Below are 114,401 nucleotides of genomic sequence, written 5' to 3' on the forward strand. Positions count from 1 at the left end.
GGCGGTTCTCTTTCCATCGCTAACGCGCCAGCCGGCGGACTCGTCGTTTCGATGATCTTCAAGGACAAGGGTTACTAGGCCAGGTCGGATGGCATCCTGATGTAAAGCAAACGCCGGTCGAGGTTCTGACCGGCGTTGTCACAACCGTTGCACGACAACCCTTGGGAACATTGAACGGCTTTGCCGGATCGACAGGTTCTGTAATTGATTTGATAACCGTCTCTTTCCGTTCGTGGCAATGACACACTACGCAATCTGCCCTGGTGTGTGACATAGGCCGTCTTATTACTTTTTACTACGTTCTGGTTCGACAGGTTACGTAATACATCGCGAATTACGTCGGCAGAGCTGGCGACTACACTGCGCAGCTGGTTCTAGCACGTAAGACAAAGCTATTTATGTCCACGACATTTGCGATCGACTCTGTATCCGGGTTCGAACTGACTGCGGACGGACAGTACCTTCTGGTCAGCGGCAATCATCCTGACCGCGTTGCTGTGCACTGTTCCGTCATGCATGAAATGCTCGCCGCACTTTCTAGCGCGATCGGCAGGTCTGCCTGCATCCGCCAGGGCAATCGGAGCATCAAGTTCGCGATGCCGTGCGAGGCCTGGGAAATTGGACGCGCAAAGGGCGCGGCGCAAGACCTCGTCATGAGCTTTCGCCTTCCAGGCGGCGCAGAACTGGCGTTTCGACTTCTCCCCGCGCAGGCCGCACATATGACCGAAGGACTCTCAATTGCGACCGGTCTGACTGTGCCACAACGTCCCCCCTCGGCGCGAGTGCAATAGCGACAGCTGCCCCGTCTGTGCTGTTGCGACCGCTGCTATTTCATACTTCTGCCGCATCGCGGCGCTTTCCCATGGCTAACGCCTGACCTCTGCATGACAGTTCTTTCCAGCAAGCATTGTTTGCGCGCTTTGACGCTCGCTTGTGGCGCTAGCGTCACAGCTGCAAGTGCCTACGCCAATGAGCCTTTCGTCGTAAAAGATATCCGCATTGACGGGTTGGCGCGTATCGAGGCCGGAACGGTCTTCGCCTACCTGCCGATCAAGCAGGGCGACACGTTCACCGACGATCAGGCATCCAACGCAATCCGGGTGCTTTACGCAACCGGATTTTTCAGCGATGTGCGCGTCTCTGCCGATAGTGGTGGAACCGTCGTGGTGCGAGTACAGGAACGCCCAGCAATCGGGACGATCGATTTCGCGGGCATTCACGAATTTGACAAGGACAATCTCACCAAGGCGCTTAAGGCAGTGGGACTTTCAGCTGGGCGCAACTACGACAAGGCGCTGATTGACAAGGCTGAGCAGGAACTCAAACGGCAATATCTCACGCGAGGCTTCTATGCTGCGGAAGTAACGACGACCGTGACGCCTATTGACCGTAGCCGCGTAGGTTTGCTGTTTTCCGTGGTAGAAGGCCCGAGCGCGAAAATCCAGCAGATAAACTTTATCGGTAATCACGTGTTTCCTGAGAATATGCTGCGCGATGAAATGCAGCTTTCGACGCCGAACTGGTTCTCCTGGTACACGAAGAACGATCTATACAGCAAAGAGAAACTCACCGGCGATTTGGAGAATGTTCGCTCGTATTATCTTGATCGCGGCTATCTGGAATTCAATATCGACACGACTCAGGTTTCGCTGTCGCCCGACCGGAAGGACATGTATCTGACCGTGTCCATTCACGAGGGTGAACCGTACACGATCTCTAGCGTGCAACTTTCGGGCAATCTTCTTGATCGGGAGGCGGAACTGAAAAAGCTTGTCGGCCTGAAGAAGGGACAACTTTTTTCAGCACAAAAGCTCAAGGACACGACGCGTGCGATCGTTGACCGCCTTGGCGAATATGGTTACGCCTTTGCAACGGTCAACGCCGAGCCGCAGATTGATCAAGTGCATCATACCGTAGCGTTAGCGCTCCAAGTCGCACCCGGAAGGCGCGTATATGTCCGTCGCGTCAATATCGTTGGTAATACTCGCACGCGCGACGAAGTCGTGCGTCGTGAAATGCGTCAGTTGGAAGGCGCGTGGTTCGATTCGAACCGCCTCTCGCTGTCAAAGGATCGTGTGAACCGGCTAGGCTATTTCACCAATGTCGAGGTGGACACCGTGCCAGTAGAAGGCACGCAGGATCAAGTCGACGTAAATGTGGCTGTGACCGAAAAGCCGACCGGCACGATTTCGCTCGGCGTGGGTTACGGTTCGAGCGAAGGCCCGACTATTTCGGCTGGTATTTCTCAGGATAACGTGTTTGGGTCCGGGAAGAGTCTTTCCCTGAATGTGAACACTGGGTCAACTTCGCGTACGCTTTCAGTGACCCAGACTGATCCGTATTTCACCATTGACGGCATCAAGCGCATCACCGACGTGTATTATCGGACCTCGGAGCCACTTTATTATTCGAGCACCAACGATACGAGCTTTCGTATCGTTTCGTATGGTGCGGACATGAAATTTGGCATTCCCTTTTCTGAATCCGATATGGTGTATTTCGGTATCGGTCTGGAGCAGGACCGGCTGGATGTCGACGACAACACACCGCAAACCTATAAAGACTACGTGTCCGAATTCGGACGGGTGTCGAACGTCGCGCCGCTCACGGTGGGGTGGTCTCGCGACAATCGTGACAGTGCACTGGTTCCGAGCCGCGGATACTACGCTCAGGCAAACGCGGAATATGGCACGCCTGTTGGCCTGCAATATTATAAAGCCGACGTGCAGATGCAATACTACTATTCGTTTGCGCGCGGATTCGTGCTGGGCCTGAACTTTCAAGGTGGATATGGAAATGGTTTGGGCGGCAAGGCCTATCCGATCTTCAAGAACTACTATGCGGGCGGTATCGGCTCCGTTCGCGGCTACGAATCGGGCTCGCTCGGGCCGCGCGATTCGAGCACCAATGATCCGATTGGTGGCTCCAAAATGGTGGTCGGCAATGTTGAGTTGACGTTTCCGCTGCCCGGCACTGGCTACGACCGCACGCTGCGCGTGTTCACATTTGTCGACGGCGGCAACGTCTGGGGCACCGAAGGCAACAGCACTGGCGCGAACGGGCTGCGCTACAGCTATGGTGTCGGTCTGGAATGGATTTCGCCAATCGGCCCGCTCAAGCTTGACCTAGGCTTTCCCATCGTCAAGCACGACGGCGATCAGTATCAGAAGTTCCAGTTCCAGATCGGTACGTCATTCTAAGCGATTGGGAACCGGCATTTTCACGACCACGAGCGCGCGTTCGCGCTCAGTCGTGTGCTATCTGGGCAGGCATCCTGGAAAGCTGCAATACAATCAGGAAGCCTATAAACATGACGACGCCACCCGCCACGAGGCTTGCGCCGATCGCGGCGCGATAGACTTCAACGATCAAGGCCTGCTGCAGGTGAGGCAAGGCTGTGATCGCGCTGAGACCGTTATCGAGAAAAGCACGAACATTGAACTTTGAGTCCAATGTAGCTAACTTCGAGTTCAGCACAAAGATCATGACAGCGCCCGATACGGCTGCACCTAGTGAGCCGCCCAGCGAGCGCACGAACGACATTGTAGCGGTCGCGGATCCGCGGACCGTGTCGCTTACTGAGTTTTGCACAATGACGGTTGCGGTGGACATGCCCATGCCCATTCCCGATCCGAGTATGCCCATAGTCAGTAGAAAGGAGCCGACGCCGGCTCCTCGATGAGCGAAGAGGGCGAGCAATACTAGCCCCGCACACTCAAGGCCCACGCCGATCACGAGAATCGCGTTGAGCCGCCGTCGACTACTTGCAAAACGACCACCGATAATCGATGTGAGCATCATCATGGCGACTTGTGGAAGTGTCATTGCTCCACTCTGTGTTGGGGTTTCGCCAAGCACGAGCTGGTAATAGAGCGGCATGAAAACGAGCGACCCCATCATCGCGAACGACATTATGCCGGACGCCGAAACGCAGGCAGCGTACGGCACGATGCGGAAGAGCTTTAGATCGATGACGGGCTGGCGTGCGCGACGTTCGACGAAGAAAAGCAGAGCGAATGCGCAGGTGGCGCCCACGGCAAGCAACGTGCGGGTAAGCGGGCTTCCAAGGGCGGCGATATCCGCTGCATTGAATAGTAGCAGTAGCGCAGAAGTTCCCGCAGTGATAAGTGCTGCGCCAGCGTAATCGACGGCGGCAACGCTGGCGCGCGCCGTGCGCGGCAACGCGCCGAGCACGAGTAGAAGTGAGGCGATACCCAGCGGCAGATTCATCAGAAAGATCCAACGCCACGACAGATGTGTCGTAATCGCGCCCCCGAGCAACGGACCGGCCACACTGCTGATGGCGAACGTACCGGTAAAAAACCCCTGAAAACGTGGCCTTTCACGCGCGGGTATGATGCTGGCGACGAGCGTCTGCGAAAGAGTCATGAGTCCACCTGCGCCGAGCCCCTGTAAGCCGCGAGCGAGCACGAGTGCAATCATTGAGTTAGCGACGCCACAAAGCAGTGAAGCACCAATGAAGATCACGACACTCAGCGCAAAAAAGGGTTTGCGCCCGTACAGGTCCGATAGTTTGCCCAGCAGCGGCGCACTTACCGTCGATGTCAGCATGAAGGCTGTGACGACCCACGTTAGATGGTCGAGTCCGCCCAACTCGGTCGTGATGACGGGCAACGCGGTAGCAACGATGCTCTGATCGAGGGCGCCAAGAAACATAGCGAGCAACAGACCAATGAAGACGCGCCGACGGCGGGCCAAAGCCATTGGCGGTGTTTCGTCAGGGGAGCTCTTGCTCGGCTGGTGGGAATCTAGCGATTGTGACGACATCGACATGAGACAGATGGAGTGAAACTGCGACTTTAGCGCAAGCTTTGCGGTGCATGGCGTCCTGTCTTTGCATCGTTCATGCCTGGCCAAAAATGGAGCAACAGAATTTGAATCGGGTAAGAAAGGGAAAGAATAAAGTTGCCGTTTTGGCACGCGATGTGCGGCAAATTCGGCGACGTTTGCACCAGACGAACGTTGCCTGACAACCTATTTTCTTAAAGGACGATTCAATGACTCGAGTAACCGCAGCAATTGGACTCATACTCTCCATGATTTCTCTCCAGATGAATGCCTTCGCGCAGGACGCGCCGCCGCACGACACTCCTCCGCCTCCCCATCATCATCGTCATCATCATCCGCCACCGCCTCCGCCGCCCTACGACTAAGTGGCTCAATGCGCAAAGGCTCGCGTTAGCGCGAGCCCGTGCAAAGGAGAAATTTTTGATTTATCTCAATAGAGGAGCTATCGTGCGACCTTTAACTCTTTTCGTCCTTGTCTTTGTCACGCTATTTTCTGGATGTGCGGCTTATCGTACGCACGAAGCACGCACGAATACGGGAAATCTGATCGGCTCTAATGTTCTCGATCTCGTAGCCGCGGTTGGTATTCCCGACAAAACCATGAAGCTCGTGGACGCCAATTCTCCAACCGACCGCATGGTCATGCAGTGGAATTTTTCCAATTCGGATTCAGCATTCGAAATGAATGTGATCTTGCTTGATCTGAAACTAGGCGGTGCCGGTAAATGCAGTATGACGGCTACCGTGGATCGCTGGGGCGGCAGGGTACTGTCCGTCAATTTCCCGCAGGCGCATTCCGACAGCATCAATTCCGATTACAGTGCCTGCGAGCCGCTAGTCGCCGAAGCTCTGTCACACCTAGGACATACACCGATCGATCCGCGCTTCGATTCTTTTAAGCTGGTGGGGGCGGCAAAATGAGCGCTGCGGAGTGGCGGAAAAAGAGTGGATAAAGGTGCGATTCAATGCGAACTCCTGCCGCAAAGGCCTCGGTCGTGGGCCAGACTCACCTGGTTGGCGGTATAAACATTGACGTCATTACCACCCATGCCCATGGAAATTTGGATATCGGCCTTGAGTGTTGAATAGGCCGCCTGCAGAGTGAATTCATCCACTAAGGCCTTCGGCCATGCGCGGTCTTTCCCGAGACCAGGCGGCTGTCGTTTAAACGCAAACGGTATTCGGCAGAGCAGATCGAGATCTGACGATCACGCGCAAAAACGGCCAATAGTTTGAGTCAATGATGCTGCGGGTAGCATCTGCGCGCACACGCAATGGCGATGCTCATCGGGGTGTCGATTTCGGCGTCAACGACCGGACCACGTTTGACAATGGCGAGACGATCGCCAATCCCCGATTCGTGCGCAACGGACTGCCGCGCATGGTGCAGTTGCAGCGTCAGCAGGCGCGCAAGAAGCGCGGCTCTGTTCGCCACAGGCGGCTGGGAAAACAGGTCGCGAGGGTGCACGAGCGCATCGGCACTCTTCGGCGTGAGTTTCTGCACAAGGTAACGTCGCAGCTGGTTGCGTCGTGCGTCATCATCGCAATGGAAGAACTGGGCACACAGAATATGATCCGCTCGGCCAGGGGGACGCTGGAGAAACACGGTCGTCGGGTCAAACAAGAGGCCGGACTGATCGCGTGCACGTGTGCCCGCACTGCGGACACACGGCACAACGCGAACAAGCGCAGCGTCGGTCGTCCTGATCGATGCGCATACGCCAGGAGCTGGCGTGGCGGCGAGACCGAAACCGCTGGCCGGCGCTCAAGCACGCCCCGTCAAAGTCTGTGACCCGCGAAACCCCCACTACGGCGTCGCACGTGTAGCGGCGTTAGAGTTCGTAAGCTGTGCGCAGGTGCGCAGCAGTTGTTCACGAGCACAGGTTGTGCACCTGCGTCCATTGGGAGGTAAAAAGCGGGTCGCTGAGGCCTCACGTGCGGCCGTTCTAGCTCTTGAGCGAAGCCGCTAGCGTAGACGTTCGAGCATCTGGTAGTACCACATTCCGGCTGCGAGTAGAGGATTGCCAATCAGGTCGCCCATCGGCACACGGATATGGCGGCACGCAGCAAAGGTGTCGAAATGCCCAAGCGTGCCAGTGATCGCCTCGGCCATGATTTCACCCATGATGTGGCTCGTGGCGACGCCGTGCCCCGAATAGCCTTGGCAGTACCAGACATTGTCCGAAAGCTTGCCGAGCTGCGGAATGCGGTTGACGACGATACCCATCGCACACGTCCACTGGTAATCGATGCGCACGCCCTTGAGTTTCGGGAAGGTCTTCTCGATGCAGGGCAGCAATTCGGCGGTGACATCGCGCGAGCTGTGTCCCGAGTAATTTGCGCCGCCGCCAAATAGCAGCCGCCCATCGGCCGTGGGCCGGTAGTAGTCGAGCACGAAGCGGCAGTCGTACACGGCAAGCTGGTGTGGATTGATCTGCTGTGCGAGTTCGCCGAGCGGCTCCGTCGCCACCAGCCCGCCCATGGCCGGAAAGATCTTGCCGCTCAGTTGCGTGCGAGCGAGCCGGTGATAGACGTCGCCTGCGAGCAGCACCTGGTTGGCCCGGATGCGTCCTTTCGTCGTGACGATCGTGGGCGTCGGACCGTGAACGATGTCGATGACTTCGGAATGCTCAAAAAACGCGGCGCCCAGCCCGTGTGCGGCGTGCGCCTCGCCTATGCACAAGTTCAGCGGATGGACATGCATGTTGCGCAAGTTCTTGAGCGCGCCACTATAGAGGTGCGAATCCAGATGCCGCCGCACAGCGGCTCGATCGAGCAATTCGACTTCGGCACCCATGCCGCGGCGCTGAGCTTCCTCGTAACTCGCTTCGAGTTCGCGCAGATGCGACGGCTTCATGGCCGCGTGCAGATGGCCGTCACGCAGATCGCAGTCGATGCCGTAACGCGCCACGCGTGCGCGAATGATGTCGTGGCCACGCCAGCGCAGCCACCAGATGAAATCGTCAACGTCGTTGCCAAGCGTCGCGCGCATCTGCTTGCGCATGGCTGCGTCGCCGGAGAGGCTGCCGGTGATCTGGCCGCCGTTGCGCCCGCTCGCGCCCCAGCCGATCTTGTGCGTTTCGACAAGCGCGACGGAGAGGCCGCGTTCGGCCAGTTCTAGCGCCGTGGCAACCCCTGTAAAGCCGCCGCCGATGATAGCGACATCGGCACGATGCTCGCCTTCGAGAGTCGGGTAATCAGTTTCAATACCAATGGTCGCCGTGTAATAAGACGGTTCGCGCTCAGGCGCGGCCCGCTGAAGGGGTATTGCTGCGTTCATAAGTAATCCTGTTCAAAAGCAAGTGTGCTGGCTGATGCGGCTGTTCGGAAGCGATGCATCAGGCTTGATGCAGATACCAGCGCCAGTCTTGCTCGCCCACTTCACCCATGAATTGGCGGTATTCAGCGCGCTTGACCGCGAGGAATACCTTCAGGAAACCCGCTCCGAACACATCGCGCGCCCACGCTGAGCGCTCGAGCGCATCCAGCGCGCTCAGCCAGTCGGTTGGCAGGTACGAACTTGCCTGCGCATAGCCGTTGCCTTCAATCGGTGCGCCGGGGTCGAGCTTTTCACGTACGCCATAGTGCGACGCGGCGAGAATTGCAGCCGCGGCGAGATACGGGTTCGCGTCGGCGCCGCATACGCGATGCTCGACGTGCCGACTGGCCGCCGGCCCGCCCGGAACGCGCAGGCTCACCGTGCGATTGTCGACGCCCCACGTGGGCGTAAACGGCGCGTAGCTGTTCGCCTGAAACCGGCGATACGAGTTGGCGTTCGGGCAGAACATCAGCATCGAATCGAGCAGGCCGTGCAGCATGCCGCCAACCGCCTGGCGCAGCATCGGCGTACCGGCCTTGTCCTCGGACGCAAAGAGATTTTCGCCGCGCGCGTTGGCGAGGCTCACGTGCATGTGCATTCCCGAACCAGCGATATCGGCGAATGGCTTGGCCATGAAGCATGCACTCATGCCGTGCGCGTTCGCCACGCCCTTGACGATTCGCTTATAGCGCACGGCGTGGTCCATCGCTTCGAGCGCGGGGCCGTGTTCAAGCGTGATTTCGACCTGGCCCGGCGCATATTCAGAGATGGCTGTGCGCACCGGAATGCCTTGGTCGCGGCACGCGTCGTAGAGGTCTTTGAGGAAGGGCTCGATCTGCTCGAGTTCGCGCAAGCCATAGACTTGGGTCGTGCGCGGACGGCGACCGTCGGTGTCGAGCGCGGGCTGCGGGCGTCCCTGCGCGTCCGGCCGCGCGTCAAGCAGATAGAACTCTAGCTCGCACGCCATCACGGGATAAAGGCCGTCGGACTGAAGTTGATCAACGACGCGCGCGAGCAACTGGCGCGGGTCGGCGACGCCTGCGGGCAGGCCTTGCTGGGGATGCATCTGCACCTGCACGGCGGCGGTGGGCAACTTGCGCCACGGCAGTCGCACGAGGCTGCCGGGCAACGGATAGGCACGGCAGTCGATATCGCCGACGTCCCAGACGAGGCCGCTGTCTTCCGTGTCGTCGCCGTTGATCGTGAGGTTCATGATGGCGCTCGGCAGCGGCCGGCCATCGCGATAGACGGCGAGCAGCTCGTCGCGATGCAGCAGTTTGCCGCGCGGAACGCCCGCAGCATCGACGATAAAGAGCTCGAACAGCTCTATTTCGGGATGGCGGGCAAGAAAGTCGAGAGCTTCTTGTTCGGGGGCGAAAGTCGTGATCATAGCGGTCTCATTGCGCGCCGCCGGTGAGTGCGGAGTGCGCGCGTGCATGACCCTCCGCGTAGTGCGGACGGGCCGAAGGTGTCGGTCGGTACTTGCGCGTGAGCGCAAAAACGAGAGGAAATGCGTCAGACGACGCGAATCGGTATCAGCCGATCAAGCGTGCGCGAGGGCCGGAGGGCGCGCGTGGCGGCAATGAAACTGCGCCCAGAACGCGAGGATCACATTCAACAGCGGATTGAGACGTGCCGCCACTGCGCGCGCACACAGGCTCGCCGGATCGGGCAAGCAGCGGGTACGGAAAGGGCGCTGGGCGGTGGGCATGGTGTCTCGTGATTCTTCGTAGCTTGACGTTGTCTGGTGGCGGGCTGAAGCTGCGCCTTGCGCAAAATAAGGTGCCAGATTTTGCGCGATGCCTGCCAATTGGCAGCTTACATCGGCGCGTAGGCTTCTCTTAACGCGGTCGGTTTGCGCATTCAATCTACCAAGGAAGTTTTGGGTTTGCAATGCGTTAAAATTCCAGGCTGATTCTGCGCACCCCTTCGCAAAGACAACAACCATGCCGAATTCCGTCCTCGATACCCTCGATTACCAGATTGTCCGTGAGCTGCAGGAAGACGGGCGGCGCGCGTTCCGCGAAATCGCGCGCAACGTCAATGTGCCCGAAGCAACGGTGCGCACCCGCGTCAAGCGCCTCCAGGACCTAGGCATCCTGCAGATCCTCGCCTTCACCAACCCGTCGAAGCTCGGCCAGGCGAAGCTTGCGCTGCTGTTCGTCGAAGTCGACCCACAGGATCACGACCGCACCGTCGATAACCTGGGTCGTTGGTCCGAGGTGAGCTATCTGTCGACGATCCTCGGCGGCGCCGATCTGTGCGTCCAGGTGCTGTGCCGCGACGACGAAGGACTGTTCGCGCTCCAGCAGCGTATCCGCGCGCTACCGGGCGTGCGCGAAGTGCGCATGATGCACGAGGTCAAGGTTCACAAGATCCGCTTCACGCTGCCGCCAGCCGAGGCTGAAACCGAGTGATGCAGGGGCGCGCTTGCGTCGCCCGAACCGCGGAACATCCCTTCGCATTCACTGTTGCGTAAAAAATACGTGCTTGTCTTGCGCGTTGCGTCACCCCGAGTGCCCCGAACTGGCGCATTCCAACTAGCTCAACCGTTCTTTCTCCCTCTGCTCTTCCTCCCGGCCGACGCGCTGCAAACCGCGTCGCGTCGCGTTTGCTCGCGTCTACATGCGCGCTTCCCACTTCCGTAGCGACGATATCAGCGAATCTGCGCGAACTCGGTGCATTACGCACAACGTCTGCGCATATGTATTTTTTAAGGTCTATAAAATACGCAATGCGCAGTTATTAGGGTTAAAAAGTATACACATGCGCAATTTGGTCGCTTAGGATTTGCTCATCGCGTGCTAGCCGCCGTTCAACCCCGACACGAGAGAGAATCCATGCAAACTACGTATTCGAGCCGAGCCCCAGCGTGCGGCCGCTGCATTGATGGTACGCGTACGGGACGGCGCAACCTGGCCGCCCTCCTGCCCCAGAACGCCCATGCCGTGCGGAGCGCAACGCAAACGGGAGCGTCACGATGAACGCCCAAGACGATGTGATGGCGAGCGCTTCGCTAGCATCTACTCATGCGGATGCGGGTATTTCAGCCACAGCAGGCGCGCAGAGCGGCGAACTTCATCGCAACCTCGGCTGGAAAGACGCGTTTTGGGTCACGAGCGGTGTGCCCGTGGGCGTGTTGTTCACGATCGGTGGCGTGGCCGCGACAATCGGCCAGCCGGCGTGGTTCGTCTGGGTGCTGGCGATCCTGATTGGCTTCGCGCAGTGTTTCACCTACGCCGAGATCTCGGGCCTCTATCCGCACAAGTCGGGTGGCGCTTCGGTGTATGGGGCCCTGGGCTGGGTGCGATACAGCAAGTTCGTCGCGCCGGTCTCTGTCTGGTGCAACTGGATCGCATGGTCGCCGATGCTCGCGCTTGGCACGAGTCTCGCTGCAGGCTACACGCTCAGTTGCCTGTTTCCAGCCAACGCCGCAATCAATACCTGGCACCTCACGCTGCTCGATTTGGGTTTCATCACCAAAGGGCTGACGCTGCGCATCAACGCGACCTTCGCGCTGGCGCTCGGATTCCTGCTGATTGCGTTCAAGTTGCAGCACGCGGGAGCATCGGCGGCGGCGCGCACGCAACGTATCCTTGGCATCGCCTCGCTCGCGCCGCTGGTGCTGGTCTCGCTAGTGCCCATCTTTACGGGCGATATGCCCTCGGCCAACTTTTTGCCGATGCTGCCGCTCACGCACGACGCCACCGGCGCCGCTGTGATGGGACACTGGAACGCGGCGGGAATCAGCACGGCGATGGGCGCAATGTTTCTGGCGTGCTGGTCCACTTTCGCGTTCGAAACGGCGGTTTGCTATACGCGTGAATTCCGCGACCCAAAGAGGGACACGTTCAGGGCGATCTTTAGCTCGGGCCTGCTGTGTCTGTTCATGTTCGTCGTTGTGCCGATCGCGTTTCAGGGCGAACTCGGGCTCAAGGGCATGCTTGCGCCCAGCGTTGTAGACGGCTCTGGCGTGGGCGCGGTGATGGCAGGTTTCGTGCGCGGTGGCGCGGTGGTGTTCAACGTGATCGTCGTGATGATGGTGCTGTCGATTCTGCTGCTCGTCATGACGTCGATGATGGGATCTTCACGCACGCTCTATCAAGCATCTGTCGATGGCTGGCTGCCGAAGTACCTCTCGCATGTGAACGGACATGGCGCACCAACGCGCGCGATGTGGACCGACCTCGCGTTCAATGTTGTGTTGCTGCTGATGTCGGATTACATGACGGTGCTGGCACTCTCCAACGTCTGCTACATGATCTTTGTCTTCCTGAATTTGCAGTCGGGCTGGATTCACCGGCTTGACCGCGCCGACTGGCCGCGGCCGTATCGCTGCCGCAACTGGGTGCTCGGACTCGGCGCGTTGTGCGGCTTCGTCGATCTGGCCTTCGTGGGCGTAGGCGCAAATTTTCAGGGCGAAAATACCTTGCGTAATGGCCTGATCGCGATGCTGCTGATCGTACCGGTGTTCTGCTATCGCCACTATGTGCAGGACAAGGGCCACTTCCCCGAGTCGATGCGCCGCGACATCGAACTCAAACATCCGCGTGCCGGCATCCTGCCGTATCTCGCGCTCGCCGCGGCCGTTGCAGTGGTCTGGATCGGCGCGAAGCTGACCGTGATTAACTGACGCGCCAGGCGCTCTCCGCTGCCTGTTCTGTTTGTGGTCTGCGCGCGTTCTGGCGCGCGGAGGGGGAGCGCTTGCGCCTTCACTTTTGTAACCTGCGAGTTTTGACGATGACGACTCATCCGATTGCCACGCCTAAGTGGCCCGAAACGAAATCGACTGCCGTGTCGCTGACCTTCGATGTCGATGCCGAAGCGGGCTATCTCGGCGAAAGTCCGAGCTATGCTCGCCGCCTGACCAGCCTTTCGGAAGGGCGTTTTGGCGTGGTGCGCGGCGTGCCGCGTATTCTCGAACTGCTGCGCCGCCACCATATCGCCGCGACCTTCTTCGTGCCTGGTCACACGGCGCAGCGGCACCCCAGTCTGGTCGCCCAACTGCTCGATGAGGGCCACGAAGTAGGGCATCACGGGCATATGCATCTTCGCAGCGACAAGTGCACACCACAGCAACAGGCCGAAGAAATGCACGCCGGTCTTGACGCACTCGCGAAAGCAGGCGCGCCGAAGCCGGCGGGCTATCGCTCGTCCTCGTGGGAGTTGACGCCGGAAACATTCGAACTCCTGATCGAAGCGGGATTTCGCTACGACTCTAGTTGCATGGGCGACGACCGCCCGTATCGCGAGACCTGGGAGGGGCGCTCGATTTTGGAGTTGCCGGTGCACTGGTCGCTCGACGATTACCCGATGTTCGGCTGGAGCATCGACAACGGCGGCAATTTCAGCGCGCCGCGCACGCTGGTGGATACGTGGCTGGCCGAATACGAGTCTGCGCGCCGGGACGGCCGTCACACGACCTTCACTATGCACCCCGAAGTGATCGGACGTGGCGCACGCTTCGATCAACTGGAGCGCTTTGTCGAGCGCCTCGTCGCGGACGGCGATGTCTGGTTCGCGCGCCTCGACCACGTCGCGCAATGGGTCGAACCGCGTCTCGCGAAGGAGGCGGCATGACGATCGTGTTCCGTTCGACGGCGCTTGAACCTGCTGCGCGTGGCCGCGAATTTGGCGCAGCGCATGCCGCGAAAGTGCGCAGCGGCATCGCCCGCTATCGCGCGCTTTTCGAACGCGCCGCGCTGCGCCCCTTCGACATGGCCGAGCTTGGCGCGGCGGCGCTCGCGCAGATTCGTGCCTTCGCGCCGCCGCTGTTCGAAGAGATCGCCGGGATTGCCGACGGGGCGGACGTAGATGTGCGGCTCGTCGGCGCGATCAATGCGCGCACCGAAATTCTCGCGTATGTCGGGGCACCGCTGCGCGGCGAGTGCTCGACGGTCGTGCAGGTCGACGCCAATGGCGCGCGTCCCATCGCGGTGCAAACCTGGGACTGGTACGCAGAATTCGCGGATCAATGGCTCACCTGGGAGATTCCGCACGTCGACGGCCACCTGACGACGACGGTGACCGAATACGGCATCGTCGGCAAGGCGGGGGTGAACACGCGCGGCTTGGGCGTGCATTTCAACATCCTGCATCACGAACGCGATGGCAAGAGCATAGGCCTGCCTGTGCATGTGGCGTCGCGCTGGATGCTCGATACCTGTAGTGCCCTTGACGACGCCATGCGGCTGCTGGCTTCGGCGCCGGTCTCGGCATCGTCGTCGCTGACAGTAATCGCGGGCGCGGACGGCAGTAGCGCTGCGGTCTCGGTCGAGCTTTTTCCGGGCGGGCCGGGCTACGTCTTTCCTGATGCGAATGGGCTGCTCGTGCACACGAATCATTTTCTGGCATCTGCTGCACAAGCCGGCGACACCGAGCCGCGCCACTACCCGGACACGCTCCTGCGCCACGATCTGCTGACGCGGCGGTTGGCCCAACGCGAGCGTTTGAGCCAGCTGCAGGTGATCGGCGCGATGAACAGCCACTTTGGCGCGACCACTGCCGTGTGCTGTCATCCCGACGCCCATGCGCCCGAGAGCGGCCAGTACGCGACGCTCGCGACCATCGTGCTGGATGTCTCGGCGGGACGGCTCGACGCGCTGCTTGGCGGCCCGTGCGCTCACGTCCGTTTGCCTGCCGCTGACTAATTTTTTCAATAAGGACTACGAATATGCTGAAACTCAAACGACTCGACAATATGGACATTCTGACACCGGACGTCCAACGGCTCGTCGACTTCTATCACGGCACACTCGGGCTCGGTTTTTTCCTGCCTTATGTAGCAGAGGAGCACTGGGCTGCGATCGAACTGGGCAATGTCACGCTCTATATTTTCCGCACCGAAAACGCCACGCCGGTCGAACGCCGCACTGCGGTCAATCTCAAGGACAAGCCAGGTCTCGACTCGTTCGCGTTCGAAGTCGAGAATCTGGACGACGCCATTCGCACGCTCGACGGCAAGGTTCAATGGGTGACGGACGAACCGATTGAATGGCAGCATCCAAACGGCACCCATTACCGCTACCGCCCGATGTTCGACCCGGATGGCAACATGCTTTACGTGACCGAACCGCACAAGGTGCACGCATGAGCGCGGCAGCACGCACGGCGCCTGCAACGGTGCTGGCGCTTGATGCGCAGGCAGGCTGGCTGGCGGGACGCGTCGCGCTCGTGACCGGCGCGGGGCGAGGAGCGGGGCGCGCGCACGCGCGCCTGCTCGCACGACGCGGCGCGGCGGTTGCAGTGGTGGATATCGACGTCGACGTTGCGCACGCAACGGCCGATGAAATCGAAAGCGAAGGCGGCCGCGCGATTGCGATAGCCGCCGACATCACGCGCCGCGAACTTGCCGAGCAGGCGATTCATGAAACGACTGATCGCCTGGGTGCGCTCGACATCGTCGTGCATAACGCTGGCCGCATGTATTCGCTCACAGGTCTCGAAGGGACGGACGATGTCGACTTCGACGCACTACTCGAAATCAACGTGCATGCGCCGCTCTTTCTTACGCGCGCCGCGCTGCCTCATCTGCGTAAGAGTAGCGCGCCGCGCGTCATCTTCATCAACTCGCAGTGGGGCCAGGTACCCGACGGTCACTCATACGCCTACATGGTGGCGAAGGCAGCACAACTGGGCTTGATGAAAACGATGGCGAAGGAGTTTGCGCGCGAGGGCATTCTCGTGAATGCCGTCACGCCCGGCGCGATTCTCACGCGCATGGTCCCCGATGACTGCGTTGCGAACGAGCAGGCCGCGATTCCACTCGGACGCCTTGCGCATCCCGAGGAGATCGCTAGCACAGTGGCTTTTCTCGCCTCAGACGAAGCCGCCTTCATCACCGGCCAGTCGATTGCAGTCAATGGCGGCGCGCTCGTCGTCGGCGCCTGATTTATCCCTTGTTTCAAGAGGTTTTCATGTCCACGCAAGCTTCTCTTCGTATCCAGGCCGAACGCGCGTTGCGCCGGCAATGGTTCCCGGTCGCACGCTCGGCCGATCTGGCGATGCCGCAAAGCGCCACGCTGCTCGGCCAGCGGCTCGTGGTCTGGCGCACGGCATCGGGCCAAGCTGTCGTGCAGGACGCGCGTTGTCCGCATCGTGGCGCGGACTTCGCACTTGGCAAGGTGCACGGCGAAAGCATCGCGTGTCCGTATCACGGCTGGCGATTCGCGGCCCACAGCGGAAAATGCTCGCATATTCCGTCGCTTGAGGACCAGTGCAAGATTCCGCCCAATGCAGCGATTCATACGTATCCCGTGATTGAGCGCTTCGCGCATGTCTGGACCGTGCTTGAGACGCCAGCGACCGAACTCTACGATCCCGCGCATTGGCGCGAGCTCGAACTCGACTGGCTGGCGGCCACGCCGCTCGAATCGCCGACGGGCGTTGCCGTCGCCATCGAAAACTTCCGTGATGTGGCGCATTTTCCCTTTGTTCACGAAGTTTCAATGGGGCCGTCTAAGCAGGTGGTCGAACCGCTCAACGTGCGCCGCGAAGGACTCGATGTTTGGATGGAGCGCAAGCTCGACGCGGGCGAAGGCGATTGGGCCAACGACGGCGATTGCCTGATGCAGTACCACTGTGGCGCGCCCGGCTTCGCTTCGATCACCTATCACTACGAGCGGTTGGGCAAGCGTATTGTTGCGGGCTTTCCGTCGCCGGTCGCTTATGACGAAGTGCGCATCTTCTGGGGCGTGGCGAACGAGCGCGGTTATCGCGGCGCGGATCTCCAGGAGTGCCTGCGCATCGAGGAAATGGTCTATCTGGAAGACATGCCGGTGGCCGCAACGATCCAGCCGCGCGAGATCGATTGGGACGCACGTGTAGTCGAACATTCGGTACCAGCTGACCTTTTCACGCTCAATTACCGGCGTGCATTCCGCGAGTTCATTGAGCAGGCAAAACCGCTGGCGCCCGTGTTTCCCGTCGATGTGAAGGCGGCCGTATGAGCGCGCAAGCCGCGGCTTTCGAGGCGCGCATTGTGGCGATGCGCCTGGAGGCCGATAACGTGATGTCGGTCGAACTCCGCGCAACGGACGATGACGCGCTGCCCGCGTGGCAGCCCGGCGCGCACGTGGATCTCGTGCTGCCTTCCGGGCTCGTGCGTCAGTACTCGCTGTGCGGCGATGCGCAGGACCGTCGCTACCTGCGCATCGCGGTGTTGCGCGAAGCAGCGGGGCGCGGTGGCTCGCGCGAAGTGCATGATGTACTGCGCGTGGGACAGAGCGTCACGTTGCGTGGGCCGCGCAATGCGTTCGAACTTACGCCCGCCGACGACTTCTTGTTTGTCGCCGGCGGAATCGGCATCACGCCGCTCATGCCAATGTTGCGCGCGGCGCAGCGCGCGAATGCGCGCTGGCGCCTGCTTTACGGTGGCCGCACGCGCGTCTCGATGGCGTTTGTCGACGAGCTGCTGGCGTGGGGCGGTGAGCGCGTATCGATCCTTCCTGCCGACGAGACGGGCCTGCTCGATCTCGATGCGGTCGTTGCCGCTGCGCGAGCCGGTGCTCAGGTTTATAGCTGCGGGCCAGGCGCGCTGCTCGACGCGCTGGGCGCGCGCTTCGACGCGGCGGGTCTTGCTCCGCAACTCCATGTCGAGCGTTTTGCCGCTGCACCACCTGCAGCCGATGCTCAAACTCAGGGCACACTGCGCGTGTTCCTTGCGCGCAGCGGGGCGCAGGTGGACGTGCCGCCCGATTGCTCGGTGATGCACGCCTTACGCGCGGCAGGATATGAAGTGGCGTCGTCGTGCGAGCAGGGCGTGTGCGGCATGTGCGAAACGCGCGTGCTGGATGGTGTTCCGGATCATCGCGATCAACTGCTGACCCAAAGCGAACGCGAGCGCGGCAACGTGATGATGCTCTGCGTCTCGCGCGCGCTGACGCCGACGTTGACGCTCGATCTCTGATCATTCGTGAGTGGATCGTCAATGTAATCGAAATCGAGGTAATCAGGAATGCAAACAGAGTATGTCGTAGGGATCGTCGCGGATCGATCGAGGATCGGGGCGCACGGGGTTCACGCGACCCATGACAAGTATGTTGCGCCCGTGATTGACGCAATGGGTGCGCTGGCGGTGCTGTTGCCAGCATGCGGTGGGCGGCAGCCGCCGGAGGCGATCCTGCGTTGCGTCGATGGTCTGCTGTTTACAGGCAGCTATTCGAACGTAGAGCCGAATCTATACGGTGACGCGCCCAGCGCGCCGGGCACGCTGCACGACCCGCAGCGCGACGCCATGGCGCTGCCGTTGCTGCGCGCCGCGATAGTGCGCGGCGTGCCGGTGCTCGCGATCTGCCGCGGCTTTCAGGAATTGAATGTTGCTTTCGGTGGCACGTTGCATCAGGCGGTGCACGCGGTGGAAGGCTACGCCGATCATCGCGAGAACCGCGAAGCGTCGCTCGATTCGCAATACGCACCGGCCCACGCGTTGTCGATCGTGCCGGGTGGCCTGCTGGCCGCGTGTTCGGGCGGCGCGCTGGAGGCACGTGTGAATTCGTTGCACGGGCAAGGCGTCGCGCAGCTGGCCGACGGGCTGCGTGTGGAAGCTCGCGCACACGATGGCCTGATCGAGGCCGTGAGCGTGGTGCACGCGCGTGCGTTCGCGCTGGGAGTGCAGTGGCATCCCGAGTGGCAGTACGCGGATCAAGCGCTATCGCGGGGAATTTTCGCTGCATTCGGCGCGGCTTGCCGGGACGCGCGCGAGGCTAAGGAGGCCGCACAAGCCTGCGGTACGCATTGAGGGTAACGAATTGGAATGGCATGCCTTGCTGCGCATGACGATTGATATCGATGTCATAAGCATAACGAAAAGATGGAAACGCATATGGAACCGACTCTGAACCACCGCGCGGCAGACTGGTTCGCGTGGCGCGAGGCGCTCGCGATCGAGACGCGCCTGTTTATCGACGGCGCTTATCGCGAGGCCGCGAGCGGGCAGCGTTTCGACTGCATTAGCCCGATCGATGGCCGCAAACTGTGCGAGGTCGCCCACGCTGGCGCGGCTGACGTCGATGCGGCGGTCGCTGCGGCACGGCGTGCATTCGACGCGGGTGTCTGGGCCGATCGCAACCCGCGCGAGCGCAAGGCCGTCTTGTTGCGCTTCGCAGCGGCGGTGCGCACGCATCAGGACGAACTCGCGCTGCTCGAAACCCTCGACGCCGGCAAGCCGATTGCGGATACGACCACTGTCGATATTCCCGGCGCGGCCTATTGCCTCGAATGGTTCGCGGAGGCGATCGACAAGACTGGCGGCGAGGTCGCAGCAGCGGATAACCATTTGCTTGGCCTTGTTACGCGCGAACCGGTCGGCGTGGTGAGCGCAATCGTGCCGTGGAATTTTCCGCTGCTCATGGCCGCGTGGAAGTTCGCGCCCGCGCTCGCGGCGGGCAACAGCGTCGTGCTCAAGCCTTCGGAGAAATCGCCACTTAGCGCCATCCGCATCGCGCAGTTGGCGCATGAGGCGGGCATTCCGGCTGGCGTGTTCAACGTGGTGTCGGGCGATGGCGAGACGGGTAAGCACATTGCTTTGCATCACGACGTGGATTGCGTGGCTTTCACGGGATCGACGGGCGTGGGCAAGCAGATCATGCAATACGCGGCGCAGTCGAATCTCAAGCGCGTGTGGCTCGAACTCGGCGGCAAATCGCCGAATATCGTGATGCCCGATTGTCCTGATCTCGATCGGGCTGCGCGCACGGCGGCCGCCGCGATCTTTTACAACATGGGCGAGATGTGCACCGCCGGATCGCGGCTGCTCGTTCACCGCTCGATTCGCGAACGATTCATGGCGAAATTGCTCGACGCGACGCGCGCATGGCAGCCGGGCGATCCACTGGACCAGGCCACGAAGATGGGCGCGATCATCGACCGGGCGCAACAGGAGCGTGTTCTTGCGTTGATCGAAAGCGGTCGCGCTGAAGCCACGCTACTCACGGGAGGCGCGCTGGTGCGCGGGGAAACGGGCGGTTGCTATATCGAGCCGACCATATTCGAGACGACGCCCGCTTCGCGTATCGCGCGTGAGGAAATTTTCGGTCCAGTGCTTGCGGTGATGACGTTCGATACCCTCGATGAGGCAATCAAGATTGCGAACGATAGCGAATATGGACTTGCCGCCGCCGTATGGACCGCCGACCTCGCCACGGCGCATGACGTCTCGCGCCGCCTGCGTGCTGGCACCGTCTGGGTCAATTGCTACGACGAAGGCGGCGACATGAATTTCCCGTTCGGCGGCTATCGGCAGTCGGGCAACGGGCGGGACAAATCGCTGCATGCGCTGGAAAAGTACACCGAACTCAAGTCGACGCTGCTACGGCTGCGTTAAACCATTCGATAGGGACAAAGCAATGAAAGCGAAAGCTGGGGTGCTGGCTGGACTGTTGTGCACGTCATTGGGCGCGCAGGCGCAGAGCAGCGTGACGTTGTTCGGCGTACTGGACGAGGGCTTGAACTTCACGAGCAATGCAGGTGGCCATCGCGCGTGGCAAACCGCGAGCGTGGATCTGGCGACGAGCCGTTGGGGAATCAAAGGCAGCGAGGATCTCGGCGGCGGTCTGCACGCCATCTTCGATCTGGAGAGCGGCTTCACCATGGACGACGGCAAGCCCTACTACGGTGGCCGTCTGTTCGGCTACCAGTCGTATGCAGGGCTGCAATCTGACCGCTTCGGCACACTCACCTTCGGCCGTCAGTTCGACTCAGTCACCGACGTGATTGGGGCAATGACGGCTAACGGTAGCTGGGGGGGCTATCTGTTCTCGCACCCGGTCGATAACGACAATACCGATGCCACCTGGCACGCCGGGAATGCGGTTAAATTCACATCGGCGAACTACGGCGGCTTGAGCGCGACGGCGCTCTATGGCTTCGGGAATCAGGCAGGCAAGTTCGCGAGCAACCGCGTATTCAGCGCGGGCGTGAATTATGTACTGGGCACGCTCACGATGGGCGCGGTGTATGAGGATTTGTCGTTGCCGGGCACCACTGCGGTGGGCAGCATTGCATCGGACGATGCCAATTTCAGCGCAGGCAATCAAAAGATCTACGGTCTGGGCGCTAGCTATGGCGTCGGCGCGGCCGTGTTTGGCCTTGTCTATACCCATGTCGCAATCGAGAAACCGGCTTCGTCGCTCTACGTTGGAGATTTCGATGCGAATACTTCGAAACTCAACTTCGATAACGTCGAACTGAATGCGCGTTACAACCTGAGCGACGCAGTGTTGGTGGGTGCAATGTACACATATACGCGTGCGCATCTGGGCCGCAGTAGCACAGATGCATCGCGGCACTGGAATCAGGTTGGCGTGATGGGCCAGTATCTGCTCTCGAAGCGCACGTCGTTGTACGCTCAGGCGGTGTACCAGAAATTGAGTGGCGGGGACGGTAGCACGCCGCTCGATACGGCCTATGTGCTAGGGGCGGCTGGGCCTTCGTCGAACGGGCACCAGGTCGTCGCGCGGGTGGGTGTCTCGCACTCGTTCTGAGCCGGGCGTTCGACCTTCGATGACTGCTGTCACCAATACCTCCATGTACATACGGCGTTACACAGTCGAACCGCTTCGTGTTGGGCCGCGGTGTCAGATTAGGGTTTCAGGTACCAGGGCGCAAATGCGTACGCCGATTGTGCTAGCGCCCTGTCGAAACGGAGTCGGCAGGCTCGATGTCAAGTTCTTTGGCGTAGGCGTTCAGATACTCCCCAACACATGTCTTCAAGGTTTCGACGAAGCGCTTGATTTTTGCGTCGACGAACTGTCGAGACGGGTAAACAGCATAAACGTTGCGAACCTGCGTGTGGTACTGCGGCAGTATGCGTACGAGCGCGCCGCTGCGCAGATCATTCATTGCTGAGAACGCCGCGAGGAGGCCGATCCCTGCCCCGTCTCGAAGCGCTTGTGACATCGAATCCATGTCGTTGACGCTGAAGTACGATCCGGTGGGGCGGAAGGTGGCGTTGCCTGCCGCGCTCTCAAGATGCCACTCGTCGGGCGCGTAATCGACTGTGCCGAGCAGAACGCATTGATGGTCGATGAGGTCTTCCGGGCACGTCGGCGCTGGATGGGCCGCCAGATACTCCGGCGATGCTGCGAGGATGCAATGGCTGCTGCCGATATTTTGGCTGACGTAGGCCGAGTCGGGCAGCGTCCGCGCAATCACGATACCGACATCAAGTTGTTCTTCGAGCAGATTCGGCATGCGCTGGGACAGCATGAGGTCGACCGAGACCTCAGGATATGAGCTGCGGTACGCCATCACGGCGCGAGTCACGAGATTGCGCCCAAGTCCGGGTACCGAGTGGACGCGCAGCGTGCCGCGTGGCTCAAGCTGGGCATCTCGGGCCTCGGCCTCCGCATACTCTACATCGGTCAGGATAGCCACGCACCGGTCGTAGAACCGCCGCCCCGCATCAGTGATAACGAGGCGGCGCGTCGAGCGTTGCATTAGCCTTGTGTCCAGCGACTCCTCAAGCACCGATACTGCGCGCGAAATGTTTCCCACTGTCGTATCGAGATGGTTCGCGACGGCTGTAAAGCTGCCCATCTCGACGACTTTTGCAAAAACCGACATGTTATATAACTTGTCCATCCGACCTATCCCATTCGTCTGAATTCATCGTCTCGGCCCCGCGCCGAGCGGCCCACTTGCCATGGAACGTGGCTGACTTGCCATCATAGGCGAGCGCCGCCTTGCGTGTCGGTAAGCGTAACCGCGCGGAGGGCAGGGATTTTCCCTCTCACGGAAACAATCATTCCTCGTACCTTGGCTAAAACCGACCGGGCTTTGTGCCTAGACTGGGTTCCGCAGACGGGCAATCACTGACAGCTGCACGCCGAAGCCGTTTCCTCCGACCTCGCTCGACATCGCAACGCCGGGGAAGCTCGAATAGTTGTCCACGTATAAACGTGGAGTGATTCGAATTACTAATTATTTTGAGGTTAAATAATGAACGCTCACTACGAGTCTCTGTATCTTTTCATCAACGGCGAATGGATTGCTGCCAGCGAACGCGATACCGCTCCGGTCGTTAATCCCGCTACGTTGGAGGAACTGGGCCGGGTGCCGCTTGCAACGGCTTCTGACCTCGAGCAGGCATTGCAGACAGCGAAGCGTGCGTTCGACGTGTGGCGCAACACGGTGCCGGCGGAACGCGCACGTATTCTTAAAGATGGTGCGAACTTGATCCGGGAGCGTGCCTCTCACATTGCCGAGCTGCTGACACTGGAAGAGGGCAAGCCGCTTGCCGAGAGCCGCGATGAAGTGCTGCGTGCTGCCGAATACTTCGAGTGGTTCGCAGAAGAAGCGCGTCGTATCGACGGTCGCGTTGTTCCGTCGAATCGCCCTGGTGTGCAACAACTGGTGAAGAAGCAGGCCATCGGGCCCGTCGCCGCTTTCACGCCGTGGAATTTCCCGGCAATTACGCCTGCTCGCAAGCTCTCCGCGGCGCTGGCTGCCGGCTGTAGCGTCATTATCAAGCCGGGCGAGGAAAGCCCGGCGACGGCGCTCGCGCTTGCCCGCGCACTTGACGATGCAGGTTTGCCCAAGGGCGTGCTGCAGGTGGTCTTCGGCGTTCCAGATGAGGTGTCGAAGACGCTGATTGCTTCGCCGATTATCCGCAAAGTGACGTTTACCGGCTCGGTTCCTATCGGCCGACTGCTCGCCGCGCGGGCCGCCGCAGGTGTGAAGCCTATTACGCTCGAACTTGGCGGTCATGGCCCCGTGCTCGTGTTCAAGGACGCCGACGTCGAACGTGCTGCTGTCGAAGGTGCTGCGAACCGCTTCCGCGGCACAGGCCAAGTCTGCATCTCCTCGACTCGCTTCCTGATTCAGCGCGAGGTCTACGACGAGTTCGTTGGCCACTTCGTGTCAGCTACCCAAGCGCTCAAGGTCGGCGATGGCATGCAGCCCGGCACGCAGATCGGCCCGCTCGCGAATTCGCGGCAGATTGCAAAGATGGAAGAACTCGTCGCAGATGCGGTGGCGCACGGCGCAAAGGTGCTGGCCGGCGGCAAGCGCATCGCGGGTGACGGCTACTTCTTCGAACCGACCGTGCTCGCCGAAGTGCCAGTGGACGCTCGCGTGATGCACGAGGAGCCTTTCGGTCCCATCGCGGTGCTGATGCGATTTGACCAGTTGGAAGACGGCCTCGCGGAGGCGAACCGCCTGCCGTACGGTCTTTCGGCCTATGCGTTCACGAACAACGCACGCACTGCGCTCGACGTCGGCGACGGGCTGGAAGCCGGGATGATTGGCATTAACCAGTACCGCATCGTGTCCACCGAGCTTCCGTTCGGCGGACTTAAGGAAAGCGGAATCGGCTCCGAAGGTGGTGCCGAAGGTATCCAGTTCTATCTGACTAACAAATTCATCAGTCAAATCTGAGGAGCACCCAAACATGTCAAAAGCCAATTTCGACAGCCCGCGTGAAGACGCGCGCGCGTTCACGCCGAAGCTCGCAGCCCTCGTCGACGAGGTGCTGTTTCCGCAGATCTGGGCCGACCCTGCTCTTTCGCCGCGCGACAGAAGTCTCGTGACCGTCGCCGCCTTGATTGTTGGTGGCCACCACGACGAGCTTCCTGCTCATCTGCGCCGCGCCGTGAGCAACGGCGTCACGCGGGAACAACTCGCAGCAACGATTACCCACCTCGCGTTCTACGCAGGTTTTCCGGCAGCTATCTCGGCTTCCGCCGCTGCGCAATCGACGCTCAGCGATTTTCAAGCATAACAGGACACGCAACCATGAAAGCCATCACATTCAACGAATTCGGCGATGCCGATGTTCTCAAACTCGCCGACGCTCCCAACCCGGAATTGCGTCCCGACGACCTGCTGGTCCGTGTGCACGCAGCAGGCGTGAACCGCGCTGACCTTACGCATCGACGTGGCGGTTACGGCCGCCCGAATTTCGGCGACTCAACCATCATGGGGCTGGAAATCGCAGGCGAGGTGCTGGAAGTCGGCGCATCGGTTGAAGGTTATAAGGTGGGCGACCGCGTGATGGGTGTGGTCGGTGGCGGCGCGTATGCCGAAATTGCCCGCATCGACTGGCGCATGGCGATGCCGATTCCGGAGCATCTCGATTACGTCCACGCCGCGGCCATCCCCGAGGTGTTCGTCACGGCGCATGAAGCGATGATGCATCTGGGCCGCCTCAAGCAAGGAGACTCTGTGCTCATTCACGCGGCGGCGGGCGGCGTCGGGTCCGCTGCGGTCCAAATGGCATACGCGACCGGGGCGACGGTGTTCGCGACCGCCGAGGCGTCGAAGCTCGAACGCGTTGTTCAACTGGGCGCCGACAATGCCATCGAGTACCGGACTGAAAACTTCGCCGATGTCGTGGCGCAGAAGACTGATGGACGGGGTGTCGATGTCGTGATTGATTTCGTGGGTGAACCGTACTTCGCTCGCAATGTCGCGTCGCTCGCGCACGGCGGACGTCTAGTGCAAGTCGGGATTCTGGGTGGGGGCGGACAGGTCAGTGTTGACCTAGAGACCATTCTGTATCGCCACATCCAGATTATCGGGACAGTCATGAAGTCGCGTGCTCAGGCGGAAAAGCACGCCATGGTGCGTCGCTTCCGCGAGCATTGGCTGAACCGTTTTGCCGGTGGTCGCAGCCTCGAGCCCGTGGTGGACAGCACGTTTTCGCTTGAACATGCGTCGGATGCTCATCGGCGCATGGAATCGTCGGCGAACGTTGGGAAAATCATCCTGACGATGTGCTAAGCGTCGAACTGCAGCGCAGCCTGCAAACTGGAGACGTTGAGCAGGTGCGCGGCGCACACACTCTCGTCCTCCTCGTGAATTGAAGAGTGCGTCATCGCACTATCAGCTACGTTTTGGGGCCCATATAGGAATACTGCATGGAGTCTGGGCCCCCTTCGATGACGATTATCTTTATACATGAGTCAGAGCTGCCGGGGACCACCAGCTTCATTGCGCATGATCGAAGTGACCTTGATAGTGGCCTCGAGTCACGTCGGGTCGTATCTTTGTAAGCGCAAGGGAAACCCTTTGGATTCCGCTGCGGAGGGAGTTTCGTACGACTCGCTGCTAGAAACTATCAACAGATGTGCGGGAAGTCCCGGAGCTGAGTCCGGGGGCGAGAGCATGGACGCCGAAGGCGTCCTGGTGGGGCGCTTGCTGCTCCTCAATGTAGCGCAGAAGGATATCTATCGGCGCACCGGCGCATGACGAGGCAAAAAATAGCTCGGGAACCACTATAGCTCCCGCCGCTTAAGCCGCGGATGGAGCTACGCGAATGGAAGTGCTTGACCCAGTGTCCACGCGGCGACAGATGACCCAGGAACGTGCGATAGGCGATGGCATCTTGGGTTGTGAGCGAGGGCAGCGCAGCTGCGAGCGACGCGGCGTAATTGGTGATGTCGTTGCACTAGCTATTGCAGTGACGCACCTCGTTTGAGGAGATGCTGGAATCCGCGGGAGTGACAGTATCTTGGCTCTATTCGACAGGAGTACGATTGGCGACCGGAGCCGCCTGCCGCCTATATGAATCCTTCGACCCTTGCAGAAACCCGCTTAGCGCGCCCGGCATCGACCCGAAGTCCCGCGGCGGCTGCAAGGCGGTTGATATTGGAAAAGCGAGCGAGCGCACGATCAGTTGTGACGATAACGATGGCATCTGCCTGCATTGCGGCTAGCCTGGCGAAAAGCTCTCGCCGGCTTTCGGGCGAGGTATCGGCCAGGCGTTCTGGGTCGAGCAGAACCACCCCTGCCTGTGCCTGAAAATGTACGAGCGCCTCGGATTCCGTGATCCAGTCCCCTACCGCGAGCCGTGCGGTGGTATTGCCCAGCCGCTCTTGCGCGTTCGTTACGAGGGCGGGCGATGGGTCGATTCCGGCTATCTCGCGCGAGGGCCGCATAAGTGCGGCTAGTTCAAGTAACAAACCATCTCCGCAATCAAGGTGAACAACGGGGCCCGGGGATCGCGCAAGTAACGATGATTGTTCCCAAACTACCGTACTCCAACGAGATCGCCTTGCAAATTCATCGGCGAACTGCCCGTTGTAATCTTCATGTTTAGACTTTGTGATCGCAGGCGAGGCATACCACCGCCTACGGGAGGGGGGCGAGGCCACCGCCTGCGGGGAAACTCGTCCCGGTGCGCGATAAGCGAAGCGCCATTCGGGTGTCGTGATTTCGATGACGCCCGAGCGGACGGTAGCGTGCGTGGGTATGTCGCTAAATGTTTCCCAAAGCGAAGCCTCACCCGCAAACCCGATTTCCCTTGCCAAATCGGAGAAGTGCGCTACGGCATCCTTCGACGCAGTGCAGGCGGGGCTGCAAGGCACGTGACGTAGCGGTCCTAGTCCGAGTGTGGCCAGTGCGGCCAGCGGCGATATCGCTCCGTTTTCGGCCAATGTCTTCGCGATGGGATCGCGCCAACCTGCATTCAGTGCCTGCGACCATGCGTGCGCACAACAGGTCGGAAATCCCCGATTAAGCAATAGCGATGTAGACAAGGAGTCGAGCGATGTTTCCTGTGCGCTGTCTTTCCGATTTGCTGCGATCAGAAGGCCGTATACAGCAAATTCGCGAATGTCCAATTGCGCACTTTCCTGCGTCGCCGGGACTTGTAGCAGGGCGTCTGGTGCGGTCTCGCGTACCGATACCAATAAGTCCGCGTGGTTTGCATGGTCGAGCATGGCAGGCAGCGACGCGAATGGCACCCAGACTTGCGTCGCACCAACAATCCCACGCCGAACGGCTTCGAGTTCAGTTGATAGTGTCGCTTGCGCGCTGCGCTGGAAATTGGCGTGCCAACGGCCTTGCGCCTCTTGACTTGTGAAATTGGCACGCGCCCGCGTGTGGGTAGCCAGCCTATGCATATCCGTTTTCGTTTCCGGAACGATCAGCCGTGGCCAGTTCAACGATATCGCGGATGCATTCATGATCGTGGTGCCTCGTTGCGCATATCGTCCAGCAAATCTTCGAGCAATGGCTCTTCCCCTACCGCCCATGCGTCAAGCATCATTGACTCGAGACGTACTCGACTCGGTGAAAGGCTCAGGGGCGACCTCCCGCCGGCTTCCAACCCGAGCTCGGCATCCTCGAACAATCCGTACCAGACGGCGCAGTCGCTCGATCGCAAGCGCCAGTCTCCATGAATGGCGGTGCCGGGACAGTTGCCTTTGCACATCAAAAAGAAGCGGCAGCCTGCGCAGCCGCCATCCGACTGAGCCGTCTCATACAGCGCCAATTGCCGTTCGAAGCCTCGACGCTGCGTTGGCAGATAGGCGATTCCTTCCTTGTTAGTTCGCCCGCAATTGGACGGCGTGCCATCGCCTTCCACACCCATGACCGCACGAGTCGAATAGGTGTCGCAAGCATGGAACACGCACGACGCGGCCGAATCGTGGCCTATCAGCATTGCCTCGATTTCCTTGAAGACATCGAAACGAATCGACGTGAACGATGCTTCCAGTTCACGTAGCGTCCGCATGGCGATCAACTGTTCTTCGACACTCATATGCAAGTGTGCCGTCTGCTCCGCGTTGTCTCGTTCAAGCAAATGCAATCGCACGCGCTGAACCCCCAGCCGGTCGAGAAACTGCAGCCACGTGCAAAGCCGTGTCAGCCGTTCGCCCGCCGCGTTGAGCCGATGCAAGGTAATGATGACTCGCGGTGGCGTACCCTCGCGGCAGAGCGTCTCGATGACGGCCTCCGTCATCGCCGTCGCCCGTCGAGTCGAGATCAAAGAACCAGCCCAGCGCTCGTCGTTCATTTCGCCGGGGCCGTCGATTGATACTCCGACGTTTACGGAATAGGAAGAAAAAAGCTCTAGATCAGCCTCTCTCACCAAGGTGCCGTTCGTCTGCATACCGACGGTTCCGTGACGATGGTGGCCGAACTCGAGCAAGCGTCGCAGATCGGACCGCTTGGTGAGCATGACCTCGCCACCAAAGAGGCTGAATGGTTCGCCGATTTCTTCGAGCTTGCTGATGACGGCGTCGACGTCATACTGAATTTTGCCGGTTTGACCCTCGCGAGCGGCCTGTTGATAGCAGTACTTGCATTGGATGTTGCATTTGTCGCCCAGTGGTCTTACTTCGACGGTCATTGGCGGCCTCCTATGGACAGGCGCTCGAGGCAGTACTATGCGAGATAGCCAAAGGGCAAATCTGCGCGTGCTTGTTCATCGACTTCTTCCTTTCCGGCCATCGCGGGTAGGGACAGCATGCGCGGCCCCTGCTGCAGCAAGTATCCTCGGGAGCAAAGCGATACCAGGGCGGACTCGACCGCGTCGTTTGATAAATGAGACGTCAACTTTTTGAGGTCTTTTTCGACGCGTGGCGAGCGGCATAAATCGAGCAAGGCTACTTCAGCTTCATTGGCCAAATAAAATGGTTCGCAGGCTACACTGCGCGAATCTTCGATCAGGTAGCCTCCGTCCACCGGGAACGCGCGCAACACTGGTGGTGCTGGCTCGTCGAACCAGCGCGCTCGCCAACGCTTGACAGCCGAGCGCAGCTTTTCCAAATCCTGTTCGGTTGCAGAGGAGGGAGCCTCGCCGTCGAAAAAGTAAGCGAGGTTAGAAAGCGCTTCATCGGGAATTTGATAGATCGCCGCGTACGACCTGAACGGACGAACCGAACGAAAACCGATCATCTCAGCTTGTTCATAGTTCGGACTGAATCGATCGAGACGGATGCGGCCGCACCCGACAGGTGGCTGTAAGTGCTCGATCAACGGTACGATTTCCGCTGCGGCATCGTATTCCTCGGAGGGTTCCTCCGGAAATCCGTAGAGAATCGACCAGATCACACCCAAGCCGAGTTCACGGCAATTTCTGAGCAGGCGGATGTTCAGCAATCGATCCACGCCCTTTCTCATCAGCCGGAGAATCGGATCTGAGAGGTTCTCGATGCCGGGTTGAACCCATGTCACTCCGGAGCGTGCTAAGGTCCTCAGCTTATCTTCATCGAAGTTGGACTTGATCTCGTAAAACAAGTTGAACCCGCGTTGCTCCTTTGCCATCGGTTCGAGGACATTCGCAACATGCTTGGGGCTCAGGATATTGTCGGTTGCGGCCATGCGCGCTATCTCATGCCGCGCAATGAGCGTTTCAAGTTCATCTAGTACGCGGCTCGATGATTTCTCGCGGAAGGTCATGCCCTCAGCGTTCAGCCCGCAAAAGGTGCAATGATGCTTTTGCCCCCACCAACAACCTCTTGATGATTCGAACGGGATGGATGGGTGCACCCTATGGTGCTCTTCCAATTCGGATAATTGGGCAAAAAAATCGCTGTAGTCTGGAATGGGCAGTTCGTCTAGATTTCGAGTCGGACTGGTGGCAACGACGCCATTGCGCAGCGGGAGGGAAAATTCGGCGTCGTGCCGAGTGGCGTTTCGTTGCAGGAGTGCCTTGACGAACGGTGCGAACGTTTGATCGGCTTCGCCGGTGAAAACGTAATCGATTTGGGGGAAATGCTCGCGGAGCACGGTGCCCATTGGACCATGACAATTCGCTCCACCGAAGCAGACGAAGATGTCCGGACTCGAAGCCTTGACGGCAGCCGCGATCGCGAGCGAAGCGGCGGTTTGTTCGAACATCGTTGTGAATCCCACCACGCGCGGCCGAGACGCCACGATTTTCTCAGCTGCGAATCGCACGAACGACTGCGCGTATTGGTCACGCAATGCGTCGAGATTACCAATGCCGGCTTTGTCAAGCGCCCTATGACGTTCGCGCTCGTACGTTTCATCCACCGCGCGAATCGGGTTCGTACTGAGCGCTTCGGCGAAGAACCAATCACCGATCAGCAAGTGACTGGGTAATCCGCCGGCAAGACATTCGTTCAAATCGAGTCCTATCCACTGAGCGAATGTGAGGTTCAGGTAGAGCGACGAGGAAGTCAGGCCAGAGCGAGTCAGCGTCGCCTGCAGCAAGCCCAGCGCAGCGGAGGGGCGCACTACCGACATGACCGGCGCCGATACCAGCAAAACGTCCATCGCTATCCCCGCGCCGTAGCTATTCGACGACGCTGCGTCGTGGATTGACGGGCTTTTCTCGCTGCTCGGCGAGAGCTCGGGCTCGCGAGAGCAAATGGATCGAGGAGTATAGACGGTCGCATGCCGTGCATACGCCGTCAAAGTCTTCCCGTTGTAGTGGAGATGGATCGTCCGCGGTTGTCTGGACGATCACCTCCACGGGGCCCTCGCTGCGGATCCATTGAAGGAGCGCGTCGCCTTCGGCTTCCTGCATCGCTCGATTCAGGCCGCTCTCCCGAACGTGCCCCACGGCCATGGTTTCGCGATGGGGCAGAACACCGCAGCACGGATACACGTTTCCTTCTGGGTCAACCTGAAAATTGCGGAGAACCGACGTGCACGGTCCGCGATAGGCGTACTCCCAGCGTTTGCGCAGTTGGGCCCGATCGGCGTCAATGTCAGCGGCGCGCCCCGTTGAGTTGATCGCAGTTTCGTAGACTTGAACGCTATCGTCAAGCTCGAGGGCGGTGCACAACCACTCGGGCGTGATCTGCGAATCCGGCTCGACCACCACGGCGATTCTTGCCTTCAGTCCTGCTTCGATCGCAGCCCAGACGGCGTTAGCGATGTGCGAGATCTCCAGGAACTGCGCATGGGCATCATCGTACGAGAGCGTTATCTCCGAGAGACCCGCCCCCTTGAGCTTTGCCACCACACCCAGCGCACGCTCCCGAGACTTGGCCCAAAATGCACTCGTGGTGATGCCCGTGTGGAGGCCCAGCCCGGCCGCGTGCTCAATTGCTTCGCGAACGAGCTCCGGATGCAGAAGAGGATCGCCGCCGACGAAATGAACAGCGTCGAATACTCGTGTGGCTGCAGCTTGTGAGATTGCGGCTTTAATATCATCGAGCGATAAATGCCCGATTTTTGACATATCCGACGAGTAGCAACAGTGAGCGCACTTCAGTGGACAACGCAATGTGACATTGATGACAAGGGCGATTGGATCGTTCTTCATCGGCGCTCTCGCGAGTATACGCACCTAGCTCGTTGCGAATCGGCGAGCGCCTCGACAAACAAGCGGCGCTCGCAAACTGCCCGGTACCGCTCCTGCTATTCGATTAGGCGTCGATATGGATAATCGCGGCCTGCCGTGGTTTGCTCGCGGCAGCGACTGGTTTCGAACGAATCATTGCTTCGACCTTGTCGCTGATTTGCACGCCACATTGAGCGAGATAGGCCTTGGGGTCGGCCGAAATCGCAGATGCAGACGGCGGATTTGCTTGCAATGAATTTACTGCCTGTTGAGCCTTGTCGAGATCGATGATCACGTCGTTACTCATTTTGCATTCCTTATAGTTTGGTTTGCACTTTACTGGTGCAAGTTGGCAGGCGATCAAACGCGCGTGCCGCTGGGAAGACGGTAGGCGTGAGTTTGAAACACAATATCGATTTTCCCTCAGGCGTCGATATGAATGATTGCGGCCTGCCGCAGCTTGCCGCTTGAAAGCGGTTTGCTACGAAGGGATGCAGCGAGTTTTTCGGTGATTTGGACGCCGTGCCGAGTCAAGAACGCTTTTGCTTGTTCTGTTTGTGCGGACATAGACGGGGAATCGTTGCCTTGCATTCCCTCGATGCTGACAGCCATATCATTACTCATTTTCATGTCCTTATGGTCGAATGAAAATTTCGTGGTTTGGCGGCATTTTCACTTCCTTTTGTGAAGAATACTCCACACATAGCGACCTTGCCGTCAACTGCGTGTCGCTAAATCAATCGAAGTTTTGGCGATCGCTCGGTATGAGTTGTGTGCATGTGGTGACAGTCGATATGCAGATCTCATATCGCATCGAAGCCATATTCGGAATGCATATGAATTAATTCGCCTGATAACTGCGGAGAGGCGCAATGCCAATACAATCGGCATTTCCACGAGTCCTTGAAAACGGCGTCATTGCTCGGACATCGACAAGAACGGCTGTCGACGAATAGATGAACTGCAGATTCGCCGCGATGTGCGTCATCGCTCCCCCTAGCGTCCTCGATGTACGTGACCACGATGCTGGCGATCACTCCCGGCGCAGCGTCGAGCGCTACTGAGGCCGCTGTTATCGACGATAGCGCACCCGACGCGTCCATATTTGGGCATAGACACTAATCGCCAAGTATCTCAGTCGTTCGTAGTCAGGTTATCTTGAACAATCGGCGAGCGACACTGCCAATTCTGTTAGGTACCCAGGCCGGACTGAGTAGTAGTCTCTTGACATCCTCCCCGACCTTTAGGCGGGGAGGATGTCAATTGAGTTGACCCCGTGCCGACGGGCAACGACCGAAACCGTTGCTCCCGGCTCAACGGTTTCCTGCACGATCGCCACTTTCTCTTGGAACGGACGTCGAAGACGGTGCTCTGGCTCGATCGGAGATTCAAGACGTTCTACAATTTGCCTAAGCTTGAAACTAGTCAATGAGTTGTTATAGAAACTCAGGATCACGTGAAGGTGTCGGCGCACGGCGTATCGCGAAAGCCATGAGCGAACACAATGCCAAAACAACAACCAGATAAGGAGCAGCCGGCATGATTTCATCGAGCATTCGTGAGACGAAATTCGGGAATCCAGTAATCCGCTCCACCATCCACGCAAGCGATGCAACGGCTGAAAAAGCTGCTCCCGCTGTGCGGACCGCCGTATAGCGTCCTGCTTTGGCGAGCAGTATCAGCCATGGAACGACCGCTGCAACAACCGTTAACTGCATGAACTCAATCCCGAGATTGAAGCCGAGGGCAGCAGCAGCGCGATGCCAGCCATCGAGCCCGTTGTTACGCAGAACCTCGCTGAACGAAAGCCCGTGAATCAGGCCGAAGCCGACTGCAACCCAAGTTTCCTTGCCTCGAAGAAGCGGGCGCCACGCGTGCAAAGCCGAAACAAGGATCGACAACGCAATGGCGATTTCGACCGGCTGTGAGGGATAGTCGAGGTTCGTCATGGTGCCGACAATCAATGACGCAGAATGACCGAGTGTGAAGGCAGTAACGAGCGCAGCGAGCCCGGCGATCGTGTGCCGGACGCCGGCGTATGAGCCCCAACGCCCGCAATCCCTGCGCAAAGGCGATGGCAGGAGCAGGGTGAGCAGGAACAGCAGATGGTCGGTACCTTCGGCAATATGCTGCACTCCCATGCGGAAGACACCCCCGAATCCATGCCAAAACGAGCCGGTACGGCGATCGATGTCGATTCCGGAAGTGAGCCACCGGATCGTGCCTAGCAATTGCGGATTCTGCGAAAACACACCGTTTTGCCAGTCGCTATGTGCGAAGACGAGAACGGTATGCGTCATGACTTCGTGGTTAATGACGCTGTAGTTGAGGCGTAATTGTCTGACTGGCGCGCCAGGTGGTGGAATCAACCTGAGCGACGCGTGCAGATCGATCGGTGAGGCGTCTTTCGATGCCGCGATTTCCAGCGATTCCACTTCCACATGCCACGGGCGTCCGTCCGGCGCAACAGCCTGAACATGGGCGAGGAGATACGCAGGAAGCGCATGCGGATAGCGCCGTATAGTTTCCATCGGCGCATCCATGACTGGATGTTTGAATCCCAGCTCAAATTGATCCAGCGGCGCATCGATCTGCATGGCGACATCGCGATGGTCAAAATCCAGTAGAACGGCCGTGCCGGGCAGCGCGTGAGCGAATGCCGATGACGCCAGCATCGCCCACAGCAACAACCCGTCACGAATCCATTCCCGAAGCGCGCGCATAGTGCTTGCCTAGAACGAAGTACTGCCCGAGCCGAACTGGCCGCCGTAGTCCGCAATCTTGTCGCGCCAGACACTGTGATAATGAACTTCGCTCGAATAGACGACGCCTTGCTGCACGACGAATTCAATCCATACGCGTGGCCCGTCGACGCGTAGATAACTATGTTCCGTCGTGGTGCCAGAAGGGAAGGCGCTGAAATCGGCGGTTCCGCTCGTGCCTGGCGAATATCCCACGTAGGTTGAAGCCAGTGCTGTAGACGATTCATAGGTGGACAACAGCGAAGTCGCGATGTCACTCGGCATCGTATTCACGTAGGCTTCGATGAGTGCGCGAACGTAGCTTTGAGTCGTGGTGTCCAGACTCGAATAAAGAATGCCGCGATTCGTAGTCGGATACGCAAGGGCACCGTAATTCGAGTCGGCGCTATTGACAGCGCCCGCGACGACATCGTTATAGGTTCCACTGAGTTTGGCCGACGAAGTGTAATTTCCATTCGCCTGCAGTGTTGTGGCGAGGTTATAGACCGCGGCGCGCTGTGTTTCGAGCGGCGCGTGCTGAGTGCCGGAACTCGAGGCCGTCACGTTGCCATTGACCGAAATCGTGCCGCTGGACGACACCACCCAGTTTGGCGGCTCGACGCCGATAAAGGCTGGTGAGCCGCTGACGTAGGTGGAGTTGTACATGATGTTGTAGGCCAGATGGTGGCCCGTGATCTGCAACATCCACGCCGACGTGGTGGATGGCGTACCGAGGATCGCGATCGAGTAATTGGCCGAACCGTAGGTGCTGCTGCTTGTACCGAGGACATCGTCCGCGCGGCGAATTTCGTCTTGCTCCGTTTTGCCGGCGGTGCTGAGCGCCGTCGCCATCAGGTTTTCGGCAGCGGTCAGTTGTGCGGTTGTCAAGGTGCTTGTATTCAGACGCAGACCGTGACGATTGCCTGGCAGATTAGTCCAATAGATAGCGTTGTCTTTGGTCAGATCGAATACCGCCGTACTGGTCGAACTTGTCGAAGTTGCAACCGCTTTTTGCGTATCGCTGAGAGTCGTGAGAAACGTCTCGGCAGCGGCTACCACGGCGCTGGTTCCACTGCCCTCGCTTGCTCCCGCGCCGACGAGATTTGTCGTCGCCGAAGTGGTGCTTGTCGTGCTGTCACTCGACGTCGAACTGCTACTAGACGTAGAGTCGCTCGATGATTCATCGCTACTTCCGCCACCGCCGCAAGCGTTCATGAGTAGCGCAGAAGCGATCGCGACAGCGCAAAGCTGAAGTGTCGTTGGAACCATGTTCTCCCCCTGCTCTAAGACTATTATCTGAATTGCATGACGGTGCCGTATCGGGATACTGCTACAGCCGAAACCACTTTTTCGATCCCTCTCCGGGCGACTGGAAAATCGTAAGCATCATTGATTATCGGCATTCTCCGAGACAAGAAAGCGGTTGAAAACACAATCCTCATAATCTCCACAGTCTGCACAATCTCCACATTTTGTCTTGGGTAATAGGGTAGCCGCTCTCATGAGCGAAGAAGTAACTCCAAATTCACCCGGCGATAACTGGTCTGTTCCGCCGAAGATAAGGGGGAAGGGCACTTATCTGGCATTTGGGGCGATGGAGGGGCGCCTGTGTGCTATCGCTGCATGTATCCAAAGTGAATCACCGCAGCCGGAAGTCTGTGCGATCGATGTTTCTAGTTATGATCGTCTTGTCGAACGTCGAAAATCCGATCCTAAGCGGTCGAGGCGAGCGAGCTAAGGGACTTTCGCTTAGAGAATGAAAGGGACTTCAAGGGCGGCGACGCCTATCTACGGGGCCTGTTGGTCAACGGCGCCCGCGCCGTTATAGCCAGCCTCGGCGAGAAACAGGATCGCTTCAGCCGATGGGTCCGAACCTTGGTCGAGCGCCGGGGCTACTGGCGGGCCGCCATCGCGATTGCCGCAAAGAACGCGAGACTGGCGTGGGCCTCGTTGAAATATGGCGAGGACTTCAGGCTCGAACCTTCGGCAGAGTGAGTTCGACTAGAGCGGTCGGTCAAGCGACGCCTGGACCGGAGCGCGGACATCATGAGCACATAGAAACGCTTGTGCTCAACGGGGAGGCCCTTGTAGCTTGTTCGGTCCCGTACCGCATGACCTAAGAGCTGCTGCACCTTCTCGACATCGTGCTCTTGTTCAACGAGATTACTGGTAAAGGAGCGTCGGCCCGAATGGTTTAATTAATATACAGAAGGCAGCGTATTAGTTGCTCCTTCGGCCCTTCGGGCCAACCCCCCGTTAGCACGAACGGGCGGCAATTTCCGTGCCAATGGGGTAGGGAAGCCTCGCACGCCCTTGCGAACATTGAAGACGATGGCTTGTCCTCACAGATGAATAAATGTTGGCCGCGGAACTCAAAATTCTTGCGATCTGCGAGCGACCCAGCAAGAGGACGCTCGATGCCATCGTTACCTTATTGAGGTGAGTGGGGCCGCCCTGGTTGGCGCCCTCGAAGAATTCCTTCGACCGAACCCTCAGATTCAAGTGCTGGGCTCCTACGCCCGGCGATACTGAGCGTCAGCGTGGCCGTGGCAATTTCTCCGACTGCGCTTTCGAAGCAGACGGGTGCCTCGTCGACGCATGAGGTGCGCCGGAGCATGCCTCGGGGTACATCTGTCGGCGGAGCAGGGATTACGAAAGGAGCGCGCTTCGTCCACGAGTGACTGCGGAGCCAGCCCTCGTGGTCGGTCTTCCGCACGATGACGACCGAGTGCTTCTCGTTGATATGCCGTTGCTCACTGCAGTGCGCGCGTCCGATATCGCAACTATGGCCGATGAAAAGCTTGCGCCAAGAATTGGTGACTCCCTCGTGCTTGCAGCGCGCACACATTATGACCGGGGAACGATGAATGGCTGACCGCTTCGCCTGAGCGCACATAAGTTCGCCTCCGTGTTCGCGATGAAGGGTGACGTCTCTGAGGATCACATTGACGCGGTTTTAGCCGCATTCGACGATCCCTTCACGAACGGAGAAAAAAATGGTTAGCCCTATCGATAGCAGTCCACAGATCACGACAACGCCGCTACCCAGCCCGGACTCGGGGCAAGGCAGCACTTCCGTGCCGACAAGTCCGCCGTTACGCCGCAACAGCGTTCAGCAAGGTGCGCTTGGCGATCTGGCATTGATCCGGGAGCGCAGAGCCAGCGTGTCGAGCAACGTGGTACCGTCTGGCGGCGAGACGACGGCCAATCCGCACACCGTACCGCTGCCGAGCTCAAATTCGACGGACTACGAAGGATCGATCCGCGGACAGAATTCGCCGAGGCTATCGATCGAGCCGCCGCCGCCGCGCCCGAACGAGAGCGCAATCCCACTGGAAGGCGCGCGGCCCGGATCGATTGCTCCGCCCACGGTCACGCAGACTGCGCTACGCTCGCGATTGATCCGGATCGGCGACGCAGTCAGCCAGCAGGCAACGCAGTTGGGCCGGGCCGCGCTGGGCAACCTTCAGCAGGTCAGGGACGATCCGGTCGGCTACGGCCTCGAAATTGCCCGCAACCTTACGGCACAAGCGCACGCTCTGGGCACACGTCCATACGACGACAACCACCCCATCAAAGGCTGGGGCGCCAATATCGCGAATGCCTTTACTCACGAATTGCTGGCCACGGGCGGCGCCACCGCACTGCGCGAAGCGCTCGCCAGCGCGACCGAAGCCGTGGCGGTTTCCGCTGAGTTATCGCCGGAAGCACGGGGTCTGCTGGTAAGCCTGCTCTATTCGGGCGCAGTGATGGCCAACGGTATGGCCATGGTGCACAAATATCATCAGGGAAGCGCGTCGAAAATAACTTACGCGGGTCACTTCGCACAGATTGGGCTGCTGCTTGGCACGGCGATCACGGCAGGCGCCACTGGCCGTGGGCAAGACGGGCATGGCGCGTTCGGACTGCTCTCGACGCTGCTTCCATCGGCCATCAAGTCGTATGCCTATCTGTCGCGCGATGTTGTGAATCTGCTCTATCCGCTCAAAGGCAACCATGACGACGCCTATAAGCGGCCGGTGCGGGCGCAAGTGATCGATAGCGCGGGCTACTTCCTGAATCAGGAGGCGGTGAACGTTGCACAAGGCGCTGCGAATCTGTCGGGTGCGGGTTTCGTCGATGGTCTGAGGAACCATTCGCTCAAGTTGAGTCAAGGCATCGGCGAGCTTTCGGGCTATACGCTCGCCAATGCGGGGGGCGAAGGGCTGGCCGCCATGGGCGCGCGCGCCGCGGCGGAAGTCGCCCAACATGGCGTGACGTTCACGGCGGCGAAGAATATCCGGGACCTCAGGCTGACCTGGGAGAAGATGGATACGTCGGAGCAGGGCGGCTGGAAGCAATACGCAGACAAGGCGGCAGGCGCGCAAACCGCGCGTTTGAGCTTGTTTCTTGCGTTGTATGCAGCGGCGGCTGTGGTGAACCATTTCCTGGAGCGTGGCGATCGCAGCAACGGCAGTGCGCCTTCGAGCGGCATTCTCAGCGCGGAGAACGCTCTTGGCGCACTGCTCATTATCGGGGGATGTCTGCCGTTCGCGATGAGCACCGCAACCCGCGAGCGCCACGACGAAGACGATCTCGAAGCCGGCGCGCAGCGCGCGATACCCATGGGCGATCTGAACCGTGTGGCGGGCGACGGCTCGCAGCCGGAAATCGAGCATGACACGGAGCGCACACCGACGGCGTCCGGATCGGGCTCTTGAACCGCGCAGGCGATGCAACGCCTGCGGCCGGTCGTGGCGGCGTGTCATGCGCGTGTCGGCCATATTTTGTCGAGTGCGTCCGTGTTTTTCGGCTTGACCTTGAGCGCCGCGACTTCGCGCTCGCCGCGCGCGCTTTTCGTGGTCGTCAACTGCACGCCCACGCGCAAGCCCACGGCCAGATGCCGGTCATTGGCCTGTACGGTCAACAGTTCGGTCGGTAGCCAGGCATTGGCGCTGTGCAGCAGGTCGTCGCGTTGCCGGACCAGTTCGTCGATCTTGCCGCGTTCGTCCCCGCGGTTGCGCGACTTCAGCATGGCGATCTGGTCGTCGAGACCATCGACGCGGCGCGCCGCTTCAGTGCGCAACCGCCGCCGCGCGATAAAGCGCAGGTTCTGCACATCGTTGGCCGCGAGAGCGGATAGATAATGGTTGATCTCATCGCGGCCCTTGCTCATTGCCGCCTTTATCTGACCCGGTTCCGGCATCGGCTGGCCGGGCTCTACACCGAACGCGAGCTGCCACGCCGGATCTTCGCTCAGGGCCTTTTTGTAATCGTTGAAACTGGAGAATTCGGTGTCGGCGGTCGATACGCGCGCCTGGAGCTTGCCGCCCTCGCGCACGAGCGTGGCCTTCGCCTGATGAAAGCCGTCGTAGAGCGGCAGTTCCAGCGACAGCGCGTTCGGCGCGAACACGGAAACGCTGGCGATATCGGTGGGATCCGCGCCGGGCGCGCCGGTTTTCTCGACCTTGTCGCTGATGCTGAAGTTCGCGCCCGCCTGCATGGCTGCGCGATTGCCGCGCCCGAAACGATGCGATTCGATGCGAGTGTGACCGGTCTCGTCCTGCGCGTCGAGCGTGGCTTTGTAGACGCGGTCGTGCGAGACGCCGAGGTTGGCGTTCACGCGCGCCGATACCTTGCCCGCGCCCACTTTGACGCCAGGCCGGAAAGCGGCCGATTCGCCGTGCTGGCGCACCGATCCGGTCTGGTTGTTCCAGGAGACCGAGAAGTCCTCGTTGTTCAGAAATTTGCGCCCCAGATCGCCCCAGAGATCGTCGCCGCTGCGTCCGCGTCCGGCGTGATCGAACAGAAATGCGTTGACCTGCTTGAGCTGGCTTTTGGCTTCTTTGTCGTCGTAGGCGTCTTCGTCGGTGAGCAGGCGGCGCGCGATGCTGAGGTCGACCGTGCACTGTTCGGTATCGTCCCATGCATGCGCGGCTTCGATGTTGCCCGCCACGCGCACGGGACCGACATCGTGGCCGATCTGCATGCCGCCGCCGGCGCTCGTGTGCAGGCGCTTTTGCGTGCCGAAGCTGATCTTGTAGGCCGGCGTCGAGCGGCTGTATTCGAGCACCGCTTGCCGTCCGCGCGAAGCCTGCAGATTCAGGCGCGGCGCGATCAGCGTGAACGAGGCCGCCGTCGCGCTCACGCCGCGCGTGCTCAGTCCGACCGTGCCGCCTTCGGTCACGATCGCCTTGCCGCTGCCTTCAAGATTGGCGATGATGCGCTCGCCCATTTTTTTGTAATCGTCGCTGGTGGCGCCTTCGGGCTTGATCGCCTTGCCGAGCGCGATGCGATCGATGGCATCGAATGCATTGTCGAGGGCCGTCGAAGGCGCGCCGGAAGCGGTCGGCGTGGCATAGCGCTGACGCCAGTTCTGGAGCACCTTCGCGTTCACCACGCCCGCCTTGCCCGGCAGATATTTGCGGATCGCACGGCGCATGTCGTCGACGTTGCCGCCGCCCTGCGCGGGCGCGAGGCGCGTGCGCAATCCCTGCAGCGCCTTCATTTTGCGCGCTTCGCGAAAGCCGAGCTGCGAGAGATCGTCGGGCACTTCGATGTTGGCGAGCGCGCGCTGCGCGACGGCGTCGATTACATCGTCGCCAAGTGGCGCTTCGAATGTCGAGGCCGCGTTGTCCTCAGGCAGCTCCGCCAGCACCTGTAGCAGCGCGCGGCTGACCACGTCGGCGCAGATGCTGCTGTCCTTGACGAGCACGGCGCGGCCCGGCATGGCGTTGCGATTGCCCTGTTCGCGCAGGGCGTTCAGCTCGCGCAGCGCATCGCAGACCGCCTTGTTGAGCTTTTTCTGGTCCGAATCCCAGGAGCCGAGCCCAGTGCCCTGGATGCCGCCTTGCATCGCCGCAAGCGGACTCTTGTTGAAACCGAACGGCCGCCCGAGCGACTTGTACCACGCGCGATCGAGGCCGCGCTGCGCGGCCACCGGCACGGCGCTGTCGCCTTCCGCGAGGTGAGCGGGGCGATCCGAGGTGGCGCGTGGGACCGTGTGATTCAGGAAGCGTTCGAGGCGGCTGCGGGTCGCGGCGAGCGGCGTGCCTGGGCCATCGGTGAAAAAGCCCTGGCGCGCGGCCAGCAGCGAGCCGAATTCGGACGTCGTGATATCGCGGGTATCCGGCGCGCTCATCAGCTTCGTGGCGGCCAGTGCGATCGAAGCGAGATGCCGTTGCGTCAACGCGGCGCCGTCATGGCGCGCGGGTTCGGAGCCGGCCAGAATGTCCCGCGCGGTTGCATCGACGTTTTGCGGACTGGCGTCGAGCGGTGCGCCATCGTTCATTCCCGCCAATAGCGCTGCCGCCTGCAGCCACGCGCGTGGCGCAAAGCGCGCCTCGCCGGTGGCGGGCCAACTTGCGCCCGCGATCTCGCGTAGGCTCTCGAAGCCGCCAGGCGTCATGGCCAGCTCCTGGGCGACGTGCCACGCACGCGCTTCGATGTGGCGTGCCTGGAGGCCGCCGGGCGCAGGCGGGGCGTCGCCGGAGTCGGGCGGCACGACGCGTAGTCTGGTGCTCTCGGGCGACGGATTGAAGCGCTCGAGTTCGTCGATTGCCGCCTGGAAAACGGGATGCAGGGCGGGAGCCGCGGCCGTCTGTGGTTGCGCTTGTGGTTGTGTTTGAGGCTGCGCTTGAAGCTGCGGTGCGGCCCTCGCGCCGGTGTCGAAGTGCAGGCCCGATTGCAGCCGCTCGAAGATCATCGCAGCCAGCTTGATGTTCCCGCCCGACGCCGTTTCCAGCGCGCTCAGGATGACTGGGCGACGTAACATCCGCACTTCGCGAAACTCCGAATCTGCCGCACGCACCAGTGCGCCGTCGATCTGGTTCATCAGCCTGTCGAGGCTGGTGTGATCCGCGCGGGGAAAGAAACGGATCGATGTCCCGATGCTTGCAGCGCTTTCGCCGGGCGCGTCGTGCTCCACGCGAGCGTTCGCCACGCGCGGGCCGTTGCCGCGTTGCGGGCTGAAACCCGCCAGCGCCTTGTTCATCGATTCGATCGGCACGGGCGTCTTGCGGCGGGTGCGGAATGCGATATCGGTCGCGGTGTCGTGATCGCCGACAATGGCTTCGGGGACCGTCACCGCCTTGCGCACGCCGACGGTATGCGACGGCAGCACGGGCTTGCCCTTCGTGCCGATCTTGACGAGCGAGGCGAGCGTGAGTTCGGCGGGGCGATGCGTGGCGTGCAGGCGCGGTTTGAGTCCCGCGAGCAGTCCCGCTGGTTGAGCGGGCGCGGGGTCTGCCTCTGCCTCTGCCTTTGTCGCTGGTGTGGTTGCAGCGCTCGTAGCGGCGGGCTCCACAGACGGCTGAGCTTGCGCGACGGACGCGTTGTATGTCGACGGGATCGTGGTGTTCATGCGAGGCTCGCGACGTTGGAAAAGACGCTGGCCACTATCGGTTTCGTCGATGACGCTCCTGTGACTCGTGCGAAGCGCGGTTGCAAAGCACGAAGCCTCGCTGAATTGCCGTCTGCCGAGAAGTGACATGGGCGATAAGGCGAGCGCTTGCGGCGCTTCGCCTTTCACGCCATCGCGACGCATGTTGCGGGTCTGCGTATGCCGCCCGTCGCTAAGGTGGGTGTGCGGCTCCAGCTTGCGAGCCGACATGCGCTCATGTTTCGCGTCTTTCAGACAGGCGCGTCGGCTGGCGCCCGTTTAAACTGTCTTTAGGAGTCGGCTATGGCTGATGGAATTTCTAGCGTTACTTCGCACACTCAAACGCATGCTCTTCCCGATTCCGCGGCGCCGGCTGCGGAACCCTCGCCGCGGCGCACAACCGCACGCAGCACCGAGCACCTGGGCGGTCTGGGCGAGCTGCCCCGAGGCGGCGGCGGTCGCGCGCCGCGCATGGGCCGTCAGTCGCTCGGCCAGAACGCGATGATGGCGCAGTCGCTGGCGTCCACCAAGGCGGATAACGCAGCGAACCTGCATTTCAGTCGCCAGATGGCGCAGGAAAACATGATGATGCAAATGCAGATGGCGCAGATCAACGCGCAGCAGGAGCAGGTCAAGCGCATGGCGCAGCTCGTTACCGATGGCGCGAAGAACGTCACGGCCGCCGCCAAGGGACAATAAGGCTCCTGTGCAATGCATGAGCGCCGCTTGCGGCGCTTTAAAACGGAAAAACCGCTGCGTTCGCGCAGCGGTTTTTTTATTGTGTGCCGCGATCATCGCGGCATCGACACGTCATCGTCGGCTTGAAGGGTTTGCAACTGATCGACAATGGCGGCGATGGCATGCGCATAGCGATCACGCTCGGCGGGCGATTGCGAGTGATAGGCGCCTACGGCCTGCCATGTATTGCCGTATTTGTTCATCATGCTGTGCAGATACCACGCGGCGATATAGACGCTCGAGCAGGGCTTCATGAGATCGCGCGCGGAAAGGCCATAGCGCGAAAGCGCCGGCAGATGAATCGAATTGATCTGCATGATGCCGTAATCGACGGTGCCGTTGCTGTTGCGGTGCAGGGCGTCGGCTCGCGCGTGCGATTCCTGCCACGCGATCGCGCGCAGCACGACGGGGCTCACGTGTTGATAGGCGGCGGCGTCGATAAAACAGTCGCTGGCCGCGAGCGTGCTCGCCGGCCACAAGGCGGCCGCGAGCATGAGTGAAAGCGTCGGTTTCATGAGGTCAGGCGCGTGAAGCGCGCGAATGGAGGCGAACGAGGCAGGCAGGGCAAACGTCGCGGCGGCGCACGCCACCGCGACGAGAGGCATGGCGGGGCGCTTCAGCGCGCGAGCGTTTGCGAGGGCGCTTCCTGAAAGGTGCGCCGATAGCCGTTGATGAGCGTCGAGCGATGCTGCACGCCCCATTTGCGCGCGACATCCAGCACGCGCGTCGTGGGCGCGCCGTCGTCGAGCAACTCGTCGCGAATGCGCTCCATACGCTGACGGCGAATCAATTCGCTCGGCGATATGCCGAGATGAAGGCGAAACGCCGCCTGCATCGCGCGCTCGGTCACGCCTACCTGCGAAGCCACTTCGCGCACCGACAAATCCTTCTGGTCGAGGTTGTCCATCAGATAGCGATACGCACGGCGATACTTCGCGGGCAGACGCGCGCTCACGTCGTCGCTGCGCGGCGGCATGTCAGAGGGAACCTGCGTCGTGCTGGAAACCACGGGCATCAGCACGTTGTCGGCGCGCACGTGCTGGATCGATGCGAGCGCGTAGCGGCCATAGAGTTGCGCGAATTCCTGGGTGCGCATTTGCTGCTGCATGATCTTCGCGCGGCAGTAGAGGAAATCCAGATACCAGCGGGTATGTTGACTGCCTTGCAGTGCTGCTGCGCCCGAAACTTCGAGCATGGCTTCGGCGATACCGCTTGCCTGCGTGGCGAGGGCGGCCATGGCGATCTCCAGGCACAAACTGCGGTAATAGTCGTGCAGGCCCATGCGGCGGATCTGGCTGGCGTATTCGCGCAGCGCTTCGGCCGCGACGTGATCGCCATTCGCCAATGCATCGAGACGCTCCAGATAGTGCGCACGCGCGCCGAGCAGCGGCAGTGCGACGGATGGCGGCGAGACGGCTTCGAGCGCCACATGACGCGCGCCCGCATCGGCGTTCACGGAGCGCCAGTAGATATGGTCGGCCAGCGCTTCGCTGCAATGCAGGCGATGCTGCGCACGCATGTCGCGATAGAGCGCGGCGGCCAGCGCCGACCAGCGCTTGTCCTGCGCTGCGAGCGCGAGCGCCGAGAATCCGCTCAGGCGATCCCACGCGGCCTGCACGCAGCCGAGATGGAACAGCACGAGCGTCGTGCCCACGTGCGCATCGAGCTGCTGGAGCAGGGTGGCGGCCTTGTCTTCGCTCACGCGCTTAAAGCAGGTCAGCGCAACGCTGAACTGATTGCGGAACAGCGCTTGCCAGCCGGTGTTGCGGCACGACACCACGCGCATCATGTCGCGCGAATCGCGTGCCGCCTTGTGTGCGCGTCGATAGGTTTCCTCGGCGTCTTCGTGGCGGCCCAGCGCGAGCTCGAGATCGCCGCGCAATTGCAGCGCCGCGTAGCCCGGCTGATGAGCGGGATCGTCGAAATCGGCGAGCCGCGCTGCGTCGCGCATCGCATCGGGAAAGTTGCCGTCGAATACTTTGGCGGCGAGTCCAGCGGGCGTGCCGGTACAGGCGAGAACGGAAGAAGCGGCAAAGTAGATCGTCGAAAACATGTCGAGCTCCTGCGAATGAGTGTGCGTGAAAAGCGATGACTGGCCAGGTGGCGAATGTCGTGCATCCGTGAGCCGATGGTGTCATTGCGCTTTGTCGCCGACACAGTTTTGTGACGCTCTGTTACCTTTGATCCTTTTAAAAATTGCGTCCGATCTCGCTTGATCGCGTGCTAAATGGCATTTAAAGCGTCTGCCTGAAAAGGCAGAAAAAATGCCCGACAAGGCACTGTGGATCGCTAAGAAAGTCGGTAAAAAAAGATTGATGAGATTGTGGAATATTGCCTTTCCTGAAGTGTTATGGAGTGAGAGAGTCCATTCGCCAATTCAGAAAAATATTCACGAAGCATGAGAAAAATTCAAAAAAAACGCAATGACGCGGTGTAAAGGCGTTCTCGTAGCCGTAAGAACCATCTGAAATCACGCACACTATTTTTTAACCGATATAGTTGAGCGCCATACCAGACGCATGAGTACCAATTGCCAGGAAATGACGTTGAGTAATGTAAATGTAATGTATATGCAATAGCGATATCGCACGAGTTGCATACACTGGCGGATCGAAGGACCGGTCGAGTTGCTCTTCTGAAAGCGTAATCGGCGGGTGGGCGAAGTTTGGCGCGCAAGTCCTGAGGGCGGCGGCCATTGCACGTTGCGCACGCAGCGCACGTTTCGCGCATTACGCGCAGGCAAGTGTCACACAGTGTCAATCTCTGTGGCATCCCCCGCTTGTCTTCGCGAGAATCGCCTTCGGTCGAGGTCGACGCCGCCGGTATGTGCCGCGGCAAGAGCAGCGGTAGTCAGCAACAGGAAAAAACAAACTATATGAGAAAGCACACCGTTCGCGTGGGGATCGCGCTGTGGTTCTGGGGAACATCGCTTGCCGCATTGGCCGCAAGCGGGCAGGTGGTTGTCGACCGCGCGGGACGCGCGAGTGAAACCGTGCGCGTGGGTGGCCGCGACGTGCCGTTGCTGCGCGCGCTGGAGGAGATCGTCCCGCCGTCGTATAGCGTGAACGTGCCGAACGCCGGAGCATGGGCCGACGCGCCGGTCAGCTGGCAGGCCGGCAAACCCTTTGTCGAGGTCCTGCGCGATCTGCTGGAGGCGCGGCCCGGACTGCGCGCGCATGTCGATACCAATCTGCATCTCGTCACCGTGACGGGGCGAGACACCGAGCCGGCTGCTGCTGCGGCGTATGCACCCGTGTCCGCGCCGACGCCGGATGTCGCCGCTGCGGTGACGGTGCCGGATGCAGCGTCGAAGCTCGCATCCGTCGGCCCTGCTGCGACAACGATTGCGCCGCCGAAGCCAACGAATACTCCTGAAAACACGGTGCACCGCATGAACGCGGCGCCGCAGTCCGTGTCGGCCGCACCGGCACCGGCACCGGCACCGGCGACCGTCGCGATGCCGATGTTGCGCGCACAACCACCTATGATGGTTGCGCAGGTGAGCGCGCCCGTGTTCACCCCAACTCCGCAGCCGCATGTGACGGGCGCTGTCCCGAAGCCAGTCGAGCGGCCAGTCGAGCCGCCGGTCGCCGGGCCACCAGGCCTGCCTTTGCAGGTTAATGAGGCGTCGTCGCAGAAGACCGTTGCGTCCGCATCGATCGGCGCGGGCTCTCTCCCCGTCGCCCCCGCCGAACCGCAACGCGACTGGAACATGCGCGTGACGGACGGCTCGGTGCGCGCGGCGCTCGAGCGCTGGGCGCACGACGCGGGCTGGCAGTTCATCTGGGACGTGCCCACCGACTACAGCATCGACGCCACCGCCGCCATCCACGGCACGTTCGAACAGGCGCTGCACGAAGTCGCCGATGCGCTCCAGGGCGCGCCTGTGCCCATCCAGATCGTCATGTATACGGGCAACCGCGTGTTGCGCGTGATTCCGAAGGGAGCAGTCTGATGACCACGCCCACGGCCCTCCAGCGCCGCGCCGCGCGCGTCTGCGCAATTGTACTGAGTGCGGCGCTGGCCGCCTGCACCGGCCTCACCAACCGCCTGACTCACGATGCGAACGGCGACGCCGCGCGCGCGGGCTCGCTGCTCGGCCGATCGCAGGCCGGCCACAACGTCGAAGGCGAATCCGACGACGTAATCGTCAAACACGCGCTCTGGCTCTCGGGCACGCCGCTCAAGCTGCCGGCCAGCGACAAGCTGCCGCCAATGTTCGCCCAGGCGGCGAGCTTCGACGGCAACGTCGATTCGCTACAGGCCTTTGCGGAGCGCATTTCGCGTCTCACGCACATTCCCGCGCGGGTGCTGCCCGGCGCGAGCGACGCGGCCGCCGCACATACGGGCGGCGCGGCAATGGCGACCGGCGCCGCTGGCGTGCCGCCGCTGCCCACCGGCCTGCTGCAAGGCCCGTCGCCGCAGAGCGCGGTGGCGCGCGTGGCCGCGTCTGCGGCGCAGGCCGAGGGCGAGAGCGTGCGCATTGTCTATCCGCGCGGCACGCTGCGCGGCCTGCTCGATATTGCCGCGGCCCGCTTCGGCGTGTCATGGAAGTACGAAAGCGGCGCAATCGAGTTCTTCTACACCGAGACGCGCGTCTATCAGGTGATGGCGATTCCTGGTGACTCGAAGCTCGACACGCGCGTCGTGAGCGGCGCGAGCAACAGCGGCGGCTCGAGCGGCGGTTCGATGTCTGGTGGCGGCTCGGAAGGATCGAGCGCGAGCGGTTCGGTCGGCTCGGGCTCCACGCCCACGGTGTCCTCGGACAATTCGACCAACACCGGCATGAGCGCGCAGCTTTCCGTCTACACGGGCCTGCAGGCGGCGATCAAGGCGATGTTGTCGCCAGCGGGTTCGGTGCTGGCTTCACCCGCGACCGGCTCGATCGCCGTGACCGACACGCCTGATATCCAGCAGCGCGTCGGCGAATTCATGGCTCAGCAAAACCGCGTGCTCGGCCGTCAGGTGCTCGTCAACGTTTCCGTGCTGTCGGTCACGCTCAGCGCAGACGACAGCTATGGTATTGACTGGAGCGCCGTCTATCAGGCGCTCGGCACTCAGTTCGGCATCTCGAACGCATTCAAGTCGGTGGTGACGGGAATGAGTCCGGCGACGTTCTCGGCTCAGGTCATCACGCCGTCGAGCCGCGCGTCTGCCACGTCGGCGATGATTTCGGCGCTCTCGCAACAAGGCACCGTGCGGCGCAAGACTTCGGCCTCGGTCACGACGCTCAACGACCAGCCCGTGCCGGTGCAGGTCGCCACGCAGCAGGGCTATCTCGCGCAGATCTCGACCACCTCAACGCTCAACGTCGGGACCCAGACGTCGCTCGTGCCTGGCACCATCACCACCGGTTTCAATCTCACGCTGCTGCCGCACATCCTCGACGACGGCACGGTGATGATGCAGTTCTACACCAACATTTCGTCGCTCCAGGATCTCTCGTCGTTCGGGCCGACCAACCAGCAGATCCAGTTGCCGACCGTCGATACGCGCAACTTCCTGCAGCGCATCGCGATGAAGTCGGGGCAGACGCTCGTGATCAGCGGCTATGAGGGCGTCGCGGAACAGACGCGCCACCAGGGCGTTGGCCGTCCCGACAACTACGTGTTCGGCGGCGGCGAAAGCGCGACGCAGGCGCGCGAGATCATCGTGATCCTGATCACGCCGATCTCGGTGAACGGCGCCTGAGCGCGCCGGCGGAAGGCACGCGCATGGCGACGCAACTGGTCCAGGTCGGGCGGCACCGCTTCATTTGCGGGCTGTTCTGGCAATCGTTGTCGCGCCGTCACGAACTGCGCGCGGAAGCGCGCGAGCTGGCGGCGCGGCTGAATTTCGACGCGATGGTGCTGCGCATCGATCGCGGTTTTGCGGGCGCGGGCTTCGCCAGCACGCGCGAAGGCGCGCCGCTGGGCGTGCCCTCGCTGGGCGCGCTGGTCTCGAAGGCCATCGCCACCGAAGGCGCTTTTTACGATGGCCGGCAGCAGAGCGCGCCGAACTGGCTCGGCGCATTCAGCCTCGCCGACGGGCGCTGGGCCTATTTCGCGGTGCGCGACGGCGCGTTCCTGCCCAACGGCGACTGGGTCGGCACGAGCGAGGAAGTGTTCGAGCGTCTGCACAGCGATTACAGCCTCGGCGGCTGGAACGTCGTGATCGGCGATCCGCGCGTGGAAGTGCAGGGCTTTCACTGCTTCTATGCGCGCAAGCTCGAAGATATGCTGCCGCGCCGCGCGGGCAAGGAGCGGGTGCCGCGCTGGACCCGCCTCGTGCCGGTCTCGCGGCGCGTGCAGTGGCGACGCGTGGCCGTGGCGGCCGCCGTCATGAGCATGCTGGGCGGCGCGGCTTATGGCGGCTGGACGTGGCGTCAGCAGCGTCTCGAACAGGCGCGCGAGCGCGCCTTCGCAGCCGGGCGCGCGAAGCTCATGCGCGCGAACGCGGCTGCTGCGCAAGCGCCCGTGCATCCGTGGTCCGCGCAGCCCACGCCCGCCGCGTTCGTCGATGCCTGCCTCACGCGCTTCGCGGCGCTCGCGCCGGGCGGCTGGCAACTCGATGACTACGTGTGCCGCGCGTCCAGCGTGAGCTATCGCTGGTCGCGCAACGATTCGAACGTGGCGCTGCTGCTCGCCGCGCAGCCGCGTGCGAATGTCGATTCGAGCGGCGATCACGCCTCGCTGGTCGCGCCGCTCGCGCTGCCCGCAGGCGGCGACGATCGCATCGACGGCATTCGCGGCGAGCGGCTGCGGCTGCTGTCGTCGTTTCAACTACTGGGCGTCGGTCTCGCGTTCACCTTGCAGCCGCCGCCAGCCGCGCCGCGCAGCGCCACGGCGCAAGCGCTCGGGCAGGTCGGCATCGGCGGCAAGGGGCAGGACGCGCCGCCGCCGTGGCGGACCTGGCGCATTCGCGCCGATCTTGGCGATCTCTGGCCGTCGAGCGTGACGGCGTATCTCGAGCAACCCGGCGTGCGGCTCGACCAACTGACCTGGCGAGCCGGCCAATGGAGCATCGAAGGAGTGGTGTATGAGCAATGAGCGGGACATCCAGCGATCGCGTCGGACGCATCGATCGCGCCGGGCGGCGCTGGCGCTGGCCGTGGCGTGTATGAATCTGGGCGGCGCGTGGTTCGGCGCGGCCCCGGCCATGGCCGAATCGGCGACGGCGGCGCACGCCGCCACGCCAGCATCGAACATTGCGCCAGCATCGACCAACCCATCGGCCACCGCCGCCGCGCCAGCGCTCGTCGCCGACGTGGTGCCGGGCGCCGCCGCCGTGAGCGCGGCGAACCAGCTGATGCGGCTGCAGGAAGACACCGTGGTGCTCAAGGCGCAGCTCAAGAAGCTCGACGCCCAGGCGCAGGTCGCCGAGCGCGAGGCGGCCATTGGCCGCCTCGACCGCAACGGCTCGAGCGCGGTCTACACGCTGCTCACGACCGAGAGTCTGGGCGGCGCGTCGAGCGCCACGCTGCAAACCGCCGACGGCGCCGAGTTCGACGTGCTGGCTGGCGACACGCTGCCTGACGGCCAGCGCGTGCTGGCGATCCGCCCCGGCGCGGTGGACATCGGCGCGGGCCACGGCGGGCGCCGCAGCACGCTCACGGTGATGACCACGCATCGCGCGGCCACGCGTCTTGCCGCCGCAGCGAACGGCTGGAGCGGCGCGGCAAGCAACCTGCCGACGCTTCCCTCCATGCCGCCCTTGCCAGCCTCGATGAGATGACCGCTATGAAGCTGCTCCATCAGCCGGATCAGGCCGCGCAGGCCATCGACGCGCGTGCGAATGCGTCGGGTGTCACGTCAGGCGCGCCGTTGCGCGCCGCCGCGCCGATCGCCATCACGCCGCAGGCCGCACGGGCTTTGCAGGAAGCGCAAGCCGCCCAGACATTGCAGCCCGGTACGTTGGCCGCGAGCGCTCAAGGCCAGACCGCCGCGCCGCCCTCGAATGCGCGACCGCTTTCCGATAGCGGCGAATTCGTGGCGAGCGCCGAAGAGCGCAAGTTCCTCTGCCTGCTCGATGACGGCATCCTGCTGGTCGCAGAGGGCCACGACATGAACCCGTTCGTGCTCTCTTATTGCGCGCGCCTTGAGCGCCTTAACTGCCGCTACACCATGCGCCGCGCGAGTCTCGACGAGGTGCGTCTCGCGTACCAGGGCCAGCGCCGCGACGGCACTGGCGAGCGTGTCGATCATACGCAGATGCAGGTGGTCGCGAAAAACCTGATCGCGCGCGCCTGCCAGGAGCGTGCCTCGGACATTCACATCCGCGTGAACCGCTTCAGTACCGAGATCCTGTTTCGCATCCACAGCGAACTCACGCGCGTGAGCGAGCAGACGCGCGAGTACGGCGAGCGCCTGCTCGCCACGCTCTATTCGGCGATGGCGAGCGTTTCCGATACGACCTACAAGCCCACCGAGCGCCAGGATGCCAGCATCGGCGAGCGCGATAAACTGCCCGAAGGCCTGTTCGGCGTGCGCATCGCCACCGCGCCCACGAGCGTCGGCAGCATGATGGTGCTGCGCCTGCTCTACAACGACGCGGGCGAATCGGTCGATCTCACCACGCTCGGCTTCACGCGCGCCCATGCAGATGCGCTCGACGCGCTCGCGCAGCAGCCGCACGGCATGAATCTGATCAGCGGCCCGACCGGCTCGGGCAAATCGACCACGCTGCAGCGCGCGCTCACGCGTCTGATCCGAGCTATGGCCGGGTCGATCCACGTCATCACGGTCGAGGATCCGGTCGAGTATCCGATCGCGGGTGCGGTACAGACGCCTGTGGTCAACGCAACCACCGAGGACGCGCGTTCGCAGGTTTTTGCGGCCGCCATCGCCAACGCGATGCGGCTCGACCCCGACGTCATCATGATCGGCGAGGTGCGCGATCGCGCCTCCGCGCAAAACGCCTTGCGCGCCGCGATGACAGGCCACCAGGTCTGGACCACGGTGCACGCGAACAGCGCGCTTGCCATCGTCGACCGGCTGACCGATCTGGGCCTGCCGCTCGCGATGGTCACGGACGAATCGCTGGTTACGGGACTCGTCAGCCAGCGGCTCGTGAAGCAGCTGTGTCCGCATTGCTCGCGGCCGTTCGCTCAGGCGCTCGGCGAGCTCGACGCGGCTTTCGTCGCACGCGTGAAGCGCGCCACGGGGGCGCGCTTCGAATATGTGCGCACGGCCGGGCCGGGCTGCGAAGCCTGCATGGGCGGCACTGTGGGGCGCACCGTGGTGGCCGAGGTGATCCGCACCGATGCTGCGTTATGCGAACTGTTGCGCACCGGCCAGCGGCACGCAGCGCACGCGTACTGGCAGCGCGAGCTGGGCGGGCGCACGGTGGCCCAGCATGCGGTGGACAAGGTGGCGGCGGGTCTCGTCGATCCGCGCATGGCCGAGCGCGTGGTCGGCCCGCTGCCGTTTGACGACGAAGGGCGTCCGCCGATCGGCGCGGTGGGGGGCGAGCGATGGCGCCTGAACTGAACCGCCGCTGGGCGCGCCTGCAACTCACGGCGTCCGCGCGTCAGCGCGTCTACCGCAAGATCGCCACCATGCTCGCCAACGGGCTGCCGCTGCTCAAGGTGCTCGAAGAGCTGGAGCTGCGCGCCTCGCACGACGGCCGCAAGCCCAACGAGCCGATGGCGGTCGCGATGGCCGACTGGCGCCGCGTAGTGCAGAACGGCGGCATGCTGTCGGCGGCGATGCAATGGTGGACGCCGCCGACCGAACAGATGATCGTGATGGCTGGCGAGCAGTCGGGGCGGCTCGAAACCGCGCTCGCGACCGTGGGCGGCGTGGTGGCGTCGAGCCGCCGCATCCGCGCGGCGATCGTCGGCGGCATGGCGTATCCGCTCGTCATCATGGCGATGACCTTCGTGTACCTGCTGCTGTTCGGCAAGCTCGTGGTGCCGCGCTTCGCGATGATCGTGAGCCCGCAGCACTGGCACGGCGTCGCCCATTCGCTCTACACGCTGTCGCAGTTCGCGCGTTACGGCATGGTGTGGTGCATGCTCGCGCTCATCGCGGCGGCGGCCGCGCTCGTGTGGTCGATGCCGCGCTGGGCGGGCAGTCTGCGCGTGCGGCTCGACCGCTTGCCGCCGTATTCGATCTATCGGTTGATCGTCGGTTGCGGCTTTCTGGTGGCGTTCTCGTCGCTGCAAACGGCGGGCTTCACCGTCGAGAAGTCGCTCACGCGGCTTGCGGGCAACGCGCAGCCGTGGCTGCGCCAGCGTATCGACGACATGCTGTTCGGCGTGAAGTCCGGCCTCAATGTCGGCGAAGCGATGCGCAACACGGGCTACCAGTTTCCCTCCGCGGAGATCGTCGACGACCTGTGCGTCTACGCCGAATACAAGGGCTTCGCGCAGGCGCTCAGCACGCTCGCCGACGAGTGGATGCAGGAAGGCGTCGCTGCCATCGAGGCGCAGATGCGCGTGCTCAACGGCGCGGCCATCGTCGTGCTGGCCCTCGTGCTGGCGTGGCTCATCATCGGTTTCTTCGGAATTCAGCAGGAAATTGCCGCTTTGTCCCATTCCGTCCATTGACGGTGATCTGTAATGACGCGACGCGGACGAATCGCTCCGCGTCCACCAATCAACGATAAGGAGCGCAGTATGCAGCACGAGACCATCGCCATCGTTTCCCGTCGCGCCTCCGCCTTGCGGATGCGCCGAATCCGTCGTCCCGCCGTCGCGCGAGAGATGCAGCGAGGCGCCTCGCTGCTTGAAGCGATCGCCTATCTCGGCATCGCGGCGATCGTGGTGATCGGCGCGGTCGCGTTGATGAACGGCGCGTTCAACAGCGCGAGCACCAATGAACTCGCCGAGCAGGTCAACGCGATCCAGAGCGGCGTCAAGAAGCTCTACATGGGACAGACCAACGGTTATACCGGCATCGATAACGGCGTGCTGGCGAGCGCGGGCGTGTTCCCGAGCACGATCCCGGCTTCCTCGAGCGGCACTGCGACGAATGCGTGGGGCGGCACCGTGACCGTTGCCGCCGGCGCTGCCACGGGCGGCACGGCGGGCACCTTCACGATCGTCTACACCTCGGTGCCGCAGGCCGTGTGCATCAATGCGCTCACGGCGGGCGGCAGCTGGGTTTCGGTGGGCACCGACGTGGGCACGGAGAACACGGTGCCGGTTCCGCCGTCCACCGCGAAAAGCGACTGCGCCAACAGCAGCAACACGATCACGTGGACTTCGTCGTGATATTCGTTGTGATGTTCGTTGTGCACGCAACCGGTGTGAGCGCGCCATGTATCTGATCTGGGTCGTCGCGGTGCTGGCGATGCTGGCGGGCGCGCAGGCGCTGATCGCGCGCGAAACCGCGCCCGCCACGCCCGCGCCGGGCGTGATGAGCCTTGCGCAGAACATGGCCGCGTATCGCGCGGCGCTCGTGACGTATGCGCTCGCGCATCCCGACTTCGCGGGCAGCGTGGCGGACGCGGGCGTCACGCCCGATCCGCTCTGGCGCAACTATGTGGCACCGAACGCGGGCTATGCGGGCAGTGTGGTCGTCGTCTATGCGGCGAGCGCGAGTGCGAGCGCACTGCGTGTCGTGCCCGAGATCGAGGCGCTCGCACAGGGTTCCGCTCTCGCGGGCGCGGCGCAGGGCGGCAGTATCGTGTCGCCGGGCAATCCGGCTGTGCCGCTGCCCACGGCGATCGCCGCAGCAGTGCCGCAAGGCGCGCCGGTATGGATGGCGCAGGCCTATGAATAAGCGTATTGCCCGCCATGCGCGCGCCGCGCGTCAACGCGGCTTCACGATGATCGAGATGCTGGTGGCGCTGGCGCTCGCCGCCATCATGATCGCGGGCTTCGCGGCGATGCTCAACGACACGCTCGACGATACGCGCGCGCAGCAGGCCGCGCTCTATCAACAGCAAATGACACAGGCGGCCACGCAGCTCGTGCGCCAGAACTACGCGGCGCTGGCCGCCGCCGCGACCACGGCCACTCCGGTGGTGATCGGCTTGAAGAACACGCCATATGTGCTGTCGAGCTGGCTGCCCGACGGTGTGGGCGCGACCAACCCGTATGGGCAGACGCCTTGCCTGCTGGTTTACGCGAGTCCCACGACGGCGGGCGCGCTGCAGGCGCTGCTGGTGACCGAAGGCGGCACGGAGATCAGCGATGCGCAGCTCGGCTATATCGCCGCGAACTCGGGCGCGGGCGGTGGCGAGATCCAGAGCAACGGCCGGGCGCTGGGCGCATACGGCGCGTGGAGCGTCGCCGCGCCCAATCCGGGCGGCCAGTCGTGCTCGGGCACGAAAACGGGCAAGGGGCATCTGGCGAGCCTCGTCGCCTACAACGGCAGCCAGGCGCAGAACAGCGACTATCTCTATCGCGTGGCCGTACCGGGCAACTCCCAGGCCAACGCCATGCAGGTGCCGATCGTGCTCGCGCAGATGCAGACCGCCTGGCAGCAGTGCGGCACGGTGGGCGCCGTGGCCGCAAACCCGGACGGCGAGGTGCTCAACTGTCTCGACGGGACGTGGGAGCCGCAGGCTTCCTATCACTGGCGCGGCACCGCTCCAGACGAAGCCGCACTCGCCAGCATCGCCAACCCCGTGCAGGGCGATGTGATGATGACCAAGTTCACCAATCGCGCTTACACCTTCAACGGCACCGCGTGGCAGGCGCTCGCCGTGGACGAGTCCGGCAAGCTCGAACTCGGCAATGCGCAAACGGTCGGCGCGGCTTGCGTGCCGGCTTCGGCGAGCAGCACCTCGGTGACCACGGATGCGAACGGCCGCGTGCTCAGTTGCCGCAACGGGACCTGGCAGACCCAATCGGAGATAGAGCCAGCGGATTCTGTGACCGGCTGCGAGAAGGTGCTGGTTTCGCCCGGCGCAACCGACTACGACTGCGCCGGTCCTGCCGCCGCCTACACGCACAACGCCACCAACGGCACATACTCGTACACGGTCACGCAGGCCGTGCATCTGAGCAAACCCGGGATGATCGTGGCGTCGACCTGGGCGCATCTGAACGACGGCACTTGCACCACGCTGCAGAATCCGCCGCAGGCGCGCGCGCAGGTCTCGCAGAGCGTCGATATCACTGACTCCGGCGGTGTTTCGATCTCGCACACCGAAAGCCAGGGGCCCACGCTCGTGAACGATTCGGGCGGCATCAACAACAGCCTCACGCAGGCCGAACCGGTGGGCGACTACAACGTGGTCGTGACCACCAACTGGGCAACATACGACGTGATCACGACACCGTGGACCAGCAGCTTTTGCGGCGAAAGCGGCCAGACCATCCCGAATACGCCGGTGGCGGCGGGCTGGTCGATCAATACGTATTACTGAGCGGGCCGGCGCAATGCGATTTCCTGCCCGGCACCGCTCGATGCGTTCAATGCGTTCAATGTGGCACTTGCGCCTGCAACAGCTCGTGCAGTTCGAGCCGGTTGTAGGTCATGCGCAGCGCGTCGCGCGCGAGGCACTGGTTCTTCGCCACGAGGCTCGCGAGATGCTCGTTGAGCAGCCTCGACATGTTGTCTTCCTTGCGCTTCATGAATTCGCCGATGAAGGGCAGCTTGGCGGCATCCATGATCATCGGCCCGATCTGCTGGTTGTTGTTGAACAGCAGTTCGCTGGCGAGCACGAAGCTCTCGCCGTCGGCGCTCGGCACGAGACATTGGCAGACGATGCCGATCAGCGAATTGGCGAGCGTGGCCGCATAGCGCTCGCGATGCTCGGCGGGAAAGAACGAGAGCAGCCGCGTGAGCGTGGCGATGGCGCTGCCGGTGTGCATGGTGGCCAGCACGAGATGGCCCGATTCGCCGGCCTGCAAGGCGGTTTCGGCGGTTTCGGGGTCGCGCACTTCGCCCACCATGATGACGTCGGGCTTCTGGCGCAGCGCTTCGCGCAGGCCGGCGGGGAAGGTGGGCGTGTCGGTGGGCACTTCGCGCTGCGAAACGATCGACGAACGGCATTCGAGTTCGTATTCGATGGGCTGTTCGATCGTGACGATGTGACTCGTGCGATTGCGGTTGATGTAGTCGAGCATCGACGCAATCGTCGTGGTTTTGCCCGAACCTGTGGGGCCGGTCACGAGAATCAGGCCCTTGGCGCTGTCGATCATCGAGCGAACATAGGCGGGCAGGCCCAGCTTGTCGAGCGCGAGCGGCTGCAGGGGCAGGCGGCGGATCGAGATCACCAGTTTGCGCCCGCCATAGGTGCGATACAGATTGCAGCGCAGACGGCAACGCGTGAGCACGAACGGACGGTCGATCGCGCCGTGCTGGATCAGCGTTTCCCATTCGGGTTCGATGGACGCGAGCATCGGGCGCATTTCGTCGAACAGGACCGGCTCCTCGCCCACGGGCAACCAGCCGCGCGGCGTCTTGATCATGATCGGCCGGTCCTGCTCGATGTGAATGTCGGTAAAGGTTTGCGGCAAGTCGATCAGTTCGAGGATTTCGCGCGTGAGATCGCGGCGGTCGTCGTGCGGTGCAGTCATCTTCATCATCCGGCGAGCAGGAACAGTGCGGGCATTCTCACACGAAAGCCGCGTATGCGCGTGCGCATGACAGTGCGACGCTTCGCATGCGCGTCGCGCGCCGCACGCGGCGCATCGCATGATGGCGCCTGTGATTCCTTACTCGTCAGGCCAGCCAACATGAAGTGGAACGTGAGACTCAACGCCTTTGCCCTGTGTGCCGCGCTTGCGTTCGGCGCGTTCGACGCCTGCGTGCCGCGCGCCGCGTTCGCCGCGCCCGTGCAATGGAGGTCCGGGACGCTCGACTATGCCGCCGAGGGTAAGGACATCAAGGACGTGCTGCGCGACGTGGGCGCGAGCCAGGGCCTGGCCGTGCGCATCGCGCCAGGCGTCACGGGCAGCGTGAGCGGCAAGTTCCATCTGCCGCCGCGCCGTTTTCTCGACATGCTCGCGGCCTCGTTCGGCTTCGTCTGGTACTACGACGGCGAGGCGCTCGACATCGTCACGGCCGCGGATCTGCAGAGCCAGCTCGTCAAGCTCGACACCGCGAGTACCGACACGCTGCGCAGTACGCTCGCGCAGATGCGCGTGGCCGACGAACGCTTTCCGGTGACCTATAACCGCGCCGAAGGCACCGCGCTCGTGAACGGGCCGCCACGCTACGTGCAGATGGTGCAGGACATTGCCGCGCGGCTCGACAGCAACGCCTCGCGGCGCGGCGGCACGGTGGTGCGCGTGTTCCCGCTCGATCACGCGTGGGCGGCGGACCGCAGCGTGCCCATCGATGGCCAGCATGTGACGATGCAGGGCGTGGCCTCGGTGCTCAACGGCATCTATCACCCGCAGGCGCCGAAGGACGGCAACGGCAACAGCGGCGGCGCAGGCGGGCGCGATGCAGGCGCGGCAGGCGCGCAGGGCGTCACACGCAACACGCCGATCGGCGACGTGAACGGCCAGACCTACACGAGCCCGTATGTGCCGCCGCCGATCCCGGGCGGCGGCGCAAACGGCGCGACCAGCAAGGGCATGTTCGCGGGCCTGACGGGTTCGCCGTCGCCGGCCGTGGCAGCCGCGATTGCGCCGCCACCGGGCGGCGGCGCGTCGAGCGGCGCGTCCGCGCGCACCGACGACACGTTGCCCGTGATCGTCGCCGATACGCGCACCAACGCCGTGATCGTGCGCGACAGCGCCGATCACATGTCGCAGTACGACTCGTTGATTCACCGCCTCGACGTGAAGCCGCAGCTCATCGAGATCGAAGCGCACATCATCGAAGTCGACGACAACGCGCTCCAGCAGCTCGGCGTGGACTGGACCGCGCACAACAGCCATGTCGATATCCAGACCGGCACCGGTTCGAACACGCAGCTCGGCTACGACGGCACCGTGACGCAGAATTTCGGGCAGACTTCACTGGCGGGCAGCGTGCTCGCCTCGGCGTCGCCAGTGGGCGCGTCGGTGGCGGCGGTGCTCGGCGACGCGGGCCGTTATCTGATGGCGCGCATCTCGGCGATGCAGCAGGACAACACCGCGAAGATCGACGCCAGCCCGAAGGTCGTCACGCTCAACAACATCGAAGCGGTGATGGACGACAAGCAGCAGTTTTTCGTGCCCGTGCAAGGCTATACGGCCGGCGATCTCTACAGCATCTCAACGGGCATTTCGCTGCGCGTGCTGCCGATGGTCGTGCAGGAAGACGGCAAGACGCGCATCAAGCTCGACGTGGCGATCCAGGACGGCCAGCTCACTTCGCAGACCGTGAGCAATCTGCCGGTGGTGCAGAACAGCAACATCAGCACCCAGGCCTTCATCAACGAAGGCGATGCGCTGCTGATCGCGGGCTATCGCGCCGACACCGACACCAACGGCGTGACCGGCGTGCCGGGCCTGTCGAAGATTCCGCTGATCGGCGGGCTGTTTCGCACCAACAACCGGCAGAAAAGTCATCGCGAGCGTCTGTTCCTACTGCTGCCGCATGTGATTGAGCCAACCTGAACGGAGCCTCATGACCGACAAAGCGACGATGCTTCCCGCGCACGGCGCGCCGATGTCCGACGACACGGCGCGCCGTGCGCGTGCTGCGCTGGCGGGTTTGCCGTGCGGCGTGGTGGTGCTCGACGCGGCGGGCGCGATCGCCGAAGCGAACACGCGCGCGAGCGCGCTGCTGGCGATGGCGCTGCCCGTCGGGCTCGATTTCAGCGAGGCGCTCGGCGAGCGCTTCGCGCTGCCCGAAGTGCTGCGGCCCGCCGATTTCGAACGCGGTTTCGATCTGCGCGTGGACGAGGCCACGCTCTGGCTGCAGGCGGGCGAGGGCGGAGGGGCCGCGCCTGGCACGCGCGGCTGCGTGATCGCGATCACCGACGTCTCGCCATTCGCGCGCCGCGTGGACGAGCGCGAGACCTCGCTTCGCTTTCTGCTGCATGACCTGCGTTCGCCGCTGAATTCGATCAACGCGCTCACCCAACTCGACGCATTGGACCCTGACGCCTTCGAGCGTTGCGGCGGCATGGAGCAGATCACGCAGCTCGCGCATTACGTACTGTCGCTGGGCGAGCAGTTCATCATTACTTCGGTTGCCGAACATCTGCACGCACGCGATTTCCGCCGCTTCGATCTGCGCGCGACGGTGCGCCAGATCATCGCGCAGCAGGAAGTGACGGCCGTGTATTGCGGCGTCGCGCTGCATCTGTGGCTGCCCGACAGCGCGCCCGTGTGGGTCAACGGCATGCGCAACTTCGTGGCGCGTGCGATCCAGAACGTCATCGACAACGCTGTGCGCGCCTCGCCGCGCGGCGAAGCCGTATCGGTTTCGCTGCGTCATGGTGAAGGCTGCGCCGAAGTGCTCGTGGACGATCGCGCGGGCGGCTTGCCGGGACTCGCGCAGGAAACCCGCATCACTGATTTCGACAAGCTTGCAAGGAAGAGCGCTACCGGCTTTGGCCTGGGCCTGAAGCTCGCCGTGCAGATCATGGAACTGCACGGCGGCTCGCTCTACGCCGAGCGCAACGACACCGGCGGCACGCGCTTCGTGCTGCGTCTGCCGTGTCTGAATCCCGCGCCCGCACGCGGTCGGCATCCGTCGCTCGCGGATGCTGACCGCGCGCGGCGCTAGCGCGCCATGCCAAACGGCGCGCGGTCATTAACGAGGTTCGATTATGCAATTGATGGCTGGAAAACCGGTGCGCATCCTGCTGGTGGAGGACGATGTCGCGCATCACGCGCTGCTCAATGCCTGGCTCAAGGCCGAGGGCTACCAGGTGAGCGGCTTTCACGACGGCCTTGCCGCGCAGCAACATCTCAACGACGCCTGGGCTGATCTGGCGATTCTCGACTGGGACGTGCCGGGTCTTGCCGGCGACAAGCTGCTGCAGAAGATTCGCGGCCGCGCCCAATCGACCATGCCGGTGATTTTCCAGACCGTGCATGCCGACGAAAGCGATATCGTGCACATTCTCGACGCGGGCGCGGACGATTACCTCGTCAAGCCGTTCGACCGCCAGGTGCTGCTTGCGCGCGTGCGCGCGCTGCTGCGCCGCTTCGCGGCCTCGCACGTGCAAAGCCAGCGCATGATGGTGGGCGAGTGCGTGCTCGACCGGCCCGCGCGCGCGCTGGTGGCCAACGGCGCGCCACATCGCTTCGGCACCAAGGAGTTCGATATTCTGTGGCACCTCGCCACCCACCTCGGCGCGGTGGTGCAGCGCCAGGATCTGATGAGCGTGGTGTGGGGCTGGGACTCTGGCGTGCAAAGCCGGTCCGTCGATATGTACGTGAGCCGGGTGCGTTCGAATCTGCGCGCCGCGGGCGTGGCGTGGACGGTGCAATCGGCCTATGGCACCGGCTACCGGCTGACCCTGGAAGCGCAGGCGGCGCAGCCCGAGGCCGACGCATGAGCGCGCGAACCGTGCGCCGGGCGTTGAAGGCGTCGGCGTTGAGCGCGTGGGCGGCATTCGCCTGCGTGGCGGCGTCGCATGCGGCTAACGCCGCGAACGCCGCGAACGAGCCAGGCTGGCGCGCCGCGAATTTCGATTACACCGCAGCGCGCACGCCGCTTGCCGACGTGCTGCGCGATTTCGGCGCGGCCGGGCACGTGAACGTGCGCGTGAGCGCGGAACTCGCGGCGCGCGGCGCGCGCGTAAGCGGCCGCTTCGCGATGCCGGCCTCGCGTTTTCTCGCCACGCTGGCCGCGAGCTACGGCCTGGTGTGGTACTACGACGGCGCGCTGCTGCACGTCTCGTCGGCGGCGGCTCAAACGCGGCTGGCCATCCATCCCGACTATCTGCGCGCCGAGGCGCTCGCCAACGCGCTCACGCGTGCCGGTGTGATCGACGCGCGTTTTGCGCTAGACGTCGAAGCCGCGAGCGGCATCGTGAGCGTCTATGGGCCGCCCGACTACGTGGCGCGCGTGCGCGCCGCCGCCGCGCGGTTCGAGGCCGACGCGCGCGCCGCCGTGCCGACGAGCGTGCGCGTCTTCCGTCTGAACGTGGCGAGTGCCGCCGACCAGAGCCATGTCGTGGGCGGCCGCGTCGTGAGGGTGACCGGCGTGGCGACGCGCTTGCGCATGCGCCTGCATGGCGGCGTTGCATCGAGCGACGACGCGATCCATTTCGAGTCACCCTTGCCGATCGTGCAGGCCGACGCGCGGACCAACTCGATTCTCGTGCGCGACCGGCCCGCTCGGATCGACGCCGATGGCGCGCTGGTCGCGGATCTCGACGTGAAGCCCAAGCTGTTCGCGCTGCAAATGCTGGTGGTCGAGGTGTCGCGCGAGCGGCTGGCGGCGCTGCAGGTGGATGGCGCGAGCGCGCCGAAGCCGCTCGCCCAGGCGGATGCGCGGACGTTGACGACGCGGCTCGAAGCGCTCGCGCAACACGGCGAGGCGCGCATCGAGATCGCGCGCACGGCATGGACCGTCGATGGCGCGCCCGCGTTCAGCGAGCGTCATGAAGCGCGGCTCGTATCGCTTTCAGGGAAGCCAGAACAACAGGAACCCGCCGATGCCGCGCGCTGGTGGCTCAGCGTCGCGCCGACGATGGTGGATGTGAACGCCAGGCGTATCGCGCTCGATATCGAGCTACGCGACGCCGACGGCAGTGCCGACGCCACGCCGCATCGTCACGCCGAACTCAACGCGGGCGATGCGCTCGTGATGACGGGCGCGGGCGCCGATGCGTCGACGCGCCGTGTGATCGTGCTGGTGCCGCGCGTCGCCGCTTGAGCGGCATTTCAGGCTGGTTTTTGCGGGGTTTCCATCGCTTGCGCGCGGTGGGGCGCCACTCGCACCACTAATACCTTGCGCGTCACGTCACGCGCGCAGCCACATATATTCGCCCGAGGCGATGCCCTCGAACATTTCATCCGTCGATTCGAGAATGCTGGTGCGCCAGTAGCGGCCATGATCGGCGTAATGCGAGAGTAGTTCGGCGACATAAACGCCGTCGACGTCGTCGCTCATTTGCAGATGCACGAGCAGCACGATGCCGCCGCTATCGGCGTCGAGACACAGCTGTGCCTCGTCTTGCGCGTAGATCAGCAGATTCGCTTCGAGCATCAGGCGGAACACCACCAGCGTGCGGCCCGCCGTGACGGCACCGAACTGGAAGTTCAGATAGAGCGCGCCGGCGTCGGTCTCGTGATGTTCGAGGCCCACGTCGAAGCCCTCGATTTCCAGCGTGCGCGTGTCGAGGACAGCCTCGGCGTCGGGCAGGCCCACGGCTTCGCAGACTTCGTAGATCAAGGCTTCGTAGCGTTCGAGACTCATGGCAGGGGGCGTGCGAAGAACAAAAGAAAGCGGGCACGAAAGCGGGAGCCTGAACTCCGCGCTTCGTGCCCGGGCCGGCGCGCGCGTGCGCGCCGTGCGAGGCAGCGAGCCTTACTGGCCCTTGGCGGCGTCCGAGATGTTCTTCGCGCCGTTGTTGCCGACCGACGCGAGCGCGGACGTTTCCTGCTGCTGCATGTTGATCTTCATCGAAGCCATCGTCATTGCGCTGTTCTGGTCGGCCATCGCCTGCATTTCGCCAACCATCGATGCGCTCGAAGCTGCTCCCGATGCTGCGCCAACTGCGGTGGATGCGGTCATGGTGAATCTCCTTGAGTAAGAAAAAAGGGTGCTGCAATCAAAGGGGAACTGCAAAAAAGACTGCTTTGCTACGATGCGCCCGGACGGGCGCGAGTCCAACGAAACTGCCTGGATGAAACCGTGAATCTGCTGCGATGAAGCCGGTGCTGCCGATCGGTCCGCGTCGTTCAACCCGCTATTCAGGCCACGCCGCGCCGCTCCTGCAGCGCGAGCACGATGCGCCGCGCTGCGAGCATGCCGCGATACAGCTTTTGCAGATCGGCGCGCGTGGCGTCGTCGGCGGCCGCCTGGGTTGCGTCGCTGATGCGGCGCGCAGTCTCCTCGAAGGCCGCGACGATGCGGGCCACGCGCGCCGCGCTGTCGGGGGCGGCGAGCGTCGCGTCGAACGCGTTGAGATCCGCCGCGATGGGAAGCAGTGCGTCGTACATGTTCGGTTCCTCGTTCAATCGTTGTGCCCGTCGGCGGGGCCGTCGAGCAGATGCTTGGTGCCGTCAGGCGTTTCGATGTAGCGCAGGCCGCCCGTGGCGACGACTTCGGTGTATTCGACATTCGCCGCCGGCAGCCGGGCTTCCTTCACGTCCACGTCGAGACGCGCCACGTTGCTGTCGAGATCGGCTCGCACGCTCGCAATGCGATCCTGGAACGCCGTCATCGATGCCACGGTGCCGCTCACGCGAAATACGCCCGCGCCCGCATAACTCACTTGTGCGCCGGTGCCGGCGAGCGACTGCTGTATCTGGTCGACGTCCTGCTGCACGACGTCGTAGTCGCGCCGCGCCGCGCCGTGAGCGAGTGCGTCGATGATGCGGCGCGCTTTGGCATTGGCGTTGGCGTCATCCACGAAGCCGCGCACGCTCAGAACGCTGCGATCCGCCGAGGCGTGCAGGTCGTGCAGCCCCTCGCGATGCAGCGCGGCGTCGAGTTCCACGGCCAGCGTTTTTGCGTCCACATGCGCGCCCGGTTGATCGGCGGCCTCGCTGGGCTGCGAGCCTGCGAGCATTGCGCCCGTCGTCGCCAGCACGCCGATCGCGACGGTGCCGGTCAGCGCGATCGCCGCCGTGCGCCAGCTCATGCGTTTCGCCATCTGTTCACCGTGCAAGCCGTGTGCATCCTGCGTGGCCAGTGCATCGGGAAGGTCGTGGGTCGTCGCCTGCGCGCGGTCCTCGTCGACCAGCTGCTGTGTTTTCCAGAGACCTGAGAGCAAGTCCAGATCGCTGGGCCAGGCCGCGTCTTCGGCGCCGATGCAGAACACGATGTCGCCGTTGGGTACCGCCACCAGATCGGCGAGCAGAACCGTGTCGCTGTTGCCGGCGTCGAGATGCATCACGCCTTGCTCGTCGAGCGTCAGCACGAGGGCGTCGCCGGACCAGTCGCTCACGCAGACATCGGCATCGCCAGCCGCGCTCATGCGGTACACGCCGGGCGTGAGCCGCATCTGCGCACCGGCGTGAACGCCGGTCAGTACTCGCAGGATTCTGGTGCTCGTCGTGTTCATGGTCGTAGGTTTCGCTTCGGTGTGTTGTACTTCGGTATCCGTAATAATGTCTGCTGTGGCGAAGTTTGGGCTCCCTGCTGTGCTGATTGCTGCCGGGCTGCCTGCCTCGCTACCGTTGAAGCCAGTTTAGCGATCCATTCATGCGCCGTTTGCAGCGACGCGAACTTGACGCGGGATTTGCGAAGCATCGGCGTCGGCCGTGTTCGCGGTTGCGGCTTCGTTTGCCTTTGCGCCTGCGCCGCGATGTGCAGCCATCGCATCGATCAAATGCTGACGCGTCATGGCAAGCGTCTGCTCCTCCATGCCGAATTGCACGCCGAAGCGTTGCCGCGCCAGTGTGAGATCGAGTGTGTGGCCGATCCAGCGCGCGCTCGCGGATTGCGTATTGCGGCTCGACGCGCCCGCATGGAGGGCAAGCAGACACGCGCGATTGCGGCGCATGACCATTGGCCCGGTCGCGCCCAGCATCGCAAGCGGGGCGAGCAGGGCGGCGTTGGGTGTTTGCCCGATGAAGCGCACCAGCTCGCGCGCGAACGCGGCGGCAAGCGGCTGCGCCCGGCTTGCTGCGGAGCCGTTCGCGGTGGCGAGCGCCTGCAAGCGCTCGGGCGGTGCAACGCGGTGCGCGCGTTGCACGCCCTGCAGCGCGACGCGCGCGTGCGCGCCGCCGCCGCGCACGGTCATGGCGCGCGCGTGTTCGCGCCGCTGCTGCTGGCCGTGCTGGGAGTGCTGTCGTTGATCCTGCTGACCGCCGGATTGCTGGCCGCCAGAATGCGAATGACCACCGCGCTGTTCGCGCGAGTGGCCGTCGTGCTTGTCGTCACGTCGATCGTCGCGGTCTTTTTCACGTTCCCTGTCGTGATCCCTTTCGTGCTCTTTATCGCGTTCCTTGTCGGGATCGTGCTCGGGTTTTCGCTCGAACAACGGCTCCTCGCGCGCCGTGTCCTTGCCGTGCGGTTTCGGTGCGCCAGGACGCGGACGCTGTCCCAGCGCGCGCAGCAGTTTCGCGTTGGCGGGCGAGAGCGGCTTGTGCTGGCCGACGGCGAAGCGCCGGCTATGCCAGAACGCCGCCGCCATGGCCTTATTGTGTTGCAGCCGCACACGCATTTTCGCGCGCTGCATCATGGTGCGCGAGACGAGCTCTTGCTGCGTGTGCGCTTGGCTGTTGTGTTGTGCTTCGGCCTGCTGTTCGTGCGACGGATCGCGAGGCTCCGCTTCGTGCGCGTGCGGCGCGCCGCTGATACGCGCGCTCATGACGGAATCGCCATCGTGACAACCGTGTTGGCGAAGCGCAGGATCGCCGCCGCGCCCCATGCGCCCGCAAGCAGCACGGTGGCGATCACGGCCACCAGCTTCACGGCGTAGGAGATGCTCTGGTCCTGCATCGAAGTGATGGCCTGCACGAAGGCGATCGCGAGACCCGCGATGGCGGCCACCGCCACCACGGGCATCGAAATCGAGAGGCAAAGCAGCAGGCCTTGCGTGGTCAAGCCCACGAGCGTGTCCGTTTCCATGCGTGTCTCCATGTCATCGATAGGTGAGCACCAGCCCGTGGATCAGCGTGGACCAGCCGTTCATGGCGACGAACAGCAGCAGCTTGAACGGGATCGCCACATTGGTCGGCTGCAACTGGTTCAGGCCCATCGCCATCAGCACGTTGGCGATGACCAGATCGACCACGATGAAGACGATGTAGAGCAGGAAGCCGATCTTGAACGCGTCGGTCATTTCCGTGAGCGTGAAGGCGGGCGCGAGCACGATCAGGTCGTCTTCGTGGATTTTCGCGGCCATATCTTTGGGCCACACGGCGGCCGCCGAGCGCACGAAGAAGCGCTTTTCGCGCTCGTGCGCGTGCCGCTTGAGAAAGGCGCGAAACGGCTCCTTGCCGGCGTCGAATACGTCCATCACCAGCGCGGACGTGTCGCCGCCCGGCTGGCGCGGATTCGCCTGCATGGCCTGCATCGCCTGCATGCCGATTGGCGCCATCACATAGGCGGTGACGAGAATCGCGATGCCGTTGAGCACCATGTTCGGCGGGACCTGCTGCACGCCCAGCGCGTTGCGCAGCAGGCCGAGCACGACAACGATTTTCGCGTAGGAGGTGGCGACCATCGCCACGAACGGGACAAGGCTGATCGCCACGATGGCGATCAGCAGCCCGGTCAGATCGCTAAACTGAACCATGGCCGTTCTGCATCTGCACGAGACGCACGCCAAGATGTTCGCCCACGCTCACGAGTTCGCCGAAACCGATGGTCTGGCCGCAGGTGACCAGCCGGATGCGCGCGTCGGCGGGCGCGGTCGGCAATTCCAGCACATAGCCGGCGCGCAAGGCGGAGAGCTGCGCGACGGGCAGCGAAACGGTGTCGATCTCGAAGCGCAACGGCAGATCGAGCTGGCCGATCTCGACGGGCGCGTCGATGGCGTCGCTCAGCGGCGCGCCGGGTTGCAGGTCGTGGTTCATGACGGGGTCCTCGTTGAGAGTGAGCGTGGTGGAATGAAGCGTGGCGCGCGCGCGGATCTGGCGCGTGCCGTAGCGGCCCCAGGCGACGCGCACGCGCGCCTCGGGCGTCTCGCCGCGCAGATGCGCCGCGAGATCGGCGGGCAGCGCGCGCAGCACGACATCGCCTGCGCGCAGCGAATCGAGTACGGCGAGCGAAAGCGTTTTTTCGCCGATCAGCAGACGTCCCGGCACAGTGAGTTCGCTCACATGCGTCGCGAACGGCAAGCATTGCTGCGCGACCAGACGCTCGAACACGTCGAGCCAGCCGCTGTCGATATTCAGCAGCGCGGCGTCGTAGCGCTGCGCGTCATGACGCCAATGCAGGGCGCAGCCTTCGGCCAAAGCAGGCGCGGGATTCAGCGCGAGGCGTTCGAAGGCGAGCACCTCCACGCCGTCGATGCCGAGCTGCGCGAGCGTGCGCGTGAGCGGCTCGAACAGCAGCGCGCACAGCGCGAGACGCAGCGCGGGTTGCACGCGCTCGTCGCCGCTCTCGGCAACGAGGCTCGCAAGCGAAGGGTGCTGGGCAAGGTCGAGCGCGAAGCGCGCTTCGTACTGAGCCCAGCGCAGTGTCGCGACGGCCGTATCGCGGGTGCTGAGCACGTCGGCGGCCGTGCGTGCGCCCGCGCGCCAGTCGCCGATGCCGGCCGTGTGCGCGAGCAGCGCACGTAGACGTTCATCCACGGCGAGACGCGCGAGCCGGGCTTGCGCCGCGCCGAGCGCCGGCAGCCGGGCTGGTGCGAGCGTGACGGCGGCGCGCCCCTCGGGCGCGGTCTCGGAGTTCAGGCGGGTGTGGTCCATGTGGTCGGGTCGAAAATAATGTCGATATCGACGCGCGGGGCGCGCGCCTCGCGCCGTGCGAGCGCCGCGTCGAGCCGCGTGCGCAACGTCGTGCGATGCCGATAGAGTACGGACGCCGTGTCTGCATCGGCGGTCGTGAAGCGAAGCGCGAGGCCGAATTGCGAAAGCGCGAGTTCGAGCGAGCACGCGCGCAGCACGGCGGGGTCGAGCGCGAGCCGCACTTGCCAGCTGGCCGCGAGCGACGCGCCTGCGTTCGCGCAGAGCTGCGCGGTGTGTTCGGCGAGCCAGTCGAACAGGCGGTTCGTCGTGTGGTCCTGCGCGGGCGTGTCCGTGGCGGCGTTCGTTGCGCACGCATCGGTTACGCGCGGTACGCGGCGCATCGCGGTCAGCACACGCTGTGCATCGGCGCGCGCGGATGAAGAGGCGGTGCTTGTCGCACGCGCGGCGGCGCTCTTGTCGTGGCGCGCGTCATGACGGCAACCCTCGGGAGAGTCGCCATGTTCGTGGTGTTTATCGTTCGGATCGTGTTCGCCGGTTTGCGCCTGGCGGCCCTCGTCGGGCGACGGCGCGGGTTCGTGAGGCGCGCTTTCGGCCTGCTGCGCGCCGTCGTTGTCGGGCAATTCGCCTTGCGCGTCGTCGTTCGTCCGTTGCCGCCGGTAATGCTCGAACAGCGCGGCCTCGCGCCCGCTTGCCTGAGCGTCGGCCTCGTCCTGCGCGAGTCGATGCGCGCGGGCGTCGGCGGCTCGCATCGCGCCGTGCGTCATAGCGTGAGGCGGCCCACGGGCTGCAAGTCCACGTGCGCGCCGAGTTCCTGATACGAATACACCGGCAGCCACGCAACGCGCGACTCGATCATGCGCTTCACGTAGCGGCGGATATCCATCGACGCGACCATCGCCACGCCGTCGCGCGGCGCATCACCGACGATTTCGATCAGCTTGTTGATGAGATGACCGATCTCATCGGGCGGCAAGGCGAGGAAGTTGCCGGTCGGCGTCTGCTTGATCGACTGGCGGATGTGCTGCTCGACCTGCATGTCCACGAGCACGACGGGTAGATCGCGCGGGCCGCCGGTCGCGCGATGGGCGATCATGCGGCCAAGATCGATGCGGATGTACTCGGTCAGCATCAACATGTCTTTTTCCTTCGGACCCCAGACGATCAGGCTTTCCGTGATGCTGCGGATATTGCGCACCGGCAGGCCTTCTTCCAACAGTCTACGCAGCACATCGGCCATGCGTTGCAGCGGCAGCGCCTTCTGCACTTCCGCCACGAGGCCTGGATAATCCTCGCCGAGCTGATCGAGGATCCACTGCGTTTCCTGAATGCCGAGAAAGAGGTGCGCATGCTGGCGCAGCAATGCGATCGTGCGATGCGCGATCAGCGCAGCGGGTGTGTCCGGTTTTTCCTGCTTGTGCTGCTGATCTGGCTTGTTCGCCGTCGCATCGAGCGCGCGCGCGCAATCGTCGAGCGTGGCGCGCGCGTGCGGCACGTCGTAGATCAGCACATCGAAACTGTCCTTGGGCAGCGTGGCATCGCTCCACATCATGATGCCGGGGAAAGGAAGACCAATCTCGGCCTGCAACGCCGCGCGCTGCGCGTCGAACGCGCCGTCGAGCGCATCGGCGGACAGCCGCGCGGCCACGTCGGGCGCGAGCCGCACGCCGAGCGGGCAGGTGAACTGCGGCGGCCGCGCGAGGATCGAAGGCGCGTCGCCTTTGGCGCCCGCGCGCTGCAACGCGCTCACGGGCTGGCCCGCCGCGCCTTGTGCGCCGTGCTTCTTTTGCAGACGGTGCGCGGTGAAGGCGAGCACGCCCGCAAGCAGCACGAACAGCGCCATCGGAAAACCCGGCACGAGCGCGAAACCGAGCAGCAGCAAGGCCGCGAACCACAACGCGCGGGCGCTGCTGGTGAACTGGCGGCCAATCGCTTCGCCGAGCGAATCCTGGCCGTCGGCCTTGCCTTCGTCCACGCGTGTGATCATCACGCCCGCTGCCACTGAGATCAGCAGTGAGGGAATCTGCGAGACCATCGCATCGCCGATCGAGAGCACCGAAAAGCGGTTCGCCGCTTCCCCCGCGCTCATGCCGTGATACGCAACGCCCACTGCGATGCCGCCGACAATGTTGATCAAGGTGATCATCAGGCCCGCGATGGCATCGCCTTTCACGAACTTCATCGCGCCGTCCATGCCGCCGTGCAGCTGGCTTTCGACCGCGAGCCGCGCGCGTTTGCGGCGCGCCTCTTCGGGCGTGAGGATGTTGGCGCGCAGGTCGGCGTCGATGCTCATCTGCTTGCCGGGCAGCGCGTCGAGCGTGAAGCGCGCGCCGACCTCGGCCACACGCTCCGAGCCTTTCGCGATCACGATGAACTGCACCACCGAGATAATCACGAACACCACGAGGCCGACCACCAGATTGCCGCCCACCACCAGCTCGCCGAAACTCTCGATGATGGTGCCCGCGTCGGCGTGCAGCAGGATCGATTTGGTCGAGGCGATGTTGAGCGACAGGCGGTAGAGCGTGGTGAACAGCAGCACCGAGGGAAACGCCGACAGCGATGCGATATGGCCCACGTACATCGTGACCATCAGCAGCACGACGCTGATCGTGATGTTCACGGCGAGCAGGCCGTCGATGATGGCGGGCGGCAGCGGCAGGATCATCAGCGAGACGATCGCGATCAGCAGGATCGCGATGCCGGCTTCGCCCGCCGCGGGTAGTTTGAGTCGTTGGGTAGACATGCAGGGTTCCTCGCTCAGGCGTGGGAGTCCGCCTTCGCGGACGCGGCAGCGAGGCCGTCGACCCAACGCAGGATCGCGGCCACCGCTTCAAACAGGGCTTCGGGGATAGGCTGGTTTTCGGGCACGCGATGCAGCATGCGCGCGACCGGCGCATTGGCGACGATCGGGACGCCCGCTTCGGCGGCGTAGCGGCGCAGCAGCAGCGCGTGCTCGTCCAGACCGCGTGCGATGACCACAGGCAGCGGAAATTCGGCCGGGTCGTAGCGCAGCGCCACGGCGTAGTGCGCGGGATTCACCACCACCACATTGGCGCGCCCGACACCTTGTTTCGGCCCTTCGTTGACGAGCTTGCGCGCGAGGCGCTTGCGCTCGCCTTTCATCTCCGGATTGCCTTCGCTTTCCTTATGCTCGCGCTTGACTTCGTCCTTCGACATGCGGTTCTTGCGGATGAACAGCCACTTCTGCAACTTGAAATCCACGGCTGCGATCACGCCGAACACGCCCAGCGCTACGGCTACCACATGCATCGTCACCGACCACATCACTTCGCAAAGCTGAGGAATCGAGCGGTCGAGGGCGCTGGCCACCACCGGCAGCGAAGCGCGGATCGTGCTCCACATCACGGCAAGCAGCACGATCGCCTTGCAGACCATTTTGGCGAGGTCGATGGCGGCATTCATCGAGAAGATCTTCTGGAATCCCGATCCAGGGCTCACGGCATTGAGTTTCGGCATCACCGCTTTCATCGCGATCTGCATGCCGGTTTGGGGCATCAGGGCGAGCAGCGCGGCGCCGAGCGCCAGCACGGCCACGCCCGCGAGCAATGCGGCCGCGTGAATGCCGATGTCGATCAGCGCATTGGCGATCCACTGGTCGTTGCGCGCTGTGCCCGCAAAGTCGAGCGCTTTGGTGAGCAGCGCGCGCAAGGTGTCGACGATATGCGCGCCGCCCGCTTGCAGTGCGAGGAACACGGCGGCGAGGCAGGCCGTCTCGACGACATCGGCGCTTTTGGCGACCTGGCCTTCCTCGCGGGTCTTCTTGAGCTTCTGCTGTGAGGGCTCCTCGGTTTTTTCGTCGCTCATGAGCGGGCTTCCTGGATGCTGGTTGCGATTGGGCGCGCATCGATAGAGCGCATCGGCGCAACGATAAGAAAGCGCACCGCGCATCCTCTTGCGCGATGCGAAGCGGTGGCGCGCGGCGCGAACGGTGGCGCGCGCGCCGCCGGGCTGCCTCGCCCGCGCTTCGCATATCGATGTGCGGCTTCGTGTGGCGGGCGTTGCGCGGCGCGGCCATTGCGTAACTTGCGAGCCATGCGCGGAACGCATCGACAGTGACGAATCGCACAGCAGGCTTCGTCGCGATGCACCGCAATCACTTATGGATCGTCTGGGAGAAACGATGGACTCACTCAAGGCTCAACCGCCGTGCCCGCGCGAGGCGCTCGGCGTGCTTACCGATCTGGCCGCGGCTGCGTTTGCGGTCGCAGGCGCGGCGGCGCAGGCGAAAGCGCGCGGTATCGATGTCGAAGACCTCGAACAACTCGTCGGCGCGCTGCGCCTGTTGAGTCCGCAACGCGCCGAGTTTGGCTTCTTCGAAGGCTGGCTGCGCATGCTGCGCGAAGAGTGGGACGAGGCCGAATGGCTGTTTCGCGATCTCGCGGCGCGTGGTGTGTGCCTGCCGTCGAGCAAGGGCATGTTGCTGCAGTGCCTGAAGGCGCGTGGCAGCTTCGGCTGGCAGGACGAGGCGCGTGAACTCGCTCGCGAGCACGCCGACGATGAAGTGGGGCGGCTCGCGCGCACGCTGCTCGCCGCCGGCGATTTGCAGGACGCCGCACGCGATGCGGCGCGCACCGGGCGATTCGTGCCGCCCGACTCCGCGCTCGAACTCGAAACCGACGCGCACGACCGCGCCACGGCACGACTCGACACGGTGCCGCGCCTGGCGCTGGAGTTGCCGCTGGAGTTGCAGTACTTGCGCATTTGAGCGCCGCGCGCGGGCGAGAGCACGCGCATGCCCATTACCGGAGACGCGAAATGAATTCCACGCTCGTCACACAGTTCGACATCGACCGCATTCTCGACACCGGCAGCGGCACGCATGCAAGCACGCCGACCTCCGCGCTCGCCGAGCGCTTCCAGGCGCTGCTGGAGCAGGAGCCCGGCGCGCAGGCGAGTCTGTCCGCCACGTCCGCGTCCGGCTCGCGGCTCGATGTGGTGAAGCAGGCCGTCGAGGACCAGGCCGCCGACTATCGCCAGGTGCCCAACGACGTGCTCTATATGAGTCAGCATCTGAGCGCGCTCTCGATGGAGCGCCTCGCTGCCGCCGACATGACGATCCAGCTGGAGATCGCCAGCCTCAACGCCGATCTGCAAGTCAAGATGGCCACGGTGCAATCCACCAAGGACGCCGTGCAGACGCTCATGAAGAACCAGTGACATGAAACCCGACTACGACGAACGCGCACCCGGTGCGCAAGGCCGGACCGGCCCGATTCTTCGCCAGCCTCCCGCGCTGCGTCGCCTCTTGCCCTGCGTTTCGCTGGCGCTGCTGCTCGCGCTCGCGGGCTGCAAGAAGGAGCTGTATGGGCAGTTGAGCGAACAGGACTGCAACGTGATGGTCGCTACGCTGATCGAATACGGTGTGGATGCACAAAAAAGTTCGCCCGATGGCGGCAAGACGTGGTCCGTCGCCGTGGACGACGCGCAGATCGTGCGGGCGATGCAGGTCTTGCGCGCGCGCGGCATACCCGAGAACAAGTACGACAATCTCGGCGCGTTGTTCAAGAAAGACGGCCTCGTTTCCACCCCGACCGAAGAGCGCGTGCGCTTCATTTACGGGCTTTCGCAGGAACTCAGCGACACGCTGTCGAAGATCGACGGCGTGGTGGTCGCGCGCGTGCAGATCGTGCTGCCCGACAACGATCCACTGGCGCAGACGGTCAGACCGTCGTCGGCGGCCGTGTTCATCAAGTACCGGCCCGACGCGAGTCTCGACCGACTCGTGCCCGCGATCAAGAACCTCGTGGTGCACAGCATCGAAGGTCTCACTTACGACCAGGTGAGTGTGACCGCCATCGCCGCCGATCCGCTCGCCCTCGCGCCGCGCGCGAACGCGGCGAACGATCTGCTGATTTACGCGGGCGGCGCGCTCGGCATGGTTCTGCTACTGGGCGCGGCGGCGTTCGCGTTGATGCGCGCGCGCGGCGCGGCGTCGCACGATGGCGTGACCGCGCTGGCCGCGAAGCTGTTGAAGCGGGGCGCGAAAGGCGCTGCGGCGGCGCAGGCGAGCGCGTCGGCCGATGTGAACAATGCGGCGGCGTGACGATGGAAACGCTCATGAACGACCGCACACTTGAGAACGCCGACGCCAGCCAGAGCGCGCGTGTGATCGCGGCGCGGCTCGCGCGCTACCGGCATCGGCGGCGCACCTTGCTCGACTGGATGCATCCATTGCGACGCGAGCGCTTGTGGCGCACGGCGGGCGTGCCGGGCGGCGTGGATCGAAGCCGCACTCGAAGCGAGGACCGAAGCAATGACCGAAGCAATGAAGCGCTGGCCGAAGCCGTGCTCGCGGATGCTGGCGTGCCGGTGCCGCCGCTCGCCTGTTTTGCGTCGCCGGGTGCGGCGCTCGCGCTGATCAATCCGTTAGATGCACAACGAATTTGGCGCTTGCGCGTGCTTTGCGAGCACGCCGATGAAATCCGCGCATGGATCGACAGGCCGCGCCGCGCGCTACTCGCGCAGTGGCTCGGCGAGAGCGGCGTGCGCGTGCTGCTCTCGATGCCGCGCGATTTGCACCGCGATTTGCACCGTGAAGCGGCGCTCGATGCGGGCGCGCCCGATATCGCCGATACGCTCGCGGCGCGGGGTTTCGAGCGGCTCGCGCGCGAATGCGGCGAGGCGTTCGCGCTGATGCGCTTCGCGTTGCCGAACGACGCGCTGCAGGCAGCGTGGCCCGAACTCGACGACGCGAGCACGCCCCGCACGACGATTGCGGACGCGCTCGCTGCGCGTCTGCCCGAACTTCTGGTGGAGGCAGCATGATGATCTGGTTGCGCAATGCGTCGCGCGAGGGCTGCGCCGCGGGCGCGGGAGCGGGCGTCGAACACGATGTCCTGCGTGCGCATGAACTGGCGGAACTGGTGGACATGGACGAAGCGCTCGCCGCGCTGCAGGCGCGCTGCGATGCGATGCTCGACGCCGCCCACACAGACGCCTGCGCGCTGCGCGAAACAGCGCAGGCGCAGGCTGCGGCGCAGCTCGCCGAAGCCGCAGCTCGTCACGCCGACGCCGCGCGCGAAGGCCGCGCGGCGGGGCTGCGCGACGCGCTCGCGGATTGGCACGCGCGCCACTTGCGGCAGCCCGATGCAGCCGCGCAAGCGGTGGCGCGGCGCGAACGCGCGCGTCTTGCCGAACTGGTGGTGCTTGCCGTCGAACGGATGGTGGCCGCGAGCGATCCGGCCGAACTGTTGCGCCGCGCGACGTCCACGCTCGACAACATTGTCGCCGATGGCAGCGTGCTCGACGTGGCCGTGCATCCGACGCGGCTCTCAGCGGCCACTCAGGCTTTTGCGGAATTCGCGGCGCAGGCGCGCGATCTGGGCCGCGCGGTGCGGGTGCGCGTTCGCGCCGACGCGGCGCTGCAAACCGGCGCTTGCCTGTGCGAGAGCGAACTCGGCACCGTGGATGCGGGCCTGGACGTGCAGTTTGAAGCGCTGCGCGAGGCGCTGGCGCGGGCGCTCGACGAGCACAGCGACACGCCGGACGACGCGCAAATCAAAGCGCAAATCGATGTGCCGGTGGAGATGGCAATCGCGCTCGAACAACCCGCCTCGTTGCAGGAAGCCGACGCGCCATGAGTACCACCAATGCCCCAGCACAATCGGCAAGTTTCGACCGTTTCACCGCCGACCTCGAACGCGAATTGCGCATGCCCGTGCGCGCGTCGGGCTACGGCAAGATCCAGGAAGTGATCGGCACGCTTATCAAGGTCGCGGGCCTCGACGCGCAGCTCGGCGAACTCTGCGAACTGCGCTCGCCGCAAGGCGCGCTGCTGCAACGCGCGGAAGTCGTGGGCTTCACGCGCGGCATCGCCTTGCTTTCGCCGTTTGGGCGGCTGGGCAACGTTTCGCGCGAGACCCGCGTGCGCGGTCTTGGCCGGCCGCTCGCGCTGCGCATCGGCACGGGTCTGCTCGGCCGCGTGATCGACAGCCTGGGCGAGCCCGTCGACGGCAAGGGCCCGCTCGATTGCGACGCGTGGCAACCCGTGATCGCCGATCCGCCCGATCCGATGAGCCGCCCCGTGCTCGACACGCCGCTGCCCACCGGCGTGCGCGTCGTGGACGGCATGATGACGCTCGCCGAAGGTCAGCGCATGGGCATTTTCGCGCCTGCTGGCGTGGGCAAGAGCACGCTGATGGGCATGTTCGCGCGCGGCGCGCGCTGCGATGTGAACGTGATCGCCTTGATCGGCGAGCGTGGCCGCGAAGTGCGCGAATTCTGCGAGCACATTCTGGGCGAGGAAGGCATGGCGCGCTCGGTGGTGGTGTGCGCGACCTCCGATCGCTCCTCCATCGAACGCGCCAAAGCCGCCTACGCGGCCACCGCCGTCGCCGAATACTTCCGCGATCGCGGCCAGCGCGTGCTGCTGATGATGGATTCGCTGACGCGATTTGCGCGCGCGCAGCGCGAGATCGGCCTGGCCATGGGCGAGCCGCCCACGCGGCGCGGCTTCCCGCCCTCGATCTTCGCGGAGCTGCCGCGCCTGCTCGAACGTACGGGCCGCGCCGAACGCGGCTCGATCACGGCGCTCTACACGGTGCTGGCCGAAGACGAATCGGGCGGCGATCCGATCGCCGAGGAAGTGCGCGGCATTCTCGACGGACACATGATCCTGTCGCGCGAGATCGCGGCGCAGAACCGCTATCCGGCCATCGACGTGAGCGCCAGTCTCTCGCGTGTGATGTCCCAGGTCGTGAGCCGCGAGCATGTGGGCGTGGCCGGGCACGTGCGCCGCCTGCTCGCCAAACACAAGGAAGTGGAGCTGCTGATCCAGGTAGGCGAATACCAGAGCGGCGCCGATCCGGTGGCCGACGAAGCGGTGCAGAAAATCGAGGCGATCCGCGCTTTTCTCGGCCAGCCGACCGACCTGCTGGTCGATTTCGATGAGACGCTCGGCCATCTCGCGGAGATCGTGGCGTCATGAAGGATCGCCGGGTGATCGCAATCGATCGCGTGCTGTCGCGTCGCGAGGCGCTCGGGCGCAAGCTCGACGCGGCGCTGGCCGCGCAGCGCGCCGATGTCGCGCAGAAGACACACGCGCTCTCGGCAAGCCGCGCTCAGACCGAAGCGCAGGCCGCGAAGCTCGCGCTGGAAGATGCGAAGCTCGACGCGATGCTGGACGGCGCGTTTCGTCCCGACGTCTTGCTCGCGCTGCGCGAGTGGCGCGCCGAGGAATCGGCGCGACTGGCGGCGTGTGAAGGCGATACGGCGCGCGCCGTGCAGATGCTGGCCGTGAGCGAGGCCGCGTGCGCCGAGGCGCGTCTGCGCATCGTGCGCAATCGCGCGCGCATCGACGTCTACACGCACCATCGCGACCGGCTCGCGCAGGCGCTGGCGCAAGCGCGCGAAGATGCCGAGGAAGAAGAGACAAGCGAACAGCGACGCCCCGCGTGCGCCGCCTGAGTTATCCGGAGAGCCTGCTTGCGATGAACGACATCACTTATCAGACACTCATGGCCGGCCACCATCTGGTCGGTTTCGTGACCCTGCTCGCACTGTGTAGCGAGCGTCTCATGGTGCTCATGATCATATTCCCGCCCACCGCCGACGGCGTGTTGCAGGGCCGCGTGCGCACCGCGCTCGCGCTGTTGTGGAGCGTCTTCGTGGCCTGGGGGCAGCAGGGCTTCTACGAAGATTCCACCCCGCTGCTGCTGGTGGCGATCGGCATCAAGGAAGCGCTGCTGGGGCTGGTGTTTGGCTTCGCGGCGTCGTCGGTGTTCTGGGCCGCCGAGAGTGTGGGCGTCTATGTGGACGACCTCGCGGGCTACAACAACGTGCAGATGCAGAACCCAAGCCAGGGTCAGCAGAGCTCGCTCACATCCGCGCTTTTGAGCCAGTTCGCCATCGCCGCGTTCTGGCTGCTCGGCGGAATGACGTTTCTGCTGGGCGCGCTCTATGACTCGTATCGATGGTGGCCGCTCGGCGCGCTCGTTCCGGCGGGCGGGCAGGTGCTGGAGAGCTTCGTGTTGCATCAGACGGATTCGCTGATGGAGACCGTCGCCAAGCTCGCCGCGCCGATGATGCTGATGCTGTTGCTCGTGGATATCGGCTTCGGCTTCACGAGCAAGATGTCGCAAAAGCTCGAACTGGGTTCGCTCGCGCAACCGGTGAAGGGCGCGCTGACGATTCTATTGCTGGCGCTGCTTGCGGGCGTGTTCCTCGCCCAGGTGCGTGGGCAGATCGCGCTCACGGGGCTCAGCGCGCAGGCGCAGGCGCTGTCGCGCGGCGAGGTGGAGGGCGATGTGGTGGGCGAGGCGCGCGCGGGTGGCGGCAAGCCGTCTGCGGCGCCGGCTGCGGCAGCGAAGGGCGGTGCGCAATGACGCAGCACGATGCGCATGACGCCGCCGCTCACGCGACGACGATCGATCCGCTGGAGAGCGGCATCGTGGCGGCGCTCGTGCGTCTGCTGTGGCGTGCGGCGCGGCACGACGCGCTCGCGTCGCTTGCCGATCTCGACGAGCTAGCCCATGCGATCGACATTCTCCAACCGGATGCGCCGCGTGCGCGGATCGCATTGGCGTGGCGCTATCTGCGCGTGCGCGCGTGGCGGCGCGCACTTGGCGAGTTACGTGACGTGGAGCGGCGCGCGGGGTTGAGCGCGCTCGGCACGGCGCTGGCTGCCGTGTGTCTGTATGCGCTCGGCGAGGCGTCGTGGCGCAGCTACGCGCGCAAGGCCGCCGCGGCGGGCGACGACGAGGAGGCCACGGACACGGCGCTCGCGCTGCTGGCCGCGCCGCCACTTGCGCCGGTTTCCATGCCCATATCGAAGCCACGCGGGGCAGCGAAAGGCATCGCCGCGCGCGCGATCGGTTCGCATGGCGAGCGCGCGGTTCGCATCGCTGCGCGTCGGCGGCGCGCGGCGCAGGCAGACTAGCGGCATCGCATGAAGGACGACGACGCGCCGCGCGCGCCGCGTCTTTCCCGGCAATTCGACCTGATGGCCCCGAGGGCTCGCGAGGGAATAGTGACTTACACACGATTGAGGGAAGACGTCGCGGGCGGGCTCGCAAAGGTGCTATGGAACGCATCGCAGCTCGAAGACCCGGCGGACTTCGAGGATCTGCTCGAAGCGATCCGCGTGCTGCGGCCGCGCTGGCGCGGCGCAGGCACGGTGATGGCGTGGCGCCATGTGCGGCGCGGCGAGTGGGACGCGGCACGCCGCGTACTGGAAGACGCCGACGCAGAGGCGCAGCGCTCGGCCATGCATGCAGTGCTGATGGCCGTCTGTCTGTACGGGCTCGAAGATCCGCTCTGGCACAGTTATGCGCGCACCGCGGTCGATCAGGATGCGTATCCGCACGCCGCGCAAATCGGCAACCGGCTGCTCGCGCAGGCGGCGGCCACCCAGCAGGCGGCGCTGCCTGCCAAAGCCGACGCCACGCCGGCACGCGACGCCTGCACGTCTTCGATGATGTGGATGCGCGCCTGACGTCTGGCGATGCGTGATTCGGCGACAGTTTGTCGATATGGAATCCGTAATAAATATAAAAGATTGCGAAATTCGTGGTTCATCGGCGCGCCGGGTGGCGGCGCGTTCATTTCACTGAATCCGTCATGGATAACGGCGGTTTTGAGCGTCTCTTAACTTACTCTCACAGGACAACATCATGGTCTCTCTCAATCTCGATCCGTCGATCAGCGGCGGCCAGTTTCAATCGACGGACGACGTGAGCGGCACGGGCGGCCAGGATAGCGCGCTGATGAAGGAACTCGCCAAGGTGCTCGGCCCGGAACTCGCGAAGGCGCTCGAAAAGGATCTAGCTGAACTCGGGGATGGCGGTGACGGCTCATCGGGCGGCACCGGTGGCACGGGCGGTACGGGCGGTACGGGGGGGGCAGGTGGGGTAGGCGGGACGGGCGGTTCCGGCGGCGACGGCATGAACGCGCAGAGCGCATCGGGAGCGCTGGCGGGCTACATGGGCACCAATGGCAACCAGTCGCTCGACATGAACGATCTCTACAAGCTCGCGGAAGGGCAGTCGGCAGGAGGTAATGGGCAGACGCCGTCGCCGGCGGTGCAGCAGGCCGCGAAATTCATGCTGCAGAATCCCGACACGTTCAAGCAGATCGAAACCAACGACGTTGCCGGTGCGGACGGCAAGTCGGGCATCCAGAATTTCCAGAACGCCGCGCAGGGCAACATTGCGCTCGACGACGCCAGCGGTGCTGGCGGCGATGACGGCAGCACGGGAAGCACGGGCGGAACCAGCGACACGGGCGACGCAAGCGGCGTGGGCGACGACGGTTCGTCGATGAATGCGCAGAGCGCGTCGGGCGCACTCGCGGGCTACATGGGCACGAATGGCAACAAGGCGCTGGACATGAATGATCTCTACAAGCTTGCGCAAGGGCAGTCGGCGGGCGGCAATGGCCAGAAGCCGTCGGCGGAAGTACAGCAGGCAGCGAAATTCATGCTGCAGAATCCCGATACCTTCAAGCAGATCGAAACCAACGACGTCGCGGGCGCGGACGGCAAGTCGGGCATCGAGAACTTCGAGAACGCCGCACAAGGCAATATCGCAACCGGCGACTCTGGCAGCACGGGCGGCGCGAACAACGCGGGCGGCACGTCCGGCACCGACGACGCCAGCGGCGCAAACGCGATGGGCACGAACGAAGCGGCGGGGGCGCTGGCCGGCTACATGGGCACCAACGGCAACAAGGCGCTGAACGTGGAGGACCTCTACAAGCTCTCGCAAGGCGAAGCGGCGGGCGGCAACGAACAGAAGCCGTCGGCCGAAGTCCAGCAGGCCGCGAAGACGATGCTCGCGAATCCCGATACGTTCAACAAGATCGAAACGCATGACGTCGCGGGTGCGGATGGCAACTCCGGCATCCAGAACTTCCAGAACGCGGCGCAAGGCCTGGTCTGAGCGGTACGCGAAACCTGCGGCGCTTCGTGCGCCGCTACTGTGAAAAAGGGGCGCTGAAAAATCAGCCGCCCCTTTTTGCTTGCTCGATGAGATTCGATGCATCACGCGCGCTTCGTCATACGGTGCACGATCCAGTGTCCGCGTCGCGCGACAGCGGGCCAGCCGTTGCGGCGCATGAATCTGAGGCACACGGCGTTGTCGGCTTCCACTTCCGCGAAGATCACGGGTTGCAGCGCGAACAGCCAGTCGAGCGCGGGTGCGAGCAGGCGCGCCCAGTGGCCGTGGTATTGCTCCAGCACGGCGATATGCGCGGTTTCGCCATCGAACAGGATGCCGCCGATTGCGCGGCCATCGCACTCGAAACCGATCGACGGGCAATCGCGATAGCGCGCAAAAAAAGCGACGCGCGCCGCGATGGCGCGCCCGCTTCCGGGGACGAAGCCGTAGCGGCGCGAATCGGCGTCGAAATAGACGTCGAGATCCGCGCGCGCCGCGAGCCGCAATCGGCTCAACGATAGCTCTCGTGCAGGTCGTCGGCGTCCTGGCTGCCGAGCAGATTACGCATCGCTTTGCGCACATGCACGTCGGAATGCTCGCAGGCGCTCTGCGCGTAGCCGTGCCATGCCGGGTCGTTCAGGCGACGCAGGCACAGCGCCTTGAGCGCCGTGTGTTCGTCGCCCGCACCGTTGACGTATTGCCAGGCGTCGTGCGCGCGGCCGCGCTGGATGGCGATCATCACCGGAAAGACGAGCAGGTCCCGCGTTTGCGGATACTCGGTGTTGAGGCGCTCGAGCAGCGCTTGCGCGCGATCGAGCTCGTTGTCGCGGATGCTGGCCATGAGATCAGCGCCTAGCGCCTCAGGCGTGTTGTAGTCGGTCAACGGTTGCGAATGCAACTTTATCGATGAAGAAGATGCCACCGGTGCGGGCGTCTGGGTGAGCGTGTCCATGTCGTGCCTCCGTTCAAATGGTAAGACCCGCACCCTCGCCGCGCACGAGGTCTTGCGCGGCGAGCACACCGGTCATTGCGAGGCCGCTGTTCATGCCGGTGTCTCCCAAGGCACCGAGCGCGCCGTCCAACAAATGATTGGCCGCGCTCGCTTCGAGGCCTTCAGGCGTGAGTTGCAGCAGATTTGTGCCCGTTTTCAGCGCGCCGCCAACGGCATCGCCGAGCCCTTCACCCATCTTTTTCGGGTTGAGCGTCAGCGCGCCTTCGACGAGCTCCGTGCCACCCTTGACCACGCCGCCGATACCCTTGGCGACGCCTTCGACCGCCTGACCGACGTCATGCGCCAGTCCTTCGATCGCCTTTCCGATTGCGCTCATATGTGTACTCGCGTGAGGTTAAACGTGAGGCGCACGTAGGCGCCATGTCGCATCGTAGTCATTGGAGCGGTGAAGGAAGGGCGGCCTGCGAAGGCAGGCAACGCGAAACGAAACAGGCTTGAATGGGGGGCACTGGCAAGCTGCCGTATCGATGACTGACGGACGAGCCCAGCGAGCTGCGGGCGCAAGCCTACACGCATTCGCTTTCAGATCCAACGTGTGCCCATTAGCGCTTACCTACAACGGGCGAAAGACTTTGGGCTGCGGTTGAGCTTTCGTTGTCAGCAAGCCCGTTGAATATAATTTGCAATGATTCAAGATCTGCTGAAGATATAGGTGTATCGGAACAAGGAGATGAGATGACGCTCGCCCAATTGCAGGCACTCGCCGCTGTGGTTGAACTAGGTTCGCTGACGGAAGCCGCGAACCGACTCAATCGCAGTCAATCGGCCATAAGTCACGCTTTGACTGAATTGGAAGACACAACGCAGGTCAAGCTGCTGATGCGTGACCGGCAGCCGGTTCTCTTGACCGCTGCCGGTGAGCGTCTATGGCCATACGTTCGAAACGTGGTGCAGGAAGCTCAGGCGCTGCGTCACCAGTTCAGCCTTTCGCGCGGCAAGCTGGAGGGAAGGCTGGTCGTCGCATCGCTGCCGAGCGTTTCGCTTGCTTTCATCGTGCCCGCGCTCGAAGAATTGAAGGGGTTACATCCGGGAGTGTCGGCGGTGTTGCTCGAAGGCACTGACGCGGAAGTTGAGGCATGGATCGAGGACGGTACCGTCGACGTGGGCGCAGTGGCAGGCACTAGAGCATTCGCCAACAATTTACCGCTGCTCGACGAAAATTTCGTCGCGGTTGCGGCGGAAGGCACGTTTGACGGCCGCAAAAGTGTGTCGGCAAAACAGTTATCGGCGTCGCCGTTTATTTTCTCAAAGGCTGGATGCGGGCCAGTGATTGCCGACTATTTCGCACGCGCTGGGGCGCAACTTCACACCGAATTCAACGTTGTCGAAATGCGCACGATCCTCTCTATGGCTGAGGCGGGGATGGGTGTGTCGATCGTTCCGCGCATTACGTTGACTTACACGCCGTTCGGCGGCCAGGTTTTGGAACTCACGCCACAATTGCATCGCTCGGTGCGTCTCTCATGGAACACGAGCGGCAATGCGGTCACTGACGAATTTGTGCGTCTTGCTGCTGCGCAACGCATGAGGTCGAAAAACGCGACCAAGACGCTGGCGAAAAAGACAAAGTAACGAGCCGCAGATGCGATGAAAAGGGTTCATGCGTCACATGCAGTTTATTCACACTAAGCAGAACCAATATGCAATATATTCTACGGAACTTGCCATCCTAATTTCTCTATAACAAAGGAGATCGCCGTGCCGGCCCTGCCTACTCTGCTTGCATTCGGACTCGTCTCACTCGGCATGGTCTTGACCCCCGGGCCGAATATGATTTATCTGATCTCGCGTTCGATCTGCCAGGGACGCCGCGCCGGGCTTCTGTCGCTTGGCGGCGTTGCCATGGGGTTTGTTTTCTATATGTTCTGCGCCGCGTTTGGGATCACTGCGCTCGTGCTCACCGTGCCTTACGCGTATGACGCACTGCGCTTTGCCGGCGCCTTATATTTGTTGTATCTCGCTTGGCAGGCGGTCAAACCAGGTGGTCGCTCTGCGTTTCAGGTCCGGCAACTGGCACACGACAGCAGCCGGAAACTCTTTATGATGGGCTTCGTGACGAATCTCACAAATCCGAAGATTGCTGTGATGTATCTTTCGCTGCTGCCGCAATTCATCTCGCCGGGACATGGCAGCGTTCTCGCGCAATCGCTGATGCTCGGCTGCGTGCAGATTGCGGTTAGTCTGACGGTCAATGCGTTAATCGCCAGCATGGCCGGTTCTGTGGCCGCGTTTCTTACGGGTCGTCCGGTTTGGGCGCTGGTTCAACGTTGGTTGATGGGCATGGTGTTGGCCGGGCTCGCCGTGCGCATTGCTCTGCAATCGCGCAGCTAGAATTTGCGCTTTCTAGTGAGGTCGCAAGTGACGCCCGGAGCGCAATTCAGGCTCATCGCAACTTGCGACTTCAGGCATCACGAATGACTTATCTGGACTCGATAAGGGTTTGGGCGATCTCCCAGGCATCCATTGCCGCCTGGTGATTGCCGTAAACCTGGGCCGCGACGATCGCGCCATCAAGCAGGATCATCAATTTGCGCGCATCATCGGCAGCGCGCTTCTCGCCGACGATCGGTGTGAGCAACTGCTCGAAAAAGGCAATGAAACGGCGCTTCTGACCGGAGGCGGCTTCGAGAACTCGCGCCTCGCGCGCGGCATGTTCTGTCGCCGCGTTGATGAACATACATCCCGCGAAGCTGTTGTCGTGAATCCAGCCATCGTGCCATTCATACACAGCTTTGACCCGAGCGAGAGGATCGGACTTACTGTTGACGAAAGCGATCAAGCCTTCAGCGACTGTCGCCTCCCGTTGCGCAAGAACTTCGATAATCAAATCGTTCTTGGAAGGGAAGTACTTGTACATCGTCATCTTCGCGACGCCGGACTCTGCGATGATCCGATCGATGCCAACGGCTTGATAGCCGAACTGTGCGAACAAACGCATCGCGGTGTCGACGATATTCTGCCTTTTTTCACTCATCTTCTTGCCTGCTCTGACTTGTCGTGCAAGGAATCCCGCCAGGTTCAACACGAAAAAGTCGTATTCGCATTGCCCAAAGAGGGATTCGAAGCGCAAACTCCTGATCTGTCAGAATATCACGCCGGCGGAATTCCCGGCGCTGCATGCGTCTTACTTATGCAAAGCAAGTTTTGCTTGCAGTTCGTCGTAGTAGGCTGTACATGTTTTCAGTCGCAGGTGTGCCCCAAAAAGGATTTCGTCGGCCGCTGCTGGATTTGCCGATGTGATCGGCGCAATCACATTGTGCAGCCAGCCCTCGCCGTGGATTACGTCGATGGTGACGTGCTCTTCATAGTATTCCAGCTCGCCATTGCCGCCGAGACCCAGCCGTTTGCATCCGCGCACTAGCTTCTCGTAATGGGTGGGGTCCATCAATTCAGTAATCGCCATCACGCCCAGCGACTTGAAATAGTGCTGCCGGCTTGCACAGGTCGTCATAAACAGGTTATGCCCAATCAGACCGTAAAGGCCGAGATCCAGATGCCGCACATCGGGTTGAGAATCCACCCCAACCGATCTCAGCAGGTTTTCAAAGAGATGAACGTGGCCTTTTTCCGGGTCGCCGCGTCCTGCTTCGTCCCACATGTTCTGGATGAGTTCCTTTCGCACGTTGCTTGACGAACCAATCAGTGCAAATGCGAGCAAATCGAAGAAACGGGTATTCAACGCGGCATCACTCTGGAAGAACGCGATCATTTGTGACAACGTGGCTTCGGATTCCAGAAAATCAAATAGCGAGTGTGTGCCTGCCTCAGACGTCACCCACATGTGCCGGACCGCATCGACTACCGGCTCTTTCGCCAGTTGTGACGTCTGTTGCGCGTAGTGCGGGAATTCGGTTTGAAACCACGCTTGCTCGATCTTGTTACGAAGCGCAAGCAGGTGCGGGTCAAACTGGTTCTGCGCCGCGGCGGTTCCAGCCGGTGCGATGTGGAGTTCGTTCAGGACGAAGAGTGTCGAGTGGATGTCATGGAGAGCGTCGACGTCCTCCGACTTGAACGCCCGTTGCAACGCACCGTTGGCATTGTTTGCCAACGTATGGGTCAATTCCTGTTCGCGGTCCCATCGCGAGGACAGTTCGCCATCGGCCACGAGCGAACGCGCGAAGGTTGCAAGAGAGCGTGCATCCACTTCCGCGCCACCCTCGATATTCTTTTTTTGGGAATTGTCTCCGACCAAAATGTGTGTTGTTCCACAACCCAGCATCATTTGCTCCTCGTTCAGGTTTCTGAAAGTGACGACCACCCCAGGTCGTCGTATACAGACAGCCCTGTATCTTAGCAAGGCGTGAGTCGACGCCAAAAAAAGTCCGTTCGACGATCGTACTTTGGGCGGCGACATCTTAGACGACTCTTATGACCTCAAGGATCCTGAAAGCTCATCATTGCCCGATGTTGAAAGCAAATAGTAGGCTGAGGCAGAACGCTTTCGAAATTCATTTCCGGTGATATGCACTACGAATATTATTTAAGAAACGATGGACAGACAGATCTGTATAGCTCAAACTGCGCTCTCACTTATTTGACTCGGCATGTCGTTGGTTGAGTGTGAGTTGCAAGTGGTCGCACTGGTATTGGCGACATCTAGAGGCGTGTTTAACCATTCGCTTTAGGAAGAGTAGTCAATTCATGTTTAGAAATCGCAAGCCCATTTCACTTGATGACCCGAGTCTTGCACGTGTCGCACTGACTCCGCAGATGCTCGACTATGATCGATTCGCGAATCGTGGTTCATCGCAGTATCTGCCTTATTTGATGAACTTTAATGCGGTTAATTTTCGCTCTGAGGCCATCAATACCGACGCACTTGGGTTTCGTTTCGCGAATGATGCTTTCGGCCGTCCCGTTAGTGTTGGCACGCTCGATAGTGAAAAAATGCCGTACGTCAATATTCTGGTTGGCGCGTCGCCGGCGTTGGGATATGGCGCAACCAGCGATAAGCGATCGGTAGTTAGCCGCCTTTCCGAGTTCGATCCGGATGGCATGCCTTGGTTGAATTTCGCCGGGCACTGCTTCAACGCCGTTCAGGAGTTGATGCTATTCATGCTTCACTCGCATCGGCTGCCAAAAATAAAAAATATCGTCGTAATGGGCGGGTTTAATACGCTCGTTATGGCGAGGCTTCCGGAATTCGTTCGAGGAACGCTCCCCCCTTTTTACTTCTGCGGCGATTTTTACGAAAAATTCGACGAAATCGCCTCTGAAAACGGTGCGAGGCTATCGAGTCAAAAATTGCCGAAATGGCCCGCGGAAACTACTTCGGTGCCGCCGATCGAGGAAACCATCGCTTCTGCGTCACATGAAACGCAGAAGCGACTGAGAACCTGGAAGCAATTCGCAGATTCGTTGGGTGCTGAACTCACCTTCATTATGCAACCGCTTGCGACATGGGTGCGACAGCCGTGCGCCGAGGAGCGCAAACTATTCGACGAACTCGATAAGATTTCCCGGCTTGGCACCTGGGACAACCTATATGGAGACATTTCGTCGACAGAAGCTGCAGATCGATATGGACAACGTCTGGCAATTGGGTGCCATGAGCTGGATATTCGATTCGGTAATCTTGTCACCGATTTGCGCGAGCGTCCTGCCGAAGAATGGATTTTCGTCGATCGTGCCCATTTTACCGATGTGGGTAACGAAATCGTGGCAAGAGCGATACATCGTCATCTATGAAGGGGCTGAAGAGAAAATGCTGAGTAAAATTTTTCACGCTATCAAGTCATTGTTCAAAAAGAATAAGCCGAAGAAGAAAAACGACTCCTCTATCTATCCGATGTATTGATGCAGAAGAGCCGACATCTATTCCCGAGGTATCTTGGGGCGCAGTCACAAGGCGAGGTAAGAGGCGCATTTAACGCAGACTTGCTTCGAACCCGGGTCTTCGCGAAGCTTCTTCCTCATCTCGCCGAGGCTGATTTCTCGCGCCGCTCACTGGCGAATCTGGCCAGCGCGGCAAATGAACGGCTCCAAACCGTGAGAGCGGGGTTCCAGAGGCTGGCCGCGTTTATAGAAACGGATGACCATTTGAATAAGGCTATTCGTACGAAAGCGGCGTTAGAAATTTCGCCTTTTGTTATTTCCATTCCCTATTTACTTCATAAGGTATGCGGAAGCTGGAACAACGAAAACCGTTTCGCAATGTCGGCGCTAAGAATCCACGCGGCAGATCTCGGCGTGGGTTATGCAGAATCGGGAAGATCACACCGTTTTCAGGAATTGCTCCGGAAGAATCAATTGAATTTTCCGGGGGAGGATATTTTTCGAACGGGAAACGATGCCAGGATATCGGACGGCGCGTTTAATTTTGCTGCGCAAATTCTGGTAGTCGGGAATTTTCCTGAATCTTTATGCAGTGAAATCATCGGTGCAAATCTTTATTTACGGCAATGTGGATTACTACCTTGCTTGGACTTCATCGCGGACGATGATGTTCATGCCAGAGAGTATCTCGATCTGTGTCGCAATCCCGCGGGCGATGACGCGGATCTCCGGGCTTTGGCGGAAGCAGCCGTTCAGGAGTATCTGGGCGATGGCGGGGATATGGTCGGGGTTCAGCTTGGCTATCTCTGGGCGCGACAGCAAACTGAGGACATCAACCGGAACATGCTCGCCGTGTTGGAGCGCTGGGTCGATCCTAGGGAGGCTGCGTGCGACTTGATCCGGCGCCGTGGCGCTGATGCCTGTCTTTATCACGAGAAGGTAAAGCTCAATCGTGAGCCTATGCAAGGCTTGCTCGCGGAAAGCGATGAAGCGCGCTTCCTTGAGAATCTTGGCCGTAGTGCATATGTCCGTCCTGGAAGTCCCAGCACAAGCCCGCTCTTGAACAGCCTGCTTGAGCCACGCGGAAAAATGTTTCGAATTTTTAATAAGGATGACATAGAAATTTTCAGGCGATGGATCGCTGCACTCCCTATTGACGACAACCCGTTGCTTCCGCCAGCTTACTCGGTGTGGAAAGACGATGGCGTGCTGGATGCCGCACAGGGAGTGCAGGTAACGCCGCCGTACATGCTCAAGGGTGAAAAACCCCGGGTGATTTATCCGAGACTTCTTCGCCAGGAACTGTCTTCTTGTGAAGAACGGTTCGCCGCGCAATACGTTTCGAACTGGCTGGCGCGTGCGAAACGTCACGTTGCTAAAGGGCATTGTCCGCTGCCGGAAAAGTGGTCACCGGGCGAATTAGCGCAGTGGTTGCAGGACCAGCACATGAAGTCGAGCAGGTCACTCGAACCGGATGCGGAGATACCGGAAAAGGACAGTGTCGTGCGCGACATCCTCGCGTTAGCGCCGTTGACCATGATCGACGGCGCTTGGCTCGGCGGATTTTCGCATCCTGCGCTGGCCTGTACTGGCCATGGATACAGACTGTTCGAGACATTCTTCGACGAGCTTGGCAATGGTATCGAGTCGCAAAACCATCCGGTGATTTATCGTCATCTGCTCAAGGCCGTTTATGGCGAGCTTCCGGCGACGAAGGAAAAGGGCTATGCAGATGCCCCTTGTTTTAGCGACGATGATTTCAACCTGCCAGTATTTTGGCTTTCGATTGGACGCTATCCCCAAACATGGTGCGCGGAGATCTTGGGTCTTAACCTCGCGATGGAGCTGTCGGGTGTGGGGGGCGGCTATCGCCGAACACATCGGGCTTTGGTCAAGTATGGTTACCCAACCCTGTTTGTCGATCTTCATAACTCGATAGACAACATTTCGACAGGACATACGGCATGGGCAGCCGCAAGCCTGGATGCGTATCTCGGCAACTTTTCGAAAAGTGAGCGAGACGGGCTTTGGGAGCGGGTTCGGACTGGATTTGTTGCGCTTAACCTACCTAAGGAGCAAACGGTGTTCGAAAAACTTTTCGGAAAAATGAGGTCGATTCGATGACGTCTACGCTTGGCATTTCAGCGTTCTATCACGATAGCGCGGCAACGCTAGTAGTCGATGGGAAGATTGTCGCGGCAGCTCAGGAAGAGCGCTTTAGCCGTATTCGCCACGATCCGGGGTTTCCTAAGCGAGCCATCGAATTTGTACTGCAGCGCGCGGGTGTGCGTTTGCGGGACGTCGATAACGTGGCCTATTACGAAGATCCAAAGACCAAGTTTCGACGTGTCGTTGCCACCGCGGCCGTAGCGGGGTTTTCGGCGGCCGATACCTATGTACCAGCGCTGGGCGAGTGGCTGTCAACAAAGCGTCGTATGGACCTTGAGGTGATTCGCTATCTCAAGGATATGAACGATCGCGCTGGCCGGCGCATTGATGTGCATAGCCATCATGAATCTCATGCTGCATCGGCATTTTTTCCGAGCCCGTTCAAAAGTGCCGCAATACTGTGCATCGACAGCGTGGGCGAATGGGCAACGACCAGTATCTGGCATGGCACGGCAAAGGGCATCGAATTAAAGGCGGATCTTTCGTTCCCGCATTCGTTGGGTTTGCTGTATTCGGCGTTCACGTATTTTTGCGGCTTCAAGGTCGACTCCGGCGAGTACAAACTCATGGGGCTCGCGCCTTATGGAGTGCCCACTTACGCTAATAAAATTCTCTCGGAATTGATCGATGTGAAGCCGGATGGAAGCTTCCGGCTCGACTGGACAAAATTCGAGTTTATTCGCGGCGAAGTGATGACCGGTGAGACATTTGAACGCCTGTTCGGCGGCCCGCGCCGACTGCCAGAATCACCACTCACCGAGCGAGAATTCGATCTGGCCGCGTCGGTACAGAAGGTCACGGAGATGATTGTCGCGCGTCTGGCCAACACGGCGCGTGAGATCACCGGGGAGAAATCATTGTGCATGGCCGGTGGCGTAGCGCTCAATTGCGTTGCGAATGGTGTTGTTTCGCGTGATCGAACCTTCGATCGTCTCTGGGTGCAGCCCGCTGCGGGCGACGCTGGAGGTTCATTAGGTGCCGCGATTCTCTCCGACCGTAAGCGCCGCGCGGTAACTGGGCGACAACTAAAAACGGGAGCGCTCGATGGCATGAGTGGGTCGTTGCTCGGTCCGGACTATAGCGACGGACAGATCAAGGAAGCGCTGGACTCATGCGGTGCGAAATATCACCTCCTTTCGCAGGAAGAACTCGACCATCGGGTAATTGAATCCATCACGGCAGGCGGTGTAGTCGGATGGTTCCAGGGACGCATGGAATTCGGCCCGCGAGCGCTCGGCAGCCGTTCGATTCTTGGTGATCCGCGTCGTTCCGATACGCAGTCAAACATGAATCTCCGGATAAAGTTCCGCGAGTCTTTCCGGCCATTCGCGCCGATCGTCCTTGAGGAGCATGCCGCGCATTATTTCGATATCGTCGACGAAAGTCCTTACATGCTGGTGGTTTCGCCCGTTACCGCCGCCATTCGCAAGCAGCTTTCGCAGGATCAGCAGGCGTTGTCGGGAATCGACCGGTTGAAAGTCGTGCGCAGCGATTTACCCGCCATCACACACGTGGATTTCTCCGCACGTGTGCAAACCGTGGACCGCGAGCGTAATCCGAGATTGCGGATGCTTCTAGAACGGTTTTACGATCGATCGGGATGTCCGGTTTTGGTCAATACGTCCTTCAATGTTCGCGGCGAGCCGATTGTAAACACGCCTTTTGAAGCATACCGTTGCTTCATGCGAACGAACATGGATGTACTCGCAATCGGCAATTTTTATCTTGCAAGGTCAGAGCAACCTCATTTTGAAGAGGCGGTCGACTGGCGTGAGGAAGTTCCGCTTGACTGATTGACGTTTACCACGAGGAGGTCTGACGCATGAATTGGTTTGTTTTTACTCTCATTGCACCGCTGGGATTTTTGATCAGAAAGACGCCTTCCTTCTCTCATCGGCCTGACCAGAAAGTAAGTTCGTATCTGGACCGAAAATCATGATCGCTGAAGATCTGGATGTGCAGGACGAATCGGTCGTCAAGATTATTGAAGTCGATCTGCCTGACACAGGATCACTGGGCCGCTTCCGAGAGAAATTGACGGACAGCCCACATCATGCTGAAACGGTGGGCGAGGTAGGTGCTGACTGGTTGAAATCGATTCTCGATCCCACTGCAATTCGCGCAATCAGCGAATTTCGTGGTGGGCCGCATAAGGCGTTGCTGTTGCGTGGCGTTGCGTTGACCACAGAAGTCGAAACTCCGCATACGGGATTTTTGCCAACGAATCAGTGCGTACTGGATTTCGACATATTTCACTTCGGGATGCTTAGCCTGTTGGGTGTGAGACCGCACGCCGTGGAGTATGAGAATCGCGGCAAGCTGGTCCGGAATGTCGTGCCGGTTATCGAGGCAGCAGGAACGACGAGTTCATGGGGCGCGGACGTCGAATTTTTCTGGCACACCGATAACCCGAACTGGCCGTTCGAGAATGAGGTGTCGGACTTGTCGACCAGTGTGCCAACATTCCTGGCGTTTATTGCGGTGCGTAACCAGGAGGGCGTGTCGACCGATATCGCTTGTGTTGATCACGTGCTTTCGCAGATCCCGGACTGGGCGGTTACGCAGTTGCAGAAGCCCGGCTTTATGTTCGGCGCCCCTGCCTCGAACGAAGGGTTTGATGGAAAGAGGCAGATGTTGCCGATTATTGAGCAGAGCGATCTGGGTTATCGGCTGCGATTCGATACCGGCATTGTCACGGCACGTGATCCGGATAGTTCGGAGGCGCTTGAGTTATTGCGGCGGCGTCTGAAAGACGTGGAAGGTATCGAAGTCGTTCTCCAGTCAGGCGATTTTTTTATATTCAAGAACGCACGCGTTCTACACCGCCGCAAGGCATTTCGCCCTTTTCCGGAAGGCAAGGCGAGATGGTTGCGAAGGGTGTATTGCAATTAATATGTCTTTAAAGTCAATCAAATAATTTAGGAGTATTATATGAATAAGCGTGTTGCAGTCATTGGCGGCCGTCCCGCTCCCATTCACGGCGCGAAGGAACTGGGTATCGACGTCGTTCTGGTTCATCAGGAAGGCGATTACGAGCCGGAGATGCTTGCTCATTGCGAACAGGTGGTCCATGCGCGAATTGACGATGCAGAGGCCATCATCAAGGCACTTGAACCGCTTCATCGCAAGCGTGCATTTGATCGCATCATGACCACAACCGAAGCAGCGGGCGAATCCACCGGTAGAGTAGTCGATCACTTTGGTCTGACCGGCGTTTCCTATAAGACGGCGCATTTGTTGAAAGACAAGGTTGCCATGCGTGAACTGCTGGCCACGCACAATTTGAGCCCCGTCGCTTTCAAGGAAGTCAATAACGCGGAGGACGCAATTGAATTCGTCAAAGTGCATGGGAGGTCGGTGCTCAAGCCGGCGGAGGGTGTGGCCAGCCTTCATATTCATCCGTGTGACGACGAACAATCCGCTGCAACAGCCTGGCAGCGGCTCAAAGACGCTCAGGTCAGTCACATTATCGTCGAGGAATATCTTGACGGTCCGGTCGTGAGCGTGGACTCGTTTTCTCTCAGGGGACGTCACCTGCCGATCGGCTATTCCCAGTACCGAATGAATGATAAATACGTGGAATGGGAGGTCAGCACGCCTAGCACCGAAGCGCGCAAATGGCTCAAGGAACTGCGCGAGCTGACGTGTCGCTTGCTCGATGCGGTGGAGCTGGAAGAAGGTCCGTCGCACAGTGAGTTCGTTCTGACACCCCGTGGCCCGCGCGTGCTCGAATCTCATGCGCGTCTGGCTGGATCGGGCGCGCCCGAGCTGGTGCGCCGCGCGTTCGGACTGGATTTGAATCGCATGTTTCTCACCGTACCGTTGGGTATCGACAAGTTGCCGGAGCAATCTCCCGAGCCCAAAGCCGGTGCGGCCATTCAGTTCTTTGTACCCACGCCGGGCCGGGTCAAAAAGATCGATCACGATTTCCCGTCGGATGTTGTCGTCCGCCAGACGCAACCCGGTGAAACGCCGCTGGTATTCCTGCCGTTTCTCTTTACCCTCGGCGACGCTGAGCGCGCAGTCGTCATCCAGAAGCACGAAGGGGACCGCATTCCGCCGCTCGATACGGTTGCGGATTGTGTTTCCGGATACGTACTGGCGACGGGGCATTCCCGCGAAGATGCTGTCGAGATCACCGACGGGCTGGTTGCTTCCGTGAACTTCGATGTGGAGCAAATGGCATGACCTATGTGCTCTGTTTGCATCGTTGGGTCGGGTATCAGGCGACTTACGATCAATACGAGCTACCTGCAAATACGCGGATTCGGGCGATCTGCACGCCTGAGTCCGTCCGTTCATTGCCGGGCAAGCTTCTCGAGTCGTATTCGACACTGCCGTCGTTGGACGATGCAACTGCTGTGATGGCTGAGGCCGAGCATCTGGTGGCGCTGCACGGCAAGCCTGTGCTCGTTGTTGCGTTGAACGAAGGCGATCTGCTCAACGCGGCCTCGATTCGTGAGCGTTGGGGGATAAGGGGCGATGATCTGGCGTGGACGCATCGATTCAGGGACAAACTGGCGATGCTTGAAGTTGCCGCGCGCCAAAGCGCCATTGGCGTGCTGACAGCCGTTCCCGCTGATTCTCGCGAACTCGCCGAGCAAATGGCGGCAGAGCATGGTTATCCGCTGGTGCTTAAACCTCGCTATGGGACAGCAAGCCGTGGCGTGAGGATCCTGCGTGATGCGGCCGATCTTCATGCGGCCTTGCTCGATCAGATCGAGCCGATGATGATCCAGCGTTTTTGCGGCGATCCGATTTTGCACGTGGATGGCTGGTGGGACGGCACGCAGATTGTGGTCGTGACGGCGTCGCGTTACGCAAATAATTGTGCTGGTTTTGGCCCTGAAAGTCCGCTCGGCAGTATCGAGCTCGGGGAAGGACGCGATGAAGATCGCATCAGGGCGCGTGTAGGCGAATTGTTGGCCGCTTTCGCGCCCGAGCGTGAGATCGTGTTTCATCTTGAACTATTCGATAAGGGCGACGCGCTGCATTTCCTTGAAATCGGCGCGCGTGTTGGCGGAGCTGAGATTCCGTTTCTTTGGCGGGAAGTGAGGAATATCGATCTGGTCGGCATCGCGTGGGAAATCCAGACTGGCGTCTCGACACGCTATCGCGATCATGCGCGCAGGTTCAGCCGTTCGGGAAGACCCGTGCATCCGGAACGTGGTGCATGGGTAATCGCTCGAAGGGCGAGCGATCCTTGTACAGATGCTGAAACCGTGTACTGGTCACAACCGCGCGACCCAGGATTCGCGGCGAGCGGGGTGTATGAGGGTTCCGGAACGCGTTTGCGCCTGCGTAGTTTCGACTGCCATGCACTTGAGCGTGATGTCAAGGCGATTTTCGAACATCTGTCACCGGCAAGCGGTGTCGAATGCTGAGGGTAGTCTCTGTTCGTGGTAGGCGAGAGTGGATTTGCGCGAGCCTACTGTCCCTCAGAATGCTATGCATGGGCGTTGCACGCACTGTGATGCGATTCAATTCGCTTAATTCAAGCCGGAAAATGAATTGGCTTGAAAAGCGAAGTTGGTAGAGCTCTATAGGGCTGTCGATTTCCGATTCCTTTGGTCGTATTCTGAAAGTTGCACACGAAGCGAGCGCACGCGCTGCGCGCGCTTCGTAACCGATTTATCTGGCATAAAAGACTCGCGTTGTTTGTCGTGACATCGTCATGCTCCAAACATTGGTAAGTATAGCGAATCAATATTTGCGGGCGGAAAACCGAACGGAGAAAGAATTATTCGCTGAATCGTTGGCATCGGCAATGCGAGACAACCGCAGTCGTTGTCATTCGTCGCTCGGATCCGTTTCTCGGGAGCAGTTCCTTCTGGCCTGGATCAAAGCTCAGTCGACCAAGGACACGGCTGCATAACTCGGGACCGTTGGAAGGCAAAAACCGAGGTACGCTCATAGGAGACAAACGCGTATGCGAACAGAACTCCCCCTCCATCCACGTCCGACATTGATCAACACGGCTCCAAAGTGGGGATAACGATGACCACCTTCCACCGTTGCCTGCCTGAGCAGGATGTCCCAGCGCAGACGCGTGTCGTGATTGTGGATTGCCTCAAATGCCTCTGCCGAGGTTGCAGGCATATGAAAAATCAGCCGGTCGATCACAGGTCAATATCGGGTAACTGATCACCGGTCATTGGCGAACAGGAATGCCGGAGATAACGGCTTCATTCCAATGATCGAGAATTGTGGCACCCTGAGCTCGTGCCATCGCCTCCGCCTTTCTGCGGGTCGCCAGCATCTCCGGTAGCGCATTACGGTAACGGGCACGCAAGGCATCGGGCGTGACATCGCCATCCTTGCCGAACGCGTCAAGCCACGCCTCGTCGGTCCTGACCGTTGCGCTCAACTGGTCACCGACCACCAGCGGCGCATCTGCCGCACGGAAGTCTTTCGTATATTTCAGTTCGATGAACATGTTGTCGACGTGCCAACTCCAGACGACCGTGTCTCCTGCCCTTAGACGGTTCCATTCCTCCCGCGTCAACGGGTAGGTCGGGTCCGCATAGACGATGCCAGGCGGCGGTGAATATCTCTGCCCGCTTACTGGTGCGTCGAAAACATACGTGTCGAGTCCGGCGAGCCGCGGCGAATCCGCTGCGATAAACCGCTTCCAACCGGCTCGGTTGACTCTCTCGATGACATCCATGACATAGCGATACATAGCGTCGTCGTACGCACCAAGCGCCGCCTGGTCCTTGATGTCATGCGGTGGCGGGGGAACCTTGAAGGTCACCTCGATATTACGAACGCGCGCGCCTTCCTCGGAGTCAGACATGAATTCGACGTCAGTTGCTTGCGGAAAGAGCACGCCATGCCGAACATCCCTGAGCTGAAAGACCGGTTCGACGCCGGTCGCGATGCGGCTCGTGTCGTACATCAACGCCGTAGACACCGTCGATTTCCTGATCGGCACCGCGGCCTTGCGCATGATCTCGTCGCTATTTTCGCCCAATGCGAACGAAAGGTTTGCCTGCATCACATGTTTTCCTTGCTGAACGTTCGTTGCTTCGCCTTTTGCAGACCACACGTGCATCAAACCAAACGCAATCACGGCGCATAAGGCTATCGTCGCTATCTGTCGCTTAAGCATCTTTCCATGCGCCGATTGTTTTAATCTGCTCAATCATGTACGGCCGATAACGGGGCGACGTCATCAGGTAATGGTATTTGTTCAGGATCTTCGTGACGTAACCCATCCGGTCGGTCGTGTCGTAAAGCTTGCCAGTGTCCATTGTGGCAGAACAGAGATGAAAAGCATCGCGAGCTTCGGATTGAGAATGCTTGTGGTTGCCCCCATTGCGAGAAGGCGCAAAGGCGGCTCGCCCTTGACTTCCCTGATGTCGAATGGCAAACGCCCGCCAGGCCGCACTGCTTGCCACGCGAGAAAAAGCAGGTAGGTTGCACCCACGGCTGCCAGTGTGTGCGTCGCAAACGGCACCTGCACGAGCAGTGCGGTAATCCCAAACGCGGCTCCGAACATATAGGTAAGGTAGCCAATCATCACACCGGCGAGCGAGACCACGCCTGCACTTCGTCCCTGCGAAATCGAATGCGACATGATGTAGACCATGTTGGGGCCAGGGGTGATGGCGAGCATTCCGCCCACAACAAGAAATCCGTAGAACAACCCTGACGCCTGCGTGACTTGCCTTCCGCTTCGTTGACTACAGGCGATTATCATGTCGAGCCTGTATGCAGTAAAACGGATTAAACTGAACGAATTGCTCGGTTTTTTCGAATCTTCTGAAGAAGCTCGATTTCGATGTTCTAGAGATGGTCGTTGCCGTTGCCGAATCCGGCTCCATTGCACTGGGCGCTCAGGTAGTGCATCGCTCTCCATCTGCCGTCGGCATGCAGATCAAGGCGCTCGAAGAAGTGATGGGAAACCGCTCTTTCGTCGCGATACCCGTAACGTCAGTACCACCGAGGAAGGCGCGATGCTCGTCGACTACGGCCGACGAATGCTGGCGATGCGGGAGGAAGCGTGGGCCTCGGTAGTCAGGCCGAAGATCAAGGGACGAATAACGATCGGTATTCCAGACGACTACATTTCATTGCTTCTGCCGCAGCTGCTTGGGAAGTTCGCAGCAACGCATCCACGTGTGGATATCCGCGTGATGGGACAGCCGAGCAGTGCGATCGTGCCGATGCTGAAAGACAACTCGTTTGATCTTGCGTGTCTCACGAAGGTAAAAGGGGTTTCGGGCGAGCTGATACGGTACGAATCCATCATCTGGACGGGTTCCATGAAGCGCAGGGTATGGGAAGAGCGACCACTTCCCCTTGCCGTATTCGCGCACGGAAGTACAGCGCGTGATCTCGCTGTGCGAGCGCTGCAGAGCGCGAGCATCAAATACCGGATGTCCTACGAGAGTCCGAGCTTCCTCGGTCTACTCATTATGGTGGATGCTGGGCTTGCCGTTGCGCCTCTGGCACTATGCGGCATTCCGGCACATCTGCTGCAACTCACACCGAATGATGGACTGCCCGAACTGGGTGAGCTGGAAGTCGTGCTGGCGCGCAGCGCGCGATCAGCCAGGGCACCGTGCGACTGCCTCGCCGAGCAGATTCTTTCGGAGTGGCGTGCATGATGCGGCTGTTAAGCGGATTGCCATGCCGATTGTTTTCGATCTTTCTCCTGCACATCTTCGAATATGAAGCTTGATCCTGTTTCCTTGAGCCTTTTTATCGCGGTCGTCGAAGAAGGCAGCATCGCTGCGGCGGCGGAGCGAGAGCATATCGCGGCCCCGGCGATCAGCAAACGTATCAGCGCACTTGAGGAATCGCTCAGAACCACTCTGCTGACCCGGCACCACAAGGGCATTGAGCCAACAGCTGCGGGCTATGCGCTGTTGAACCTGTCCCGACGCGCGGTCAACTACCTGGACGATATCCACACAGAAATGCTGGACTACGCGTCGGGAACACGAGGGCAGGTCCGCGTGTTCTCGAACATTTCCGCAATCACACAATTTCTTCCGGACGACCTTTCCACATTCCTTGAAGGGCATCCGGCTGTCGAAGTCCGGCTTGAAGAGCGTAATAGCCTCGTGACGCTCCGGGCGGTCGCGGAAAACGCCGCTGATGTCGGAATCTTCACGGTGGAACCTCATGCGGAGGCGGTGGAAACGCTTTCTTATGAAGAGGATGAGCTAAGCGTCGTCGTTCGCCGCGACCATCCGCTTGCGGGAAAGAAAAGCGTTCGTTTCGAAGAAACGTTGGCCTGGGATTTTGTGGGCCTACGCACGGGAAGCGCGATCAACACGCAGCTTACACAGGGCGCAAACCGGCTCCAGAAGGATTTCCGCCTGCGCATTCAGGTCACGGGCTACGACGCGCTGTGTTTGATGGTGTCGGCGGGACTTGGCATCGCCATTGCGCCTCGAAGTCTCACAAAGCTTTTTGTCCGACGATTGGGCGTGACGGAGGTTTCGTTGGCTGAACCGTGGGCGCGACGCAGGCTGGGGATTGCCATCCGGAACCGCGAAAGCCTTTCCCCGGCGGCGGAAGCGCTTGTCAGTCATCTGCAGGACAGAGCCGCTGCGAGGAGGCGAAAAACTTAATTTCAGCCATAACGGTTCGTTACGGCTGACTCGCCAAAGACTAATTCACGGGCGGCGCGACATTGACCATCATTTGATCCACATCAAACCTTTCTGGAGACAAGTGATGAGCAAAGCCCACTACGAAATCGCACTGCTGCCGGGCGACGGCATCGGCCCCGAAGTTGTGGATGCCGCCGTGCGCGTTCTGACCACCGCCGCAGACCACGCCGATCTCAAGCTCGCCTACACCAGCTATGAAGCGGGTGCTGGCCTGTATAAGCGTACTGGCGAATCCATGTCGGAGGCAGACATGGAAGCCGTTGGCCAGGCGGATGCGGTTTTGCTCGGTGCGATGGGTCTGCCCACTGTTCGAAAGGCAGATGGCACCGAGATCGCGCCTCAAATCGACCTTCGCGAGCGCTATGGTCTGTTCGCAAGCCTGCGCCCGTGCGAACTGTTTCCGGGCGTTCCGAGCCGCGTAAAGGCGGACAAGGTCAACATGCTGGTGATCCGCGAAACGACGGAAGGTCTGTTCGCCGGCCGCCATGACAAGCTCGAACCGAGCGACGAGGCAGTGAGCGATCGACTCACCATCACCCGTGCTACCAGCCAAAAACTGTTCGAGCTCGCATTCGAGCAGGCGAAGCGACGGCGCGCGACGCACGGCACGCCGGGTCATGTGACTCTGCTCGACAAGTCGAACGTTCTGCGCAGCAACGCTTTCCTGCGCAAGGTCTTTGACGAAGTCGCGGAGCGCCACCCGGATATCGGCTCGGCGCGTCTGTACATCGATGCAGGCTCAATGATGTTCGTTACGAACCCCGAGCGCTACGACGTCGTGGTGACGGAAAACGTCTTCGGGGATATCACCTCGGAGATCGCGGCTGGAGTAGTGGGTGGCCTGGGCGTCGCACCCTCTGGTGACGTTAGCCTGAAACACGGCATCTTCCAGCCGAGCCACGGCAGCGCACCGGATATCACCGGAAAGAACATTGCCAACCCCGTCGCAACGATCCTTTCTGCCGCAATGATGCTCGAATGGCTTGCACAGCAACACGAAGACAAGCGTTGCGCGCAGGTTGCTGCCGCCATCCGCAACGCAACGGCCAAGGTGCTTCAGGCGGGCCCGCGTACGCCGGATATCGGCGGCGACAGCAACACCGAAAGCGTGACGAAAGCCGTTGTCGCAGCGCTGAGCGCATAAGGAGTCTGATCATGGCAAAGGTAGCAATCGTCGGCAGCGGCGCGATGGGTTCGGTGTACGCCGGTCTTATGGTCAGCGCAGGCCACGAAGTTCACGCAATTAGCCTCTGGCCCGATCACGTTGCCGCGATGCAGGAGAAAGGTCTGCGGGTCGAAGGCGCTAGCGGGGATCGCACTGTACCGATCCACGCGAGCACGACAACAGATGGAATTGGTGTCTGCGATCTGGTCATCATCGCAACCAAGGCTTTCGATGTTGAAGCGGCAGCGCGCTCCTGCGAGCGGCTCTTCGGCCCAAATACGGTTGTGCAAACGATCCAGAACGGGCTTGGGTCGGCCGAAAAGGCGGCAGCGATTCTTGGCGAAAATCGCATCGCTGTGGGCGTTGTCGGCGGCTTTGGTGCATCAATCCGCGCCCCGGGCCACGCTCACCACAACGGCATGGAGATGATTCGCTTCGGGGCGTACCGTGGTCTGTCGAAGGAAGACCTTGAACAATCCGCAGAGATCTGGCGCTCGTCGGGATTCAAGGTTGCGATCTTCGACGACATCGACCAGATGGTTTGGGAGAAGCTGATCATGAACGTCGCGTTCTCGGGCACGACCTGCGCGACAGGCATGACGATCGGCGAAGTCATGGGCAACCCCAACGCATGGAGCGTTGCAAAGGGTGCTGCGGAAGAGGCAATTGCGGTCGCGAAGGCGGCCGGCATTCACCTTGATGTGGGCGACCCGATCGAACATATCCGCAAGCTCGGCAGCAAGATCCCCAATGCTCGCCCTTCGATGCTTCTTGACTATATCCTGCGTCGTCGTGGCGAAGTCGATGCGATCAACGGATCTATCTCGCGCGAAGGGCGCAAATACGGCGTTCCTACCCCGGTCAACGACACCGTGGTCGGCATCATCAAGGCCCGCGAAGCAGGTTTCACGGACTAGTCCGCGCCATCTGGACTTGATGATTGATAGTGCGTGGGCGTGGGAATGACTCTCATGCCCACCCGGCCACGTTCAAAAAAATATCAAAAAAAGACCCAATTGGAGACACTCATGAACCCCCAGCCCACATAGAACGGCAGGCCCACCAAGGCAGTCGCATAGCGCGCTCTCAAGCGCGGGTGGTGAGTGCTTTCGGTGTTGACCTTCGTCACTCTGATCATCCCGGAAGAACCCGGGTACATCGTCACGGACGCTGCACGCAAACCGTTGCAGCTACCACCCTTTACTGAGACAGAAGGGGGAGCATATGCTCATCAATAAGGCATTGGATGGAGGCGCTGAAGTGCGCGATGCCGAGTCGGCGCTCATGCTGAAGATAAAACTTCGCGTGATCCCGCTTGTTATTATCTGCTACCTGTTCGCTTGGTTCGATCGGATCAACATCAGCTTCGCAAAGTTTCACCTTCAAAAAGAACTTGCCCTGAGCGATACCGCTTATGGTCTGGGCGCAGCACTCTTTGTTGTCGGCTACGTCGCCTGTGAGGTGCCCAGCAATCTGTTTCTTTACCGCGTCGGGCCGCGAAAGTGGATTGCACGCATCATGATCTCGTGGGGCATTGCAACCGCGAGCATGGTGTTCGTGAGAAGCGAGACGCAATTCTATGTTGCCCGGTTCATCATTGGTGCGATGGAAGCTGGCTTTGCTCCCGGGGTCCTTTACTATCTTTCCACCTGGTTCCCCGCCAAACACAGAGGCCGTGTGAGTGGGCTTCTTTTCCTCGCGCTTGCATTCTCGGGCGTTCTCGGTGCGCCCTTGTCCGGCTTCATTCTTGGCCACTTCGATGGTGTTGCCGGAGTACCCGCATGGCACTGGATCTTCCTCATTGGCGGCTTACCCTGCGTGCTGCTTGGGATCATTGTGCTGTTCCGGTTCGACGATCAGGTAGAAGATGCCACGTGGCTCAGCGACAGTGAAAAGCGGCTCCTGCGCTCAAAACTGGATGCAGACGCCAAGAAAGTCGTCAGTCACTCCTTTCTTGGCGCGTTGAAGTCGCCCGCATTCCTGATCCTTGCCGTGGCGTATTTCCTTGTCCAGATCGCGTCGTACGGTATGAACTTCTGGATGCCGCAACTACTGCGCTCGTCGGGTGTTCGCGATGCGACAACGATTGGTCTCTACACGGCGCTTCCCTATCTCGTAGGCGGTATCGCGATGGTGGTAATGGGCAAGCTGGGCGATCGCAGTGGGAATCGTCGACTGGTATTTGCCGCATGCATGTCGCTTACAGCGATTGGATTCCTGGGTGCGGGCATATTTGCACATGAAACGTTGCCTCTTGTTCTCTCTCTGACGATCCTTGGCGTCGGAATGCTGACGACAATTCCCGCGTTCTGGACGATGCCACCGAAAGTTGTCACTGGCGTCGGGGCGGCGGGCGGAATCGCGCTGATCAACTCGATCGGCCAGATGGGCGGTATCGTTAGCCCGATCATGGTGGGCCGGATCAGTGATTTGACGGGCAGCACGACGCCCGCGCTTTACGCGATCGTCGCGTTGTGTGTGTTGTGCGTGGCAATCGCGCTTTGGGTCTTCCCGCAAGAACTTCGTTCCAAGGATGTCTGAGGTGTCAAACATACCCGTCGACCTCGATATCGCCGCCAAGCATCTGGAATGGGCCTGGAAAACAGGATTGAGGCTCGGTGATCTACCTCTTGGCAGTTGCCCGGGTTCGCTCGAGGAAGCTTATGCCGCTCAGGCACGCTTCATCGAGCGTACGGGTGAGAAAGCCGCAGGGTGGAAGATTGCTGGCGCATCCCCGCGGGGGCTCCGCGGAGAACATCCGAATGCGCCCGCATTCGGAACGCTGATCGAGTCGAGGATTATCGATTCAGGCGGCGTATTGATGTTTCCCGTCGGAATGACAGCTACCCTGGAGACCGAGATAGCATTTCGATTCGGTCGCAGTGTATCGCCTGCGATAGAAAGGTTTGAACAACTAACGATGATTGAAAGCGCGTTTGTCGCAATTGAAGTCGTGTGCAGTCGGTTTATCAATCGCAGAGCGGTATCCCAGTCTAGCTTCCTCGCAGACAATCTAGGTTTTCATGCTTTGGTGTGCGGCGACGAGATGGATATTGCGGTTCCCGGTTCCTTTGAAGACGGAGCTGGCGTGTGGCGTAACGGAACACGCATAGCTGGGTCGCTCGTCGGCGATGATCGTACTCGCCCGTACGAGTCATTGCGCTTCTTGTGGCGGGAATTGGCGAAGCGGAACCGAACTATCCCCAAAGGAGCGATTGTGACGACGGGGACGTTAAGTGTCCCTGTTGACGTGGAATGCTGCGGTGTATTTCAGGCCAAGGTCGGTAATCGCATTGTTTATGTCACTATGAAAGCTTTTGACGCGACAAGAGACGACGACAGAGCATCTCCGAGTGCTAAGATCACAGCTGACTGGATGAACAGCGCGGAACCATTCAAGCAGTCGGAACGTTAGCCGTTACACTTCGTCCCTGAAATCTACGGAGTAGCCGTAGATGGTAAGTCCGGCGCGCACGAATTGCGTTCCAGCGCACCGAGAAATGCTCTTTTCGTCTTTGTCTGAGAATTATCGCCTCTTGCCGCGTTTAACCCTGGATACTCTGCATCCAGATCAAGAGCTTTGGGTATTTCGGATTTCAGTAATTCGAGCTACATGCGGGTCTTCGCCGCGAGAAATTGACGCGAAGATAACGTGTCCGAGTTCTCATTGTTCATTGTTGATACTGCGGCGTCGCCAGGAAGGCCCGATAGCGTCATTGGGTTCCGCTGCCCCTGATCCTCGTAATTGTTGAGATATACACCAACTGCTGTTACCCCCTTGTCGGACCGGTATCGACCCCGAGCAGACCTTCGCGAAGTCGGAAAGCCGACGTTAATTTTCTGACCGGTCTACGCCCCGCCTGTTGATCTGCAAGCACAGAAAGCCGCGATGAAAGCACGAAAAAAACTCAAAGTTGCGTAGCGGTTCCACGGCAGAAACATGCTTTCCTGCAAAACCCCATAAAAACACTCGTTTCATGGGGTTTAGGCAATGCCGCGAAGGAAATTTAGCAGCGGCTTACCGCGGTTGTGCGTGCAGTCAATCGCGCGGGTTGGTCGCTTCGATTTCCTCGGTATCCCATCGCCCGCGCCGCATTGCCTCAGCCAGCATGCCCAGCGTGATCGGCACTAGCGGGGCATCGCGGAATTTGTTGGAGAACAATCCAGCGACTGCCCGCACGGCATCCAGCGAGTCCGGGCCGAAATACCTGGCGTACGGGAAGCCCCCCGGAGCCTCAATCTTGAATCTTTCCGCCCATGTATCGATAAACTCAACAGCGTCCACGCCGGTAAGCCGTAGGTCTTCTTCGATGCGTGATTTTGGCGTGAGCTCAAGGCGGCCAAAAAGTGGGCGGCCCAGTTCTTCGCGGGCGAAAGCCTCAAGATCTTCCCAAGTCTGATCCGTCATTTCAAAGAATCCGATCCTCTGTCTTCACCATTCGGTTGTACGTGAAGAGCGTGTTACGCATGATCAAAAACGCATCAGCGCCAAGCATTACCGTTCCGACAACCGGAATGGTGCGACCAACGAATGCACCAAGGCTGCGAGTCATGGCGATGCGAAGTCCGCCCGCACCAGCCTTTACGATGGTCGGCAACCGAACGGCCACACGGAACGGCAGGAATTTGCGTGCGGCCATTGAGACAACCGATGTACCGGCAACCGCCCCAGCGAATTTGCCGCCAACAGGCACATCGTTTTGACCCAAGAGGATTGCCGCCGCCGCGCCTAGATCGTCCAGGCCCAATTCCTCACGAGTTTTACGGTTTTCCAAGCCACGCAGATCAATATGCGGCGGCCTCAACCGATTTGCGCGAAGAACTCCCGGTGCATGATACCCAAGATGGTCGCAAACATTAGTTTCAGTGCGTCGCTGTCATTCTGGCTTGCCGCTCATCTTTCACCGTTGGCAGGAACTCAGTTGCGCCGATTGTCAGCGATCTAGACGACGCCTTCGACGGACCGCTTCTGGCCGCGCACGAACTCATGCGTCTTGCATCATTGCGTCGGTGTGTAGTCATGGACGACCTGCCCGATTCGACCCGTTGCAGCCATTCAGGCTTCGTTGAGCAAACGTCTGCATTAACGTGGGTTACGGCCTTACGTCGCTCATATTTAAGCCACTACACTCAACGTTTCGGCGCAACTCGGTGGCATAGTCGTGTCAGTGACGCCGTTGAGCAGCGAAAGCGACCGGCTTGACGTGACACTAAGCGCGAGGAACGCGCACTAGGGCTCAAAGCTCCGCGTCGTTTGAACGTGTCAGGCGCATTGAAATGGAAAAGCGCTCGGCGGGATGGACCGTCACGGAAACCTCGAACGATTTTCCGGATGCATCAAGATACTGACGCACCACGCGTAAAGCGGCCGTGCCCGCGTCGACCGCCAGGCGCGACGCCATGTCCGGAGCGAGTATCAGCGCGCTCACATCCTGGCGAATCTCCACCACACGCCGTCCATAGCGCGTCTCGATCAGCGAACTGATCAGCGTGTCAGGTTCGATGCGCGCCTGGTTGGCCACTTCTTGGTATGCAGGGTCGATGAAGACGTCCGTCCAGCCCACAGGCACGGCTGGCATCGCCCGCGCCAATGCACGCGCTCGCTGCCCATTACGCTCCACGCGCAGGCTCGAAATACGCAGCCAGCGCTCGCCCTCGTCGCATTGCAGGATCTGCGCAAGTGCGGCGTCGGCCACCACTTCTTCCACCGACTGCACCTCGCGAAGATTCTCGCTGCCGAACTGCACCAGATCGTCCACCGATGCCAGCGTCGGCCGAAAGCCGTTGCGCGGCTGCGCCGACTCGACGCGCGTTCCCGCGTTTTTGCGGCGCGAGACGAAACCAAGCTGCTGAAGCTCGTGCAGCGCCGCGCGAATCGTGTGGCGGCTCGTCTGGTACTGGTCGCGCAATTCCAGTTCGGTCGGCAAATAGCTGCCCACCGGGAAACGGCCGGAGGCAATGCCCTGAGTCAGTTCTCGGGCGATTTCGGCAAAGCGGGGTCTGTTCATGACGGAAGTTTAAGGGGCGCACGTCCAGCATAGGGGTAAATCACCACTTGCTCAATATGTTCGAACATATTAGTCTGAATATGTCCGGACATATAAGACGTCCGGCCGATTGTCCGTCCCTGAATTTAGAGCCAGATACCGAACCATGATCCGCAGCCAGATGCCCGCCTCCAGCACCGTCGTCGATTCCATCCTGTTTCGCGACGCCTTCGGCACCGCCAAAATGCGCGCCGTTTTCTCCGATACCGCGCTGATTCAGCGCTACATCGACGTCGAAGTCGCGCTGGCGAAGGCCGAGGCGCGCTGCGGCGTGATTCCGCCTGATGCGGCCGAGGTGATCGCCCGCGAGTCGCAGATCGAGCGCATCGACTTCGACCACATGCGCGAGGAAACCGATATCGTCGGTTACCCGATCCTGCCGCTTGTGCACCAGCTCGTCGGCATGTGCGGCGGAGCGGGGCGCTACGTACACTGGGGTGCCACCACCCAGGACATCATGGATACGGCCGTGGCGCTGCAGGTGCGCGACGCGCTCGATTCAATCGACGCCGATATCCGCGAACTGCGCGGTATTCTGGGCGACCTCGCGAAAAAGCATCGCGACACGCCGATGGCGGGACGCACGCACTTGCAGCAGGCGCTGCCCGTGACCTTCGGCTACAAGGCGGCAATCTGGCTGGCGATGTTCGACCGCCATCAGCAACGCATCGCGCAACTTCGTCCGCGCGTGGCCGTGGTGGAGTTCGCGGGCGCGGCGGGTACGCTCGCGTCGATCGGCGATAAGGGCTTCGAGGTGCAGCAGGCGCTCGCGCAGGAACTGGGGCTGGGCGTGCCGGCCACGACCTGGCACGTGGCGCGCGACGGCTTTGCCGAAGCCGTGAACTTGCTCGCGCTCGTGACAGGTTCGCTCGGCAAGATCGCCACCGACATCATGATCATGGCGTCCAACGAATTCGCCGAAGTCTACGAACCGTTCGTGAAGGGCCGCGGCGCGAGCAGCACGATGCCGCAAAAACGCAATCCGATTTCGAGCGAACTGATGCTCGCGGCGGCCAAGGCCTTGCGCCAGCACGCGGGCCTGATGGTCGACGCCATGATTCAGGATTTCGAGCGCGCGACCGGCCCATGGCACGCCGAATGGATTGCGATTCCGGAGAGCTTCATCCTCGCTTCGGGCGCGTTGCATCAGGCGAAGTTCGCGCTGGGCGGCCTGATCGTCGATACGGAGCGCATGAAGCACAACCTCGGCATCAGTCGTGGCTTGATCGTCGCCGAAGCCGCGATGATGCAGATGGCGCCGTTCACGGGCCGTCAGCAGGCGCACGATCTGGTCTACGACGCCTGCCGCACGGTGAATGAGCAGGGCGGCACGCTCGCCGACGCGCTCGCCGCGCTGCCTGAAGTCACGCAGCACTTCGATCGGGTCGCTGTCGATCGCATGACCGATCCGGTCAACTATCTGGGCCTCGCGCCGCAGATGGTCGACCGTGCGCTTGCCGCTTCGAGCGAGATCTGATCGTACGCAACTGGAGGAGACGCATCATGAACGACAAGATCCTCGAAGACGGGGTGCACGGAGCAAACGAGACACACGATCCGCTTGCGCCGCGCGCACGGCAACCGTGGTATCGGCGGCTGGGCATGCAGGTGATGACCGGACTGGTGCTCGGCATCGCTGTGGGACTTATGTTTCCGGGCTTCGCGGCGCAGTTGAAAGTGCTCGGCGATATCTTCCTCGCGCTCATCAAGGCGGGCGTCGCGCCGCTCGTGTTTCTCACGATCGTGCACGGCATCGCCTCAGCGGGTGATGCACGCAGCGCGGGGCGCGTGGGTTGGCGCTCGCTTGTCTACTTCGAGGGCGTGTCGACGATCGCGCTCGCGGTGGGGCTGCTCGCCGGCAATCTGTTCCAGACGGGCAAGGGCATGACCGCCATCGCTGCGCACGCGGTGTCTACCGCGGCCCCTGCCAAGGCGCCGCCGCCGCAGACCTTCAGCGCCTTCGTGATGCATCTCGTGCCCGATAACTTCATTGGCGCGTTCGCGAAAGGGGAGTTGTTGCAGGTGGTCGTGCTGGCGGTGATGGTCGGCATCGGCATTCTGGCGATTCCCGAGGCGCGCCGCGTGCGTATCAGCGAAGGACTCGATCTCGTCTCGCAAGTGCTGTTTGCGTTCATCAACGTAGTGATGAAGCTTGCGCCGCTGGGCACGTTTGGCGCGGTGGCGTTCGCGGTGGGCAGCAATGGCACGGTAGTGCTGATCGCGCTCGCGCAACTCGTGCTGAGCTTCTACGCGGTGATTGCGCTGTTCGTGTTAGTAGTGATGGGCGCGATCGCGCGCCTTGCGGGTTTTAGCATGTGGCGATTTCTACGCTATATCAAGGACGAAATCTTGATCGTGCTGGGCACTGCGTCGTCGGAAAGCGCGTTGCCGCGGCTGTTGGTCAAGCTCGAACGCCTGGGCTGTGCGAAGCAGACGGTCGGCCTCGTGTTGCCGACGGGTTACGCGTTCAACCTGGACGGCACCTCGATCTTCATGTCGATGGGCGTGCTTTTCATCGCGCATGCGTACAACGTGCCTCTCACATTCGAACATCAGCTCGGCATTCTGCTGCTGATGCTGCTCACGTCGAAGGGCGCGGCGACGGTGTCGGGCGGCTCGTTCGTGGTGTTTGCCGCGACTGTCGCTTCGACGGGCGTGCTGCCGGTTGAGGGAGTGGCGATCATCTTCGGCGTCTATCGCTTCATGTCGATGGCGATCGCCACCTGCAACACCATCGGCAACGCACTGGCGACCGTGGTGGTCGCGAAGTGGTCGGGCACGTTCGATCCGCGTGTCGCCGATGAGTGGCTGAACGCGCGACCGCAACCCACCGTAAACGGTGGTCCAGTCCCTCATTCCGGCGGACGGGCGCATTGCGATCAGGCGCGGTGAGGATTTCCCATGGCTGCCTGCAACGCCCGCTTCGCGAAGCCTTCGAAGCGCGATTTTAACGTGCACCGGCCGCTGCGAGCCGACAAGAGCCTTGATCCGGTTCTCACGTGGCACGAACCGCGCAAGGTCAAGGAGTCGCTGTCGGCGTATCGGCTCTTGCGGACACTGTTCGCCACCAAGGTATCGTGAGGTATGGGCTGCGAGACGGAGGGACTGCCTTGCCATGCGAAGCGGACAGCCGGATGTCTGCTCATCCTCCGGAATAGACTGACACAGACCGGATCGTCTGTGTAGAAATACGGATCGATGATGAAGAGGTCTTTTACGCCTTTCAGCTTGTCAACGAACTGAAGCACGATGTCAACGATCTCATCTACATGAATGCCGCCATGCGTGACGGCATCGCAGTTTAGCGAAAAATTGAACAACGCGGATATTCCGTTCTCAACCATGTAATCGCGGAAGTATTTGCGAACATTAATGGCATCAAACCTAGCGACAAGAAAGTGAGAGAATAGCTCGGGGTGCGCATGGACCTTCGTGAGAAAGTCCACAACATCTTCATCATCCTTATAACTTTTAACGTAAACAATATTGGAGTCCATAGTTTTGGTCTCACATGTTGTAGTTGAATGCGAGCGTGCTTGCGCTGGTCTACTACCGGCCCGCGCGCCTGTATTATGGGCCAACGTAGTAGGAGATCAGGCTCGGGGCATCCGACTCGCCCGCCATCCGACGCTGCACAAAATCGGCAATTTCGTCCCCTGGTGGTACCAAGTGCGAATCAATGAGAAGCAATTGAACCGGTTGTTCGGTTTGCGCCGCGGCGATTTTGTATATTTCGTCGTATAGAGCTCTCACCAGTTCTGGATTCTCGTCATCGCTGATGTTCTTTGTTGGGCTGTCAATAATGAGAAGACTCGGGACGGGCATGCCCGTAGCTCGCGCTGCTGAGTGAACGGCCAGTGCGTAGCACACGTTGAATGCAGTTTTCTTCCCACCACTGCCCGTATCCCAAAAGCCCCACTCCAGGTCGTCATGAACGATGAGCGGATTCCAGTTTCGTGGGTCAATCTCGACATAGTCGTCTTCGTAGATTCCCGGGAACGAGACCGCCAGGAGTATTCGTTTGAACTCTGCAGCGATGGCGGCAATCTTGTGGTCGGCAGCTTTCAGTCTCGCGCGCTCCGCCGCAACGGTGCTTCGCAGGTTGTCAATTTCTCCTTGTAGCGAGCCAGCCTGACTTTCAAGCTCGTCGACAGCTGCCGGCATCTTCTGCAATCGGAGCAACGAGTGCTCGCGTTCTTTCAGAGTCGCTATGCGGCGCTCGACATCTCGAATGCGCTCCACGAAGGCCGAATCGTATCGCGCGAGCTCTTTCTGCAATTGAAGATCGAGTCCCGACTTCTTTTCCCGCTTTTTCGTAAGCTCGCTGCGCGATCGCTCAATTTCGCGGCCTCGTCGATGAATCGAATCAGCAATCTGGTCGATCCGCTCGTTCAGGTCGCGTCTAAGGGCTTCAAGCTCCATTGACGGTAGTACTTCTTTCGAGCCGTGCGTATCACTGCAGCAGAGGCAGCATACGCCGGGGGGCAAAGCACGGTGCGCGACGTCGGTTCCACATTGGGGACATCGATGGTAGTTGACACCATCCAGAATCTGGCTCGCCTGCTGAGATCGATCTGCTTTTATTTTCGCGGTTATCAGCTCGGCCCGGAGTGCCTTCTGCTCTTCAATCGATTGCTCTGATTCCGAAAGTGCCTCGTTGATCTCTGCAATCTGCGCACCGAGAGAGCGAAGCTGGACACGAAGATCGTCTGTGGGATGGATTTCTGCCAACCGGGTGGCTTCGAGCTCATTGCGCAGGGCTTCTGCGCCGCTCAATTCGGTTCTTACATCGTCGATTTCACCGAGGAGGTTCAACCCCGAATCCCAGCCGAACTGCGTCATGAACGCTCGTATCTGCTGGACAGCCTCACGTTTGCCGCGCTGCTGATCGAGCTTCCTGATTAGCATCGAGTCGAGCTGATTGAGACGCTCGGAATGCAAGCCTGTAAAGAAACGCATCGCGTCCTGACTTTTTCTGCCGCGGAAGGTGTCTTCCAGCCGGAAGAACGACGAGTCCAGATGAGTTTGATCGAGGTAGCAATACCACATTAGGTCGCGGAAACTCAGACGAACCAATGGAGAATCTGGATCCCGAGACCCGCGTCTGACCTTGATTGGTGAGACGTCGCAAAGGTGAAAAATAAGATCGCTTAAATTGAAGACATCCACTCCCTCGACCAGCGGCGTCTCCTCGGGCTCGAACGGTGCATTGACCGACTCAGATGTCCCATCAGGATTCTCCCAACTGACCCGCACACTCTGTGAATCTGTGGCGGATCGCTCGAATGTGCAGACATGTACTCCGAGAGTGAGAGTGAGTTCCGAGGATACGAATTCGCGCTGGATTGCTGGGGTTCGCTCGATTCCACCACCGAGACAGTAGTCGATGAGGCGCGCGACAGTCGACTTTCCTTTACCGATCGGACCGTGCAGGAAGGTGACGGAAGGCGAAAACGGAATGATCTCGATCGTTTTTCGCGTATGCACGCGTAATTGCTGTATTTGGATTTTCATGCGGGTATCGGCTTATTGGTGCGCAGGGAGACGATTTCAGGGAATGTCTCGTAGATGAACCTCATGAGATTCGTCGCACTGAGGTCGATGTTCCGCTTCAAGGTCCGGGCACGTCGGGCGGTGGCCTCGAACAAAGGATCCTGGGCAAGTGCTTCTGAAACACGATGACCATCTGACGTCAGTGAGATCACGATCGTTCTGCCTTCAATCGACAGGGAGATCAAATCCTTGGCCGCGAGGACGTTGAGAAGATCCCTATATCGATGATCCCAAGGCCCAAACCGGTAACGAACCATCTTGGACTCGACGCTGTATCGCTCGTGGTCTTCCAGTTGCACGTCGCGCGTCGATTTTCCCCGCGCGATCAGGGCTCGCTCGAGCATAAGCGGGTACCTGATGAGAAAGTCAAGTTTTGCTAGCTTCGTTATACCCTCTATCGGTCCGCCTTCGGTGCCTTCCGAAAAGGCTCGCAGAAGAACGAGGATACGGGCCGCATGTAGGTCCGAAGAACGATCAAGATCCGCAATAGCCTCAACCAAATTCATTGTTCATCCTCCCACGGCCTGTCCTTGCTCCATTGCACCTTGCATTCCGACGTCAGTGCGTAGGCGACCCCTTCGAGATGTTCATCTGAACACTCGTACAGTTGCGCTCCGGCTTGCCGGCGGTCGTGTAGTCGCCGACGTAACTCGTCTAGCATGGGCAGGCCAAACGTCGGGCTCTTGTCCTTGGCCAGCTCAAAGGCGCGCGCAGAGTCGCTCAGAACGAGCGATCGGATGTGGCTGTATTGCTGCAATCCTTTGTCATGTCCGTACTTTTGTGTCCATGCAATGCCGAGATACTCAGCTTTATCGCGCAAATCAACTGCGGAGTTGCGGGAGACCGCAGAAAACCCCCCGGCGTCCAGCTTCTTTTCAAGGAGTTCACTGCTGCCACCGCCCGGTCGCACAA

The 114,401-nt window shown here is 61.5% G+C and carries 102 protein-coding genes and 6 pseudogenes (2 of these 108 cut by a window edge); 62 read left to right on the forward strand and 46 right to left on the reverse strand.

Annotated elements, in window-relative coordinates:
- The 3 genes from U5A67_RS25485 to bamA all read left to right on the forward strand — a co-directional run.
- Positions 1-78, forward strand: the final stretch of a protein-coding gene (locus U5A67_RS25485; protein WP_321816684.1) for an ATP-binding protein. 1,200 nt of this gene lie to the left of the window's left edge; only the last 78 of its 1,278 coding nucleotides appear in the window; its start codon lies beyond the left edge, outside the window; it ends in the stop codon at positions 76-78.
- A 320-nt stretch (positions 79-398) separates the two neighbouring features.
- Positions 399-791 (forward strand): hypothetical protein, encoded by a 393-nt coding sequence (locus U5A67_RS25490; protein WP_321816683.1) that lies wholly within the window; start codon positions 399-401, stop codon positions 789-791.
- A 93-nt stretch (positions 792-884) separates the two neighbouring features.
- Entirely contained in the window at positions 885-3,200 is a 2,316-nt protein-coding gene (bamA, locus tag U5A67_RS25495; RefSeq protein ID WP_321816682.1) for an outer membrane protein assembly factor BamA, read from the forward strand.
- A gap of 46 nt (positions 3,201-3,246) precedes the next feature.
- Here bamA and U5A67_RS25500 read toward each other — a convergent pair whose 3' ends face one another.
- Entirely contained in the window at positions 3,247-4,725 is a 1,479-nt protein-coding gene (locus tag U5A67_RS25500; protein WP_321816681.1) for an MDR family MFS transporter, read from the reverse strand.
- A 504-nt stretch (positions 4,726-5,229) separates the two neighbouring features.
- Here U5A67_RS25500 and U5A67_RS25505 point away from each other — a divergent pair.
- Complete coding sequence (locus U5A67_RS25505; RefSeq protein ID WP_321816680.1) at positions 5,230-5,730, forward strand: hypothetical protein; 501 nt, start codon at positions 5,230-5,232, stop codon at positions 5,728-5,730.
- A 41-nt stretch (positions 5,731-5,771) separates the two neighbouring features.
- Here the strand turns inward: U5A67_RS25505 and U5A67_RS25510 are convergent, their stop codons facing one another.
- A complete protein-coding gene (locus U5A67_RS25510; protein WP_321816679.1) occupies positions 5,772-5,924 on the reverse strand; it encodes a hypothetical protein in 153 nt (50 codons plus the stop codon).
- A gap of 125 nt (positions 5,925-6,049) precedes the next feature.
- Here U5A67_RS25510 and U5A67_RS25515 point away from each other — a divergent pair, with 125 nt between their 5' ends.
- Positions 6,050-6,601: a transposase gene (locus U5A67_RS25515; protein ID WP_321816678.1), complete on the forward strand. Its 552-nt coding sequence runs from the start codon at positions 6,050-6,052 to the stop codon at positions 6,599-6,601.
- A gap of 174 nt (positions 6,602-6,775) precedes the next feature.
- On the opposite strand, the gene U5A67_RS25520 is transcribed toward U5A67_RS25515, so the two are convergent.
- The 3 genes from U5A67_RS25520 to U5A67_RS25530 all read right to left on the reverse strand — a co-directional run bounded on the left by U5A67_RS25520 (position 6,776) and on the right by U5A67_RS25530 (position 10,076).
- The gene (locus U5A67_RS25520) at positions 6,776-8,089 is read right to left on the reverse strand and encodes an FAD-binding oxidoreductase (protein ID WP_321816677.1); all 1,314 of its coding nucleotides are present in this window, start codon (positions 8,087-8,089) and stop codon (positions 6,776-6,778) included.
- A gap of 58 nt (positions 8,090-8,147) precedes the next feature.
- Positions 8,148-9,518: a glutamine synthetase family protein gene (locus tag U5A67_RS25525; RefSeq protein ID WP_321816676.1), complete on the reverse strand. Its 1,371-nt coding sequence runs from the start codon at positions 9,516-9,518 to the stop codon at positions 8,148-8,150.
- Between the two features lie 153 nt (positions 9,519-9,671).
- The gene (locus U5A67_RS25530) at positions 9,672-10,076 is read right to left on the reverse strand and encodes a hypothetical protein (protein WP_321816675.1); all 405 of its coding nucleotides are present in this window, start codon (positions 10,074-10,076) and stop codon (positions 9,672-9,674) included.
- On the opposite strand from U5A67_RS25530, the gene U5A67_RS25535 reads away from it, so the two are divergent.
- From U5A67_RS25535 to U5A67_RS25585, 11 genes are all read left to right on the forward strand, one after another.
- A complete protein-coding gene (locus U5A67_RS25535) occupies positions 10,075-10,545 on the forward strand; it encodes an Lrp/AsnC family transcriptional regulator (RefSeq protein ID WP_321816674.1) in 471 nt (156 codons plus the stop codon). The genes U5A67_RS25530 and U5A67_RS25535 overlap by 2 nt on opposite strands.
- 584 nt (positions 10,546-11,129) lie before the next feature.
- Complete coding sequence (locus U5A67_RS25540) at positions 11,130-12,761, forward strand: APC family permease (protein ID WP_321816732.1); 1,632 nt, start codon at positions 11,130-11,132, stop codon at positions 12,759-12,761.
- A gap of 107 nt (positions 12,762-12,868) precedes the next feature.
- Positions 12,869-13,708: a polysaccharide deacetylase gene (locus tag U5A67_RS25545; protein ID WP_321816673.1), complete on the forward strand. Its 840-nt coding sequence runs from the start codon at positions 12,869-12,871 to the stop codon at positions 13,706-13,708.
- Positions 13,705-14,778, forward strand: a complete 1,074-nt coding sequence (locus tag U5A67_RS25550) for a C45 family peptidase (protein WP_321816672.1) — start codon at positions 13,705-13,707, stop codon at positions 14,776-14,778. Before U5A67_RS25545 ends, U5A67_RS25550 begins: the two co-directional genes overlap by 4 nt.
- A gap of 23 nt (positions 14,779-14,801) precedes the next feature.
- On the forward strand, positions 14,802-15,221 hold the full coding sequence (locus U5A67_RS25555; RefSeq protein WP_321816671.1) for a VOC family protein: 420 nt from the start codon (positions 14,802-14,804) through the stop codon (positions 15,219-15,221).
- Complete coding sequence (locus tag U5A67_RS25560; protein ID WP_321816670.1) at positions 15,218-16,018, forward strand: SDR family NAD(P)-dependent oxidoreductase; 801 nt, start codon at positions 15,218-15,220, stop codon at positions 16,016-16,018. Before U5A67_RS25555 ends, U5A67_RS25560 begins: the two co-directional genes overlap by 4 nt.
- A gap of 26 nt (positions 16,019-16,044) precedes the next feature.
- Positions 16,045-17,076, forward strand: a complete 1,032-nt coding sequence (locus U5A67_RS25565) for a Rieske 2Fe-2S domain-containing protein (protein WP_321816669.1) — start codon at positions 16,045-16,047, stop codon at positions 17,074-17,076.
- The gene (locus tag U5A67_RS25570; RefSeq protein WP_321816668.1) at positions 17,073-18,035 is read left to right on the forward strand and encodes a PDR/VanB family oxidoreductase; all 963 of its coding nucleotides are present in this window, start codon (positions 17,073-17,075) and stop codon (positions 18,033-18,035) included. Before U5A67_RS25565 ends, U5A67_RS25570 begins: the two co-directional genes overlap by 4 nt.
- Before the next feature lie 48 nt (positions 18,036-18,083).
- Positions 18,084-18,866, forward strand: coding sequence for a gamma-glutamyl-gamma-aminobutyrate hydrolase family protein (locus tag U5A67_RS25575; protein ID WP_321816667.1), 783 nt, complete (start codon positions 18,084-18,086; stop codon positions 18,864-18,866).
- Positions 18,867-18,950: 84 nt separating this feature from the next.
- A complete protein-coding gene (locus U5A67_RS25580; RefSeq protein WP_321816666.1) occupies positions 18,951-20,450 on the forward strand; it encodes an aldehyde dehydrogenase in 1,500 nt (499 codons plus the stop codon).
- Positions 20,451-20,472: 22 nt separating this feature from the next.
- Positions 20,473-21,609, forward strand: coding sequence for a porin (locus U5A67_RS25585; RefSeq protein WP_321816665.1), 1,137 nt, complete (start codon positions 20,473-20,475; stop codon positions 21,607-21,609).
- A gap of 142 nt (positions 21,610-21,751) precedes the next feature.
- Here U5A67_RS25585 and U5A67_RS25590 read toward each other — a convergent pair whose 3' ends face one another.
- A complete protein-coding gene (locus U5A67_RS25590) occupies positions 21,752-22,708 on the reverse strand; it encodes a LysR family transcriptional regulator (protein ID WP_321816664.1) in 957 nt (318 codons plus the stop codon).
- 357 nt (positions 22,709-23,065) lie between these two features.
- Between U5A67_RS25590 and U5A67_RS25595 the strand changes: the two genes are divergently transcribed.
- From U5A67_RS25595 to U5A67_RS25605, 3 genes are read left to right on the forward strand one after another with little or no spacing between them, the layout of a single operon-like run.
- Complete coding sequence (locus U5A67_RS25595) at positions 23,066-24,502, forward strand: NAD-dependent succinate-semialdehyde dehydrogenase (RefSeq protein ID WP_321816663.1); 1,437 nt, start codon at positions 23,066-23,068, stop codon at positions 24,500-24,502.
- Between the two features lie 13 nt (positions 24,503-24,515).
- On the forward strand, positions 24,516-24,845 hold the full coding sequence (locus tag U5A67_RS25600) for a carboxymuconolactone decarboxylase family protein (RefSeq protein ID WP_321816662.1): 330 nt from the start codon (positions 24,516-24,518) through the stop codon (positions 24,843-24,845).
- 14 nt (positions 24,846-24,859) lie between these two features.
- Positions 24,860-25,846: an NAD(P)H-quinone oxidoreductase gene (locus U5A67_RS25605; RefSeq protein WP_321816661.1), complete on the forward strand. Its 987-nt coding sequence runs from the start codon at positions 24,860-24,862 to the stop codon at positions 25,844-25,846.
- A 405-nt stretch (positions 25,847-26,251) separates the two neighbouring features.
- Here U5A67_RS25605 and U5A67_RS25610 read toward each other — a convergent pair.
- The 10 genes and pseudogenes from U5A67_RS25610 to U5A67_RS25655 all read right to left on the reverse strand — a co-directional run.
- A pseudogene (locus U5A67_RS25610) lies at positions 26,252-26,340 on the reverse strand (IS200/IS605 family transposase); the annotation flags it as partial.
- Positions 26,341-26,625: 285 nt separating this feature from the next.
- Positions 26,626-28,032, reverse strand: a complete 1,407-nt coding sequence (locus U5A67_RS25615; RefSeq protein ID WP_321816660.1) for a hypothetical protein — start codon at positions 28,030-28,032, stop codon at positions 26,626-26,628.
- Positions 28,029-29,201 (reverse strand): radical SAM protein, encoded by a 1,173-nt coding sequence (locus U5A67_RS25620; RefSeq protein ID WP_321816659.1) that lies wholly within the window; start codon positions 29,199-29,201, stop codon positions 28,029-28,031. The genes U5A67_RS25615 and U5A67_RS25620 overlap by 4 nt, the downstream gene beginning before the upstream one ends.
- Before the next feature lie 35 nt (positions 29,202-29,236).
- A complete protein-coding gene (locus tag U5A67_RS25625; RefSeq protein WP_321816658.1) occupies positions 29,237-31,093 on the reverse strand; it encodes a RiPP maturation radical SAM C-methyltransferase in 1,857 nt (618 codons plus the stop codon).
- Positions 31,094-31,112: 19 nt separating this feature from the next.
- Positions 31,113-32,090, reverse strand: coding sequence for a radical SAM protein (locus tag U5A67_RS25630; RefSeq protein WP_321816657.1), 978 nt, complete (start codon positions 32,088-32,090; stop codon positions 31,113-31,115).
- Positions 32,091-32,193: 103 nt separating this feature from the next.
- Complete coding sequence (locus U5A67_RS25635) at positions 32,194-32,415, reverse strand: hypothetical protein (RefSeq protein ID WP_321816656.1); 222 nt, start codon at positions 32,413-32,415, stop codon at positions 32,194-32,196.
- Positions 32,416-32,531: 116 nt separating this feature from the next.
- Positions 32,532-32,732 carry a hypothetical protein gene (locus tag U5A67_RS25640; RefSeq protein WP_321816655.1) on the reverse strand — a complete coding sequence of 67 codons (201 nt, stop codon included), beginning with the start codon at positions 32,730-32,732 and terminating at the stop codon, positions 32,532-32,534.
- Between the two features lie 646 nt (positions 32,733-33,378).
- Positions 33,379-33,513 (reverse strand): annotated as a pseudogene (locus U5A67_RS25645) (transposase); the annotation flags it as partial.
- 31 nt (positions 33,514-33,544) lie between these two features.
- On the reverse strand, positions 33,545-34,831 hold the full coding sequence (locus tag U5A67_RS25650; protein WP_321816654.1) for a HupE/UreJ family protein: 1,287 nt from the start codon (positions 34,829-34,831) through the stop codon (positions 33,545-33,547).
- Between the two features lie 9 nt (positions 34,832-34,840).
- The gene (locus U5A67_RS25655; protein ID WP_321816653.1) at positions 34,841-36,064 is read right to left on the reverse strand and encodes a DUF3500 domain-containing protein; all 1,224 of its coding nucleotides are present in this window, start codon (positions 36,062-36,064) and stop codon (positions 34,841-34,843) included.
- 555 nt (positions 36,065-36,619) lie between these two features.
- Between U5A67_RS25655 and U5A67_RS25660 the strand changes: the two are divergent.
- Together U5A67_RS25660 and U5A67_RS25665 are read left to right on the forward strand one after the other, a co-directional pair.
- Positions 36,620-36,844, forward strand: a pseudogene (locus U5A67_RS25660) (IS110 family transposase); the annotation flags it as partial.
- 1,001 nt (positions 36,845-37,845) lie between these two features.
- A complete protein-coding gene (locus U5A67_RS25665; RefSeq protein WP_321816652.1) occupies positions 37,846-39,549 on the forward strand; it encodes a hypothetical protein in 1,704 nt (567 codons plus the stop codon).
- 44 nt (positions 39,550-39,593) lie between these two features.
- On the opposite strand, the gene U5A67_RS25670 is transcribed toward U5A67_RS25665, so the two are convergent.
- Complete coding sequence (locus tag U5A67_RS25670) at positions 39,594-43,190, reverse strand: hypothetical protein (RefSeq protein ID WP_321816651.1); 3,597 nt, start codon at positions 43,188-43,190, stop codon at positions 39,594-39,596.
- 321 nt (positions 43,191-43,511) lie between these two features.
- Between U5A67_RS25670 and U5A67_RS25675 the strand changes: the two genes are divergently transcribed.
- Positions 43,512-43,907: a hypothetical protein gene (locus U5A67_RS25675; RefSeq protein ID WP_205981933.1), complete on the forward strand. Its 396-nt coding sequence runs from the start codon at positions 43,512-43,514 to the stop codon at positions 43,905-43,907.
- A 92-nt stretch (positions 43,908-43,999) separates the two neighbouring features.
- On the opposite strand, the gene U5A67_RS25680 is transcribed toward U5A67_RS25675, so the two are convergent.
- The gene (locus U5A67_RS25680) at positions 44,000-44,461 is read right to left on the reverse strand and encodes a lytic transglycosylase domain-containing protein (protein WP_205981932.1); all 462 of its coding nucleotides are present in this window, start codon (positions 44,459-44,461) and stop codon (positions 44,000-44,002) included.
- 101 nt (positions 44,462-44,562) lie between these two features.
- Positions 44,563-45,999: a helix-turn-helix transcriptional regulator gene (locus U5A67_RS25685; RefSeq protein ID WP_321816650.1), complete on the reverse strand. Its 1,437-nt coding sequence runs from the start codon at positions 45,997-45,999 to the stop codon at positions 44,563-44,565.
- 822 nt (positions 46,000-46,821) lie between these two features.
- Between U5A67_RS25685 and U5A67_RS25690 the strand changes: the two genes are divergently transcribed.
- From U5A67_RS25690 to pilV, 9 genes are all read left to right on the forward strand, one after another.
- Positions 46,822-47,901: a toxin co-regulated pilus biosynthesis Q family protein gene (locus U5A67_RS25690; RefSeq protein ID WP_321816649.1), complete on the forward strand. Its 1,080-nt coding sequence runs from the start codon at positions 46,822-46,824 to the stop codon at positions 47,899-47,901.
- A complete protein-coding gene (locus tag U5A67_RS25695; protein ID WP_321816648.1) occupies positions 47,901-49,637 on the forward strand; it encodes a PilN family type IVB pilus formation outer membrane protein in 1,737 nt (578 codons plus the stop codon). Before U5A67_RS25690 ends, U5A67_RS25695 begins: the two co-directional genes overlap by 1 nt.
- A gap of 23 nt (positions 49,638-49,660) precedes the next feature.
- Complete coding sequence (gene pilO2, locus U5A67_RS25700; protein ID WP_321816647.1) at positions 49,661-50,974, forward strand: type 4b pilus protein PilO2; 1,314 nt, start codon at positions 49,661-49,663, stop codon at positions 50,972-50,974.
- Entirely contained in the window at positions 50,964-51,659 is a 696-nt protein-coding gene (locus tag U5A67_RS25705; protein WP_321816646.1) for a type IV pilus biogenesis protein PilP, read from the forward strand. Before pilO2 ends, U5A67_RS25705 begins: the two co-directional genes overlap by 11 nt.
- A 5-nt stretch (positions 51,660-51,664) precedes the next feature.
- Complete coding sequence (locus U5A67_RS25710) at positions 51,665-53,413, forward strand: GspE/PulE family protein (RefSeq protein WP_321816645.1); 1,749 nt, start codon at positions 51,665-51,667, stop codon at positions 53,411-53,413.
- Positions 53,398-54,474 (forward strand): type II secretion system F family protein, encoded by a 1,077-nt coding sequence (locus U5A67_RS25715; RefSeq protein WP_321816644.1) that lies wholly within the window; start codon positions 53,398-53,400, stop codon positions 54,472-54,474. The genes U5A67_RS25710 and U5A67_RS25715 overlap by 16 nt, the downstream gene beginning before the upstream one ends.
- 120 nt (positions 54,475-54,594) lie before the next feature.
- A complete protein-coding gene (locus tag U5A67_RS25720) occupies positions 54,595-55,140 on the forward strand; it encodes a type 4 pilus major pilin (protein WP_415767941.1) in 546 nt (181 codons plus the stop codon).
- A 46-nt stretch (positions 55,141-55,186) separates the two neighbouring features.
- On the forward strand, positions 55,187-55,651 hold the full coding sequence (gene pilM / locus U5A67_RS25725) for a type IV pilus biogenesis protein PilM (protein WP_321816642.1): 465 nt from the start codon (positions 55,187-55,189) through the stop codon (positions 55,649-55,651).
- Entirely contained in the window at positions 55,644-57,245 is a 1,602-nt protein-coding gene (gene pilV / locus U5A67_RS25730) for a shufflon system plasmid conjugative transfer pilus tip adhesin PilV (protein WP_321816641.1), read from the forward strand. The genes pilM and pilV overlap by 8 nt, the downstream gene beginning before the upstream one ends.
- 55 nt (positions 57,246-57,300) lie before the next feature.
- Here the strand turns inward: pilV and U5A67_RS25735 are convergent, their stop codons facing one another.
- The gene (locus U5A67_RS25735) at positions 57,301-58,401 is read right to left on the reverse strand and encodes a type IV pilus twitching motility protein PilT (RefSeq protein ID WP_205981922.1); all 1,101 of its coding nucleotides are present in this window, start codon (positions 58,399-58,401) and stop codon (positions 57,301-57,303) included.
- A gap of 159 nt (positions 58,402-58,560) precedes the next feature.
- On the opposite strand from U5A67_RS25735, the gene sctC reads away from it, so the two are divergent.
- The 4 genes from sctC to U5A67_RS25755 are packed head-to-tail and all read left to right on the forward strand — an operon-like array spanning position 58,561 to position 63,595.
- Positions 58,561-60,375, forward strand: coding sequence for a type III secretion system outer membrane ring subunit SctC (gene sctC / locus U5A67_RS25740; RefSeq protein WP_321816640.1), 1,815 nt, complete (start codon positions 58,561-58,563; stop codon positions 60,373-60,375).
- A gap of 10 nt (positions 60,376-60,385) precedes the next feature.
- Complete coding sequence (locus U5A67_RS25745; RefSeq protein WP_321816639.1) at positions 60,386-61,492, forward strand: HAMP domain-containing sensor histidine kinase; 1,107 nt, start codon at positions 60,386-60,388, stop codon at positions 61,490-61,492.
- A 43-nt stretch (positions 61,493-61,535) separates the two neighbouring features.
- Positions 61,536-62,270 carry a response regulator transcription factor gene (locus U5A67_RS25750; protein ID WP_321816638.1) on the forward strand — a complete coding sequence of 245 codons (735 nt, stop codon included), beginning with the start codon at positions 61,536-61,538 and terminating at the stop codon, positions 62,268-62,270.
- Positions 62,267-63,595: a secretin N-terminal domain-containing protein gene (locus U5A67_RS25755; RefSeq protein WP_321816637.1), complete on the forward strand. Its 1,329-nt coding sequence runs from the start codon at positions 62,267-62,269 to the stop codon at positions 63,593-63,595. The genes U5A67_RS25750 and U5A67_RS25755 overlap by 4 nt, the downstream gene beginning before the upstream one ends.
- A gap of 87 nt (positions 63,596-63,682) precedes the next feature.
- Here U5A67_RS25755 and U5A67_RS25760 read toward each other — a convergent pair whose 3' ends face one another.
- The 11 genes from U5A67_RS25760 to sctU form a co-directional block, all read right to left on the reverse strand.
- A complete protein-coding gene (locus U5A67_RS25760; protein ID WP_321816636.1) occupies positions 63,683-64,138 on the reverse strand; it encodes a molecular chaperone Tir in 456 nt (151 codons plus the stop codon).
- A gap of 111 nt (positions 64,139-64,249) precedes the next feature.
- Complete coding sequence (locus U5A67_RS25765; RefSeq protein ID WP_205981917.1) at positions 64,250-64,456, reverse strand: hypothetical protein; 207 nt, start codon at positions 64,454-64,456, stop codon at positions 64,250-64,252.
- A 179-nt stretch (positions 64,457-64,635) separates the two neighbouring features.
- A complete protein-coding gene (locus U5A67_RS25770) occupies positions 64,636-64,884 on the reverse strand; it encodes a type III secretion system protein (protein WP_321816635.1) in 249 nt (82 codons plus the stop codon).
- Positions 64,885-64,898: 14 nt separating this feature from the next.
- On the reverse strand, positions 64,899-65,951 hold the full coding sequence (locus U5A67_RS25775; RefSeq protein ID WP_321816634.1) for a secretion protein SctD: 1,053 nt from the start codon (positions 65,949-65,951) through the stop codon (positions 64,899-64,901).
- A 138-nt stretch (positions 65,952-66,089) separates the two neighbouring features.
- Entirely contained in the window at positions 66,090-67,202 is a 1,113-nt protein-coding gene (locus tag U5A67_RS25780; protein WP_321816633.1) for a hypothetical protein, read from the reverse strand.
- Positions 67,199-67,462 (reverse strand): type III secretion system export apparatus subunit SctS, encoded by a 264-nt coding sequence (gene sctS, locus U5A67_RS25785; RefSeq protein ID WP_321816632.1) that lies wholly within the window; start codon positions 67,460-67,462, stop codon positions 67,199-67,201. Before sctS ends, U5A67_RS25780 begins: the two co-directional genes overlap by 4 nt.
- A 13-nt stretch (positions 67,463-67,475) precedes the next feature.
- On the reverse strand, positions 67,476-68,132 hold the full coding sequence (gene sctR, locus U5A67_RS25790) for a type III secretion system export apparatus subunit SctR (protein ID WP_321816631.1): 657 nt from the start codon (positions 68,130-68,132) through the stop codon (positions 67,476-67,478).
- On the reverse strand, positions 68,119-69,249 hold the full coding sequence (sctQ, locus tag U5A67_RS25795; protein WP_321816630.1) for a type III secretion system cytoplasmic ring protein SctQ: 1,131 nt from the start codon (positions 69,247-69,249) through the stop codon (positions 68,119-68,121). The genes sctR and sctQ overlap by 14 nt, the downstream gene beginning before the upstream one ends.
- Entirely contained in the window at positions 69,231-69,998 is a 768-nt protein-coding gene (locus U5A67_RS25800) for a type III secretion HpaP family protein (protein ID WP_321816629.1), read from the reverse strand. The genes sctQ and U5A67_RS25800 overlap by 19 nt, the downstream gene beginning before the upstream one ends.
- An 11-nt stretch (positions 69,999-70,009) precedes the next feature.
- The gene (locus U5A67_RS25805) at positions 70,010-71,992 is read right to left on the reverse strand and encodes an FHIPEP family type III secretion protein (protein WP_321816628.1); all 1,983 of its coding nucleotides are present in this window, start codon (positions 71,990-71,992) and stop codon (positions 70,010-70,012) included.
- Positions 71,993-72,006: 14 nt separating this feature from the next.
- The gene (gene sctU / locus U5A67_RS25810) at positions 72,007-73,074 is read right to left on the reverse strand and encodes a type III secretion system export apparatus subunit SctU (protein WP_321816627.1); all 1,068 of its coding nucleotides are present in this window, start codon (positions 73,072-73,074) and stop codon (positions 72,007-72,009) included.
- Positions 73,075-73,390: 316 nt separating this feature from the next.
- Between sctU and U5A67_RS25815 the strand changes: the two genes are divergently transcribed.
- From U5A67_RS25815 to U5A67_RS25865, 11 genes are all read left to right on the forward strand, one after another.
- Entirely contained in the window at positions 73,391-73,975 is a 585-nt protein-coding gene (locus tag U5A67_RS25815) for an HrpB1 family type III secretion system apparatus protein (RefSeq protein WP_321816626.1), read from the forward strand.
- 50 nt (positions 73,976-74,025) lie between these two features.
- The gene (locus tag U5A67_RS25820; RefSeq protein ID WP_321816625.1) at positions 74,026-74,427 is read left to right on the forward strand and encodes a serine kinase; all 402 of its coding nucleotides are present in this window, start codon (positions 74,026-74,028) and stop codon (positions 74,425-74,427) included.
- 1 nt (position 74,428) lies between these two features.
- Positions 74,429-75,313 (forward strand): type III secretion system inner membrane ring lipoprotein SctJ, encoded by an 885-nt coding sequence (gene sctJ / locus U5A67_RS25825; protein ID WP_321816624.1) that lies wholly within the window; start codon positions 74,429-74,431, stop codon positions 75,311-75,313.
- A gap of 14 nt (positions 75,314-75,327) precedes the next feature.
- Positions 75,328-76,035: a type III secretion protein HrpB4 gene (locus tag U5A67_RS25830; RefSeq protein WP_321816623.1), complete on the forward strand. Its 708-nt coding sequence runs from the start codon at positions 75,328-75,330 to the stop codon at positions 76,033-76,035.
- Positions 76,032-76,850, forward strand: a complete 819-nt coding sequence (locus U5A67_RS25835; protein WP_321816622.1) for a FliH/SctL family protein — start codon at positions 76,032-76,034, stop codon at positions 76,848-76,850. The genes U5A67_RS25830 and U5A67_RS25835 overlap by 4 nt, the downstream gene beginning before the upstream one ends.
- Entirely contained in the window at positions 76,847-78,196 is a 1,350-nt protein-coding gene (sctN, locus tag U5A67_RS25840; protein WP_321816621.1) for a type III secretion system ATPase SctN, read from the forward strand. The genes U5A67_RS25835 and sctN overlap by 4 nt, the downstream gene beginning before the upstream one ends.
- Positions 78,193-78,675 carry a type III secretion system protein gene (locus U5A67_RS25845; RefSeq protein WP_321816620.1) on the forward strand — a complete coding sequence of 161 codons (483 nt, stop codon included), beginning with the start codon at positions 78,193-78,195 and terminating at the stop codon, positions 78,673-78,675. Before sctN ends, U5A67_RS25845 begins: the two co-directional genes overlap by 4 nt.
- 23 nt (positions 78,676-78,698) lie before the next feature.
- The gene (gene sctT, locus U5A67_RS25850) at positions 78,699-79,592 is read left to right on the forward strand and encodes a type III secretion system export apparatus subunit SctT (RefSeq protein ID WP_321816619.1); all 894 of its coding nucleotides are present in this window, start codon (positions 78,699-78,701) and stop codon (positions 79,590-79,592) included.
- Entirely contained in the window at positions 79,589-80,146 is a 558-nt protein-coding gene (locus U5A67_RS25855) for an HrpB1 family type III secretion system apparatus protein (protein WP_321816618.1), read from the forward strand. The genes sctT and U5A67_RS25855 overlap by 4 nt, the downstream gene beginning before the upstream one ends.
- A gap of 90 nt (positions 80,147-80,236) precedes the next feature.
- Positions 80,237-80,701, forward strand: coding sequence for an HrpB1 family type III secretion system apparatus protein (locus tag U5A67_RS25860; RefSeq protein ID WP_205986413.1), 465 nt, complete (start codon positions 80,237-80,239; stop codon positions 80,699-80,701).
- A 178-nt stretch (positions 80,702-80,879) separates the two neighbouring features.
- Entirely contained in the window at positions 80,880-82,145 is a 1,266-nt protein-coding gene (locus U5A67_RS25865; protein ID WP_321816617.1) for a hypothetical protein, read from the forward strand.
- Between the two features lie 101 nt (positions 82,146-82,246).
- Here the strand turns inward: U5A67_RS25865 and U5A67_RS25870 are convergent, their stop codons facing one another.
- The 3 genes from U5A67_RS25870 to U5A67_RS25880 are packed head-to-tail and all read right to left on the reverse strand — an operon-like array spanning position 82,247 to position 83,470.
- On the reverse strand, positions 82,247-82,657 hold the full coding sequence (locus U5A67_RS25870) for a GNAT family N-acetyltransferase (RefSeq protein ID WP_321816616.1): 411 nt from the start codon (positions 82,655-82,657) through the stop codon (positions 82,247-82,249).
- Entirely contained in the window at positions 82,654-83,094 is a 441-nt protein-coding gene (locus U5A67_RS25875; RefSeq protein WP_321816615.1) for an HrpB1 family type III secretion system apparatus protein, read from the reverse strand. Before U5A67_RS25875 ends, U5A67_RS25870 begins: the two co-directional genes overlap by 4 nt.
- A 13-nt stretch (positions 83,095-83,107) precedes the next feature.
- Positions 83,108-83,470, reverse strand: a complete 363-nt coding sequence (locus tag U5A67_RS25880; protein WP_321816614.1) for a hypothetical protein — start codon at positions 83,468-83,470, stop codon at positions 83,108-83,110.
- A 359-nt stretch (positions 83,471-83,829) separates the two neighbouring features.
- On the opposite strand from U5A67_RS25880, the gene U5A67_RS25885 reads away from it, so the two are divergent.
- Together U5A67_RS25885 and U5A67_RS25890 are read left to right on the forward strand one after the other, a co-directional pair.
- Positions 83,830-84,726 carry a LysR family transcriptional regulator gene (locus U5A67_RS25885; RefSeq protein WP_321816613.1) on the forward strand — a complete coding sequence of 299 codons (897 nt, stop codon included), beginning with the start codon at positions 83,830-83,832 and terminating at the stop codon, positions 84,724-84,726.
- Positions 84,727-84,852: 126 nt separating this feature from the next.
- A complete protein-coding gene (locus U5A67_RS25890; RefSeq protein WP_321816612.1) occupies positions 84,853-85,485 on the forward strand; it encodes a LysE family translocator in 633 nt (210 codons plus the stop codon).
- Between the two features lie 88 nt (positions 85,486-85,573).
- On the opposite strand, the gene U5A67_RS25895 is transcribed toward U5A67_RS25890, so the two are convergent.
- Complete coding sequence (locus U5A67_RS25895; RefSeq protein ID WP_321816611.1) at positions 85,574-86,224, reverse strand: TetR/AcrR family transcriptional regulator; 651 nt, start codon at positions 86,222-86,224, stop codon at positions 85,574-85,576.
- Positions 86,225-86,278: 54 nt separating this feature from the next.
- On the reverse strand, positions 86,279-87,412 hold the full coding sequence (locus U5A67_RS25900; RefSeq protein ID WP_321816610.1) for an iron-containing redox enzyme family protein: 1,134 nt from the start codon (positions 87,410-87,412) through the stop codon (positions 86,279-86,281).
- 383 nt (positions 87,413-87,795) lie between these two features.
- On the opposite strand from U5A67_RS25900, the gene U5A67_RS25905 reads away from it, so the two are divergent.
- From U5A67_RS25905 to U5A67_RS25930, 6 genes are all read left to right on the forward strand, one after another.
- Entirely contained in the window at positions 87,796-88,842 is a 1,047-nt protein-coding gene (locus tag U5A67_RS25905; protein ID WP_321816609.1) for a hypothetical protein, read from the forward strand.
- 108 nt (positions 88,843-88,950) lie between these two features.
- Positions 88,951-91,053, forward strand: coding sequence for an iron-containing redox enzyme family protein (locus U5A67_RS25910; RefSeq protein ID WP_321816608.1), 2,103 nt, complete (start codon positions 88,951-88,953; stop codon positions 91,051-91,053).
- Complete coding sequence (locus U5A67_RS25915; RefSeq protein WP_321816607.1) at positions 91,050-92,891, forward strand: carbamoyltransferase; 1,842 nt, start codon at positions 91,050-91,052, stop codon at positions 92,889-92,891. The genes U5A67_RS25910 and U5A67_RS25915 overlap by 4 nt, the downstream gene beginning before the upstream one ends.
- A 142-nt stretch (positions 92,892-93,033) precedes the next feature.
- Positions 93,034-93,990 (forward strand): TauD/TfdA family dioxygenase, encoded by a 957-nt coding sequence (locus tag U5A67_RS25920; RefSeq protein ID WP_321816606.1) that lies wholly within the window; start codon positions 93,034-93,036, stop codon positions 93,988-93,990.
- A gap of 39 nt (positions 93,991-94,029) precedes the next feature.
- Entirely contained in the window at positions 94,030-95,286 is a 1,257-nt protein-coding gene (locus U5A67_RS25925; RefSeq protein ID WP_321816605.1) for an ATP-grasp domain-containing protein, read from the forward strand.
- The gene (locus tag U5A67_RS25930; protein ID WP_321816604.1) at positions 95,283-96,482 is read left to right on the forward strand and encodes a biotin carboxylase; all 1,200 of its coding nucleotides are present in this window, start codon (positions 95,283-95,285) and stop codon (positions 96,480-96,482) included. Before U5A67_RS25925 ends, U5A67_RS25930 begins: the two co-directional genes overlap by 4 nt.
- A gap of 767 nt (positions 96,483-97,249) precedes the next feature.
- Here U5A67_RS25930 and U5A67_RS25935 read toward each other — a convergent pair.
- The 3 genes and pseudogenes from U5A67_RS25935 to U5A67_RS25940 form a co-directional block, all read right to left on the reverse strand.
- Positions 97,250-98,209, reverse strand: coding sequence for a hypothetical protein (locus tag U5A67_RS25935; RefSeq protein ID WP_321816603.1), 960 nt, complete (start codon positions 98,207-98,209; stop codon positions 97,250-97,252).
- Positions 98,202-98,465, reverse strand: coding sequence for a DUF2515 family protein (locus U5A67_RS40770; protein ID WP_415767942.1), 264 nt, complete (start codon positions 98,463-98,465; stop codon positions 98,202-98,204). Before U5A67_RS40770 ends, U5A67_RS25935 begins: the two co-directional genes overlap by 8 nt.
- Positions 98,348-98,716: pseudogene (locus tag U5A67_RS25940) on the reverse strand (LysE family translocator); the annotation flags it as partial. The gene U5A67_RS40770 and the pseudogene U5A67_RS25940, both read right to left, overlap by 118 nt.
- Before the next feature lie 146 nt (positions 98,717-98,862).
- On the opposite strand from U5A67_RS25940, the pseudogene U5A67_RS25945 reads away from it, so the two are divergent.
- From U5A67_RS25945 to U5A67_RS25970, 6 genes and pseudogenes are all read left to right on the forward strand, one after another.
- Positions 98,863-99,710, forward strand: a pseudogene (locus U5A67_RS25945) (LysR substrate-binding domain-containing protein).
- Between the two features lie 63 nt (positions 99,711-99,773).
- Positions 99,774-100,682, forward strand: a complete 909-nt coding sequence (locus U5A67_RS25950; protein WP_321816602.1) for a LysR family transcriptional regulator — start codon at positions 99,774-99,776, stop codon at positions 100,680-100,682.
- Between the two features lie 106 nt (positions 100,683-100,788).
- Positions 100,789-101,868 (forward strand): isocitrate/isopropylmalate dehydrogenase family protein, encoded by a 1,080-nt coding sequence (locus U5A67_RS25955; protein WP_321816601.1) that lies wholly within the window; start codon positions 100,789-100,791, stop codon positions 101,866-101,868.
- A gap of 11 nt (positions 101,869-101,879) precedes the next feature.
- Positions 101,880-102,806: a 2-dehydropantoate 2-reductase gene (locus tag U5A67_RS25960; protein WP_321816600.1), complete on the forward strand. Its 927-nt coding sequence runs from the start codon at positions 101,880-101,882 to the stop codon at positions 102,804-102,806.
- A 307-nt stretch (positions 102,807-103,113) separates the two neighbouring features.
- Complete coding sequence (locus tag U5A67_RS25965) at positions 103,114-104,430, forward strand: MFS transporter (RefSeq protein ID WP_321816599.1); 1,317 nt, start codon at positions 103,114-103,116, stop codon at positions 104,428-104,430.
- A gap of 1 nt (position 104,431) precedes the next feature.
- Entirely contained in the window at positions 104,432-105,304 is an 873-nt protein-coding gene (locus U5A67_RS25970; RefSeq protein ID WP_321816598.1) for a hydratase, read from the forward strand.
- Between the two features lie 624 nt (positions 105,305-105,928).
- On the opposite strand, the gene U5A67_RS25975 is transcribed toward U5A67_RS25970, so the two are convergent.
- From U5A67_RS25975 to U5A67_RS25985, 3 genes and pseudogenes are all read right to left on the reverse strand, one after another.
- Entirely contained in the window at positions 105,929-106,297 is a 369-nt protein-coding gene (locus U5A67_RS25975; protein ID WP_321816597.1) for a DUF1493 family protein, read from the reverse strand.
- Between the two features lies 1 nt (position 106,298).
- A pseudogene (locus U5A67_RS25980) lies at positions 106,299-106,652 on the reverse strand (STM2901 family protein); the annotation flags it as partial.
- Positions 106,653-107,126: 474 nt separating this feature from the next.
- Entirely contained in the window at positions 107,127-107,897 is a 771-nt protein-coding gene (locus U5A67_RS25985) for a GntR family transcriptional regulator (protein ID WP_321816595.1), read from the reverse strand.
- Between the two features lie 145 nt (positions 107,898-108,042).
- Between U5A67_RS25985 and U5A67_RS25990 the strand changes: the two genes are divergently transcribed.
- The gene (locus tag U5A67_RS25990; RefSeq protein WP_321816594.1) at positions 108,043-109,413 is read left to right on the forward strand and encodes an adenylosuccinate lyase family protein; all 1,371 of its coding nucleotides are present in this window, start codon (positions 108,043-108,045) and stop codon (positions 109,411-109,413) included.
- A 125-nt stretch (positions 109,414-109,538) separates the two neighbouring features.
- Positions 109,539-110,828 carry a cation:dicarboxylate symporter family transporter gene (locus U5A67_RS25995; RefSeq protein ID WP_321816731.1) on the forward strand — a complete coding sequence of 430 codons (1,290 nt, stop codon included), beginning with the start codon at positions 109,539-109,541 and terminating at the stop codon, positions 110,826-110,828.
- Here U5A67_RS25995 and U5A67_RS26000 read toward each other — a convergent pair.
- The 4 genes from U5A67_RS26000 to U5A67_RS26015 all read right to left on the reverse strand — a co-directional run.
- Positions 110,816-111,433, reverse strand: a complete 618-nt coding sequence (locus U5A67_RS26000) for a hypothetical protein (protein ID WP_321816733.1) — start codon at positions 111,431-111,433, stop codon at positions 110,816-110,818. The genes U5A67_RS25995 and U5A67_RS26000 overlap by 13 nt on opposite strands.
- Before the next feature lie 73 nt (positions 111,434-111,506).
- The gene (locus tag U5A67_RS26005; protein WP_321816593.1) at positions 111,507-113,450 is read right to left on the reverse strand and encodes an AAA family ATPase; all 1,944 of its coding nucleotides are present in this window, start codon (positions 113,448-113,450) and stop codon (positions 111,507-111,509) included.
- On the reverse strand, positions 113,447-113,995 hold the full coding sequence (locus U5A67_RS26010; RefSeq protein WP_321816592.1) for an ABC-three component system middle component 4: 549 nt from the start codon (positions 113,993-113,995) through the stop codon (positions 113,447-113,449). The genes U5A67_RS26005 and U5A67_RS26010 overlap by 4 nt, the downstream gene beginning before the upstream one ends.
- Positions 113,992-114,401: the final stretch of a dsDNA nuclease domain-containing protein gene (locus tag U5A67_RS26015; protein WP_321816591.1), read on the reverse strand. Its footprint extends 832 nt past the window's final position; the window shows 410 of its 1,242 coding nt (coding positions 833-1,242); the start codon falls outside the window, past its right edge; the stop codon is at positions 113,992-113,994. The genes U5A67_RS26010 and U5A67_RS26015 overlap by 4 nt, the downstream gene beginning before the upstream one ends.

This window comes from Paraburkholderia sp. J69-1, from assembly GCF_905220255.1.
Classification (GTDB): domain Bacteria; phylum Pseudomonadota; class Gammaproteobacteria; order Burkholderiales; family Burkholderiaceae; genus Paraburkholderia.

Bases quoted from the DNA above. Each gene is read 5' to 3' on its own strand.
- U5A67_RS25865 (WP_321816617.1), top strand. From the start codon at position 80,880: ATGGTCTCTCTCAATCTCGATCCGTCGATCAGCGGCGGCCAGTTTCAA.
- U5A67_RS25915 (WP_321816607.1), top strand. From the start codon at position 91,050: ATGACGTCTACGCTTGGCATTTCAGCGTTCTATCACGATAGCGCGGCA.
- U5A67_RS25665 (WP_321816652.1), top strand. From the start codon at position 37,846: ATGGTTAGCCCTATCGATAGCAGTCCACAGATCACGACAACGCCGCTA.
- U5A67_RS25985 (WP_321816595.1), bottom strand. From the start codon at position 107,897: ATGAACAGACCCCGCTTTGCCGAAATCGCCCGAGAACTGACTCAGGGC.
- U5A67_RS25640 (WP_321816655.1), bottom strand. From the start codon at position 32,732: ATGAGTAATGATATGGCTGTCAGCATCGAGGGAATGCAAGGCAACGAT.
- U5A67_RS25800 (WP_321816629.1), bottom strand. From the start codon at position 69,998: ATGCGAGCCGCCGACGCCCGCGCGCATCGACTCGCGCAGGACGAGGCC.
- U5A67_RS25600 (WP_321816662.1), top strand. From the start codon at position 24,516: ATGTCAAAAGCCAATTTCGACAGCCCGCGTGAAGACGCGCGCGCGTTC.
- U5A67_RS25650 (WP_321816654.1), bottom strand. From the start codon at position 34,831: ATGCGCGCGCTTCGGGAATGGATTCGTGACGGGTTGTTGCTGTGGGCG.
- U5A67_RS25715 (WP_321816644.1), top strand. From the start codon at position 53,398: ATGGCGCCTGAACTGAACCGCCGCTGGGCGCGCCTGCAACTCACGGCG.
- U5A67_RS25585 (WP_321816665.1), top strand. From the start codon at position 20,473: ATGAAAGCGAAAGCTGGGGTGCTGGCTGGACTGTTGTGCACGTCATTG.
- U5A67_RS25780 (WP_321816633.1), bottom strand. From the start codon at position 67,202: ATGAGCGCGCGTATCAGCGGCGCGCCGCACGCGCACGAAGCGGAGCCT.
- U5A67_RS25590 (WP_321816664.1), bottom strand. From the start codon at position 22,708: ATGGACAAGTTATATAACATGTCGGTTTTTGCAAAAGTCGTCGAGATG.
- U5A67_RS25555 (WP_321816671.1), top strand. From the start codon at position 14,802: ATGCTGAAACTCAAACGACTCGACAATATGGACATTCTGACACCGGAC.
- bamA (WP_321816682.1), top strand. From the start codon at position 885: ATGACAGTTCTTTCCAGCAAGCATTGTTTGCGCGCTTTGACGCTCGCT.
- U5A67_RS25770 (WP_321816635.1), bottom strand. From the start codon at position 64,884: ATGTACGACGCACTGCTTCCCATCGCGGCGGATCTCAACGCGTTCGAC.
- U5A67_RS25955 (WP_321816601.1), top strand. From the start codon at position 100,789: ATGAGCAAAGCCCACTACGAAATCGCACTGCTGCCGGGCGACGGCATC.
- U5A67_RS25720 (WP_415767941.1), top strand. From the start codon at position 54,595: ATGCGCCGAATCCGTCGTCCCGCCGTCGCGCGAGAGATGCAGCGAGGC.
- U5A67_RS25500 (WP_321816681.1), bottom strand. From the start codon at position 4,725: ATGGCTTTGGCCCGCCGTCGGCGCGTCTTCATTGGTCTGTTGCTCGCT.
- U5A67_RS25995 (WP_321816731.1), top strand. From the start codon at position 109,539: ATGCAGGTGATGACCGGACTGGTGCTCGGCATCGCTGTGGGACTTATG.
- U5A67_RS26000 (WP_321816733.1), bottom strand. From the start codon at position 111,433: ATGGACTCCAATATTGTTTACGTTAAAAGTTATAAGGATGATGAAGAT.
- U5A67_RS25960 (WP_321816600.1), top strand. From the start codon at position 101,880: ATGGCAAAGGTAGCAATCGTCGGCAGCGGCGCGATGGGTTCGGTGTAC.
- U5A67_RS25705 (WP_321816646.1), top strand. From the start codon at position 50,964: ATGAGCAATGAGCGGGACATCCAGCGATCGCGTCGGACGCATCGATCG.
- U5A67_RS25625 (WP_321816658.1), bottom strand. From the start codon at position 31,093: ATGGACGTTTTGCTGGTATCGGCGCCGGTCATGTCGGTAGTGCGCCCC.
- U5A67_RS25575 (WP_321816667.1), top strand. From the start codon at position 18,084: ATGCAAACAGAGTATGTCGTAGGGATCGTCGCGGATCGATCGAGGATC.
- pilO2 (WP_321816647.1), top strand. From the start codon at position 49,661: ATGGCGACGCAACTGGTCCAGGTCGGGCGGCACCGCTTCATTTGCGGG.
- U5A67_RS25680 (WP_205981932.1), bottom strand. From the start codon at position 44,461: ATGAAACCGACGCTTTCACTCATGCTCGCGGCCGCCTTGTGGCCGGCG.
- U5A67_RS25635 (WP_321816656.1), bottom strand. From the start codon at position 32,415: ATGAGTAACGACGTGATCATCGATCTCGACAAGGCTCAACAGGCAGTA.
- U5A67_RS25855 (WP_321816618.1), top strand. From the start codon at position 79,589: ATGACGCAGCACGATGCGCATGACGCCGCCGCTCACGCGACGACGATC.
- U5A67_RS25925 (WP_321816605.1), top strand. From the start codon at position 94,030: ATGAATAAGCGTGTTGCAGTCATTGGCGGCCGTCCCGCTCCCATTCAC.
- U5A67_RS25670 (WP_321816651.1), bottom strand. From the start codon at position 43,190: ATGAACACCACGATCCCGTCGACATACAACGCGTCCGTCGCGCAAGCT.
- U5A67_RS25695 (WP_321816648.1), top strand. From the start codon at position 47,901: ATGACCACGCCCACGGCCCTCCAGCGCCGCGCCGCGCGCGTCTGCGCA.
- U5A67_RS25835 (WP_321816622.1), top strand. From the start codon at position 76,032: ATGATGATCTGGTTGCGCAATGCGTCGCGCGAGGGCTGCGCCGCGGGC.
- U5A67_RS25910 (WP_321816608.1), top strand. From the start codon at position 88,951: ATGCAGAAGAGCCGACATCTATTCCCGAGGTATCTTGGGGCGCAGTCA.
- U5A67_RS25690 (WP_321816649.1), top strand. From the start codon at position 46,822: ATGAGAAAGCACACCGTTCGCGTGGGGATCGCGCTGTGGTTCTGGGGA.
- U5A67_RS25605 (WP_321816661.1), top strand. From the start codon at position 24,860: ATGAAAGCCATCACATTCAACGAATTCGGCGATGCCGATGTTCTCAAA.
- U5A67_RS25535 (WP_321816674.1), top strand. From the start codon at position 10,075: ATGCCGAATTCCGTCCTCGATACCCTCGATTACCAGATTGTCCGTGAG.
- U5A67_RS25885 (WP_321816613.1), top strand. From the start codon at position 83,830: ATGACGCTCGCCCAATTGCAGGCACTCGCCGCTGTGGTTGAACTAGGT.
- U5A67_RS25595 (WP_321816663.1), top strand. From the start codon at position 23,066: ATGAACGCTCACTACGAGTCTCTGTATCTTTTCATCAACGGCGAATGG.
- sctJ (WP_321816624.1), top strand. From the start codon at position 74,429: ATGAAACCCGACTACGACGAACGCGCACCCGGTGCGCAAGGCCGGACC.
- sctS (WP_321816632.1), bottom strand. From the start codon at position 67,462: ATGGAAACGGACACGCTCGTGGGCTTGACCACGCAAGGCCTGCTGCTT.
- pilV (WP_321816641.1), top strand. From the start codon at position 55,644: ATGAATAAGCGTATTGCCCGCCATGCGCGCGCCGCGCGTCAACGCGGC.
- U5A67_RS25735 (WP_205981922.1), bottom strand. From the start codon at position 58,401: ATGACTGCACCGCACGACGACCGCCGCGATCTCACGCGCGAAATCCTC.
- U5A67_RS25545 (WP_321816673.1), top strand. From the start codon at position 12,869: ATGACGACTCATCCGATTGCCACGCCTAAGTGGCCCGAAACGAAATCG.
- U5A67_RS25830 (WP_321816623.1), top strand. From the start codon at position 75,328: ATGAACGACCGCACACTTGAGAACGCCGACGCCAGCCAGAGCGCGCGT.
- U5A67_RS25655 (WP_321816653.1), bottom strand. From the start codon at position 36,064: ATGAACGCTTGCGGCGGTGGCGGAAGTAGCGATGAATCATCGAGCGAC.
- U5A67_RS25965 (WP_321816599.1), top strand. From the start codon at position 103,114: ATGCTCATCAATAAGGCATTGGATGGAGGCGCTGAAGTGCGCGATGCC.
- sctT (WP_321816619.1), top strand. From the start codon at position 78,699: ATGAACGACATCACTTATCAGACACTCATGGCCGGCCACCATCTGGTC.
- U5A67_RS25750 (WP_321816638.1), top strand. From the start codon at position 61,536: ATGCAATTGATGGCTGGAAAACCGGTGCGCATCCTGCTGGTGGAGGAC.
- sctQ (WP_321816630.1), bottom strand. From the start codon at position 69,249: ATGGACCACACCCGCCTGAACTCCGAGACCGCGCCCGAGGGGCGCGCC.
- U5A67_RS25775 (WP_321816634.1), bottom strand. From the start codon at position 65,951: ATGAACACGACGAGCACCAGAATCCTGCGAGTACTGACCGGCGTTCAC.
- U5A67_RS25710 (WP_321816645.1), top strand. From the start codon at position 51,665: ATGAAGCTGCTCCATCAGCCGGATCAGGCCGCGCAGGCCATCGACGCG.
- U5A67_RS25950 (WP_321816602.1), top strand. From the start codon at position 99,774: ATGAAGCTTGATCCTGTTTCCTTGAGCCTTTTTATCGCGGTCGTCGAA.
- U5A67_RS25820 (WP_321816625.1), top strand. From the start codon at position 74,026: ATGAATTCCACGCTCGTCACACAGTTCGACATCGACCGCATTCTCGAC.
- U5A67_RS25580 (WP_321816666.1), top strand. From the start codon at position 18,951: ATGGAACCGACTCTGAACCACCGCGCGGCAGACTGGTTCGCGTGGCGC.
- U5A67_RS25845 (WP_321816620.1), top strand. From the start codon at position 78,193: ATGAAGGATCGCCGGGTGATCGCAATCGATCGCGTGCTGTCGCGTCGC.
- U5A67_RS25930 (WP_321816604.1), top strand. From the start codon at position 95,283: ATGACCTATGTGCTCTGTTTGCATCGTTGGGTCGGGTATCAGGCGACT.
- U5A67_RS25935 (WP_321816603.1), bottom strand. From the start codon at position 98,209: ATGCTTAAGCGACAGATAGCGACGATAGCCTTATGCGCCGTGATTGCG.
- U5A67_RS25520 (WP_321816677.1), bottom strand. From the start codon at position 8,089: ATGAACGCAGCAATACCCCTTCAGCGGGCCGCGCCTGAGCGCGAACCG.
- U5A67_RS25875 (WP_321816615.1), bottom strand. From the start codon at position 83,094: ATGGACACGCTCACCCAGACGCCCGCACCGGTGGCATCTTCTTCATCG.
- sctU (WP_321816627.1), bottom strand. From the start codon at position 73,074: ATGAGCGACGAAAAAACCGAGGAGCCCTCACAGCAGAAGCTCAAGAAG.
- U5A67_RS25990 (WP_321816594.1), top strand. From the start codon at position 108,043: ATGATCCGCAGCCAGATGCCCGCCTCCAGCACCGTCGTCGATTCCATC.
- U5A67_RS25615 (WP_321816660.1), bottom strand. From the start codon at position 28,032: ATGAATGCATCCGCGATATCGTTGAACTGGCCACGGCTGATCGTTCCG.
- U5A67_RS25560 (WP_321816670.1), top strand. From the start codon at position 15,218: ATGAGCGCGGCAGCACGCACGGCGCCTGCAACGGTGCTGGCGCTTGAT.
- U5A67_RS26005 (WP_321816593.1), bottom strand. From the start codon at position 113,450: ATGAAAATCCAAATACAGCAATTACGCGTGCATACGCGAAAAACGATC.
- U5A67_RS25570 (WP_321816668.1), top strand. From the start codon at position 17,073: ATGAGCGCGCAAGCCGCGGCTTTCGAGGCGCGCATTGTGGCGATGCGC.
- U5A67_RS25815 (WP_321816626.1), top strand. From the start codon at position 73,391: ATGGACTCACTCAAGGCTCAACCGCCGTGCCCGCGCGAGGCGCTCGGC.
- U5A67_RS25540 (WP_321816732.1), top strand. From the start codon at position 11,130: ATGGCGAGCGCTTCGCTAGCATCTACTCATGCGGATGCGGGTATTTCA.
- U5A67_RS25765 (WP_205981917.1), bottom strand. From the start codon at position 64,456: ATGACCGCATCCACCGCAGTTGGCGCAGCATCGGGAGCAGCTTCGAGC.
- U5A67_RS25530 (WP_321816675.1), bottom strand. From the start codon at position 10,076: ATGGTTGTTGTCTTTGCGAAGGGGTGCGCAGAATCAGCCTGGAATTTT.
- U5A67_RS25685 (WP_321816650.1), bottom strand. From the start codon at position 45,999: ATGTTTTCGACGATCTACTTTGCCGCTTCTTCCGTTCTCGCCTGTACC.
- sctN (WP_321816621.1), top strand. From the start codon at position 76,847: ATGAGTACCACCAATGCCCCAGCACAATCGGCAAGTTTCGACCGTTTC.
- U5A67_RS25675 (WP_205981933.1), top strand. From the start codon at position 43,512: ATGGCTGATGGAATTTCTAGCGTTACTTCGCACACTCAAACGCATGCT.
- U5A67_RS25630 (WP_321816657.1), bottom strand. From the start codon at position 32,090: ATGAAGAACGATCCAATCGCCCTTGTCATCAATGTCACATTGCGTTGT.
- sctR (WP_321816631.1), bottom strand. From the start codon at position 68,132: ATGGTTCAGTTTAGCGATCTGACCGGGCTGCTGATCGCCATCGTGGCG.
- sctC (WP_321816640.1), top strand. From the start codon at position 58,561: ATGAAGTGGAACGTGAGACTCAACGCCTTTGCCCTGTGTGCCGCGCTT.
- U5A67_RS25620 (WP_321816659.1), bottom strand. From the start codon at position 29,201: ATGACCGTCGAAGTAAGACCACTGGGCGACAAATGCAACATCCAATGC.
- U5A67_RS25755 (WP_321816637.1), top strand. From the start codon at position 62,267: ATGAGCGCGCGAACCGTGCGCCGGGCGTTGAAGGCGTCGGCGTTGAGC.
- U5A67_RS25550 (WP_321816672.1), top strand. From the start codon at position 13,705: ATGACGATCGTGTTCCGTTCGACGGCGCTTGAACCTGCTGCGCGTGGC.
- U5A67_RS25525 (WP_321816676.1), bottom strand. From the start codon at position 9,518: ATGATCACGACTTTCGCCCCCGAACAAGAAGCTCTCGACTTTCTTGCC.
- U5A67_RS25805 (WP_321816628.1), bottom strand. From the start codon at position 71,992: ATGTCTACCCAACGACTCAAACTACCCGCGGCGGGCGAAGCCGGCATC.
- U5A67_RS25905 (WP_321816609.1), top strand. From the start codon at position 87,796: ATGTTTAGAAATCGCAAGCCCATTTCACTTGATGACCCGAGTCTTGCA.
- U5A67_RS25975 (WP_321816597.1), bottom strand. From the start codon at position 106,297: ATGACGGATCAGACTTGGGAAGATCTTGAGGCTTTCGCCCGCGAAGAA.
- pilM (WP_321816642.1), top strand. From the start codon at position 55,187: ATGTATCTGATCTGGGTCGTCGCGGTGCTGGCGATGCTGGCGGGCGCG.
- U5A67_RS25920 (WP_321816606.1), top strand. From the start codon at position 93,034: ATGATCGCTGAAGATCTGGATGTGCAGGACGAATCGGTCGTCAAGATT.
- U5A67_RS25880 (WP_321816614.1), bottom strand. From the start codon at position 83,470: ATGAGCGCAATCGGAAAGGCGATCGAAGGACTGGCGCATGACGTCGGT.
- U5A67_RS25565 (WP_321816669.1), top strand. From the start codon at position 16,045: ATGTCCACGCAAGCTTCTCTTCGTATCCAGGCCGAACGCGCGTTGCGC.
- U5A67_RS25515 (WP_321816678.1), top strand. From the start codon at position 6,050: ATGATGCTGCGGGTAGCATCTGCGCGCACACGCAATGGCGATGCTCAT.
- U5A67_RS26010 (WP_321816592.1), bottom strand. From the start codon at position 113,995: ATGAATTTGGTTGAGGCTATTGCGGATCTTGATCGTTCTTCGGACCTA.
- U5A67_RS25745 (WP_321816639.1), top strand. From the start codon at position 60,386: ATGACCGACAAAGCGACGATGCTTCCCGCGCACGGCGCGCCGATGTCC.
- U5A67_RS25760 (WP_321816636.1), bottom strand. From the start codon at position 64,138: ATGAGTCTCGAACGCTACGAAGCCTTGATCTACGAAGTCTGCGAAGCC.
- U5A67_RS25490 (WP_321816683.1), top strand. From the start codon at position 399: ATGTCCACGACATTTGCGATCGACTCTGTATCCGGGTTCGAACTGACT.